Genomic DNA, 113,787 nt, shown 5'->3' on the forward strand with positions numbered 1-113,787 from the left:
CGGTGCGCGAAGCGGTCCGCACCACGTTCGACCGGGTCGACTCCGACGGCTGCATGTCCACCAATGACACCGTGCTGCTGCTGGCCTCCGGGGCGTCCGGCACCGTGCCCGACCACGCCGACTTCACCGAGGCCGTCCGCGAGGTCTGCGACGACCTCGCCCGCCAGCTGATCGGGGACGCCGAGGGCGCGTCCAAGGACATCCGGATCGAGGTCGTGCACGCGGCGAGCGAGGACGACGCGGTCGAGGTCGGCCGCTCCATCGCCCGCAACAACCTCCTCAAGTGCGCCATCCACGGCGAGGACCCCAACTGGGGCCGGGTGCTGTCCGCGATCGGCACCACCTCCGCCGCCTTCGACCCGGACCGGCTCAACGTCGCCATCAACGGGGTCTGGGTCTGCCGCGGCGGCAGCGTCGGTGACGACCGCGACCTCGTCGACATGCGGTTCCGTGAGGTACGGATCACCGCCGACCTCGACGCCGGCACCCACTCCGCCGTCATCTGGGCCAACGACCTCACCGCCGACTACGTCCACGAGAACAGCGCGTACAGCTCATGAGCACATCGACGCGCAAGCACACCGCGCTCCCCAAGGCCCGCATCCTCATCGAGGCCCTGCCCTGGCTGACCCGCCATCACGGCCGGACCGTCGTCATCAAGTTCGGCGGCAACGCCATGGTGGACGAGGAGCTGAAGGCCGCCTTCGCCCAGGACGTCGTCTTCCTCCACCACGCCGGCCTCAAGCCGGTCGTCGTGCACGGCGGCGGCCCCCAGATCAGCGCCCAGCTGGAGCGGCACGGCCTGGTCAGCGAGTTCCGGGCGGGCCTTCGGGTGACCACCGACGAGGCGATGGACGTCGTCCGGATGGTGCTCGCCGGGCAGGTCCAGCGCGAGCTGGTGGGGCTGCTCAACCAGCACGGGCCGCTCGCCGTCGGACTGACCGGCGAGGACGCCCACACGATCACCGCCGTCCGGCACCGCCCGTTCATCGACGGCGAACCGGTCGACATCGGCCGGGTCGGCGAGATCACCAGGATCGACACCGGCGCCGTCACGGCGCTGCTGGAGGACGGCCGCATCCCCGTGGTCTCCTCCATCGCCCGCGCGGAGGACGACGGCCATGTCTACAACGTCAATGCTGATACGGCGGCTGCGGCACTCGCTGCCGCGCTGGGCGCGGAGACGCTCATGGTCCTCACCGACGTCGAAGGGCTCTACGAGGACTGGCCCCACAGCGACGAGGTGATCTCCCGGCTCACCGCGCGGCAGCTGGAGAAGCTGCTGCCCGACCTCTCCAGCGGCATGGTGCCCAAGATGGAGGGGTGCCTGCACGCCGTCCGCAACGGCGTGAACACCGCCCGCGTCATCGACGGCCGGGTACCGCACTCGATCCTGCTGGAGATCTTCACCGATGACGGTGTGGGCACGATGGTCGTGCCGGACGCGCCGTCCGAATCCGAGGGGACGTCATGACCAACCAGGAGATCGCCCGGCGCTGGCAGGGCGTGATGATGGACAGCTACGGCACCCCCGAGCTCTCCCTCGTCCGCGGCGAGGGCGCGACCCTGTGGGACGCCGACGGCACCACGTACACCGACTTCGTCAGCGGTCTCGCGGTGAACGCGCTGGGCCACGGCCACCCCGCCGTGGTCGAGGCCGTCACCCGGCAGATCGCCTCCCTGGGCCATGTCTCCAACCTGTACACCGCCGAGCCGACGGTCGCCCTCGCGGAACGGCTGATCGAGCTGGCCGGACGGCCCGGCCGGGTCTTCTTCTGCAACTCCGGCGCCGAGGCCAACGAGACCGCCTTCAAGATCGGCCGGCTGACGGGCCGGCCGGGGATCGTCGCCGCGCAGGGCGGCTTCCACGGCCGCACCATGGGCGCGCTCGCCCTCACCGGCCAGCCCGCCAAGCAGACGCCGTTCCTGCCGCTGCCGGGCGAGGTCACCCATGTGCCGTACGGGGACGTCGAGGCGCTGCGGGCCGCCGTCACCACCGACACCGCCCTCGTGGTCCTGGAACCGCTCCAGGGCGAGAGCGGTGTGATCATGCCGCCCAAGGGGTATCTGCGGGCGGCCCGCGAGATCACCGAGGCGACCGGGACCCTGCTCGTCCTGGACGAGGTGCAGACCGGCATCGGGCGCACGGGCCACTGGTTCGCCGCCCAGGGCGAGGGCGTCGAGGCCGATGTCGTCACCCTGGCCAAGGGCCTCGGCGGCGGGCTGCCGCTGGGCGCGGCCATCGCCTTCGGGCCGGCGGCGGAGCTGATGCGGGCCGGTCACCACGCCTCCACCTTCGGCGGCAACCCCGTGGCCTGCGCGGCGGGACTCGCCGTCCTCGCGACCATCGAGGCCGACGGGCTGCTCGACCGGGTCAAGCGCCTGGGGGAGCGGATCCGGGACGGCGTGGAGGGCCTCGGGGACGGCGCCGGGCACCCGCTGGTCTCCCATGTCCGTGGCGCGGGCCTGATGCTGGGTATCGTGCTCAACGAGCCCGTTGCGCCGCAGGTGCGGATCGCGGCCCAGAGCGCCGGCTTCCTGGTGAACGCCCCGGCCCCCGACGTCGTACGGCTGATTCCGCCGCTGGTCGTCGGTGAGGCCGAGGTGGACGCGTTCCTCCAGGCCCTGCCCGGACTGCTCGACGCGGCCCGCCCGCGGGACAGGGATGGACATACCGGAGAATGAGACGACGATGACCGAGGCGCATGCCCCCGACGCCGCGGGCCCCGCGGTACCGCAGACCCGCATGGCCCGCCACCGCCGGATCGTGGACATCCTCAACCGCCAGCCGGTGCGCTCGCAGAGCCAGCTGGCCAAGCTCCTCGCGGACAACGGGCTGAGCGTCACCCAGGCGACGCTCTCCCGGGACCTCGACGAGCTGGGCGCGGTGAAGATCCGCAACACCAACGGTGAGCTGATCTACGCGGTCCCCAGCGAGGGCGGTTTCCGCACCCCGCAGGCGCCGCTGGGGGAGTCGGCGAAGGAGGAGCGGATGCGCCGGCTCTCCGGGGAGCTGCTGATCTCCGCGGAGGCGTCCGCCAATCTGGTGGTGCTGCGCACGCCCCCGGGCGCGGCGCAGTTCCTCGCCTCGGCCATCGACCAGGCAGAGCTGCACGACATCCTCGGCACCATCGCCGGGGACGACACCCTGCTGCTGATCAGCAGGAGCCCCACGGGCGGGCAGGCGCTGGCCGACCATCTGCTGCGGCTGGCACAGAACGACCGCTGACCCGGACACCGCCCCACAGGCACGCAAGAGAGAGGCCCCCGGCTCGACCAGAGCCGGGGGCCTCGCTCGCGTGCCGGCGGGCTTTTCAGGGCCGTACGCGCCGATCACCGGAGACTCATTGACGAAACATGCGGGCGAGTGCATACTTATTCCATCACCGCATGCATCGTAAGGAGAATCCCGTGACCGAGCGCGTCGTACTCGCCTACTCGGGCGGTCTGGACACCTCCGTCGCCATCGGCTGGATCGCCGAGGAGACGGGCGCCGAGGTCATCGCCGTCGCCGTGGACGTCGGCCAGGGCGGCGAGGACCTGGACGTGATCCGCAAGCGCGCGCTCGCCTGCGGTGCCGTCGAGGCCGAGGTGGCCGACGCGAAGGACGAGTTCGCCGACGAGTACTGCCTCCCGGCGATCAAGGCCAACGCCATGTACATGGACCGGTACCCGCTGGTCTCCGCGCTCTCCCGGCCCGCGATCGTCAAGCACCTGGTCGCCGCCGCCCAGAAGCACGGCGCCACCACGGTCGCCCACGGCTGCACCGGCAAGGGCAACGACCAGGTCCGCTTCGAGGCCGGCATCCAGGCCCTCGGCCCCGACCTCAAGTGCATCGCCCCGGTCCGTGACTACGCGATGACCCGGGACAAGGCGATCGCCTTCTGCGAGGCCAAGCAGCTCCCGATCGCCACCACCAAGAAGTCCCCGTACTCCATCGACCAGAACGTCTTCGGCCGGGCCATCGAGACCGGCTTCCTGGAGGACATCTGGAACGCGCCGATCGAGGACATCTACGAGTACACCTCCAACCCCGCCGAGCCCCGCGAGGCCGACGAGGTCGTCATCTCCTTCAAGGAGGGCGTCCCGGTCGCCATCGACGGCCGCCCGGTCACCGTCCTCCAGGCGATCCAGCAGCTCAACGAGCGCGCCGGCGCCCAGGGCATCGGCCGGATCGACATGGTCGAGGACCGTCTCGTCGGCATCAAGTCCCGTGAGGTGTACGAGGCCCCGGGCGCGATCGCGCTGATCACCGCCCACCAGGAGCTGGAGAACGTCACCGTCGAGCGCGAGCTGGCCCGCTACAAGCGGCAGGTCGAGCAGCGCTGGGGCGAGCTGGTCTACGACGGCCTGTGGTTCTCCCCGCTCAAGCGCGCCCTGGACGGCTTCATCCAGGAGGCCAACCAGCACGTCACCGGCGACATCCGGATGACCCTGCACGCCGGCCGGGCCGTGGTCACCGGGCGGAAGTCCGAGCAGTCGCTGTACGACTTCAACCTGGCGACGTACGACACCGGCGACACCTTCGACCAGTCCAAGGCGCAGGGCTTCATCGACATCTTCGCCCTCTCCGCGAAGATCGCCGCCAAGCGCGACCTGGTCTGACCCGTACCGTCGCACCTTTCCGCCGCCTCCCCGCCACCCGCCCGTGGCGGGGAGGCGGCCGCACACCCACCCTCCGAGGAGCAACAGCAGTGAGCAGCAACAACGGTGATGTCCGGCTCTGGGGCGGACGGTTCGCCGACGGTCCCGCCGAGGCGCTGGCGAAGCTCTCCGCCTCCGTGCACTTCGACTGGCGGCTCGCGCCGTACGACATCGCCGGGTCCCGCGCCCACGCCCGGGTGCTCCACCGGGCCGGACTCCTCGACGAGGACGAGCTGACGCGGATGCTGGACGGTCTGGACCGGCTGGCGGCCGATGTCGCCGACGGCTCCTTCACCGGGACCATCGCCGACGAGGACGTCCACACCGCCCTGGAGCGGGGCCTCCTGGAGCGCCTCGGCCCCGACCTCGGCGGCAAGCTGCGGGCCGGCCGCTCCCGCAACGACCAGGTGGCGACCCTCTTCCGGATGTATCTGCGCGACCACGCCCGGATCATCGGCGCGCTGCTCGCCGGGCTCCAGGACGCCCTGGTGGGCCTGGCCGAGGCCCACCCGGACGTGGCCATGCCGGGCCGTACGCACCTCCAGCACGCGCAGCCGGTGCTCTTCTCCCACCATGTCCTCGCGCATGTGCAGGCGTTCGCCCGGGACGCCGAGCGGCTGCGCCAGTGGGACACGCGCACGGCCGTGTCGCCCTACGGCTCCGGGGCGCTCGCGGGCTCCTCGCTCGGGCTCGACCCCGAGGCCGTCGCCGCCGACCTCGGCTTCGAGGGCGGTTCCGCCGCCAACTCCATCGACGGCACGGCCTCGCGGGACTTCGTGGCCGAGTTCGCCTTCATCACCGCGATGATCGGCGTCGACCTCTCCCGGCTCGCGGAGGAGGTCATCATCTGGAACACGAAGGAGTTCTCCTTCGTCACCCTGCACGACGCCTTCTCCACCGGGTCGTCGATCATGCCGCAGAAGAAGAACCCCGACATCGCGGAGCTGGCGCGCGGCAAGTCCGGGCGGCTGATCGGCAATCTGACCGGTCTCCTCGCGACCCTGAAGGCGCTGCCGCTCGCGTACAACCGCGACCTCCAGGAGGACAAGGAGCCCGTCTTCGACTCCTGCGACCAGCTGGAGGTGCTGCTGCCCGCCTTCACCGGGATGATGGCCACGCTCACCGTGCACCGGGAGCGGATGGAGGAGCTGGCCCCTGCGGGCTTCTCGCTCGCCACCGACATCGCGGAGTGGCTGGTCCGCCAGGGGGTCCCGTTCCGGGTCGCGCACGACGTGGCGGGCTCCTGCGTCAAGGAGTGCGAGCGGTCGGGCATCGAGCTGCACCAGCTCACCGACGACCAGTTCGCGGCGATCTCCGAGCATCTGACGCCCGAGGTGCGCTCGGTGCTGAGCGTGCGGGGCGCGCTGGCCTCCCGGGACGGGCGGGGCGGTACGGCTCCCTCCGCCGTGGCGGTCCAGCTCGCCGAGGTCAAGGAGGACCTGGCGCTTCAGCACGCCTGGGCGGCCGCCCGCGGCTGACCTCCGTTCCCGACACACGTGTGTGCCGTCGTCCCCCGCTGAAGCAGCGGGCGGGCGGCGGCATGCGGCGTTCTGGGCCCCCGCGCAGGGGGCCGAGATAATTAATGAGACAACAATGTCTCAAATGGTCTACCCTTGTCTCATGACCGTTGATCGTGAGCAGGTGCTGCGCGCCGCCGCAGCCCTCCTTTCCCGCAAGGCCACCGCGACCATGGGCGAGGTCGCCCAGGCCGCCGGCATCGGCCGCGCCACCCTGCACCGGCACTTCGCCGGGCGGGACGCGCTGGTGCGGGCGCTGGAGGAGCTGGGCCTGCGGGAGCTGGAGGCCGCCGTGGCGGCAGCCGGGCCCGAGGAGGGCGACCCGGTGGCGGCGCTGCGCCGGCTCGTCGCCGCGACCGCGCCCGTCGCCCCCCTGCTGACCTTCCTCATCACCGAGAACCAGCTCTTCGAGGGCGAGGAGCAGATGAACGAGGGCTGGGACCGCGTCGACGCGATCATCTGCGCCCTCTTCCGCCGGGGCCAGGAGGAGGGCGTCTTCCGGGTCGACCTCACCGCCACCTGGCTCACGGACGCGCTGTACGGACTGATCAGCGCGGGCGCCTGGGCCGTCCAGGCCGGGCGCGTCGCCACCAAGGACTACCCCTACATGATCGCCGAGCTGGTGCTCGGCGGCTGCACACGACGGAGCGTGGAAGTATGACCGGCACCGATCTCAAGGTGGCGGAGACCGTACGGGCACCCGGACGCTGGCTCGCCCTGTCCGTGCTGGTGCTGGCCGTCCTGCTGGTCGCGGTGGATGCCACCGTGCTCGCCCTGGCGACGCCGTTCGTCACCGAGGACCTGAAGCCCTCCGGCACCCAGCTGCTGTGGATCGGCGACGTCTACTCCTTCGTCATCGCCGGTCTGCTGATCTCCATGGGCAGCCTCGGCGACCGCATCGGCCGCAAGAAGCTGCTGCTGATCGGCGCCGTCGCCTTCGGCGGCGTCTCCGTGCTCAACGCCTACGCGACCAGCCCCGAGATGATGATCGTGGCGCGGGCGCTGCTCGGTGTGGCCGGAGCGACCCTGATGCCGTCCACGCTGGCCCTGATCCGCAACATCTTCCACGACCCGCGCGAGCGCAGTGTCGCCGTCGGCATCTGGGGAGCGGCGGCCTCCGCCGGCGCGGCGGTCGGCCCCGTCGTCGGCGGCGCGCTGCTCGAACACTTCTGGTGGGGCTCGGTCTTCCTGATCAACCTGCCGGTGATGGCCGTCCTGGTCGTCGTGGGCGCCAAGCTGCTCCCCGAGTCCCGCAACCCCGCACCGGGCCCGTGGGACCTCATCAGCGTCGCGCTCTCCCTCGTCGGCATGATCTCCCTGGTCTACGCGATCAAGGAGCTGGCGGTGCACGGCCCGAGCATGGGGGCCGCCGCCGCGGGTGCCCTGGGCGCCGGCGCGCTGTTCTGGTTCGTCCGCAGGCAGCTCACCCTGCCCGCGCCGCTGCTGAACGTACGGCTCTTCCAGAACCGGGGCTTCTCCGGCGCGGTGCTGGCGGATCTGCTGACCATCCTCGGCCTCTCCGGGCTGATCTTCTTCCTGTCGCAGTTCCTCCAGCTGGTCCAGGGGCGCTCGCCGCTGGAGGCCGGGCTGATCGAGCTGCCGTCCGCGATCGGCGCCGTGATCTCCGGTCTGCTCGCCGGGAACCTGGCCCGCCGGGCCTCCGTGCGCGGGACCGTCTCCACCGGTCTGGCCGCCGTCGGTCTCGCGCTGGGCTCCTGTGTGCTGCTGACCGCCCAGACGGGGCCGGTGCCGATGGGCATCGCGCTCTTCCTCGGCGGCCTGGGCGCCGGTCTCGCCTTCACGGTGACCGCCGACGTCATCCTCTCCAGCGTCCCCAAGGAGCAGGCGGGAGCGGCGTCCGCCGTCTCGGAGACCGCCTACGAGCTGGGCGCAGCCCTCGGCATCGCCCTGCTGGGCTCGGTCGTCACCGGCGTCTACCGGGGCTTCACCGTGCCCGCCGGCGTGGACGAGGGGACGGCGCAGGCCGCCCGCGAGTCGCTGGGCGGCGCGGTGGAGGCGGCGGGCACCCTCCCCGCCGACCAGGGCGCGGCCCTGCTGGCATCCGCCCGGGACGCCTTCGCCGACGGCTTCCACATCGCCGGGGCCGCCGGTTCGGTGGTGCTGCTGCTCACCGCCCTGGCCGCCTGGTTCCTGCTGAAGGGCCAGCGGCTGGAGGACGGCATCGAGCACCCCTGAGGGGCTGCTCCCCGGACAGGGCGCGGGGCCGGATCTGTCATGGATCCGGCCCCGTGTTCGTACGGTGTCGTGGGACGCGCCCGGTTGACGGGCTCTCAGGCCGCCTTGGCCTTGGTGGCGTACATGTCCACGTACTCCTGCCCGGAGAGCCGCATCACCTCGGTCATCACCGAGTCGGTCACCGCCCGCAGCACATAGCGGTCGCGGTCCATCCCCTCGTACCGGGAGAACTCCATCGGGGCGCCGAACCGCACCGTCACCCGGCCCGGCCGGGGCAGGCCCGTGCCGCCCGGCTGGAGCTTGTCGGTGCCGATCACGGCGAACGGCACCACCGGGGCGCCGGTCATCAGGGTGAGCCGGGCGATCCCGGTCCGCCCCCGGTAGAGCCGCCCGTCGGGGGATCGGGTGCCCTCCGGGTAGATGCCGAAGACCTGCCCGTCCTCCAGGATCCGCCGCCCCGTCATCAGCGCCGCCACTCCGCCGTTGGCGCCGTCGCGGTCCACCGGGATCATGCCGACGCCCGTGAAGAACCAGGCCATGACGCGCCCCTTGAGCCCCTTGCCCGTCACGTACTCGTCCTTGCCGATGAAGTACACCGGGCGGGAGCAGACCAGCGGGAGGATCATCGAATCGATGAAGGTCAGATGATTCCCGGCCAGAATGACGGGACCGGTCCCCGGGATGTTCTCCGCGCCCTCCACACGGGACCGGAACATCAGACGCAGGAACGGTCCTAGGACGGCCTTGATGAGCGACAAGCGGGACAACGGATCCTCCGTGTCGAGTGCGGACGGCTGCGGTGGGCGGCCGGCGCGGTCGCCGCGACCCTTTGTACCGGAACCCGGTTGAGGATCCGCTGAGTCCGCGCAGGTGAGGACGATACTCGTGGACCGGGCCCGGTCGCACGTCGGGTTCACACATCGGATACGCACTGTTGACCTGTGTTCGCGCCACGTTCGCCCAGGGTCTTCCCCCCGGAGACGGACGCTCCCTACCGTCGGCCTCGGCCCGACAGGTGCCACAGATCACAGGGAGGAACCGTGAAGGGACAGAGTGCGGCCGGCGGGGCCGGGCGCGGCGGGAGCGGGACCCCGGGGCGGCGGACCCTGCTCGGGGCGGCGGCGGCGGGCGCCGCGGCGCTGGGAGTGCAGGCCACGACCCCGGCGGCGGCGGCCGGCGCGCCCGCGGCCCGCCGGGGCCACGGCGGCTCCTACCGGGACCTGCCCCGGCCCACCGTGATCGCCCACCGGGGCGCCAGCGGCTACCGCCCCGAGCACACCATCGCCGCCTATCAGCTCGCCCTCGACATGGGGGCGCACGTCGTCGAACAGGATCTCGTGCCGACCCGCGACGGCCATCTCGTATGCCGTCACGAGAACGACATCACCGGCACCACCGATGTCGCCGACCGTCCCGGGTTCGCCTCCCGCAGGACGACGAAGACCGTCGACGGGGACCGGCTCACCGGCTGGTTCACCGAGGACTTCACCCTCGCCGAGCTGAAGACCCTGCGGACCCGCGAGCGGATACCGGGCGTCCGGCCGAAGAACACCCTCTACGACGGCCGCTGGACCATCCCCACCTTCGAGGAGGTGCTGCGCTGGGCCGAGCGGGAGGGCCGCCGCCGGGGCCGGCCCGTCTGGCTGCACGTGGAGACCAAGCACCCCACCTACTTCCGCGGGCTGGGGCTCGGCCTGGAGGAGCCGCTGGCGCGGCTGCTGCGCCGGTACGGGCGGGACCGGCGCGACGCGCCCGTCTTCCTCCAGTCGTTCGAGCCGGGCAGCATCCGGCGGCTGGCCGGGCTGGTCTCCCCGCCCCGGGTGGTGCTGCTCGGTGCCGCCGGGACGCGGCCCTGGGACTTCGTGGAGGCGGGGGACCCGCGGACGGTCGCCGATCTGATCCGGCCCGACGGGCTGCGGTGGATCGCCTCCTTCGCCCAGGGCATCGGGCCCACACTGGACCTGGTCATCCCCAAGGACGCGAACGGCCGGCTCGGGGAGCCCACCACCCTGGTCCGCGACGCCCACCGCAGAGGGCTGCTCGTCCACCCGTACACCCTGCGCAACGAGAACGCCTTCCTGCCCGCCGACTTCCGCCGCGACTACGGCACCGCCCCCGTCGTCGCCGCGAACGAGTACGGGGACGTCTTCGGCGCGTACCGCCGTTACTTCGCCACCGGCATCGACGGCATCTTCACCGACCACCCGGACACGGGGCTGCTCGCGGCCGCCGAGGCCACCGGCTGAGCCGGATCCGTCCCCCGGGGGAGTCCGGCTGCCCCGTCCTGACGGATGTCCGTACATCCGTCAGGACGGGTGAACTTCCCGACCCTGGCTGCGAAGTGACGGGCGAATGGCGCAATTTCCATGGTTATCGCAGGAGGGTCGGGTATCTCACAGGGAAAACCGTGACCCATCCGTTCCCGGCGCCTGTGATGTCCGCGCACAATGCTGGCGACCGAGGTTGCGGCTCCTGGGCAGGGGGAAGGGAGCGTGTGACAACCGGACCCATCAGGTGAGCGGGAGGCTTGCGCACATGGGCATGAGTGTGACCATCTCAGCGGCGACGGCGCACGACGCGGAACACATCCTCAAACTCCAGTACCTCTGCTACCAGAGCGAGGCGGAGCTGTACGGCGACTACGCGATCGAACCCCTCACCCAGTCGCTGGACGACCTGCGCGCCGAGATCGCCTCGGGACAGGCGCTGGTCGCGCGGCTCGGCGACGAGGTCGTGGCCTCCGTGCGCGGCCGGGTCGGCGAGGACGGCACCGCCCGGATCGCCAAGCTGATCGTCCACCCCCGGATGCAGCGCCACGGCCTGGGCGGCCGGCTGCTCGACGCGATCGAGGAGAGCTTCGCCGGCGAGCCCACCGCCCGCCGCTTCCAGCTCTTCACCGGCCACCGCAGCGAGGGCAACCTGCGCCTCTACCGCAGCCGCGGCTATGTACCGGTCGGCCGGGAACAGCTCGGCCCCCGGCTCACCGTCGTCACCCTGGAGAAGGAGGCGGTGACACCGGCGGCCTCGGCCTATGTCGCCAGCGCGTAGGGCCTGTCTGACGGATCAGGCTGGATCAGGGAGCGTGGTCTGGTGCCGTGCATCGCAAGGCGGAGGAGGGAGTCCCTGCGGAGCAGCGGCGACTGACGACAACGCGGCGAGGTGCGGTGCCAGGGCACGCGAGCCCAGCAAGATCCGTCAGACAGGCCCTGGCGCTCTCGCCGGTCAGATCGCCGCCGGGTGGCTGCGCGAACGGCGCAGCCACAGCATCCCCGTCACCGGCAGCACGACGGGGATGAAGAGATAGCCCATCCCGAACTCCGACCAGACCGTGGAGTCGGGGAAGGCCGCCGGGTCCGCCATCGTCCAGGTGCCGACGACGAGCACACCCGCCAGCTCGGCGGCGCAGCACACCAGACCCGCCCTGCGGGCCGTCTCCCCGCCGCGCACCAGCGTGTAGGTGATGAACGCGTACACCACGGCGGCGACGGCGGAGAGCGAGTGGGCCAGCGGCGCGCTGGAGAAGTCGGTCAGGATCGCGTACAGCGAGCGCGACACCGCGCCCACGGACATCACCGAGTACAGCCACACCAGCAGCACCCCGGGGCCGCCGACCAGCCGGGTCCGCCCAGCGGGGCCCGTGCCGTCCCGTTCGCCACCGCGCTGCCCGAGGGCGGGTCCGCTCACGGTCAGCCTCCCCAGATGTCGTAGAGCCGCACTTCGAGGACGGCGAGGACCACCGCGCCGGCCGCGACGGTCGCCGAGCCCCAGCGGCTGCGCTCCATCAGCGAGAGGACCGCGGCCGCCGGGACCGAGAGGAAGGCCCCGACCAGATAGACCACGAAGGTGGTCGCGCCCCCGTGGGCCTCGGCGCCCTGCGCCAGCCGCACGATGCCGACCACGAGCTGCGCCAGGGCCAGCACCGTCACCACGGCCATGCCGATGAAGTGCCAGTCCTTGGTGGGCTGATCGCGCCAGGCGGCGAAGCCGCACCAGGCGGCGAGGGCGAGCGCGGCCACGGAGAGGGTGACCGTCAGGGCGTCGAGCATGGCTCCGAGGGTATTACGGGCGGCCCCGCCATCCGCGCGCGGCCCCAGGGCCGGTATCCGGTGGGGTTCCCACCGCCGTCGACACGGGGGGATCGTGGCCTTGACCACATATCCGACCCCTCCGCATGTCTCCCTCTGACCGCCATCGGGGATATCCATGCAGGTCAGCGCGGTCGAAGCGGTGGTACGCCCCGCTTGTCACCCACCCCCGACTGTCCGATATCCGGACAGCTCTGATCGTGCGAAGTGCCTGTCTGCTTTACTTGCCGCCATGACCACGACGAGCAGCCGCACCCTTGCGACCGAGGCGAACCTGACGCCCGGTGCTCGTTGTATGGGTCGAATGTGCGCCTTCTGAGGGCCCCCGCCTGTGCCTCGCGCCCCGAAGTGAGACAGCGCAGCCGTCCGGTCGCCTGACCGGGATCCGAGCTGCCGCGCGCATGCGCCGACCGCCGCCGAGGAATCCCCGGCGCCCGGCCGTGCCGCGTTCTGACCACAGAAACCCGGCAGACGAACGCCCCGTGCCCGGCAAGGACGCCCCGCCGCGCACTCGACAGTGACGGACATTCCAGTGATCACCACAACGGGCCTCACCAAGGTCTACCGCTCGCGAGGACGCGAGGTCACCGCCCTGGACGGCGTCGACCTCCAGGTCGCCGAGGGCGAGGTGTTCGGCGTCATCGGACAGAGCGGCGCCGGCAAGTCCTCCCTGATCCGCTGCGTCAACCTCCTGGAGCGCCCGACCTCCGGCACCGTGACGGTCGACGGCCGGGACCTGACCGCCCTCGCCGGGCGCGGCCCCCGCGCCGGCAAGGAGCTGCGCGCGGCCCGCAGCCGGATCGGCATGGTCTTCCAGCACTTCAACCTGCTCTCCTCGCGCACCGTCCAGGACAACGTCGAACTGCCCCTGGAGATCCTGGGCCACTCCGGCGCCGACCGCGCCCGGCGGGCCCGCGAACTCCTCGACCTGGTGGGCCTCTCCGACAAGGCCAAGGCCTACCCCGGGCAGCTCTCCGGCGGCCAGAAGCAGCGCGTCGGCATCGCCCGCGCCCTGGCCGGCGAACCCAGGGTGCTCCTCTCCGACGAGGCCACCAGCGCGCTCGACCCCGAGACCACCCGCTCCATCCTCCAGCTGCTGCGCGACCTCAACCGCCGGCTGGGACTGACCGTCCTGCTCATCACGCACGAGATGGACGTCGTCAAGACGGTCTGCGACTCCGCCGCCCTGATGGAGCAGGGCCGGATCGTCGAGTCCGGCACGGTGAGCGGACTGCTCGCCACCCCCGGCTCCCGGCTCGCCGCCACGCTCTTCCCGCTCAGCGGCGACCCCTCCACCGCCGACCGCACGATCGTGGACGTCACCTTCCACGGGGACGCCGCCACCCAGCCGGTCATCTCGCAGCTCGCCCGTACCTACAACATCGACATCTCGATCCTGGGCGCCGCGATGGACACCGTCGGCGGCAAGCAGGTCGGCCGGATGCGCATCGAGCTGCCCGGCCGGTTCGAGGAGAACGTCGTCCCCATCGGCTTCCTGCGCGAGCGGGGACTCCAGGCAGAGGTGGCCGCGACCGCCGAGGAAGGTGCCAAGTGACCTGGTCCGAGATGTGGCCACTGCTGGAGCAGGCGTGTTGGGACACGCTCTACATGGTCGGCTGGTCCGCACTCATCGCCGTCGCCGCGGGGCTGCCGCTGGGCGTCCTGCTGGTCCTCACCGACCGGGGCGGACTGCTCGGCAACGCCCTCGTGAACAAGGTCCTCGGCGAGTTCGTCAACATCGCCCGGTCCATGCCGTTCATCATCCTCATGGTCGCGCTGCTGCCCCTCACCCGGGCGATCGCCGGCACCACCATCGGGGGCGAGGGCGCCATCGTGCCCCTGGCCATCGGCGCCATCCCCTTCTTCGCCCGGCTGGTCGAGACCTCCGTACGCGAAGTCGACCACGGCCTGGTCGAAGCCGTGCAGTCGATGGGCGGCAGCACCTGGACCGTCGTGCGCAAGGTGCTCGTACCGGAGTCGCTGCCCTCGCTCATCTCCGGCCTGACCACCACCGTCATCACGCTGATCGGCTACTCGGCGATGGCCGGGGCCGTCGGCGCCGGCGGCCTCGGCGACATCGCCATCCGCTACGGCTACATGCGCTTCGAGACCGAACTCATGTGGGTCACGATCGCGATCCTCGCCGTGGTGATCTCCCTGATCCAGTTCGCCGGCGACTTCGCGGCCCGGAGCCTGCACCGGCGGGCCCGGGGCGGCGGCCCCGCCCCCCGGCTGCGGCTGCTCAAGCAGAAGCCGGCCGCGGCCGCCGGGCGGGCCGGGCCCGTCGAAGCCGCCGCCGAACCCGTCAAGACGCCCTGACGCCCCGACGTCCCGGCACCCCGGCGTCCTGACACCCCGACCCCGGCTCCGCGAGGGACCCCCTCACGGAGACGAACCGGTCCCGTACGGGACCGACCAGGCCCCACCGGGCCGTACCACCCGCACCACCCGGAGAAAGGCACTTTTCGTGCGTAACACCACCAAGATCACCGCCGCTGTCCTCGCCGCCGGAGCCCTCACCCTCGGGCTCACCGGCTGCTCGTCCGACGAGAAGGACGACACCTTCACCGTCGCCGCCAGCTCCGTCCCCCACGGCCAGATCCTCGGCTTCGTCAAGGACGAGCTGGCCGCGAAGGAGGGCCTGAAGCTGGAGGTGAAGGAGTTCACGGACTACGTGACCCCCAACACCGCCACCCAGAACGGCGACGTCGACGCCAACTACTTCCAGCACAAGCCCTACCTGGACGACTTCAACAAGAAGAACAAGACGACGATCGTCCCCGTCGTCACCGTCCACCTGGAGCCGCTGGGCCTCTACTCCAAGAAGGCCGACGACCTCGCCGGGCTGAAGAACGGCGCCACCATCGCCCTCCCCAACGACACCACCAACGAGGCGCGCGCCCTCAAGCTCCTGGAGGAGAACGGGCTCATCAAGCTGAAGCCCGGCACCGGCAACGAGGCCACCCCCAAGGACATCGCCGAGAACCCGCGGAAGCTGGAGTTCAAGGAGATCGAGGCCGCCCAGACGCCGCGCGTCCTGGACGACGTCGACGCCGCCGTCATCAACGGCAACTACGCCGTCGAGGCCAAGCTGAGCCCGAAGGACGACTCCCTCGCCCTCGAATCCGCCGACAACAACCCGTACGGCAACTTCCTCGCCGTCAAGGCGGGCAACGAGAACGACGAGCAGGTCAAGAAGCTCGCCAAGCTGCTCGCCTCGCCCGAGGTGAAGAAGTACATCGAGGACACCTACGACGGTTCCGTCATCCCGGCCGTCTGAGCCCGCGCGGGCCGTCCGTACCGCACGGAAACCGGGTGACAGCGGTCACCGGGCCGGTGCCCCGCACTCCCTTCGAGGGGTGTGCGGGGCCCGCGCCTTTCCGCCCGGCGCGCAAGTGCGGGACCCTGTGGTGCAGTTCGAACGGCCCATGCTGCATGCTGGGTTTTTCGGCAGGCCCACGGTTCTACGGTTCCAGCGGACCCCTGGCTATGGAGCGGCGCATGACTACCACCTTCCCGGACGTGTCCATCAGCACGGAGCGGTTGGTGCTGCGCCCCTTCGAAGAGGCCGACATCCCCGCGTACACCGAGATGATGAACGACGAGCAGATCACCGCCTGGACCACCGGCCCCCACCCCTACACCACCGCCGACGCGGAACGCTGGGTACGCAGCCTCGCCCCCGCCGAACGCACCGGCGGCGACGGCATCGCGCTCGCCGTCACCGAATTCCTCACCCAGCGGCTCGTCGGCGCCGTCCGGCTGCACCGCACCGACTGGCGCACCCGCGCCACCGAGGCCGCGTACCTCACCGCCCCCTGGGCCCGGGGCGAGGGCTACGCCACCGAATCCCTGCTGGCCACCGCCAAATGGCTCTTCCGCGACCAGGGCTTCGAACGGCTGGAGCTGCGCACCCCCGCCGACAACACCGCCTCCCAGCAGGTCGCCCAGAAGACGGGCGCCATCAGTGAAGGCGTCCTGCGCAACGCCTGGATAGCCCGGAGCCGGACCGAGGACGGCGGCTGGACGTCCATCCGCACCGACCTGATCGTCTGGAGCCTGCTCCCCGAGGACCTGGAGGGCGGCGGGACGGGACACCTGGCGGAGTTCGGCTACGCCCCCTTCCCCGAGCACGCCTGAGCGCGCCTGAGCCCGCCGGCCGGTCCGGCACCGGCAGGGGGCGGGGCGGGGACGCCCGAAGGGGCCCGCTTTGGGTAACCTCACGGTGCCCGCTCCGGACCGCTCCATACCGTTCCGGTCCGATCCAGCCGTTACGGTCTGATCCAGCCGTTACGGTCCGGTCCAGCACTTCCGGTCCCATCCATCCCGCTCCGGTCCGGACGGCACCACCCGCGACCACGCGACCACAGCAGGGAGACACACGACCATGGCCGACCGCGTCACGGTGATCGGCTGGGACGGCTCACCCCTCACCGCCGCGGCCCGGTCCGCGCTCCGCGCCGCGACCCTGGTGGCCGGGGCGCCCCACCACCTCGCCCTGCCCGAAGTGCCCCCGCACGCCGAACGCGTCCGGCTCGGCAGCCTCGACCTCGCCGCCCGCCGGATCGCCGCCCACCGGGGCACCGCCGTGGTCCTCGCCGACGGCGACCCCGGCTTCTTCGGCGTCGTCCGCGTCCTGCGCGCGCCCGAACACGGCCTGGAGGTCGAGGTCGTCCCCGCCGTCTCCTCCGTCGCCGCCGCCTTCGCCCGCGCCGGGACACCCTGGGACGACGCCGAGATCGTCGTCGCCCACCCCCGGACCCTGCGCCGCGCCGTCAACGTCTGCCGCGCCCACCCCAAGGTCGCCGTCCTCACCTCACCGGGCGCGGGCCCCGCCGAACTCGCCCTCATGCTCGACGGTGTCCACCGCACCTTCGTCATCTGCGAGGAACTGGGCACCGCCCGCGAACAGGTCACCGTCCTCACCTCCGACAAGGCCGCCGACCACGTCTGGCGCGACCCCAACGTGGTGATCGTGATCGGCGGCGGAGGCAGCCCCGCGACCGCCGCCGGCGGGTGGATCGCCGGCCGCGACCCCGGCGGCGCGGTGGCCGGCCGGGGCTGGGCCCGGGCCGCTGCCCCGGACGAGGCCGCCGGCCGGGGACCGGCCGGCGAGGGCGACTCCGAGCAGCTGCGCGCCCTGCAACTGGCCCGGACCGGCCCCCGCGCCGGCGACCTGGTCTGGGACATCGGCTCCGGCGGCGGCGCCTTCGCCACCGACGCCGCCCGCTTCGGCGCCGCCGTCATCGCCGTCGACGCCGACCACGCGGCCTGCGTCCGCGCCGACACCGCAGCCCGCCGCGCGGGCCTTCAACTGCACGTGATCCACGGGCGGGCCCCGCAGGTACTGGAGCGACTGCCGGAACCCGACGTCGTACGGATCGGCGGCGGCGGCGCCCCCGTCGTCGCCGCCTGCGCCGACCGCAGGCCCGAACGGATCGTGGCGCACGCCTCCACCCGCGACGACGCCGAGGCGATCGGCGCCGCCCTTTCCGCGGGCGGCTACAGCGTCGAGTGCGCGCTGCTCCAGTCGGTCGCGCTCGACCCCGTGGGATGGGCGGAACGGGAGCGGTCCGTGGTCTTCCTGCTCTCCGGGACACGTCCGGATCGCGCCCCATGACCCCGCTTGTCAGTGGTGCGAGGTAGGCTGGCCGATCGTTGTACCGCACTCCGGCCCCTCGCCGCCACGGTCGCCGAAGGCCCGGGAGGACCGGAAAACCAGTGCCGAAAGGCGCCGGTTCGTGGTACTTCACAGCCGGGGGAGGCGCAACGTGGCGCAGCCCACAGCGGGCCGTGGCGGATCTTCCCGCCACGGCGGCGAACGGCCGCGAGAATGCTGGAAGTCCACGGACGGTCGTGCCGCGTGGCGTGCCCGCTCGTTCACTTCGACGGGCACCCGGTGCGCCGCGAACGGACGGCCGGGCGATGGGCGAAGGATTCACAACCGATGGGCGAGGGGTACGCATGACCGACACCGGCCAGGTCCCGGGCGAGGGACAGCCGGAGAACGCGGGCGTGGTGGAACAGCTGCCGGGTGTACCCGGCGGCAGTGCCTACACCTTCGTCGACCCCTCCGGTCAGCTCTCCGAGGAAGACGATCTGCTGCTGATGCCGAGCGCGCAGGGGGCGTGGAGCGATCCCCAGACCGTCCAGCCGCTCCAGCACGGTCCGCAGAGCGGTCAGGTGCACCTGCCGGTGGACGCGACCGGGCAGGTGCCCGTGGGCGCGCTCATCCCGGAGCAGTACACGCCTGTCCCGGCGGGCCCGCCGGTCCCCGAGCAGCAGCCCGCGCCGGTCCCGGACGAGGTGCCCGCACCCGAACTGGCCGCGCCCACCGACCTGGGCAGCCCCGAGGGCGCCGGGCCGCAGGCGGTCGCGGACGGGCAGCCGTTCGCCGACCCGGCCGCGGGCGCCCCGCAGGCCCCCGACGCCGTCGCCGCGCCGCCGGCCCCGTCCGCGACGCCGCCCGTCGGCACGCCCGCGCCGGTGCCGCCGACCGCGCGCCGCCCGCTGCACATGGGCCCGCCGCTGCCGGACTCGACCGGCGGAGTGGTGCGTTCGCTCGCCGACCGCGGCCCCGCCGGGGTGCCCCCGCACCCGCTGACCGTGCAGAACGCGCCCGTCGCGGGGCCCGAGGTGCTGCCGGGGCCCCAGCTGGGCGAGATCCCGCCGCAGCCGGGGGCGCCGTGGGGGCCGCAGGCCGCCGTGGCCGCGCCGCCCGTGTCCGTGCCCGCGCCTGCGCCCGTGCAGGTTCCGGCCCCGGTCGAGCAGCCGGTGGAGGCTGTTCCGGTCGCGGTGGCCGTCGTGGAGCCCGTCGCCGAGGAGCAGGAGCCGGTGGTCCAGGAGGCCGTGGCCGTGGCCCCGGTGGCACCGGAGCAGGCTGTGGTGGCCGAGGAGCCCGTGGCCGAGGAGCCCGCGCCCGAGCCCGTTGCCGACGAACCCGTCGCCGTACAGCCCGCGGAGGCCCCGCAGGAGACGCCCGGCCCCGAGGCCCAGCCGGTGGCCGTGGCCCCGGTGGCCGCCGAGCAGCCGGAGCCCGCGGCCGTTCCCGCCGAACTGCCGGAGGCCGTCCCGGCCGAGGTAGCCGAGATCGCGGAGATCGCCGAGGTCGCCGAGCCGGTCGAGACCGTCGCCCCGGAGCAGGTGGAGGAGCCGGCACAGGAGCAGGCGCCGGAGCCCGCCCCCGAGGCGGAGCAGCCCGTACCGGTGGAGCAGCCGGTTCCGGTTCCGGTCGAGCAGCCTGAGGCGGCCGAAGCGGTCGCCCCGGTCGTACCCGCCGCGCCTGTCGTCGCTGTCGTGCCCGAAGAGGTGCCCGAGGCCGAAGTCGTCGCCGATCCCGCCGTGATGACCGTGCCCGTCGTGGCTTCCGAGGCCGCGGTCGAGGCCGTGACGGCGCCGGAGCCGGAGCCGGAAGCGGAGCCCGGGATCATGGTGGCTCCTGCCGCCGAGGAGGCCCCCGAGGCCCCCGAGCCCGTCGCGGAGCCCGCCCCCGAATCCTCGCCCGAGCCGGAAGCGGCCCAGGAGCAGGCCCCCGAGCCCGCCCCGGAGACCACCCCCGTGCCGGAGGTCCAGGAGGTCCAGGAGGTCCAGGAGCCCCCGGAGACCCAGGAGGTCCCCGAGGCCCAGGAGCCGCAGGCCGCCCAGGAGTCCGAGCCGGAAGCCGAGCCGGCCCCCGTCCGGGGCGCCCCCGCCCCCGGCTACGACGACGCCGAGCGCGAAGCCGTGCTCCGGGTGATGCGCGAACGCCGCGACGTCCGCAACGGCTTCCGCCCCGACCCCATCCCGCACGAGGTGCTGCTGCGGGTCCTGGAAGCCGCGCACACCGCCCCGAGCGTGGGCCACTCCCAGCCCTGGGACTTCGTCGTCATCCGCTCCGCCGAGACCCGGAGCACCATGCACGAACTGGCCCAGCGCCAGCGTGACGCGTACGCGAAGACGCTCCCCAAGGGCCGGGCGAAGCAGTTCAAGGAACTGAAGATCGAGGCCATCCTCGACACGCCCGTCAACATCGTCGTCACCGCCGACCCGACCCGCGGCGGCCGCCACACCCTGGGCCGGCACACCCAGCCGCAGATGGCCCCGTACTCCTCCGCCCTCGCCGTCGAGAACCTGTGGCTCGCCGCGCGGGCCGAGGGCCTCGGCGTGGGCTGGGTCAGCTTCTTCGACGAGCGCGAGATGGTCCGCGCGCTCGGGCTGCCCGAGCACCTGGAGGTCGTCGCCTACCTCTGCGTGGGATACGTCGACGAGTTCCCCGAGGAGCCCGAGCTGATGCAGGCCGGGTGGTCCAAGCGCCGCCCGCTCTCCTGGGTCGTCCACGAGGAGACCTACGGCCGCCGCGCGCTGCCCGGCGAGGAGCCGCACGACCTGCTCCAGGAGACCGTCGCCAACATCCGCCCCCTGGACGCCAAGGCGCTCGGCGAGGCGTGGGAGCGACAGAAGCGGATGACCAAGCCGGCGGGCGCGCTCGGCGTACTGGAGATCATCTCCGCGCAGCTCAGCGGCCTGTCCCGGCTCTGCCCGCCGCCCATCCCGGAGCCCGCCGCCGTGGCGATCTTCGCCGGTGACCACGGGGTGCACGCCCAGGGCGTCACCCCCTGGCCCCAGGAGGTGACCGGCCAGATGGTCGCCAACTTCCTCGGCGGCGGCGCGGTCTGCAATGCCTTCGCCAACCAGGTCGGCGCGGAGGTCTGCATCATCGACGTCGGCGTCGCGTCCGACCTGCCCGCGACCCCTGGTCTCCTGCCGCGCAAGGTCCGGCCCGGCACCGCGGACTTCACCACGGGACCCGCGATGACCCGCGAGGAGACCCTCTCCGCGATCGAGGTCGGCATCGAGACCGCCCGCGACCTGGTGGCGGCGGGCAACCGCGCGCTGCTCACCGGCGAGATGGGCATCGCCAACACGACGGTGTCGGCCGCCCTGATCTCCGCCTTCACCGGCGCCGACCCCGGCGAGATCACCGGGCGGGGCACCGGCATCAACGACGAGACCCACGCCCGCAAGGTCGACGTCGTCCGCCGCGCCCTGGAACTCCACGCGCCGGACCCCGCCGACCCCGTCGGCGTCCTCGCCGCCGTCGGCGGTCTGGAACACGCGGCGATCGTCGGCCTGATCCTGGGCGGCGCGTCGCTGCGGACGCCGGTGATCCTCGACGGTGTCTCCGCCGGAGCGGCCGCGCTGGTCGCCCGCGCGATCGCACCCGAGGCGCTGGCGGCGTGCATCGCCGGCCACCGGAGCGCCGAGCCCGGACATGTCGCCGCGCTCAACAAGCTGGGCCTGCGACCGCTGGTCGACCTCGACCTGAGGCTCGGCGAGGGCACGGGGGCGTTGCTGGCGTTGCCGCTGGTGCAGAGTGCGGCGCGGGCGATGCATGAGGTGGCGACGTTCGACTCGGCGGGCGTCACCGAAAAGTAGACCTCTCCCCGGCCCGGGGTACGAATTCGGCCTTGCGCTGGCCGACCCGTGTCGGTACGGGTGCGTGGCGCTCGTCCGGGGCCCCGGCTGTCCGGCCCGTGTCGGTACGGGGTCCCGCACTCTTCTTTCCCCCCGCTGGGGGTTCGGTCCGGCTTCGCGTGGTCCGTGGGTGGGGGTGCAGGGTCGCCCCCGCAGGGGATCGGCGGAGGCCGACCCGCACGGGACCTGGTGAGTGGGCTCGCCGACCCCGAGGAGGTGAGCCCGGAGGCCCCGCCAACCCGCACCACTACCCGGGCCGGGTCGACCCGCACAAAATTCAGCCTCGCCGGCGTTTGAGGCGCGGGGGCCTCGGGGGCTGGCCCCCGACGACGACCCGAGCAATTCAGCCCCTGGGGGTCCCCCCGGACGAAGTCTGGGGGAGTTTGAGGACGGACCAGCACCCCCAGCCTGCGGGCCTGTGTCGGGGACCAGTCCCCGAACCCCTGCGCCTCAATCGCCGGCGAGGCTGAGTTTTGCTCGGGTGATCGTCGGCGAGGCTGGGTTTTGTTCGGGTGGTCCCGGGTGCGGGTGTGGTGCGGGTTGGCGGGGGCCTCCGGGCTCACCTCCTCGGGGTCGGCGGACCGAAGGCCCACGGTCAACGCACGCCGGACTTCCCGCCGATCCCCTGCGGGGGCGACCCTGCACCCCCCACCCACGAAGCCAGCGCAGCAGGCCGGTACCCCGAGCCGGGGGAAAAGAGGGTGCGGGCACCCGTACCGACACGGGCCAGCCACCGGAACCCCGGACGAGCGCCACGCACACGTACCGACACGGGTCGGACAGCGCGAGGCCGCGGGGGGTCGGGGCCAGGTCCGGGAAGGGGGGCGGCGCATCGTAGAGTTGGCCCGGAAGACCGTCGCCACCAGCCGCTTCGCCCCGGTGGCACCGCCCGCCCGAGGAGCACCACCGTCATGGTCGATCACCCCGCCTATCCCGTCGGACTCCGCCTCGCCGGGCGCCGTGTCGTCGTCCTCGGTGGCGGGCAGGTCGCCCAGCGCCGGCTTCCCGCGCTGATCGCGGCGGGCGCGGACATCGTGCTGGTGTCGCCGTCGGCGACCCCGTCCGTGGAGGCGATGGTCACCGCGGGCGAGATCCGCTGGGAGCGGCGCCGTTACGCGGACGGGGATTTCGAGGGTGCCTGGTACGCGCTGATCGCGACGACCGACCCGGAGGCCAACGCCCGTGCGTCGGCGGAGGCGGAGCGCCGTCGTGTCTGGTGTGTGCGTTCGGACGACGCGCACGCGGCGACCGCGTGGACTCCGGCGACGGGCCGTTCCGAGGGTGTCACGGTGGCCGTGCTGACGGCGGACCCGCAGGGCCGGGATCCGCGCCGGTCCGCCGCGCTGCGGGACGCGATCGTGGAGGGTCTGCGCGACGGTACGCTCAGCGCGCCCCAGCACCGTACGCGGGCGGCCGGTGTCGCGCTGGTCGGCGGGGGCCCGGGTGACCCGGATCTGATCACGGTCCGGGGCCGTCGGCTGCTCGCGGAGGCGGATGTCGTCATCGCGGACCGTCTCGGTCCGCGGGATCTCCTCGCGGAGCTGCCCCCGCATGTCGAGGTGATCGACGCCGCGAAGATCCCGTACGGGCGGTTCATGGCGCAGGAGGCGATCAACGCCGCGCTGATCGAGCATGCGAAGGCGGGGAAGGCGGTCGTCCGGCTCAAGGGCGGGGACCCGTTCGTCTTCGGCCGGGGCATGGAGGAGGCGGAGGCGCTCGCGGAGGCCGGTATCGCGTGCACGGTGGTGCCGGGGATCTCCAGTTCCATCAGTGTGCCGGGCGCGGTCGGCATCCCGGTCACGCACCGGGGGGTCGCGCACGAGTTCACCGTCGTCAGCGGCCATGTCGCGCCGGACGACGACCGTTCGCTCGTGGACTGGGCCGCGCTCGCCCGGCTTCGTGGCACCCTGGTGGTGCTGATGGGCGTCGACAAGATCGGTGCGATCGCGCAGACCCTGGTGGCGAACGGGCGGGAGCCGCACACGCCGGTCGCCCTGATCCAGGAGGGCACGACCGCCGCGCAGCGCCGGGTGGACGCGACGCTCGCCACGGTCGCCGGCGTGGTCGCCGCGGAGGATGTGCGTCCGCCGGCGGTCATCGTCATCGGCGAGGTCGTCGCGCTGGGCGACCGGGTCGCGCCGTCGGCCCGCCCGTCGGCGTAACCACCAGTAACACGCCTGGATCCAGGCGTTGGCACCGCACCCCGGAGAAGGCAGTATCACCCTGTGGCTGATCTCATCACCATCGAGGACCCCGACGACCCCCGGCTCCGCGACTACACCGGCCTGACCGATGTCGAGCTGCGCCGCAGACGCGAACCCGCCGAGGGGCTGTTCATCGCCGAGGGCGAGAAGGTCATCCGCCGGGCCAAGGACGCCGGGTACGAGATGCGGTCGATGCTGCTCTCCGCCAAGTGGGTCGATGTCATGCGGGACGTGATCGACGAGCTGCCGGCGCCGGTGTACGCGGTCAGCCCGGAGCTGGCGGAGCGGGTCACCGGCTATCACGTGCACCGGGGCGCGCTCGCCTCCATGCAGCGCACGGCCCTGCCGACGGCCGCCGAGCTGCTGACCACCGCCCGCCGGGTGGTGATCATGGAATCGGTGAACGATCACACCAATATCGGTGCGATCTTCCGCAGCGCCGCAGCCCTCGGCATGGACGCGGTGCTGCTCTCCCCGGACTGCGCCGATCCGCTGTACCGCCGCTCGGTGAAGGTGTCGATGGGCGCGGTGTTCTCGGTCCCGTACGCCCGGCTCGACGGCTGGCCCAAGGGGCTCGAAGCGGTACGGGAGGCGGGGTTCACGCTGCTCGCGCTGACCCCGCACGAGAAGGCGGCGGCGATCGACGAGGTCGCGCCGCACCGGATGGAGCGGGTCGCCCTGATGCTGGGCGCGGAGGGGGACGGCCTCTCCAACCAGGCGCTGATGGCGGCGGACGAATGGGTCCGCATCCCGATGGCGCACGGCGTGGACTCGCTCAATGTGGGGGCCGCCGCCGCGGTGGCCTTCTACGCGGTCACCGCGGGACGCCCCCAGACCTGACCGGGGCGGACAGAGCCTCAGAGCTTCTGCGCCGCCGCGATCCCCAGCGCGACGATCAGGGTCACCACGAAGAAGACCACGATCCGCTGGCGCAGCAGCCTCGGGTTGGCGGGCCGCCGCCCGGTCCCGTTGGTCCGTACGCCGGACGCGGGGCCGGATCGCCCGGGGGTGCGCGCGGGGTACGGGCGGGACCGCGAGCCGCTGTTCCGGCCGGACTTCGGCCGCGCGGCGGGGCGCCGTTCGGGGCCCCGGTCCAGCCGCTCCGTGCGCTCGCCCCGGTCCAGCCGCTCGGTACGGGCCGATGCCGCCGGGCGGGCGGGCCGCTCCTGGTACCGCGTGGTGGGCCGGTCGGTGTCGATCCGCTCGCGGGGCACCGGCGGCCGGGTCTCCACCAGGCCCTGCGCCTCACGGGCCGCGATCTCCTTGAGCCGCATGGAGAGCTGGAGGGTGCTGGGCCGCTCCTCGGGATCCTTCGCCAGGCACGCCCGCAGCAGCGGCGCGAGCGCGTCGGGCACCCCCTGGAGCTGCGCCTCCTCGTGCACCACCCGGTAGAGCATCACTTCCGAACCGCCGTGCCCGAACGGAGAGTCGGCGGTCGCCGCGTACGCCAGGGTCGCGCCCAGCGAGAAGACGTCCGTCGCCGGGGTGACCGCCACGCCCCGCACCTGCTCGGGGGCGAGGAAGCCGGGGGAGCCCACCGCCGTGCCCACATGGGTGAGCGTGCTCGCGCCGGTCGCCCAGGCGATGCCGAAGTCGATGATGCGGGGGCCCTTGGGGGAGAGCAGGATGTTGGACGGCTTGAGATCGCGGTGGACGACACCGGCCTCGTGCACGGCGACCAGCCCCTCCGAGAGCGCCGCGCCGATCGCGGCCACCTCGGCGGCCTGGAGCACGCCTTCCTCGGCGACCCGGTCGTGCAGGGAGGGCCCGGGGACGTACTGCGTGGCGAACCACGGGCGCTCCGCCTCCAGATCGGCGGCCACCAGCCGGGCGGTGCAGCCGCCCCGGATCCGGCGGGCGGCGGAGACCTCGCGGGCGAAGCGGGAGCGGAACTCCTGGTCCTCGGCGAGGTCGGGCCGGATCACCTTCAGCGCGACCCGCTGGCCGCGCCGGTCGGAGCCCAGATAGACGACGCCCATCCCGCCGGCGCCGAGCCGCCGGTGCAGCCGGAACGAGCCGACGACCCGCGGATCCTCGCGCCGGAGCCGCATCATCGCCATGTCCGTCCCCTACCTGGGGGTGGGGCCACCCCCCTGCCTGCGGCGGGAGATCCCCGCCCTGCCGAGTGGATGGGGGTCGGCCCCCCACCCCGTACCCGGTGGGCCGGGCAAGCCCCGCTCCGCCGGTTGATCGTCCGTTTCGCCGTGGCACAGCTTACGTACCCCTGCCCCGGCGCGCTCATAGGCCGCGCCCTCCGTGATCGATCGATTGTCCCGGGGGGACGGCGGCTCCCCAAGGAGGCTCGCAGCGGCGAGTTTTGGACATGATGGCCGACGGTTCGCGCCAACGGGCGGTGCGGCGACGGGGATTGGGCCGGTGGGGTACGAGGGGCCCGGCCCCCCGCGGGGGCGGCGGGCGGCGCCCGGACGGACGAAGTCGTGGCAAGCCGGGCAAGGCCCCGGACCGGGGTACCCCCCGCCCCCGGGGCCGGGGGAGTGAGCGAAGTCACCCGCTCCCGGGCCCCCGGAACCGGCCCGCCCCAGAGCCCAAAGACACCTGCCCCGGCCGGGCGCGGGCCACCGGCGCGCGGTCGTCGCCCCGCCCGCGGGCGATGTCAGGGAAGCCCCCCATGCCGGGGGCACCGTCTCCACCCAGGGGAGTACACCGAAGGGCGGTGGCTCATCCTCCGGGAGGCCCGCCAATCGGTACGCGGGCATGACGTCCGGCCCCTCCCGGCTGCCTAGGCTTGTTCTCAAGCGGCGGGTGAAGCACTCGTCCCCCGAGGTCAGACACCCGCCGCTGCCAACGAGAGGAGAGGAGCCATGGCGGACACGGCATCGCGGACCCTGGTCCGCACGCGTGGGCACGGCGCCTCGGCGACGCCCGGCGCCGGCCCGTCCGGCCACCGGCACCCGCTGGTGGCGACCGCCATGGTCCTCCCTCTGGCCGCCTTTCTCGTGGTCGCCTTCGGCGGCTGGGAAGCGGTGGTCACACATGCGTCGTCCGTGGGCGTGATGCTGGGGCGCTGAGCGGCGCCCCGGACCCGGAAGAGCGGTCCGGGTCGGGGACATCCGGCCAATAACCCCGTGGGGACGGGGGTGCGGCGGACGGCAGGCAATGGCCGGTCAGCTGGGGAGCTGACCGGCCATCGCGCTGTCCGCAGCCGGGACGCCGCCAGGACACGGCCCGGACACGCCCCGGATGTGCCACGGACACGGCCCAGACGGGGGCGATACCGGCCCAACCGTGCGAGCGAGAGCAATTCCGGGCCGTCCCGGAAAAGGGTTCACGCCCCGGTCCCGCCGCCGGACCGGGCGGGGGGCCACACGTAGGCTCCCCGCAGGGGATCTTTACAGCAGCGGGGGGAGACCGTGACCACAGCTGTCATCAGCGCGCTCGCCGGAGCCGCACGGGAGGCGGCACACACCGGACCGGGGGAGTGCGGGGGGTGCGGGACGGACGAGAGCGTCCTCGCGGAACGCGACGACGGGGTCGTCGTCCGCCATGGCCCTGCCGTCGCCAAGGCGCACGCGGCGGACACCGACCCCGCCGCGCACCGGGTACGGATCGCGGTCGCCGCCGACCCGCGGCTGGCCGGGATCCTGCTGGCGCCGCTGCCGCTGAGCGCCCGCGAGACCCACGGCAGACCCGTCACGGCCTGGCCGTACGGGCTGCCCGTCGACCCGCGGGACCCCGGTGCCGCTCCCTGGGAGGAGACCGCCGTCCTCCTCGCCCGGCTGCACCGGGTGGACCCGGCGGCCCTGCCCGGACCGCTGCCGCCGGCGCGCGGCCCCGCCAAGGTGGTGCGCGCCCTCGCCCGGATGCGCGCCCGGGCCGGCCGCCATCCGTACGCTGCCGTGGTCGAGGCCGCCTGCGCGCGGCTCCCGGCCTGGGCGCGCGGCGCGGCGCCCGCTCCCCGCCGCCGGCTCTGCCACGGCGATCTCCACCTGGGCCAGCTGGTGCGCCACCCCGCGCCGGGCGGCCCCTGGCTGCTGATCGACGTCGACGACCTCGGGATCGGCGACCCGACCTGGGATCTGGCCCGCCCCGCCGCCTGGTACGCGGCCGGGCTGCTGCCCCGGGAGGTGTGGCGGCGCTTCCTCGGCGCGTACACGGCCGCCCGGGGCCCCGCCGTGGACCCGGGCGAGGACCCGTGGCGGTGGCTGGACGTCCCGGCGCGCGCCCTGACCGTCCAGACCGCCGCCCTCGCCCTGGTCCGGGCCGCCGCCGAGCGGCGCGAACCCGACGAGGACGATCTCGCCGTGATCGGCGCGTGCGACCGGATCGCCTCGCTCCCGGTCCATCCGGACGGAACCGCTCCGGTATAGGGCGCCGTCCTCAGCTCTGATGATCACAGCCATGTGATCGTCGCAGCGCGATCGACCGCGAGGAGCTGAGCCACGACCATGCAGTGTCCGAAGTGCCACGCACCGATGCACACCTACAACCGCAACGGCGTCCAGATCGAGCAGTGCGGCGGCTGCCGGGGGATCTTCCTCGACTACGGCGAGCTGGAGGCGCTGACCCGGCTGGAGTCGCAGTGGACCGGGCAGGCCCCGCCGCCGCCCCCGGCGCCCGGTGGGCCGGCCTGGGGCGCTCCGCAGCCCGGTGGCGCGTACCCCCCGGGGCCCGGCTCGCACGGCCCCGCCCACGGCGGTCACGGACACGGCGGTCACCCGCAGGGCCACGGCCACCACGGCGGCCACCACCAGCGCGGATTCGGCCGGATGCTCTTCTCCTCCTGACCGCCCCCGCATACACGAAACCCCCGGCCGCAAGGGCGACCGGGGGTTTTCGGTGGTGCGCGATACTGGGATTGAACCAGTGACCTCTTCCGTGTCAGGGAAGCGCTCTCCCGCTGAGCTAATCGCGCGGGAACCATCCGGACCGAGTGGATCCAGAAGGCTTTCACCTGCGGTTACCCGCAGATGACAGGGCTTGCGTGCGCGATACTGGGATTGAACCAGTGACCTCTTCCGTGTCAGGGAAGCGCTCTCCCGCTGAGCTAATCGCGCGGGGAAACCTCTGATGAACAGCGGTTCCAGTGGACGATACTGGGATTGAACCAGTGACCTCTTCCGTGTCAGGGAAGCGCTCTCCCGCTGAGCTAATCGTCCTTGGAGGTGGAGACGGGATTTGAACCCGTGTAGACGGCTTTGCAGGCCGTTGCCTCGCCTCTCGGCCACTCCACCCGGAGCGCAGGGGCTCGGGAAGATCCCCCACATCGAGCGGACGACCAGGTTCGAACTGGCGACCTCAACCTTGGCAAGGTTGCGCTCTACCAACTGAGCTACGTCCGCGTGTCTTTTCCGTTTCGCTTCCGCGTCCCGGCTACGTGTTGAACTCTAGCGGATTCCTGAGCCAGTACAAAAACGCGTTTCCGCAGCGTGCTGACGTGTGCTCGCCCCGCGGCGCTCCGGGCGGCCCGGCGCGGCTCCCGTCCGACGGCCCATTCGCGCCGGTCATAGACTCGCAGACGTGCACGACCTCGCTCCCCTCGCCCGCTTCGGGCCCCTTGTCGCCACCGGACTCCGTGATGTCACGAGTGATCCGGAGGCCCTGGACTCCGCCGGCTTCTGGGCCGTCGCCGCCGACTTCGAGGGCGCTCTGACCTGCGCGCGCTTCGACCGCGTCCACCGGGAGGCCGTCCCGGCGGCGGTTCCCGGACAGTGGCGCGGACCCGCCAGGGACGCCTGGAACTCCTCCCTGGACCGGGCCGGCTACACCGCGGGCGTCCGCCGGATCCGCGAGCACATCGCCGCGGGCGAGGTCTACCAGGCCAATCTCTGCCGGGTGCTCTCCGCGCCGCTGCCCGACCCGGACCGGGCCGACGTGGACGCGCTGACCGCGCTGCTGGCCCGGGGCAACCCCGCCCCGTACGCGGGAACGATCCGCCTCCCCGCGCACGGGGTGGAGATCGCCACGGCCTCGCCGGAGCTGTATCTGCGCCGCACCGGGACGACCGTGGAGTCGGGGCCGATCAAGGGCACCGGCCGGACGGCGGCGGATCTGCTGGAGAAGGACCACGCCGAGAACGTGATGATCGTGGACCTGGTCCGCAACGACCTCGGCCGGGTCTGCGCCACCGGCAGCGTCACCGTCCCCGAGCTGTGCGCGGTCGAGCCCCACCCCGGACTGGTCCACCTCGTGTCCACGGTCCGCGGCGAGCTGGCCCCCGGGCAGGGCTGGAGCGCGCTGCTGGCGGCCACCTTCCCGCCCGGCTCGGTCACCGGCGCCCCGAAATCCAGCGCGCTGCGGATCATCGAAGCCCTGGAGAGGGCCCCGCGCGGCCCCTACTGCGGCGGCATCGGCTGGGTCGACGCCGACCGGGGCACCGGGGAGCTGGCCGTGGGGATACGTACCTTCTGGATCGACCGGGCCCCGGGCGCTGGCGCCCTGCTCCGCTTCGGCACCGGCGCCGGCATCACCTGGGGCTCCGACCCCGAACGCGAGTGGGCGGAGACCGAGCTGAAGGCGTCCCGACTGCTCGCGATAGCGTCGTCTCCCGAGGACGGGGAGCCCGGTGGCGGGCTCGCGCAACCGCTGAGAGGTGCGGCCGGATGAAGCTGTGGATCAACGGGGAACTCAAGGCGGCCGCCGACGCCCGGGTGTCGGCGCTCGATCACGGCCTCACCGTCGGGGACGGGGTCTTCGAGACGATGAAGACCACCGGGGGCGTGCCCTTCGCCCTCACGCTCCACCTCGAACGGCTCTCCCGCTCGGCACGGGCCCTCGGCCTGCCCGAACCGGACCACGACGAGATCCGCCGGGCCTGCGCCGCCGTCATCGGGGCCAACCCGGTGGAGCGCGGCCGGCTGCGCGTCACCTACACCGGCGGCACCGCCCCCCTCGGCTCCGAACGCGGAGCCGGCGAACCCACCCTGATGGTCGCGCTCGGACCGCTGCCCTCGCGGCCCCCGACCGCGTCCGTGATCACCGTCCCGTGGACCCGCAACGAGCGCGGCGCCCTGGCCGGGCTGAAGTCCACCTCGTACGCCGAGAACGTCATGGCGCTCTCCCGCGCGGCCGGGCAGGGAGCCGGCGAGGCCCTGTTCGCCAACACCGTCGGGCAGCTCTGCGAGGGCACCGCTTCCAATGTCTTCGTCGTCCTCGACGGCGAACTGCACACCCCGCCGGTCTCCTCCGGCTGCCTCGCGGGCATCACCCGCGCCCTGGTCGTGGAGTGGACCGGGGCCCGGGAGACGGAGCTGCCGTTCGACGTGCTGGACCGCGCCGACGAGGTCTTCCTCACCTCCAGCCTGCGGGACGTGCAGGCCGTCGACCGGATCGACGGGCGGCCGGTGGGCGGGCCCGCCGCCGGGGCCCCCGGACCGGTCACCGCCAAGGCGCTGGCCGTCTTCCTGGAGCGCGCGGCGGCGGACGCGGACCCCCGGCTGCCCTGAGCGGCCCGGATACCGGACGGGGCGTTAAATCCCGTGACGCGGGGCCCGGGGCCCGGTAGAACACCTCTGATGACCACCACCCTGCGGCCCACCGGGCCGATCCAGCGGCAGTCCGACGGCGGCCGCTCCCGCCTCTACGAGGTCTGCGACAACGGCCGGCCCGTCGGCCGGGTCACCGTCGCGGCCGTCCCCTCCGACGGCGCGCGCGTGGGCACCGTGCGCGACCTGTGGATCGACGAGCCGTCACGGCGCCGGGGCCGGGGCACCATCGCCGCCCTCGCCGCCGAGGAGGTGCTGCGCGGCTGGGACTGCGACACGGTGCAGGTCTCCGTGCCGTCCGGCGCGGACGCCGCCGCCCGGCTGGCGGCCGCGCTCGGCTACACCGGGACCGGCCGCGCCATGGCGAAGGCGCTCGACGGCCCGCCGCCCGCGCTGCCGCCGGGGACCACGCACCGGCCGATCAGCCGCGGTGAGTACACGGCCTGGGCCCAGTCCGCCACCGAGGGCTATGCCCGGGCCCTGGCCGCCCACGGCCTCCCGCTGGAACGGGCCCGCGCCAAGGCGGCCGCCGACCGGGCCGGGGTACTGCCGCAAGGACCGGACACCCCCGGCGTCCGGCTGGAGACCCTGGTCCACGACGGCGTGCCCGCCGGCTTCCTCTGGCTCGCGCCGCGCGAGGTGCGGCCCGGGGAGCGGGGGATGTGGGTGTACGACGTGATGGTCGCCGAGGAGTACCGGGGCCGGGGCCACGGCCGCGCGCTGATGCTCGTGGCCGAGCGGTGCGCGCTCGCGGCGGGGCTGCGCCTGCTCGGACTGCACGTCTTCGCGGACAACGCCCCGGCCCTCCGGCTCTACACCTCGCTCGGCTACCGGACGGTGGAGGTCCACCACGCCAAGCCGCTGCTCTGACCCCGCCGGTGCGGGTCTCAGCCCAGCAGCCGGTCCGCGATCTCCTCGATCCGGGCCCGCAGGCCCTCCTGGCTCACGCCGCCGTCCAGCCGCTCCCCGCCGATGACATAGGTGGGGGTGCCGGTGACCTTGAGCGCCTTGCCCTCGGCCTGGTCCGCGTCGACGGTGAGGGTGTGCCGCCCGTCGATCAGCGCCGTGTCGATCTCCTCGGCGTCGAGCCCCAGGTCGCGGGCGGTCTCCAGCAGCACCGGCTCGCCCCGCTCGCGCAGTTCCGCGACGCGGGCGAGCAGCGCCTCGTAGTACTCCCGGCCCCGGCCCTGGGCGTCGGCCTCCTCGGCGGCCTGGGCGCTGGCGTAGGAGTGCTTGTTCTTCTCCAGCGGGAAGTGGCGCAGCCGGATCTCCAGCCGGTCCCCGTACCGCTCGCGCAGGGCGCGCACGTCGTCGAGGGCGGTGAGGCAGTCGGGGCAGGAGAGGTCGCACCACAGGTCGAGGACGACGGGGGCGGTGGGCCGGCCGGCGGGGGAGTCGTTCATGGGACCAGTCTCCCAGGACGGGCCCCTGTCCCGGCCCGCCGGCCCTCCCGCGCCCCCGACCTGGGGAGGAGAAGGCCCCGGAGAAATCCCTGGGATCCGACGTGACCGGCCCGTGGCCGTGGCCCGCACCCCGTCCCACGGTGCAGGATGGAGGCAGGATGGAAGGGACGTACCCGTTCATGCCGTCGCCGCCGGCTGCGGCACAGGCACGGCCGGCGGGCGCCCCCGTACATGAACGCCGAAGCCAGGAGGACCCGATGATTGCCGAGACCATATGCGCCGCGGCGTCGGCGGCGGGCCTGGGCATCGCCGGGATCACGGCGTACCGCAAGCGGTTCCGTGCGGCGGCCCGGATCGCGGCGTACTCCCTCGTACCGCTCGGTCTGGTGCTGACCGGGGCGGTCCAGTGGGCCGTGGACACCGCCTTCAGCCCGACCGCCTGGATCGGTTTCGGTCTGCTGGGCGGCGCCTGGGCGCTCTTCGCGGGGGTCCGGGCCGCCGAGCGGCGCTCGGGTGTGCCCGGCCGCAAGGAGCGCAAGGCGGCCCGTGCCGCCGCCCGCCGGGAGGCCGTCGCGCCCGCCGCGTCGGCGCCGTCCCTCGGTCGCGGCGCGGCCGGCGGGGAGCGGACGCGGCCCGCGCAGCAGAGCGCGGCGCAGGGCAGGCGTCAGCCGGCCGCCCCGGGCGAGGACTTCAGCGACATCGAGGCGATCCTCAAGAAGCACGGCATCTGACGCCGCCCGCCGGGTCACCCGGGTACCGGGCGGCGGTGCGCGGGGTGCGTGGGTGACGAACTCACCGTCCCGGGACGCGTGTTGGGTGATCGCCGGGGCGTGTGCTGCGCCATCATCGGCCCGAGATGCTCGATACCTCCGGGGGCCAGGCCTCCGCACCCGCGAATGATCCGAAGAAGCCGAAGAGGGCGAAGACGCCGCAGGAGCCGCAGGGCTGTCTCTTCGCGCTCTCCCAGCCACCCCTGATGATCTTTTTGACCGTCATCGGCGTGCTGCTGCTGATGGCCGCCGTCCACGATCTCTTCCTGTTGTGACCGTTGTGACCGTTGTGAGCTTGAGGACCGGTGTTCCCTGCGGGTCCGCCCCCGGTGTCCGCCCCCGGCGGGGGCTCAGCCGGCCGCTTCGCGCCGGCGGGCGCGGTAGGCGGCGACGTGCAGCCGATTGCCGCAGGTCCGGCTGTCGCAGTAGCGGCGGGAGCGATTGCGGGACAGATCGACGAAGGCCCGCCCGCAGTCCGGCGCCTCGCACCGCCGCAGCCGTTCCTGTTCGCCCGCGACCACGATGAACGCCAGCGCCATCCCGCAGTCGGCGGCGAGGTGGTCGGCGATCGAGGCACCCGGCGCGAAGTAGTGCACGTGCCAGTCGTAGTTGTCGTGATTGGTGAGCTGCGGTGTGGTGCCCGCCGCGGCCACCAGGTCGTTCAACAGTGCGGCGGCGACCGCGCTGTCGGCCGTGGCGAAGACCTCCGCGAAACGGGCCCGTACGCCGTGTACCGCCCGCAGATCCTTTCGGCCCAGCTCACCGACATCGCTGATGTGGTGTCTGCGGACGAATTCGCGCAGCGCCGCGACATCCGCCAGCCCGTCGGCCTGATCGCTTTCCGGTGCGGTGTTCACCAGATCGATGACCGCGTCGAGCGCAATTCTGGTGTCGTGAGGGATCAGCACGATTCGCTCCCTGGCCTGCTGCGGGCCGGTGCCCGCCGAATTGCGCTGACTCTAGCGGTTCGGACGAACACGCATAGGCGCCGTCTCCGCGCGCGAATGCGCGGCCACGACGCCAGGGGGGTGCGCTCTATGCGGTTGTGTTCCCTGTGCGGTTGTCCGCGCGGCGCCGTCTCCCCGAGTAGGACGGCGCCGTGCGGCGCTGGGCCTGGCTCAGCTCTCCGCCAGGATGTGCGACAACTCCGTATCGAGGTCGAAGTGACGATGCTCGGTGCCGGGAGGGACGGCGGCGTCGGTCCGCTTCAGGAACGACTCCAGGGCCCGCGCGGGGGCTTCGAGCAGGGCCTCGCCCTCGGGGGAACTCAGCGCGATGCAGACGACGCCCTGGCCGTGGCTGCGGGACGGCCAGACGCGGACATCGCCCGTGCCGGTGGGCCGGTGCAGGCCCTCCGCGAGGAGGTCGCGGGCGAAGACCCACTCGACCGTCTCCTCGGCTCCGGTGTGGAAGGTGGCGTGCACGGCATAGGGATCGGCCGTGTCATACCGCAGGCCCGCGGGTACAGGCAGTGAGGACTCGCTCGATACAACGAGGCGCAGGTGCAGCTCGCAGCTGACCGTGGTGTTCATAAGCGCCAGGGCCTTTCGCTCAGTGTGCGCTCGGGGATTCGCACGTCGGCGAAATCGACATGCCACCTACGGTGCCGTTGTAAACCCCTCTGAGGGTTTTGGGTGCCTTTAGGTACCCCCAACGGCGGAGCCATTGTTCGTACCCTGGGACCATTCCGGTGACTCCGCTGGGTCAGGTAGATTGACGAGCATGAATACGGGGAGTAACGGCCTGGAGGTCGTGGTGGCGGACGGTGCGAAGCCGGCGCAGGACGGCCCGGCGGCCCCGGCCGAGAGCGGGCAGCCGGCCGAGAGGCCGCTCGGGTCCCGCGCGCCGGAGTTCATCAAGAAGCGCAGAACCCTGCACGTGAGCTGGCAGGTCGGCGTCTTCGTGGCAGGTCTGGCGGTGGTGTCCGCCGGAGTCGCGATGCTGGTGCTGCCCGGACCGGGCTGGGTGGTGATCTTCGCCGGCATGGCGATCTGGGCCACCGAGTTCGTCTGGGCGCAGTTGGTGCTGCGCTGGACCAAGCGCAAGGTCAGCGAGGCCGCCCAGCGCGCCCTCGACCCCCGCGTACGGCGGCGGAACATCATCCTCACCACGGTCGGCTGTGTGATCTGCGCGGTCCTGGCCGGGCTCTACCTCTGGAAGTTCGGCATCACCCTGCCGTGGAAGATCGAATCCTGACCTCCGCATGGTCCCAGGCACCCGCTGACATGCGGTAATGTTTGCGGTGCGCCCGGGCGATTAGCTCAGCGGGAGAGCGCTTCGTTCACACCGAAGAGGTCACTGGTTCGATCCCAGTATCGCCCACCGATACGAGGGTGGAACGGTTCACACAACCGTTCCACCCTCGTTCTTTTTGCCGTTCCGGCCCGCCTTTCGACGGCGCGTGTTTGATTCTGTGCGAATCCCGCGGCGGCCTCGGCCATACGCCGGACGGCCCGGCCCCCACCCGTACGGGCGAGGACCGGGCCGTCCGGGCGGGGGAGCCGCTCAGCGCATCCGGCCCAGCGCCCCGCGCAGCCGGCGGGCCTCCCGCAGCCGCTGCTCGTAGGTGGCCCCGACGGCCAGCAGCAGCAGACCGGCCAGCGCGGGCGCCAGCCAGCGCGGGAGCGCGTCCACGGCCTGCACCACGTACGGCGCCAGCTCGTTCCCGGCGACCAGCGCCAGCACCGCCCCGCCGAGCACCAGCGGCGCCTGGAGCCGCCGCCGCGCGCCGACGAGCGTGACGGCCAGGGCCGCGAGCCCCAGCAGCAGCGGACGCGTCCACCCGCCGTCACCGGGGAGCGCCGCCAGACCCGGCACCAGACCCAGGCCGAGCCCCGGCCCGTACGCCCGCCAGGACGACGTCCCCGGCACCCGCCGCCGCCACACCAGACCGACCACGAGCGCGGGGACGGCCGCCGGCAGGGCGTACGCCTCCGGAACGGTCACCTCCCACGCCGCCAGCCGCACCCAGGTCGCGAGCAGGAACAGCGCCCCCGCCACCGGGGCGGCGATCCGGCGCCGCTCGGGCCGCAGCGCGGTGCCCGCCGCGATCACGCCCCCGAGGGCGCACACCAGGGCGAACGTCGGCGGGTGGGCCAGCGCGGCCTGCGCGGCGACGAGCCCCGCAACGGCCCCGGACACCTCCAGCGGCACCGACACCGGGTGATCGCCCAGCCGGCCGGCGACCAGGGCCACCAGCACGGGCACCACGAGGACCAGCGGACCCGCCCGGTGCGCCTCCCAGCCCGCCGCCGGGCCGACGGCGAGCAGCAGCGCGGTACCGGAGGCGACCGCCCCGCAGACCACCGCCGAACGGACCGCGCCGCCGACCCGGGAGGCCACCGCCCCGGCGAGCAGCGCCGCGACGAGGACACCGAGCACGGTGAAGGTCGCGGGCCGGGTCGCGAGCGCCAGCAGGGCCGTGCTCGCGCCGCCGCCGAGAGCGCACCCGACGGCGACGCCACCGGCGGCCGTGGCGGTGCCCGCCGGCCACGCGGGCCGCACGGCGACGGCCAGGGCGGCGAGGGTCACGAGCACCTGGACGGCGAGGGTCGCCACGAACCCGGCCCCGACGGCGGCGGGCACCAGGAACAGCGCCCCCCACCCCAGGACCCCGGCCCCGACGAGCCCGGCCCCGCTCCGGCCCCGGTCGTCCGGCGCACCGGGCGAGGTCTTCCCGGTCTGCTCCGGCCCGGCGGGCGTGTGGGTGCCCGTACCGCCGGGTACGGGGCTTTCCGGCCCTGCGGGCCTGAGGGTGCTTGTGCCGCCGGGGGTTGCCTCTTCGGCGTGGACGTCCCCGGTGTCCCGGACCCCGCCGGTCGGGGCGGCGTGGTCCCGGCCCTGGTGCGGCCGTCCGGTGGGGGCAGTGGCGCTCTCGCCGGAGCCCATGGGCGTCCGCCTGGTCCGGGTGGTCCGCGTGGGCGCTGGATCGCTGCCTCCAGCCGTCGCGGAAGGACGGCGTGCGTCGGCCGCCCCTGTGGCGCTCGCCGGCGCCGTGGCCCGAGTCGTGCCGACCGGTCCGTGGTGGGGCGTGCCGGGCACCGGGTCCTCCGCGCCATGGCCAGGGGGCGTGCCGGTGCTCCGGTCGCCTGGTACGGGGCCTTCCGGCCCGGCCGGGGTCTCCCCGGTCCGCGCGGCCACGGTGTTCCGGCGCTCAACGGTCGGGGCGGTCGCGTTCCCGGTCGCCGGAGGCGTGTGTTCCGCGGCGAGGCCCGACGTGGCGAGGCCCGACGTACCGGGCGCGGGTCGCTCCGGGGCGGTTCCGGGGTACTGCCGCAGGCCGGCGGCCGGCGCGAGTTTCGTCCACGGCCCGGAACCCACGCCTTCGGCGGCGGGGGAGCCGAACCGGGCCGTCGTCCGCGCCCACGCGCGCCGGACGTCCCGGGAGAGCGCGGGCCGGAGCGTCGTCAGGACCAGGGTCAGGGCCGCCAGCAGGAGGATCGCCGTCGCCGCCGCCGGGGGTGCGCCCGGCACGTCGGAGCCCAGGACCGTTCGCGCGTCCGGGCCGGGGCCGGTCCACGGCTGCGAGGTCCGCAGCGGCCCGGTGAGGGCGAGGAGCAGCGGCGGCAGCGCCGACAGCAGGGCCGCCAGATGCGTCCCGGCCGCCGCCAGGGCGAGCCCCGCCCGCAGCGGCCGGGCCAGTCGCTCCCGTACCCCGGGAAGGGCCACCGCAGCCAGCAGGACCGTCGCCACCAGCGGATATCCCGGTACCGCCCAGCCGTCCGGCAGCGCTGTGCGGACCGCCGAGCCCGCGCCGGTCACCAGGGCCAGGCCCGCGATGACCGCGAGGGCGAGGCCCGCCCGGTCCGTGCCCCGGGCCGCCGCCAGGGCGACGACGGCCGCGGCCGCCAGCAGGGCCGCCGGCCCCAGCGCCCCGGCCGGGGCGGTGGCCGCCAGCGCGTCGAGGCCGCCGAGCAGCAGCACGCCGCCGCCCGTCACCGCCGCGCCCGCCGCCGCCACCGCGCGGACCGTCCGGCGGCCCGCCCGTGCCGCCAGCCCGGCGGACCCCGCCGCCGTCAGCAGCAGCGCCCAGTCCAGCGCGCGGCCGGGACCGGCGTACAGCGCCCAGGCGGGCAGCGGGAACTGCGCCATGGCGACAGCGGCGGGCAGCGGCACCCGCAGCCGGGGCACCGCCCTCCCGTACGCCGCCCACAGCGCCGTCAGCACCGTGGCCGCCCCCGCCGCGCAGGCGAGCCCGTCCAGGTCCGTCAGCGCCACCAGGTACAGCGCGTACGCGTCCAGCACCGTCAGCGCCAGCCCCAGCGCCGCCACCGACTCCGCCGTGGAGCGCAGGCCCCGGCGCAGCAGGAACGGCGGCGCCCCCAGCGCGGCCGCGGTCACGCCCGCCAGCACGGCGGAGCGCCCGCCGATGCCGAGCTGCCCCCAGCCGACCAGGGTGAACGCGATCGCCGCCACCGCGAGCAGCACCCCGCCCAGGGTCAGCAGCGTGTTCTGCGTCCGCGCGGTGGAGGTCTCGGCGGACGTCCCGGCGGCCGCTCCGGTGGAGTCGGCCCTGCTCCGGGCCGGCGCGGTCGCCGGCGGGTGGAGCGCCGCGAGCAGCCGGGACCGGTGGGCGAGCAGCCGCTGCCGGTGCGCGTCCAGGTGGGTCAGTTCCCGGTCGACGCGCGCCAGTTCCTCGGCGAGCGCCCCCGGGGTGGTGCCATTCTTCATGGCCGCAGTGTGTCCCGGACCACATCCGGGGACATCCGTACGGGTACTCACCCGGTGGGTGAGTAGGGCGGGCGGGCCCGTCGTTCCGCGTCGGTGGGCAGGTGGCGGGCGCACGGCGGGCAGACTGCGGCCCATGGACCGCGACCACTACCGCTTCCACAGCGTCTGGGAGCTGCCCGCCGACCCCGCCGCCGTCTTCGCGGTGCTGGAGCGGGCCGCCGACTACCCCCGCTGGTGGCCCCAGGTCCGGGCGGTGCGTCCGCTCGCCGGGGACGCCGCCGCCGCGCGGATCCGTTCCGTCCTCCCGTACGAGATCCGCGTCACCGCCCGCGCCCGGCGGCGGGACCCGGCCGCCGGGGTCCTGGAGCTGGGCATGACGGGCGACTTGGCGGGCTGGGCCCGCTGGACGGTCCTGGCCCACGGGGCGGGCACCCGGGTCCTCTTCGACCAGGAGGTGGAGGTGCGCAGGCCGCTGCTGCGGCGGCTCGCCCCGCTGTGCCGCCCGGCGCTGCGGGCCAATCACGCGCTGATGATGCGGGCCGGCCGCCGGGGGCTCACGGAGCTGCTGCGGTCCGGCTGATGTGCCTCCCGCGCCGCCGCGCGCGGGTGATTTGAAGGCGGCCCGCCCGGACCTGTATGGTTCAGTGCGTTCCCGGGCGATTAGCTCAGCGGGAGAGCGCTTCGTTCACACCGAAGAGGTCACTGGTTCGATCCCAGTATCGCCCACAGGCTGAAGGCCGGTCCGTCGTCGACGGACCGGCCTTTCGCGTACCCGGCGGGGCCGTTCACGCGGCGGCGGGCAGCGCGGGCAGCAGCGGCCAGGCCGGGTCCACCGTCTGGGTCGTGCCCGCGCGCGCGAACCACGCCTGGAGCCCGCGCGTCTGGGACGCGTGCCACTCCGCCTGGAGCGTGTGCAGCTCCACCGGGGTCAGCCGCTCCATCCGGGCGGCGAACCGCCGGGCCACCGCCCGGGTCACCTCCAGCGCGGCCAGGGCGTCCGCCGCCGGGTCGTGCGCCCCGTCGAGCACCACCTCGTACTGGGAGCACAGGTCGCGGAGTTTGCGGCGGCCCTTGCGGTAGCGGTCCAGGTGCTTGTCGAGGACCCGGGGGTCGAGCACGGTCAGCGGCACATGCTCCAGATAGCGGGCGAGCGGGGTGGCCCGGTGGCGGCGCAGCTCGCGGTCGAGGACCGTCAGATCGAACGGCGCGTTCATCACCACCAGGGGGCGGCCCGCCGCGCACTGGACGGCGAGCGCCTTGCCCACCTCGTCCATCACGGGCGCGGGCCAGCGGCCGTTGCGCTGGAGATGGTCGTCGGTGAGGCCATGGACGTCGGTCGCCTCGCCGGGCACCGGGATCCCCGGATTCACCAGCCAGCGGGTGATCCGCGGCCGCCCGCCCGCCGACTCCTGGACCACGATCGCGGCCGACACGATGCGGTCCTGCTCCACATCGACCCCGGTCGTCTCCGTGTCGAACGCGGCCAGCGGGCCGTCGAACCAGAGCGTCATCCCCGAATCTCCCCGAACTCCCCGTGCTCCCCGGCGTCCCCGGCCTGCGTCGAACTCGTCGCGCCGGCCCGGCAGATGGCGGCGTCGCGCTGTCGAGTCCGTGATACCCCTGAGGTTTGCGCCGTACGCGGCCGGACCGCAACCCGCCCGGGGGACACGGACGCTGATGCTCCGCCGCGTACGGGCCCGGCGGCCCCCGCCGGCCGCCGGTGCCCGCCGTCGCGCGACCGGGCCGCCCTCCCGCGCCGGATCCGCCCCCGCCCCCGGATCCCCCAGGTCGGCACCGAGTGTGACGACACAGGTGCGCGGAGCCACGGCGGCGCGGGCCGGCGGGCGGCCGGTCCACGCCCGCCCGGGTAACCGTTTCGCGGCCGGGGCCCCGCTCTCGGTACGATTCAGACGCGCGGCAACCCGCCGTGGCGCCCCCCATCAGTCAGGAGAGACCGGTGTCAGACGTCCGTGTGATCATCCAACGCGATTCCGAGCGGGAAGAGCGCGTGGTGACCACGGGCACGACGGCCGCGGACCTCTTCACCGGTGAGCGCTCCGTCATCGCCGCCCGGGTGGCCGGCGAGCTGAAGGACCTCACCTACGAGGTGCGCGACGGCGAGCAGGTCGAGCCGGTCGAGATCTCCTCCCCGGACGGCCTCGACATCCTGCGCCACTCCACCGCGCACGTCATGGCCCAGGCCGTGCAGGAGCTGTTCCCGGACGCCAAGCTGGGCATCGGCCCGCCGGTCAAGGACGGCTTCTACTACGACTTCGACGTGGAGAAGCCCTTCACGCCCGAGGATCTCAAGGCCGTCGAGAAGAAGATGCAGGAGATCCAGAAGCGCGGCCAGCGCTTCGCCCGCCGGGTCGTCGGCGACGACGAGGCCCGCGCGGAGCTGGCGGACGAGCCGTACAAGCTGGAGCTGATCGGCCTCAAGGGCTCCGCCTCCAGCGACGACGGCTCCGACGTCGAGGTCGGCGCCGGCGAGCTGACCATCTACGACAACCTGGACGCCAAGACCGGCGAGCTGTGCTGGAAGGACCTCTGCCGGGGTCCGCACCTGCCCTCCACCCGGAACATCCCCGCGTTCAAGCTGATGCGCAACGCCGCCGCGTACTGGCGCGGCAGCGAGAAGAACCCGATGCTCCAGCGGATCTACGGCACGGCCTGGCCGACCAAGGACGAGCTGAAGCAGTACCTCGACTTCCTCGCCGAGGCCGAGAAGCGCGACCACCGCCGGCTCGGCTCCGAGCTGGACCTCTTCTCCATCCCGGACGAGATCGGCTCCGGCCTCGCCGTCTTCCACCCGCGCGGCGGCATCATCCGCCGGGTGATGGAGGACTACTCGCGCAAGCGGCACGAGGAGGAGGGCTACGAGTTCGTCTACACCCCGCACGCCACCAAGGGCGCCCTCTTCGAGAAGAGCGGCCACCTGGACTGGTACGCGGAGGGCATGTACCCCCCCATGCAGCTCGACGGTGGTACGGACTACTACCTCAAGCCCATGAACTGCCCCATGCACAACCTGATCTTCGACGCCCGGGGCCGCTCCTACCGTGAGCTGCCGCTGCGGCTGTTCGAGTTCGGTACGGTCTACCGGCACGAGAAGTCGGGCGTGGTGCACGGCCTGACCCGGGCCCGGGGCTTCACCCAGGACGACGCGCACATCTACTGCACCCGCGAGCAGATGGCCGAGGAGCTGGACCGCACCCTCACCTTCGTCCTCAATCTGCTGCGGGACTACGGTCTGACCGACTTCTACCTGGAGCTGTCCACCAAGGACCCGGAGAAGTACGTCGGCTCGGACGAGACCTGGGAGGAGGCCACCGAGGTGCTGCGCCAGGTGGCCGAGAAGCAGGGGCTGCCGCTGACCCCCGACCCGGGCGGCGCCGCCTTCTACGGGCCGAAGATCTCGGTGCAGGCGCGCGACGCCATCGGCCGTACCTGGCAGATGTCGACCGTCCAGCTCGACTTCAACCTGCCGGAGCGCTTCAACCTGGAGTACACCGCCCCGGACGGCTCCCGGCAGCGGCCGGTCATGATCCACCGGGCGCTCTTCGGGTCGATCGAGCGGTTCTTCGCCGTGCTCCTGGAGCACTACGCGGGCGCCATGCCGCCGTGGCTGGCCCCGGTGCAGGCGGTCGGCATCCCGATCGGCGACGCCCACGTCGACTATCTCCAGGACTTCGCCGCCGACGCGCGGAAGAAGGGCCTGCGCATCGAGGTGGACGCCTCCTCCGACCGGATGCAGAAGAAGATCCGCAACCACCAGAAGCTGAAGGTCCCCTTCATGATCATCGTCGGTGACGAGGACATGAACGCCGGGACGGTCTCCTTCCGCTACCGCGACGGGTCGCAGGAGAACGGGATCCCGCGCGAGCAGGCCCTGGCCAAGCTGGAGCAGGTCGTCGCGGACCGCGTCCAGGTCTGAGGCCGCGTCCCGGTCCGAGATCGCGGCCGGATCCGATCGAGCACTACCGAGGCCGGGCCCCCGGGGGATTCCCCGGGGGCCCGCCCCTGTCCTCGTCCAGCGTGAAGGTCTGGATCAGCCACGACGAGAACGAGCCGGTCACCGCCCCCAGCAGGGCCAGCCCGCCGGCCATCATGCCCACCGCGACCGTCCGGCCGAGACCGGTCACCGGGGTGACATCCCCGTAACCGACCGTCGTCAGCGTCGAACAGGCCCACCAGACCGCGTCACCGAAGGTCCGGACCGTCGTCCCCGGCGCCCCCCGCTCCGCCGAGTAGACCGCGAGCGCGCCCGCGAAGCCCAGGAGCACCGCCGAGAGCCCCGCGTACGCGATCACCCGTGCGTAGAGCGTCAGCCGCGGCCGGACGTGCCGGTGCTGCGCGGTCTCGTAGAGCTGGACGATCCGCAGCGGCCGCAGCAGCGGCAGCACCACCACCAGCGCGTCCAGCGGATGCCTGCGCACGAAGTGCGCGTGCCGGCCGGTGAGCCGCCAGCGCACCAGGTAGTCCACCACGAACAGCGCCCACGTCCCGTAGGTCACCGCCCGCAGCAGCGCCTCCCACCCCGGGCCGATCCCCTCGGCGAGCACCTGGACCGCGTAGCAGCCGAGGAACAGCACGGAGGCGGCGAACAGCGGCACCTCCGTGCGCTGCCGCCAGCGCCACAGCCGGTTCTCATCGTCCATCCGCCCAGCATCGCGGGGCGGCGGCCCGGCCCGCCCCCGGCGACACGTTCCGTATGGGGGACGCCATATGCTGCACACCATGACGAGTGAGCCGGAGCAGCAGTTCGGAGTGGGGACGCCCGACGCGTTCCAGCGCCTGTGGACGCCCCACCGGATGGCCTACATCCAGGGGGAGAACAAGCCGAGCGGGCCCGAGGCCGGCGACGGCTGCCCCTTCTGCGCCATCCCCGCCAAATCCGACGAGGACGGCCTGGTGATCGCGCGCGGCTCGTCCGTGTACGCGGTGCTCAACCTCTACCCGTACAACGGGGGACACCTGATGGTCGTCCCATTCCGGCACGTCGCCGACTACACCGAACTGGACGAGGACGAGACCGCCGAGCTGGCCGTCTTCACCAAGCGGGCGATGACGGCGCTGCGGGCGGCCTCCGGGGCGCACGGGTTCAACATCGGGATGAACCAGGGCATGGCGGCGGGCGCCGGGATCGCCGCCCATCTGCACCAGCACATCGTGCCGCGCTGGGGCGGGGACACCAACTTCATGCCGGTCGTCGGCCACACCAAGGTTCTGCCCCAGCTCCTGGCCGACACCCGGACGATGCTCGCCGCGTCCTGGCCCCTTTCCTGAAATCACGCGTCGTAGAGGTCCGCTTTCTTGGGGGCCGCGTCCTGGATGCCGCCGCCGACGGCCAGGGAGCGGCCCGCGAAGCGGTCGGTGTCCACGCCGTTCTCCTCCAGGACCTTCAGTGCCGCCGCGTGCGCCGCCCGCAGGACCGGGGTGGCGGCCCGCAGTGCGTCGTCCGCCATGAACCGGTGCCGCCAGGGCTTCTCCGCCCAGGCGTGCCGCAGCCCGAACGGCTCCGGCAGCGCCAGCTTGCCGCCCAGGAACTCCAGCAGCGGCGGATACCAGGTCAGCGGTGCGCGGACCATCAGCCGCACGACCTCCTTGGTGTCCACCAGCGGCAGGGTGCGGGTCCTGGTCTCCCAGAACCGGACGGCCTTGTTCACGGTGACGGTCTTCGGTGACGACTTCGTCGTGAACAGCCCGTGCACCGGCCCCAGCGCGTGCCCGGTGACCTCCACCCGCAGGGTCTCGTGGAGCACCGTCACGGTGATCATCATGGTGATCACCAACTGGCCGTCCCAGAGGGTGAACTGGACGCCGAGATAGTGCCGGTTGCCGCTGCCGAACTGCTGGTGGTTGCAGATGCGCTGTATTTCGTGGCCCTTGATCTGGTAGGAGTCCACGTCCTGGCCCTCCGGCCGGGAGACCGAGCCCGCGCCCTCGGAGACCGGGCAGACGATCCAGTGCTTCACCGACGGGGTGGGGAAGCCGCCCGAGTTCAGCGGGCCGCGCTCCAGCAGCTTCAGCCGGTCGTGGATCGCCCTTATGACGTCCCAGCTGCGGAACTGGTTGATCTCCTTGCCGGCTTCCCGGGGCACCAGCTCCTCGGCCAGCTGCCAGCTGCCCCAGCGGGTCCCCATGCCCAGTATCCCCTTGGGGCCCGCGTAGAAGGCGGAGTTGGCGTGCTGCTCGGCGGTGAGCTTCTGGAGGCTCTGGCGGAGCTGTTCGCGGGACTTGTCGCCCGGGTTGCCCGGCACCGCGTCGGGGATCTTCGCCCCGATGCCGCTGCCGCCGGCCAGGTCGTCCCAGCGCGACCGCAGGTCCTTCGCGGTGGCCTCGCAGATCCGCTGGGCCAGCAGCCAGCCCACCACCGGCGCGACGATCGCGCCCCGGATGTAGAACGCCCAGAAGCCGGTGAACGGCAGCCGCAGCATCAGCAGCAGCGCGAAGCCGCCGATGGCGAGGAGCAGGATCGTGCCGAGGAGCCCGGCGTGCTTGTTCTGCGCGCCGGCCAGGGTGCGGCGCAGCTGGAAGACCGCCATCCAGGCCAGCAGTCCGGGCAGGAAGAGCAGCCCGCACACGACCATGATGAACGTGAGTTTGGTGTCGCGTTCCTTGCGGATGTGGACGGCCGCCAGGCAGTGTTCGACCACTGTCTGGGGCTCCATGCCGAACGACTGGATCAGCGCGTTGCGCGCGCCGCCGAGCATCCGTGTCTTGACGGCGTTGGAGAACGCCTCACCGAGGTTCGGTTCGAACAGGGAGAGTTTTCCTGGCTTCACCTCGGACTTGTGCCACTCGTTGTTGGCCTTGAGGATCTCCTCGACCGGGCTGTCGCGGTACGCCGCGGAGGACAACGCGTGCGTCGCCGCGGTCTGTCCGGCCGATCCCATGAGCGGAACCTGTGCTCCGGGACTGAAATCGAAACCGTCGCTCGTCACTTGCCGCCCCCATCGCCGCTTCGCCTCCGCTGTGCGGCCTTGTTCCCGACTGGCGTGCCCGGCACACCTGTTGAGCTGGGCACCTCAGCGTATCCGGGGTGTGTCGTCCGCGTCACCGCCTTGGCGGTCCCGGCGGAATCGCCACGGGTCGCACGGGCGCCGCCCCCGGAGCGCGGGACGGCGCCCGCCGGGGTGGCGCCCTTCGCGGCGGCATCCGCCGGGCGTGCCCCGGTGCTGATCAGACCGGGCCACGGGGCCGTCCCGGCGCGGGGAGCACGCGGGGAGCGCGGCGGGTGCCCGGCGGGCCCCGGGTTCCTCAGGCCGCGCCTTCCTCGCGTACTTTCTCGGCCACGTGCGCCGGCATCGGCTCATGGCGGGCGTAGGCCCGGCCGAACCGGCCCGCGCCGTGGGAGAGGGAACGCAGGTCGATCGCGTACCGGCTGATCTCGATCTCGGGCACCTCGGCCCGGACCACGGTCCGGCCGCCGGGGGCCTGTTCGGTGCCGGTGACCCGGCCGCGCCGCCCGGACAGATCGCTCATCACCGGCCCGACGTAGTCGTCCGGGACCATCACCTCCACCTCGGCCACCGGCTCCAGCAGATGGATCGCGGCGTCGGCGGCGGCCTCCCGCAGCGCCAGCGCGCCCGCCGTCTGGAAGGCGGCGTCGGAGGAGTCCACCGAGTGGGCCTTGCCGTCGAGGAGGGTGACCCGTACGTCCACCAGCGGATACCCGGCGGCGACCCCGCGGGCCGCCTGCGCCCGTACGCCCTTCTCCACCGAGGGGATGAACTGGCGCGGCACCGCGCCGCCCACCACCTTGTCCACGAACTCGACACCGGAGCCGGCGGGCAGCGGCTCCACCTCGATCTCGCAGATAGCGAACTGGCCGTGGCCGCCGGACTGCTTCACATGCCGGCCGCGCCCGGCGGCCCGCCCGCCGAACGTCTCCCGCAGCGACACCCGGTAGGGGACCTGGTCGACCTGGACGCCGTACCGGCCGCGCAGCCGCTCCAGGGCGACATCGGCGTGCGCCTCGCCCAGGCACCAGAGCACCACCTGATGGGTGGCCTGGTTCTGTTCCAGGCGCATGGTGGGGTCCTCGGCGACGAGCCGGGCCAGCCCCTGGGAGAGCCGGTCCTCGTCCGCCTTGCTGTGCGCCCGGATCGCCAGCGGCAGCAGCGGGTCGGGCATGGTCCAGGGCTCCATCAGCAGCGGGTCGTCCTTGGCCGAGAGCGTGTCCCCGGTCTCGGCCCGGGAGAGCTTGGCCACGCAGGCGAGATCCCCGGCGATGGCCCGGTTCAGCGGCCGCTGGTGCTTGCCGAAGGGGACGGAGAGCGCGCCCACCCGCTCGTCCACGTCGTGGTCCTCGTGCCCCCGGTCGGCCAGCCCGTGCCCGGAGACATGGATGGTCTCGTCGGGGCGCAGGGTGCCGGAGAAGACCCGTACCAGCGAGATCCTGCCCACATAGGGGTCGGACGCGGTCTTGACCACCTCGGCGACGAGGGGTCCTTCGGGGTCGCAGACCACCCGGGGGCGGGCGGCGCCGGCGGGGGTGGTGACCTCGGGGCACTCGCGCTCGGGCGGGGTGGGGAAGCCGCCGGTGATCAGCTCCAGCAGCTCCACCGTGCCCAGGCCCTGCTTCGCCCCCGGCGGCGCGGGCGCGGCGGCGAGCACGGGGTGGAAGGTGCCCCGCGCGACCGCCTTCTCCAGATCCTCGACGAGGAGCCCGGTGTCGATCTCGTCACCGGCGAGATAGCGGTCCATCAGGGTCTCGTCCTCGCTCTCGGCGATGATCCCCTCGATCAGCCGGTTGCGGGCGCCGTCGATCAGCTGTGCCTGGGCGGCGTCGGGACCGGTCTCCTTGCGCTCGCCGGAGGAGTAGTCGAAGACCTTCCGGGACAGCAGCCCGGCGAGGCCGGTGACCGGGGCGTGGCCGTCGGCGCCTGGGGTGCCGTACTGCGGCAGGTAGAGCGGGAGCACGGCGTCCGGGTCGTCCCCGCCGAAGATCTCCGCGCAGAGCGCCGTCAGCTCGTCGAAACCGGTCCGCGCGGTCTCCAGATGGGTGACGACGATCGCGCGCGGCATGCCCACGGCCGCGCACTCCTCCCACACCGCGCGGGTCGCGGACGCGACGGCGGACGCCTCCTGCGCGGCCGAGACGACGAAGAGGGCCGCGTCCGCCGCGCGCAGACCGGCCCTCAGCTCCCCGACGAAGTCCGCGTAGCCGGGGGTGTCCAGCAGATTGATCTTGTAGCCGTCCCATTCGACGGGGACGAGGGAGAGCTGTACGGAGCGCTGCTGCCGGTGCTCGATGTCGTCGTGGTCGGAGACGGTCGAGCCGTCCTCGACCCGGCCGGCCCGGTTCACCGCGCCCGCCGCCAGCGCCAGCGCCTCCGTCAGCGTCGTCTTTCCGGCACCGCTGTGGCCGACCAGCACCACATTCCGCAGGGATGAGGGCCGGTCGGCCGCTGTAGCCCTGCCGGCGGCCCCGGGGTGGATGTTCGCCTTCTCGCCCATGGATTCAATGCCTCCCGATCGATCCGGTCTCCGCGTCGGCGGCGGGGCGCCGATACGGACGGTGAGGAGATGTGGGCCGCGGGAACGGGGGAGGCCCGGACGGGGCACGGGGGCGTCCGGGGCGAGCCCCGCCGCCACCGAGGGCGTCCGGGGGCGGCTCCGACGCGCCGCCCGCATCCGTGTTGTCCGTGTGAGCCGTTGTCCGAGTGAGCAGTGGTTGCCGTGTGTGCCGTGTGAGCTGTGGTTGCCGTGCCGGCCGTGGTGGCCGTGCGTGCCGTGCGTGCCGTGCCGGCGCCGGGGCCGGCGGGACCGGCCCCCGGTCGTCCTTCGAGCTTTCCACTCCCGCAACACCCCGTCCATACGTCGGACACCACCCGGGGTGCCGACGCGCCGGTACGGGGGTGCCGTGGCCGGTCCGCGCCGCCGGTCCGGCCGCGTGATCACCCGTTCCGCCCCCTTCCCCGCCGTACCGGAAGAGGCTCTTCCGCAGGGCTCCGGGCAGTCCGGAGCGCGCTTCCGGAGCGCCGTGCCACCGGGTCCCGGCGGTGCCGGGCGCCGGTCCTGGCTACGATGGGCCAGCCGGGCGTCCGATGGGCCACCCGGCCCACGCGGCGAATCCGCAGCCCGCTGCGGAGTGCCGGTGGACCGTTCGTGGACCGCCCGTCGACCGATTTCAGACCATCCGAAGAACCGAGAAGTACCCGAAGAACCCCGGGAAGGCCATGCTGAACAAGTACGCGCGTGCATTCTTCACGCGTGTCCTCACCCCGTTCGCCGCATTTCTGCTCCGCCGTGGAGTGAGCCCCGACGCGGTCACCCTCATCGGCACGGCCGGAGTGATGGCGGGTGCGCTGGTCTTCTTCCCCCGGGGAGAGTTCTTCTGGGGCACCATCGTCATCACCCTGTTCGTCTTCTCCGACCTGATCGACGGCAACATGGCCCGCCAGGCGGGCCTGTCCAGCCGCTGGGGGGCGTTCCTCGACTCCACCCTCGACCGGGTCGCCGACAGCGCGATCTTCGGCGGATTCGCGCTCTGGTACGCGGGCCAGGGCGACAACAACGTCCTGTGCGCGGTGTCGATCTTCTGCCTGGCGAGCGGCCAGGTGGTCTCGTACACCAAGGCCCGCGGCGAGTCGATCGGACTGCCGGTCGCCGTCAACGGGCTGGTCGAGCGGGCCGAGCGGCTGGTGATCTCGCTGGTCGCCGCCGGTCTGGCCGGACTGGCCACCTTCGGCGTCCCGGGCGTCGAGGTGCTGCTGCCGATCGCCCTGTGGGTGGTCGCCGTGGGCAGCGCCGTGACCCTGGGCCAGCGGGTCGTGACCGTACGCCGGGAATCCGCGGAGGCCGACGCCGCCGCGGCGGAGGGCCCCCAGAGCGGCGCCGGGGCGAAGTGATGCGCGACCGCCTGACCGACGGCCTGTACGGACTGGGCTGGAGCGCGGTCAGGAAGCTGCCGGAGCCGGTGGTCTCCCGGCTGGGGCGCACCATCGCCGACACCGCGTGGAAGCGGCGCGGCCCGGCGGTCCTGCGGCTGGAGGCCAATCTCGCCCGGGTGGTGCCCGACGCGGACCCCGGCCGTCTCGCCGCCCTCTCCCGGGCCGGGATGCGCTCCTACATGCGGTACTGGATGGAATCCTTCCGGCTGCCGGTGTGGAGCGCGGAGCGGATACGGGACAACGTCGTCATCGAGGACTCCCACCATCTGACCGACGGCCTCGCCTCCGGCCGGGGCGTGGTCCTGGCCCTGCCGCACCTGGCCAACTGGGACCTCGCCGGCGCCTGGGTCACCCGGACCCTGGACACGCCCTTCACCACCGTCGCCGAACGGCTGCGGCCCGAGTCGCTGTACGACCGGTTCGTGGCCTACCGGGAGAGCCTGGGCATGGAGGTGCTGCCGCACTCCGGCGGCGCGGCCTTCGGCGCGCTCGCCCGGCGGCTGCGCGCCGGCGGCCTGGTCGCCCTGGTCGCCGACCGCGACCTGTCGGCGAGCGGCGTCGAGGTGTCCTTCTTCGGCGAGCGCGCCCGGATGCCCGCCGGGCCCGCGCTGCTCGCCCAGCAGACGGGGGCGCTGCTGCTGCCCGTCACCCTCTGGTACGAGGGGGAGCCGAAGATGCGCGGGCGGGTGCACCCGCCGGTGGCCGTGCCCGAGGGCGGCACGCGGGCCGAGCGGACCGCGGTGATGACCCAGGCCCTGGCCGACGTCTACGCGTCGGGCGTCGCCGCCCACCCGGAGGACTGGCACATGTTGCAACGGCTGTGGCTCGCGGATCTGGACCCCCGCAAGGACGACGGGGCCGGCCGGTCCGCCCCGCGCGCCGGGGAGGTCCGCTCATGAGGATCGGCATCGTCTGCCCGTACTCCTGGGACGTGCCCGGCGGGGTCCAGTTCCACATCAGGGACCTCGCCGACCACCTCATCCGGCTCGGCCACGAGGTCTCCGTCCTCGCCCCCGCCGACGACGACACCCCGCTGCCGCCGTTCGTGGTCTCCGCCGGACGGGCCGTCCCCGTGCCTTACAACGGCTCCGTCGCCCGGCTGAACTTCGGCTTCCTCTCCGCCGCCCGGGTCCGCCGCTGGCTGCACGAGGGCACCTTCGACGTCATCCACATCCACGAGCCCACCTCGCCCTCGCTGGGGCTGCTCAGCTGCTGGGCGGCGCAGGGCCCGATCGTGGCCACCTTCCACACCTCCAACCCGCGCTCCCGCGCCATGATCGCCGCGTATCCGATCCTCCAGCCCGCGCTGGAGAAGATCAGCGCCCGGATCGCGGTCAGCGAGTACGCCCGGCGCACCCTGGTCGAGCACCTGGGCGGCGACGCGGTCGTCATCCCCAACGGCGTCGACGTCGACTTCTTCGCCCGCGCCGAACCCAGGAGCGCGTGGCAGGGCGGCACGATCGGCTTCATCGGACGGATCGACGAGCCCCGCAAGGGGCTGCCGGTGCTGATGAAGGCCCTGCCCGCGATCCTCGCCGCCCGGCCGGACACCCGGCTGCTGGTGGCCGGGCGCGGCGACGAGGAGGAGGCGGTCGCCGCACTGCCCGCGGAACTCCGGCGGAACGTCGAATTCCTGGGCATGGTCAGCGACGAGGACAAGGCGCGGCTGCTGCGCAGCGTCGACGTCTACGTGGCACCCAACACCGGCGGGGAGAGCTTCGGGATCATCCTGGTCGAGGCGATGTCCGCGGGGGCGCCCGTCCTCGCCAGCGACCTCGACGCGTTCGCCCAGGTCCTGGACCGGGGCGCCGCCGGTGAACTCTTCGCCAACGAGGACGCCGACGCGCTCGCGACGGCGGCGCTCGCCCTCCTGGGCGACCCCGGCCGCCGGGCGGAACTGAGCCGCCGGGGCAGCGCCCATGTGCGCCGCTTCGACTGGTCCACCGTGGGGGCGGACATCCTGGCCGTGTACGAGACGGTCACCGACGGTGCCTCGTCCGTGGCCACCGACGACCGGCCCACTTTGCGCACCCGGCTCGGCCTCGCCCGCCACTGAACCGCGCCCGGCCGTACGGGGGAGGGGCGGCCCGCGTACGTGACCGTACGGGGGAGGGGCGCCCCCTGCCGCCGGCGGACCGCGCCGGACCGGGCCGCCCCCGGCGGTAGCCTTACGGACCGTGACCGCAACGCTCATCTGGATCCTCCTGGCCCTCGTCGCCATCGGCATGTACCTCAGCTGGACCGCCGGTCGTCTCGACCGGCTGCACGCCCGCATCGACGCCGCCCGCGCCGCGCTCGACGCCCAGCTGCTGCGCCGGACGTCGGTCACCCAGGAACTCGCCACCTCCGGGGTGCTCGACCCGGCCGCCTCGATCGTGCTGTACGAGGCGGCGCACGCCGCCCGCCAGGCGGAGGAGGAGCACCGGGAGGTCGCCGAGAGCGAGCTGAGCGCCGCCCTGCGCGCGGTCTTCGCCGAGCCCGCCCAGGTCGAGGCGGTCCGCGAGGTGCCCGGCGGCGAGGAGGCCACCGCCGAACTGGCGCAGGCGGTCCGCCGGGTGCCCATGGCCCGGCGCTTCCACAACGACGCCGTACGGGCCGCGCGGGCGCTGCGCCGCCACCGCACGGTCCGCTGGTTCCGGCTGGCCGGTCACGCTCCGTTCCCCCTCGCCTTCGAAATGGACGACGAGCCCCCGCGGGCCCTCGCCGACCGCCCCGGCAGCTGAGCCCCCGAGGGGAGAGCCCTGGGTGGCCCCGCGCTGAAACGATCCACCGCCTGTCTATTGGCCCTTGCAGTGGACTGGTCGGCGGAGGTTCCATCGGTGACGCACCGCACCGCGACCCATCGCGCCGGACGCTTCCCATCCGCCGTCACCCCGTGAGGTTCACCGTGTCCAGCACGCTCCCCACCGCCCCGCACTCCGCCGACGCCCCGGCCACCGGCACCGCCCGCGTCAAGCGCGGCATGGCCGAACAGCTCAAGGGCGGCGTCATCATGGACGTGGTCGACGCCGAGCAGGCGAAGATCGCCGAGGACGCCGGCGCGGTCGCCGTCATGGCCCTGGAGCGGGTCCCCGCCGACATCCGCAAGGACGGCGGCGTGGCCCGGATGTCCGACCCCAACATGATCGAGGAGATCATCGAGGCGGTCTCCATCCCCGTCATGGCCAAGTCCCGCATCGGCCACTTCGTCGAGGCCCAGGTGCTCCAGTCCCTCGGCGTCGACTACATCGACGAGTCCGAGGTGCTGACCCCCGCCGACGAGGTCAACCACTCCGACAAGTGGACCTTCACCACCCCCTTCGTCTGCGGCGCCACCAACCTGGGCGAGGCCCTGCGCCGGATCGCCGAGGGCGCGGCCATGATCCGCTCCAAGGGCGAGGCCGGCACCGGCAACGTCGTCGAGGCCGTCCGCCACCTGCGCCAGATCAAGAACGAGATCGCCCGGCTGCGCGGCTACGACAGCCATGAGCTGTACGCCGCGGCCAAGGAGCTGCGCGCCCCCTACGAGCTGGTCAGGGAGGTCGCCGAGCTGGGCAAGCTGCCGGTGGTCCTCTTCTCGGCCGGCGGCGTCGCCACCCCCGCGGACGCCGCGCTGATGCGCCAGCTCGGCGCCGAGGGCGTCTTCGTCGGCTCCGGGATCTTCAAGTCCGGCGACCCGGCCAAGCGCGCCGCCGCCATCGTCAAGGCCACCACCTTCTACGACGACCCGAAGATCATCGCGGATGCCTCCCGCAACCTCGGCGAGGCCATGGTCGGCATCAACTGCGACACCCTCCCCGAGGCCGAGCGCTACGCCAACCGGGGCTGGTAGTGACCCGCGAACCGGTGATCGGCGTCCTGGCGCTCCAGGGCGACGTACGGGAGCACCTGACGGCCCTGGCCGCGGCGGGCGCCGCGGCCGGGCCGGTCCGCCGCCCCGCCGAGCTGGCGGAGGTGGACGGCCTGGTCATCCCCGGCGGCGAGTCCACCACCATGTCCAAACTGGCCCATCTCTTCGGGATGATGGAGCCGCTGCGGGAGCGGGTGGCCGCCGGGATGCCCGTCTACGGCAGCTGCGCCGGCCTGATCATGCTCGCCGACAAGATCCTCGACCCGCGTTCGGGACAGGAGACCGTCGGCGGCATCGACATGATCGTCCGGCGGAACGCCTTCGGCCGGCAGAACGAGTCCTTCGAGGCCGCCGTCGAGGTGACGGGCGTCGAAGGGGGACCCGTCGAGGGCGTCTTCATCCGCGCCCCCTGGGTCGAGTCCACCGGCGCCGGGGTGGAGATCCTCGCCGAGCACGGCGGCCATGTGGTCGCCGTACGGCAGCGGAACGCGCTCGCCACCTCCTTCCACCCGGAGCTGACCGGCGATCACCGCGTCCACCGGCTCTTCACCGACATGGTGCGCGACGCGCGGTGACCGGACCCCGGTAGGATCGCTGCCGAACGCAGTGCAGTGCAGCAATGGGTAACGCGAAGGAGACGCGCAGATGTCCGGCCACTCTAAATGGGCTACGACGAAGCACAAGAAGGCCGTGATCGATGCCAAGCGCGGCAAGCTCTTCGCGAAGCTGATCAAGAACATCGAGGTCGCGGCCCGGATGGGCGGGGCGGACATCGACGGCAACCCCACGCTCTTCGACGCCATCCAGAAGGCGAAGAAGCAGTCGGTCCCGAACAAGAACATCGATTCCGCGCTCAAGCGCGGCGCGGGTCTTGAGGCCGGCGGCGCTGACTACGAGACGATCATGTACGAGGGCTACGGCCCCAACGGGGTCGCGGTGCTCATCGAGTGCCTGACCGACAACCGCAACCGCGCCGCCTCCGACGTCCGGGTCGCCATGACCCGCAACGGCGGATCGATGGCCGACCCGGGCTCGGTCTCGTACCTCTTCCACCGCAAGGGCGTCGTCATCGTCCCCAAGGGCGAGCTGACCGAGGACGACGTCCTGGGCGCGGTCCTGGACGCGGGTGCCGAGGAGGTCAACGACCTCGGTGAGTCCTTCGAGGTGCTGAGCGAGGCCACCGACCTGGTCGCGGTCCGCACCGCGCTCCAGAACGAGGGCATCGACTACGACTCCGCCGAGGCCAACTTCGTCCCGACCATGCAGGTCGAGCTGGACGAGGAGGGCGCGCGCAAGATCTTCAAGCTGATCGACGCCCTGGAGGACAGCGACGACGTCCAGAACGTCTTCGCGAACTTCGACATCTCCGACGAGATCATGGAGAAGGTCGACGCCTGATCCGCACCGGCCGGGCGCGTACGGAGACGATCCGGACGCGTCCGCTCGGGGCAGCTCGTACGACACGGGCCGACGGGACGCGTCCCGTCGGCCCGCCGTCGTTCGCACCCGCTGTCAGTGCCGGGCGATAGCCTGCACAAACAGGTGAGCGAAGGAGGGGCCGGCATGCGTGTGCTCGGGGTGGACCCGGGGCTGACCCGGTGCGGTGTCGGCGTGGTCGACGGGGTGGCGGGCCGCCCCCTCACCATGATCGGCGTCGGGGTCGTGCGCACCCCCGCGGACGCCGACCTCGGCAGCCGGCTGGTCGCCGTCGAAGCGGGCCTGGAGCGCTGGCTGGACGAGTACCGGCCGGAGCGCGTCGCCGTCGAGCGGGTCTTCAGCCAGCACAATGTGAGCACGGTCATGGGCACCGCCCAGGCCAGCGCCGTCGCCATCCTGTGCGCGTCCCGCCGGGGGATCCCCGTCGTCCTGCATACGCCCAGCGAGGTCAAGGCCGCCGTCACCGGCACGGGCCGCGCGGACAAGGCGCAGGTCGGCGCGATGGTCACCCGGCTGCTGCGGCTCGACGCCCCGCCGAAGCCCGCCGACGCGGCCGACGCCCTCGCCCTCGCCATCTGCCATATCTGGCGTGCCCCCGCGCAGAACCGGCTCCAGCGCGCCGTGGCCGAGCACGCCGCCGCCCGGCGCTCGTCATCGAAAGGCCGTACCGCATGATCGCCTTTGTCAGCGGCGAGGTCGCCGCCCTCGGCCCCAGCACCGCCGTGGTCGCGGTCGGCGGGGTCGGGATGGCCCTCCACTGCACCCCGGGCACCCTCGCCGGGCTCCGGCTCGGGGCGGAGGCCAGGCTCGCCACCTCCCTCGTCGTCCGCGAGGACTCCCTCACCCTCTACGGCTTCGCCGACGACGACGAGCGCCAGGTCTTTGAACTGCTCCAGACCGCGAGCGGGGTGGGACCCCGGCTGGCGCAGGCGATGCTCGCCGTGCACAGCCCCGACGCGCTGCGGGCCGCCGTCGCCGGCGGCGACGAGAAGGCGCTGATGGCCGTCCCCGGCATCGGCAAGAAGGGCGCGCAGAAGCTGCTGCTGGAGCTGAGGGACCGGCTCGGCGAGCCCACCGGGGTGCTGCCCGGCGCCCGGTCCGGCGGCTCGGCCCTCCCGCCCGCCTCCTGGCGCGACCAGCTCCACGCGGCGCTCGTCGGTCTCGGCTACGCGGCCCGCGAGGCCGAGGAGGCCGTCTCGGCGGTCGCCCCCCAGGCCGCGGCCGCCGGGGACTCCCCGCAGGTGGGCCAGTTGCTGAAGGCGGCCCTCCAGAGCCTGAACCGCGCGCGATGACCCCCCTCCGCCGGGAGGCGGCCCCCTCGGCCCGGCCCCCGGCGCAGCGAGGCACCGCCCCGGGCCCCCGCCCGGACCGGGAGCCTCCGGTGCCGGGACGCCCGGCCCCCAGCCCGCGCAGCGGCCCCGCCGCCCGACCCCATGAGGCACAGACGCAGTGAACCGGGACGACATCACCACCGGCCCCGCAGGCGACCCCGCCGCCGACGGGCGGCTCGTCGGCTCCTTCGCCGACGGTGAGGACCAGGCCGTCGAGGCGGCGCTGCGGCCGAAGTCGCTGGACGAGTTCGTCGGCCAGGAGCGCGTACGGGAACAGCTCGACCTCGTGCTGACGGCGGCCCGCGCCCGGGGCGCCACCGCCGATCACGTCCTGCTCTCCGGCGCCCCCGGCCTGGGCAAGACCACCCTGTCGATGATCATCGCGACGGAGATGCAGGCCCCGATCCGGATCACCTCGGGCCCCGCCATCCAGCACGCGGGCGATCTCGCCGCCATCCTCTCCTCGCTCCAGGAGGGCGAGGTGCTCTTCCTCGACGAGATCCACCGGATGTCCCGCCCGGCCGAGGAAATGCTCTACATGGCCATGGAGGACTTCCGGGTCGACGTGATCGTCGGCAAGGGCCCGGGCGCCACCGCCATCCCGCTCGACCTGCCGCCGTTCACCCTGGTCGGGGCCACGACCAGGGCCGGGCTGCTGCCCCCGCCGCTGCGCGACCGCTTCGGCTTCACCGCCCATATGGAGTTCTACGCCCCGGCCGAGCTGGAGCGGGTCGTCCACCGCTCCGCCCAGCTGCTCGACGTGGAGATCGACACGGAGGGCGCCGCGGAGATCGCGGGCCGCTCCCGGGGCACCCCCCGCATCGCCAACCGGCTGCTGCGCCGGGTGCGTGACTACGCCCAGGTCAAGGCCGACGGCCGGATCACCCGTGCGGTGGCTTCCGCCGCCCTTCGGGTGTACGAGGTGGACACGCGCGGACTCGACCGGCTGGACCGGGCCGTCCTGCACGCCCTGCTGAAGCTGTTCGGCGGCGGGCCCGTCGGGCTCTCCACCCTCGCGGTCGCCGTCGGGGAGGAGCGGGAGACCGTCGAGGAGGTCGCGGAACCCTTCCTCGTACGGGAAGGCCTGCTGGCCAGGACCCCGCGCGGGCGGATCGCGACCCCGGCGGCCTGGGCCCACCTCGGACTCGTGCCGCCGCAGCAGGCGCCACCGGGCGCCGGGGGCGGCGGACAGAGGGGCTTGTTCGGTCCGTGACGGCGCGGAGACTCCCGCGATGGGAACCGGGGTGGGATGCTGGGCGTTGTTCCATTGATGCGGACTCGCTTAGACTCCGCCGATGCCGACCCTTCGGGTCGGCGTACCCACCCCCGTAGATAGGCCGCCCACCGACGCGGTCGTGTGAAGGAAGTCTCCTCCCGTGAGTCTCGCAGCCCTCCTCCCCTTCATTGTGCTCATCGGGGCCATGTTCCTGATGACCCGGTCCGCCAAGAAGAAGCAGCAGCAGGCCGCGGATATGCGCAACTCGACGCAGCCCGGCTCCGGAGTCCGCACCATCGGGGGGATGTACGCGACCGTCAAGGAGGTGCACGAGGACACCGTGCTCCTGGAGGTCGCCCCCGGTGTCCACGCCGTGTACGCGAAGAACGCCATCGGCGCCGTCCTCGACGACGAGGAGTACAACCGCATCGTCCACGGCGACGAGGCCGAGGCCGAGGCCGGGTCCGAGGCCGCCGAGGAGACCCCGGTCGTGCCGGACGACGTCTCCTCGCTGACCGGGGCCGAGGACGGCACCAAGGACGCGACCACGTCCGACGATGCCGGTTCCGGCGCCGCGTCCACGATCGATCTGGGCAAGAAGTCCGAGGGGAACGACAGCGGGACCAAGGACGCCACGGGCGAGACGCCCAAGGACGACCGGACCGACGGCGGGAAGTAGCCGGGTTCCCGGGACCGCGTGGCACCACCGGTGCCACGCGGTCCCCTGGTCGTGTTGACTTCTGCGGGGGCAGGTCCCCACAACACTTCGTGGCCGCTCCGGAGCACACCCGGCGCGGAGCGGTTGGACAGGGAGAAACGAGAAGGTGGCAGCACCGAACAGGGGCCGAAGGCCCGCGGGGGGACAGGGGAAGCCGGGGCGCACCCTGGTTCTGATCCTGATCGCCCTGGTCGCGCTGACCGGTGGAATGTTCGCGACCGGCGACACCACGCCGCGTCTGGGCATCGACCTCGCGGGCGGTACGACGATCACGCTCAAGGCCAAGGCCGAGCCCGGGAAGGAGGACGCGGTCAACGAGACCAACATGAAGACGGCGGTCGGGATCCTCGAACGCCGCGTCAACGGTCTCGGCGTCTCCGAGGCCGAGGTCCAGACCCAGGGCCGCGAGCACATCATCGTCAACATCCCCAAGGGGACCGACTCGGAACAGGCCCGTAGGCAGGTCGGCACCACCGCCCAGCTCTACTTCCGCCCTGTGCTCCAGGTCGCCGCCGGTGCCCCGGTGCCGCAGCAGCCCGCCCCGGGGGCCTCCGAGTCCGGCAAGCCCAAGGACCCCAAGGCGTCCGGCGAGGCCAAGGACGACAAGGCGTCCCCGGCCGCGAGCACCGGCACCACCGCCCAGCCGAACGGCACCGCGGCCCCGCAGGGCCGCGCCGTCACCGACGCGCTGAAGGACCCCTCGCCCGGTGCCTCCGGCGCCGCGGAGGGCGAGAAGGACGCCAAGGCCGACCCCCAGGCCTCCGGCTCCCCGGCGGCCAAGGACCCCGCGACCCCGGCGGGCGACGACATGGCCGCCCTCCAGGCCGCCTTCGCCACGCTGAACTGCGAGAAGAAGGAAGAGCGCGGCAAGGTCGCCGACAACGCCCGGCCCGAGAAGCCCATGGTCGCCTGTGGCAAGAACAGCGCCGACCAGTGGGAGAAGTACATCCTCGGCCCGGCCGAGGTCGAGGGCAAGGACGTCGACGAGGCCAAGGGCCAGTTCGACCAGCAGCGCGGTATCTGGCTCGTCACCATGGACTTCACCAAGGACGGGTCGAAGAAGTTCCAGAAGATCACCGGCAAGCTCTCGCAGCAGCCGTCGCCGCAGAACCAGTTCGCGATCGTGCTCGACGGCGAGGTCATGTCGGCCCCGCAGGTCAACCAGACCCTGAGCGCCAACGCCGAGATCTCCGGCAGCTTCAACCAGAAGTCCGCCCAGGAGCTGGGCAACATGCTCTCCTACGGCGCCCTGCCGCTCACCTTCCAGGAGGAGAGCGTCACCACCGTCAGCGCCGCGCTCGGCGGTGAGCAGCTGCGCGCCGGTCTGATCGCCGGTGCCATCGGTCTCGCGCTGGTCATCATCTACCTGGTGGTCTACTACCGCGGCCTCGCGGCCATCGCCATCCTGAGCCTGCTGATGTCGGCGGCCCTCACCTATGTCCTGATGTCGCTGCTCGGCCCCGGTATCGGCTTCGCGCTGAACCTGCCCGCCGTCTGTGGCGCGATCGTCGCCATCGGTATCACGGCGGACTCGTTCATCGTCTACTTCGAACGGGTCCGGGACGAGATCCGCGAGGGCCGCACCCTGCGGCCGGCCGTCGAGCGCGCCTGGCCCCGGGCCCGGCGCACCATCCTGGTCTCCGACTTCGTGTCGTTCCTCGCCGCCGCGGTCCTCTTCATCGTCACCGTCGGCAAGGTCCAGGGCTTCGCGTTCACCCTCGGTCTGACCACGCTGCTCGACGTCGTCGTGGTGTTCTTCTTCACCAAGCCGCTGATGACGCTGATGGCCCGGACGAAGTTCTTCGGCGGCGGCCACCCGTGGTCCGGACTGGACCCGACGCGTCTGGGGGTCCAGCCCCCGCTGCGCCGCGCGCGTCGCACCCCCGTCGTCACCACCGACCCGAAGGAGGCGTGAGATGTCGCGTCTCGGCACCATTGGCGCCCGGCTCTACAAGGGCGAGATCGGCTATGACTTCGTCGCCAAGCGCAAGTTCTGGTACGGCGTCTCCATACTGATCACCATCGCCGCCATCGTCGGCCTGGCGGTGCGCGGTCTGAACATGGGCATCGAGTTCAAGGGCGGCGCGGTCTTCACCACGCCCAAGACCTCCGTCTCCGTCTCCCAGGTCCAGGAGACCGCCACGGAGACCTCCGGTCACCACGCCATCGTCCAGAAGCTGGGCAACGGCACCCTGCGGGTCCAGGTCAGCGAGCTGGACACACAGCAGGCCAACACGGTCCAGAGCGCGCTGGCCAAGGACCTCGGCATCGAGGCCAACAAGATCAACGCGGAGCTGGTCGGCCCCAGCTGGGGTGAGGAGATCGCCAACAAGGCCTGGACCGGCCTCGGCATCTTCATGATCCTGGTGGTGATCTATCTCGCGATCGCCTTCGAGTGGCGCATGGCGCTCGCGGCCCTGATCGCGTTGATACACGACCTCACGATCACCGTCGGTGTGTACGCCATCGTCGGCTTCGAGGTCACGCCGGGCACGGTGATCGGTCTGCTCACCATCCTCGGCTACTCCCTCTATGACACCGTCGTCGTCTTCGACGGTCTCAAGGAGGGCGCCGTGGGCATCACCAAGCAGACCCGCTTCACCTACAGCGAGCTGGCCAACCGCAGCCTCAACGGCACCCTGGTCCGCTCCATCAACACCACCGTCGTGGCGCTGCTGCCGGTCGCCGGCCTGCTCTTCATCGGCGGCGGTGTCCTCGGCGCGGGCATGCTGAACGACATCTCCCTGTCGCTCTTCGTGGGTCTCGCGGCCGGTGCCTACTCCTCGATCTTCATCGCCACTCCGCTGGTCGCCGACCTGAAGGAGCGCGACCCGCAGATGAAGGCCCTGCGCAAGCGGGTGCTCGCCAAGCGGGCGGCGGCCGCCGCCCGGGGCGAGTCCCCCGACCAGGACGAGGAGCGGGGCGACCACGGTAGCGACGGCCCGGACGGTGCCGACGGTGATCTCGACGGCGACGCCGCCCCCGCCGGGGCCGGCGGTGTGGTCGCGCCGCGCGGCGGCCGGGGCCGGGGCCGTTCGACGGGCCGGCGCCGGTGACCACGGGACCGCAGCAGCTGCTGCTCAGCAGGATCCGGGACGTTCCGGACTATCCGCAGCCGGGCGTGGTGTTCAAGGACATCACCCCGCTGCTCGCGGACCCGGAGGCGTTCTCGGTGCTGACCGAGGCCCTGGCCGAGTTCTGCGTCCGGCACGGCGCCACCAAGGTCGTCGGCCTGGAGGCCCGGGGCTTCATCCTGGGCGCCCCGGTCGCCGTCCGCGCTGGCCTGGGCTTCATCCCCGTACGCAAGGCGGGCAAGCTCCCCGGGGCGACGCTCTCCCAGGCGTACGAGCTGGAGTACGGCACCGCCGAGATCGAGGTGCACGCCGAGGACCTGGCCCGGGGCGACCGGGTCATGGTCATCGACGACGTCCTCGCCACCGGGGGCACCGCCGCCGCCGCGATGGAGCTGATCCGCCGGGGCGGGGCCGAGGTCGCGGGCCTGGCCGTCCTGATGGAGCTGGGGTTCCTCGGCGGCCGCGCCCGGCTGGAGCCCGCCCTCGCGGGAGCCCCGCTGGAGGCCCTGCTCGCGCTCTGAACCACCCCGGTCCACGGACCGTACGGTGTCCGACCCCTGGGGTCCCGGGAATGCCGGGACCCCAGGGGTCTGTTTTCCCCTCTGGGGCAGCAGGACAGCGAGGTCGATACGATGGCCTTCCGGACCTGCCCGGGGGAGCCGGAACCGCACGAGGAGCGCTCTTGCCAGACGAGGCCCGACCCGCCACCGCCGCGCAGCCCGACCGGAAGGCCGACCCGGCCGCGCCGGCCCCGGCCGCGCCCGCGCCGACCCCGGGCGAGAAGCCCCTGGCCGCCCGGGGGCACACCGTCTCCGGAGCGACCCCGGTATCGGCCCTGAAGCCCGGCGGCGGACCGCCCGTCCCCGCCCGGCCCGCGTCCAAGCCCGCCGCCCGGCCCTCGGGCGGCACCCCCCGCGCCACCGCGTCCTCCAACCGCGTCCGCGCCCGCCTCGCCCGCCTCGGCGTGCAGCGCTCGTCCCCGTACAACCCGGTCCTCGAACCACTGCTGCGGATCGTCCGGGGCAACGACCCCAAGATCGAGACATCGACGCTGCGGCAGATCGAGCGCGCCTACCAGGTCGCCGAGCGCTGGCACCGGGGCCAGAAGCGCAAGAGCGGCGACCCGTACATCACCCACCCGCTCGCCGTCACCACGATCCTGGCGGAGCTGGGCATGGACCCGGCGACGCTGATGGCCGGGCTGCTGCACGACACCGTCGAGGACACCGAGTACGGCCTGGACACGCTCCGCCGGGACTTCGGCGACCAGGTCGCGCTGCTGGTGGACGGCGTCACCAAGCTGGACAAGGTCAAGTTCGGCGAGGCCGCTCAGGCCGAGACCGTGCGCAAGATGGTCGTCGCCATGGCCAAGGACCCCCGGGTCCTGGTGATCAAGCTGGCCGACCGGCTCCACAACATGCGCACCATGCGCTACCTCAAGCGGGAGAAGCAGGAGAAGAAGGCCCGCGAGACCCTGGAGATCTACGCCCCGCTGGCCCACCGGCTGGGCATGAACACCATCAAGTGGGAGCTGGAGGACCTCGCCTTCGCGATCCTCTACCCCAAGATGTACGACGAGATCGTCCGGCTGGTCGCCGAGCGCGCCCCCAAGCGGGACGAGTACCTGGCGATAGTGACCGACGAGGTCCAGGCCGATCTGCGGGCCGCCCGGATCAAGGCGACCGTCACCGGGCGCCCCAAGCACTACTACAGCGTCTACCAGAAGATGATCGTCCGCGGCCGTGACTTCGCGGAGATCTACGACCTGGTGGGGATCCGTGTCCTGGTCGACACGGTCCGTGACTGCTATGCGGCGCTCGGCACCGTCCACGCGCGATGGAATCCGGTCCCCGGCCGGTTCAAGGACTACATCGCCATGCCGAAGTTCAACATGTACCAGTCGCTGCACACGACGGTCATCGGACCCAACGGCAAGCCGGTCGAACTCCAGATCCGCACCTTCGACATGCACCGGCGGGCCGAGTACGGCATCGCGGCCCACTGGAAGTACAAGCAGGAGGCCGTCGCCGGCGCCTCCAAGGTCCGTACCGACGTGCCGAAGAAGTCCGGCAAGGACGACCACGTCAACGACATGGCGTGGCTGCGTCAGCTGCTCGACTGGCAGAAGGAGACCGAGGACCCCTCGGAGTTCCTGGAGTCGCTGCGCTTTGACCTCTCCCGCAACGAGGTCTTCGTCTTCACGCCCAAGGGCGATGTCATAGCGCTGCCGGCCGGGGCGACCCCGGTCGACTTCGCCTACGCCGTCCACACCGAGGTCGGCCACCGCACCATAGGGGCCCGGGTCAACGGGCGGCTGGTGCCGCTGGAGTCGACCCTCGACAACGGCGACCTGGTGGAGGTCTTCACCTCGAAGGCCGAGGGCGCGGGCCCGTCCCGCGACTGGCTCGGCTTCGTGAAGTCGCCGCGCGCCCGCAACAAGATCCGTGCCTGGTTCTCCAAGGAGCGCCGCGACGAGGCCATCGAGCAGGGCAAGGACGCCATCGTGCGGGCCATGCGCAAGCAGAACCTGCCGATCCAGCGGATCCTGACCGGGGACTCCCTGGTCACCCTCGCCCACGAGATGCGCTACCCCGACATCTCGTCGCTGTACGCGGCGATCGGCGAGGGGCATGTCGCGGCCCAGGGCGTGGTGCAGAAGCTGGTGCAGGCCCTCGGCGGCGAGGAGGCCGCCAACGAGGACATCGCCGAGTCCGCGCCGCCGTCCCGGGGCCGGAACAAGCGGCGTGCCAACGCCGACCCGGGTGTGGTGGTCAAGGGCGTCGAGGACGTCTGGGTGAAGCTGGCCCGCTGCTGCACCCCGGTGCCCGGCGATCCGATCATCGGCTTCGTCACCCGGGGCAGCGGGGTCTCCGTGCACCGCGCGGACTGCGTCAACGTCGACTCCCTGTCGCAGCAGCCCGAGCGGATCCTGGAGGTCGAGTGGGCGCCCACCCAGTCCTCCGTCTTCCTGGTCGCCATCCAGGTCGAGGCGCTGGACCGGTCCCGGCTGCTGTCGGACGTCACCCGGGTCCTGTCCGACCAGCATGTGAACATCCTGTCGGCGGCGGTGCAGACCTCCCGGGACCGGGTGGCCACCTCCCGCTTCACCTTCGAGATGGGCGACCCCAAGCACCTCGGCCATGTGCTGAAGGCGGTCCGGGGCGTGGAGGGCGTCTACGACGTCTACCGCGTGACCTCGGCCCGCCGCCCCTGAGGCCGCTGGAACGGAGGGTGCCGCCACCGTGGGACGGTGGCGGCACCCTCTCGTCCGTGGTGGCGCCGCTACGAGGCGGCCGGGCCGGGACCCGGGGGCGCCGGGAGGGGCCCGTCCCCCAGCGGGTTGATCCGCTCCAGGTCGCCGTCGAACGCGAACAGCAGCAGATCGGCCATGGTGAAGGTGGACCTGCGGTGCGCGGGCAGGGTGGGGCGCCAGCCCGGTTGCTTGACGATGGAGCTGCGGCTCCCCTCCATCGAACGGTGGAACACCTCGGCCACCAGCCGGCCGCCGACCCCCGTCAGCAGGCCCGGGTGGCGGCGGTTCACCTCCGCCTCCCGCAGGACGTAGAACCAGAGCGGGGTGTGCGCGACCAGCTCCTCGCGCTCGGCCGGGGTCAGCCCCGTCAGCCGGGCGCCGCCCGCGCCGTCGACGATCTCCGTCGCGGTCAGCGGCCGGATGCCCATCTGGGCGGCGAGCTGGGGACCGGTGGCGAGTTCCACCATGGCCGCCCGGGTCAGATTGCGGAAGGCCAGATTGCGATGGATCACCGGCGGCGCGGGGCGGCCCCGGCCGTCGAAGGTCCCCGTGGGGAGCGCGGTCAGCGGGTCGACCAGGAGCGTGTCGATCCGCTTGGCCGTGTTGAACTCGGCCGCCGGGACGACGAGATCGGGCCGGCCCACCGTGCCGAAGTCGAACAACCGGCGGAAATCGGCGATCCAGTTGCTGGGCAGCCGGATGAGTTCGCCCGCATTCGGGTCGTCCAGGTCGCTGAGGTCGGCCGGCCCGGGGTTGAGATTGCCGGCCGTGCCGCTGAAGCGGAAGAGCGCCCCGAGGCCCGCCGGGCCGCCGGGCCCACCCGCCCTGAAGACCCGGTTCCACTGGTAGCTGTCCCGGATCATGCTGTGCCCGAAGCGGTACGCGGCCACCGAGAACTCGATCGGCATCGTCGGATGGTCACCGGGCCGGCCCCGGCCCGGCACCTCGAAGTGCCGGCGGCCGCGGGTGAAGACGTCGTCCACGATCCGCGGATCCACGATCCGGGGCAGGAAGTCGGTGCGCAGCACCCACTGGTAGTGCTTGACGACGAGGTCACGGGCGGCGTCGAAGACGGCGGGCAGGGGCCGGCCGGCCGCCACCAGCCGCTCGTGCACCCGGTTGTGGAAGTGGATGAAGGCCAGATGGAGCTGGCCGACGATCAGGTTCTCGTCGTTGCGGGCGTCCGGGATGAGCGGGGCACGCCGGTCGGCCTGCGTCCCCGGGGCCGTCGCTCCCGCGCGCGGCAGGTCGAAGCCCTTCTGGTCGGTGTTGGCGGGCGGGAAGGCGGGCGGGAAGGACACCCCCACCGTGTCGCCCGTCCGCAGCCGCCCGTCGGCCTCGTAGAACCGGCCGCTCGTCGGATGGCCGGGCCCCAGCCCGTACAGGCAGTCCAGGTCGAGCGCGGGGGAGCGGCCCTGGAGCAGATCCTCCACGGGGACCGGCTCGCCCAGTCCGACCCGGGTCGCGTCGAGCGTCAGATCGTGGTCGACGAACTGTCCGAGATAGGTGAAGCCCGCCGGGACGCCCGGCGTGGAATCGGGGTCGGGGGCAGGGCCCGATCCCGTGGTCATGGCCTCGGCGATCCTGATCCGGAGACCCTCGCCGATCTGGACGCCTTTCTCCCTGCTCAGCCGGGAGAAACGGAATGCGAGCTGGGATTCCGCGGCGGTGGGAATGCGGGTCTGGGCCCCGCCTCTCCCGTCGGATTCCAGGACCCGTCCGTCGTTGATGATGAAATAGCTTTCGCGGTGATGGCGGTGCACATCTTCCCCGTTCTGTCCCCCGTAACCGCTCGGGCACTTGGCCCGGCGGCGGTCATTCCCACTGTCACCGAGGGAGACCGGGATGTGCAAGAAAGGGTTGCATAGAAATCCGGGAATCGCGTGATAGGGGATCGATTCCCTTTTTCTCAGGAATTCCTCACAGAGCCCGACGGGTGATTCCGGATCGCGATGTCCTCGCATGCTTTGGCGTATGGCAGGGTATTCCGGATGATGCCGGGGCGGTGCCGGGAAGGGGCTCGGTGATTTCACCGGCGGCTTTTCGGAGTGACCGGCGGCACAGTACCGGCGGCACAGTACGGGCGGCCCGCGGGGACCCGGGACCCCGAGGGGCACGGCACCGCCCCGGGCCCGGACGGCACGGCAGCGGGGCCCGTACCCCCGATGAGGTACGGGCCCCGCTGTCGTGCGTCAGTGCCGCCGGCCGGTCAGCCGCCGAACTCCTCCAGGCCCTTCAGCGCCTGGTCCAGCAGGGCCTGACGGCCCTCCAGCTCCTTCGACAGCTTGTCCGCCCGGGAGTTGTTGCCCGCGGCCCGCGCCGCGTCGATCTGACCCCGCAGCTTGTCCACGGCCGCCTGGAGCTGCCCCGTCAGCCCCGCCGCGCGCGCCCGCGCCTCGGGGTTGGTCCGGCGCCACTCGGCCTCCTCGGACTCCTGCATGGCCCGCTCCACGGCGTGCATCCGGCCCTCGACCCGGGCCCTGGCGTCCCGGGGCACATGCCCCACGGCCTCCCAGCGCTCGTTGAGGGAGCGGAAGGCGGCGCGCGCGGCCTTCAGATCCGTCACCGGCACCAGCTTCTCGGCCTCGGCCGCCAGCTCCTCCTTGAGCTTCAGGTTCTCCGTCTGCTCGGCGTCCCGCTCGGCGAAGACCCCGCTGCGCGCGGCGAAGAAGACGTCCTGCGCCCCGCGGAAACGGTTCCACAGGTCGTCCTCGGCCTCGCGCTGCGCGCGGCCCGCCGCCTTCCACTGGGTCATCAGCTCGCGGTAGCGGGCGGCCGTCGGCCCCCAGTCCGTGGACCCGGAGAGCGACTCGGCCTCGGCGACCAGCTGCTCCTTCGCCTTGCGGGCCTCCTCGCGCTGGGCGTCCAGCGAGGCGAAGTGGGCCTTGCGCCGCTTGGAGAAGGCGGAGCGGGCGTGGGAGAAGCGGTGCCACAGCTCGTCGTCGGACTTGCGGTCCAGCCGGGGCAGCCCCTTCCAGGTGTCCACCAGCGCGCGCAGCCGCTCGCCCGCCGACCGCCACTGCTCGCTGGCGGCCAGCTCCTCGGCCTCCGCGACCAGCTCCTCCTTGGCCCGGCGGGCCTCGTCGTGCTGCTTGGCCCGCTCGACCTTGCGCTCCTCGCGGCGCTTGTCGACCACCTCGACCAGCGCGTCGAGCCGCTTGGCCAGCGCCTCCAGGTCGCCCACCGCGTGGTGCTCGACGATCTGCTCCCGCAGATGGCCGATGGCGGCCTGGGCGTCCTTGGCCGACAGGTCGGTGGTCTTCACCCGCCGTTCGAGGAGGTCGATCTCGACCACCAGGCCCTGGTACTTGCGCTCGAAATAGGCCAGGGCCTCCTCAGGGGTCCCGGCCTGCCACGATCCGACGATCTTCTCGCCGTCGGCGGTACGCACGTACACGGTGCCCGTCTCATCGACACGGCCCCACGGGTCGCTGCTCACAGCGCCTCCTCCACCTGATACCCGCACAGGCTCCCGCCCGGGGCATCGTCCACAGTTTCCTGGGGCGGGCCGCGCCCGCCCTGCACAACGCCAATCTAGGCGACCGGTCGGTCGCCTGTCCGCACCTCAGCGGCCCGAATTCCCCGGCTCCGCCGGCCGCGGGTCACCCCTTGGCGACCGTCGCCTTCTTTACCGTGACCTCGGTCTTCGGCGGTCCGTCGGCGCCTCCGCCGGCCACCCCCGCCTCGGCGATCCTCTGCACGGTCTTCAGGCCGGCGGCGTCCATCTTTCCGAACGGGGTGTACTTCGGCGGCAGTTTGGTGTCCTTGTAGACCAGGAAGAACTGGCTGCCGCCCGAGTTCGGCTGGCTGGTGTTGGCCATGGCCACCGTGCCGGCCGGGAAGGTCACCGTGCTGTCCGCGGCCGGCTTGCCGAGCGCGTCCAGGTTCTCGTCGGGGATGTTGTAACCGGGGCCGCCGGTGCCGTCGCCCTTCGGGTCGCCGCACTGGAGCACGAAGATCCCGTCCGTGGTCAGCCGGTGACACTTCGTGTTGTCGAAGTAGCCCTTGTCCGCCAGGGCCTGGAACGAGTTCACCGTACGGGGCGTCTTGGCCGCGTCCATGGCGATCGCGATCCGCCCCGGACCGGTGTCCAGCGTCATCGAGTACTTCGCCGATTTGTCGATCTTCATGGCGGGCTCGGGACTCTTCTTCTCCTCCGGCGGAGTCGGCGCGGCGGACTCGCTCGCGGCCGCCGGGTCCTTGGCCTTCGTCTTCTTGTCGTCGTCGCCGGAGAACGCCCCGGTCGCGAAGGCGGTGGCACCCGCGGCCACCACCACGGCGAGGGCCGCGGCGATCACCGTGGTGTGCTGCTTCCTCTTCCGGGCCTGGGCCCGGCGCTTCTGCTGGCGCTCGAACTTCTCTCGGGCAAGCTGCCGCCGCCGCTGCTCGCTGCTGACCACCGGGTCGTCTCCCTCAGTTCCTCATGTGCCGTGCGTGGCGTGTGCCCGTACCGTATACGGGTTGGCTGTGGAGCGAGCAGCGCCGGTAGGCTCTGATCTGCTGGATTTCCAGCCAGCCAGCTCCACATTCCGACACTCTCCGTCATCACCTGCGAGGACGAACGTGCTGATTGCCGGGTTCCCCGCCGGGGCCTGGGGGACCAACTGCTACCTGGTCGCCCCCGCCGCCGGCGAGGAGTGCGTGATCATCGACCCGGGCCACCAGGCCACCGAGGGCGTCGCCGAGGCGATCCGTAAGCACCGGCTCAAGCCCGTCGCCGTCGTGCTCACCCACGGTCATATCGATCACGTCGCGTCCGTGGTGCCCGTCTGCGGCTCCCACGACGTGCCCGCGTGGATCCACCCGGACGACCGCTACATGATGAGCGACCCCGAGAAGGCGCTCGGGCGTTCGCTGGGCGCCCAGCTGATGGGCGAGCTGACCGTCGGCGAACCGTCCGATCTGCGGGAGCTGACCGACGGCGCCCGCCTCGACCTGGCCGGTCTGGAGCTGACCGTGGCGCACGCGCCCGGCCATACCAAGGGGTCGGTGACCTTCCGGCTGCCCGAGACCACCGAGATCCCCTCGGTCTTCTTCTCGGGCGACCTGCTGTTCGCCGGCTCCGTCGGACGCACCGACCTGCCCGGTGGTGACCACGACGAGATGCTGCGGTCCCTGGCACGGGTGTGCCTGCCGCTGGACGACTCGACCGTGGTGCTCTCCGGGCACGGTCCCCAGACCACCATCGGCCGTGAGCGCGCCGGCAACCCGTATCTGCGGGGCCTGGCCGACGGCCTCGGGAGCATGGACGCTCCCCGACGAGGAATGTGACGAGAGAAACCCCTGTGACCACCTTTCAGGCCCCCCGGGGCACCTACGACCTGCTGCCGCCCGACTCCGCCACCTTCCTGGCGGTCCGGGAGGCGATCGCGGCCCCGCTGCGGAACTCCGGCTACGGCTACATCGAGACCCCCGGATTCGAGAGCGTCGAACTCTTCGCCCGCGGTGTCGGCGAGTCCACCGACATCGTGAGCAAGGAGATGTACGCCTTCGAGACGAAGGGCGGCACCAGGCTGGCCCTGCGCCCCGAGGGCACCGCGTCCGTGCTGCGCGCCGCCCTGGAGGCCAACCTGCACAAGCAGGGCGTACTGCCGGTCAAGCTCTGGTACTCCGGCTCGTACTACCGCTACGAGAAGCCGCAGAAGGGCCGCTACCGGCACTTCTCCCAGGTCGGCGCCGAGGCGATCGGCGCGGAGGACCCCGCGCTCGACGCCGAGCTGATCATCCTGGCCGACCAGGCGTACCGCGCGCTGGGACTGCGCCACTTCCGCATCCTGCTGAACTCCCTCGGGGACCAGGAGTGCCGCCCCGTCTACCGCGAGGCCCTCCAGGAGTTCCTGCGCGGCCTCGACCTGGACGAGGAGACCCGCCGCCGGGTGGAGATCAACCCGCTGCGCGTCCTCGACGACAAGCGCCCCGAGGTGCGCAAGCAGCTGGTGGACGCGCCCTCCCTGCGCGACCACCTCTGCGACGCCTGCCGGGCCTACCACCAGGAGGTGCGCGAGCTGCTCACCGAGGAGGGCGTCGCCTTCGAGGACGACGAGCGGCTGGTGCGCGGCCTCGACTACTACACCCGTACGACCTTCGAGTTCGTCCACGACGGCCTGGGCTCGCAGTCCGCGGTGGGCGGCGGCGGCCGCTACGACGGGCTCTCCGAGATGCTGGGCGGCCCCGCGCTACCCTCCGTCGGCTGGGCGCTCGGCGTCGACCGCACGGTCCTCGCGCTCCAGGCCGAGGGCGTCGCCCTGGAGCTGCCCGCGAGCACCAGCGTCTTCGCCGTCCCGCTGGGCGAGCCGGCCCGCCGCGCGCTCTTCGGCGTCGTCACCCGGCTGCGCCGGGCCGGCGTCGCGGCGGACTTCGCCTACGGCGGCCGCGGCCTCAAGGGCGCCATGAAGCTCGCCCACCGCAGCGGCGCCCGCTACACGATCGTCGCCGGTGAGCGCGACCTCGCCGAGGGCGTCGTCCAGCTGAAGAACATGGAGTCGGGGGAGCAGCGCCCGGTGCCGCTCGACACCGTGGTGACCGAGCTGGGCACGCTGCTGGCCTGACGCCCGTACGCGGCGACAGCACGGCAAGCGCGTCGAAAGGGGCCCCGGGGGAAGCACTCCCGGGGCCCCTCCGGCCGTTCCGGGGCCCGCCGGGTCAACGGACCGACCCGCCGTCACCCGCCCCCGCCGCGCCGGACGGCGTCCCACCCGGCGGCCGAACGGCCCTGTTCGCGGGCGTGCCCCGGGGGCATGCTGGAGATCCGCGGGGCCGCGCGCGGCCGGAGCGGGCGGCCGGGGGTGCGGCACAATGGCCGGGTCCGAGCGGCTGAGCGGGCCACGACGGAAACGGCGAGGGGACGACAGGGCGACATGACGACAGTGGCGGTGGACGACGTGACCTCCGACGGACGGGCGGACAAGGCGGACGGACGGCGCACGATCGGCGGCAGCCGCGCGTTCGCCTGGCTGCTGGTGATCACGGGCGGGGCCGGCCTGCTGGCCGCCTGGGTCATCACCCTCGACAAGTTCAAGCTGCTGGAGGACCCCTCCTTCACCCCCGGTTGCAGCCTCAACCCGGTGGTCTCCTGCGGCAACATCATGAAGAGCGACCAGGCGTCGGTCTTCGGCTTCCCCAACCCCATGCTCGGCCTGGTCACCTACGGCATGGTGATCGCCATCGGCGCGGCCCTGCTGGCGGGCGCCCGCTTCCGCCCCTGGTACTGGCTCGGCCTGAACGCGGGCACCGCCTTCGGCGCCGGGTTCTGCATGTGGCTGATGTACCAGTCGCTGTACGAGATCGGCTCGCTGTGCCTGTGGTGCTCTCTGGCCTGGGCCGCCACCATCGTGATGTTCTGCTACGTCACCGTCCACAACGTCCGGCACCGGATCCTCAAGGTCCCCGAGGGCGTGCGGTCCGGGCTGCTGGAGTTCCACTGGATGCCGCCCGTGCTCTGGATCGGCGTCATCGGGATGCTGGTGCTGACCCGCTGGTGGGACTTCTGGACCAGCTGAGCCCCGGGGCCCTGCCTCCGGTGCGCGGGCGGCGCTGTCACCGCCGTCAGCATTGTCAGTACTGTCAGCATTGTCAGTGGGCTGGCTTAGGCTTTCCCGTGTGGAGCCCGACCTGTTCACCGCCGCCGCCGAAGCCCGCCAGGAGAAGGACCCGTCCAGCAGCCCGCTGGCGGTCCGGATGCGCCCGCGCACCCTGGACGAGGTCGTCGGCCAGCGCCATCTGCTGCGCCCGGGCTCCCCGCTGCGACGGCTCGTCGGCGAAGGGGCCGGCGGCCCCGCCGGAGCCTCGTCGGTGATCCTCTGGGGTCCCCCCGGCATCGGCAAGACGACCCTCGCGTACGTGGTCTCCAAGGCCACCGACAAGCGGTTCGTGGAGCTGTCCGCGATCACCGCCGGGGTCAAGGAGGTCCGCGCGGTCATCGACGGCGCCCGCCGCGCGTCCGGCGGCTTCGGCAAGGAGACCGTCCTCTTCCTGGACGAGATCCACCGCTTCTCCAAGGCCCAGCAGGACTCGCTGCTCCCCGCCGTGGAGAACCGCTGGATCACCCTGATCGCCGCCACCACGGAGAACCCCTACTTCTCGGTGATCTCCCCGCTGCTCTCCCGGTCCCTGCTGCTCACCCTGGAGTCGCTGACCGACGACGATCTGCGGCATCTGCTGCGGCGGGCCCTCACCGAGGAGCGGGGGCTCGGCGGCTCCCTCGCGCTGCCCGCCGACGCGGAGGCGCATCTGCTGCGGATCGCCGGCGGCGACGCCCGGCGGGCGCTGACCGCGCTGGAGGCCGCGGCGGGCTCCGCCCTCGACAAGGGCGAGCCGGAGATCACCCTGGAGACGGTCGAGGAGACCGTCGACCGCGCCGCCGTCGCCTACGACCGGGACGGCGACCAGCACTACGACGTGGCGAGCGCGCTGATCAAGTCCATCCGGGGCTCCGACGTGGACGCGGCGCTGCACTATCTGGCCCGCATGATCGAGGCCGGGGAGGACCCCCGCTTCATCGCCCGGCGGCTGATGATCTCGGCGAGCGAGGACATCGGGCTCGCGGATCCCACGGCGCTGCCCATCGCGGTCGCCGCCGCCCAGGCCGTCGCCATGATCGGCTTCCCGGAAGCGGCGCTGACCCTCAGCCACGCCACGATCGCGCTGGCGCTCGCGCCCAAGTCCAACACGGCGACCACGGCGATCGGCGCCGCGCTGGCCGATGTCCGCGCGGGGCTCGCGGGCCCGGTCCCGGCGCATCTGCGGGACGGCCACTACAAGGGCGCGGCCAAGCTGGGGCACGCCCAGGGCTATGTCTATCCGCACGATGTGCCCGGAGGCATCGCGGCCCAGCAGTACGCTCCGGACGCCGTCCACGGCAAGCGGTACTACGAGCCGACCCGGTACGGCGCGGAGGCGCGGTACGCGGACGTGGTGGAGCGGGTGCGCGAGCGGCTCGGCGGGCCGGGCCCCGCGGCCGGCTGACCCTCCCCGCCCGCGGGTTCGCGCGGGGCACCGCCGGGTTCAGTGCGAGGCGGCGGTGAAGAGGGTGTGCATCGCGCGGCGCAGCCCGGTGATGTCGGTGACCGGTTCGGGGAAGTCGAAGCGCGCGTCGAAGCAGCGCGTCCCGGTGAAGCGCACCCGCAGCCCGAAGCGGTCCAGGGCCAGCGGGACGGCGCGGGCCGGGGTGCCGTCCGCCTCCGCGATGGCCGCCGAGCGCTCCCCGAGCAGCGCGCACAGCTCCTGCACCTGCTCGCTGTGGGCGGAGTGCAGATGCTGGAGCAGTTCGGTCTCGTGCGCGACCAGCGGATCGGCGTCCGCGTGGGCGAAGGCGTCGGCGTCGACGGGGGAGGCGCCCCACAGGTCGTCCACGTACAGCTCGCCCGGCTCCAGCCGGACCATCATGGAGCCGGGGCCGGCGAGCCCGGGGGCGCGGGTCAGCCAGCCGGAGACCCAGGCGCGGCCGCGGATGCGGTGGGGTACGGAGACGGGCGCCACGTCCGTGATCTCCAGCACGGCCGGCAGCTCGTCGGCCTGGGCGTGGGTGGCGGCCCGGACGACGGGGGAGTCGGCGGGGAAGAGCAGCAGGATCTCGCCGTCCGGCCCCACCGAGCGGGACCGCGGGGAGAGCTGTTCCGGACGGGCCGCGTCCATGCCCGGGACGAGCAGTACGGCCGAGCATGTACTCTGTACGAGAGTTCGTGTGCGATCGGCTGCTGACGGCATCCGTTCGATTTCAAGTCCGCTGGGACGCGGCTGACCATGAGCTGATCGGACCTCCGTCACCTCGACGCCCCGCTGAGCGGCGTCGGTGTTCTCTGTGCTGTCCGTGATGCGTGTGGTGTTCCCCGGGCGTGACATGCGATCTCCTTGAGTAAGGTGAGCCTAACCTAACCTACAACGGAGGTCTGGAGAACGTGCCTAACCAGTCGCGTCCCAAGGTCAAGAAGTCCCGTGCGCTCGGTATCGCGCTGACGCCGAAGGCTGTCAAGTACTTCGAGGCCCGCCCCTACCCGCCGGGCGAGCACGGCCGTGGCCGCAAGCAGAACTCGGACTACAAGGTCCGTCTGCTGGAGAAGCAGCGGCTGCGTGCGCAGTACGACATCAGCGAGCGCCAGATGGTCCGCGCCTACGACCGCGCCCGCAAGGCCGAGGGCAAGACCGGCGAGGCCCTGGTCATCGAGCTGGAGCGTCGTCTGGACGCCCTGGTGCTGCGTTCGGGCATCGCCCGCACCATCTACCAGGCCCGTCAGATGGTCGTCCACGGCCACATCGAGGTCAACGGCGGCAAGGTCGACAAGCCGTCGTTCCGCGTCCGTCCCGACGACGTCGTGATGGTCCGCGAGCGCTCGCGCGCCAAGAGCCTGTTCCAGGTCGCCCGCGAGGGTGGCTTCGCCGCCGACGGCGAGACCCCCCGCTACCTCCAGGTGAACCTGAAGGCCCTGGCCTTCCGCCTGGACCGCGACCCGCAGCGCAAGGAAGTCCCGGTCATCTGCGACGAGCAGCTGGTCGTCGAGTACTACGCCCGCTGATCCACCGCGCCCGCTGATCCGGGCGCGGCACGACCGCGCGCATCGGCCCGCCGCTCCCCGGGGAGCGGCGGGCTTTCGCGTTCCCGCGCCCGTCCGCGGATCCGTCCCGGGGATCCCCTCTTTTTCCGTTTCGGGACGCCGTCACCGGCGCGATAGGCTCGGTGGACGCGCTGCCCGGACCACGGGAGCCTCCGGCCGGCCACGCCCCGGGCCCGGCGGGTCCTCGCAGTTCACAGTTCTTGACATTCCGAAGTTCCGAGATATCCAGCGACGACGCAGAGAGCGGTGCGGTGTGACCGGTGGAGAGGTTGCCGGAATCCTGGTGGCCGTCTTCTGGGCGATCTTGGTGTCCTTCCTGGCCGTGGTGCTGGTGAGGCTGGCCCAGACGCTCAGGGCGACCACCCGGCTCATGGCGGAGGTGACCGAGCGGGCGGTGCCGCTGCTCGCGGACGCGCAGCTCACGGTCCGCTCCGCGCAGACCCAGCTGGACCGGGTCGACGCCATCGCCACCGACGTCCAGGAGGTCACGGCCAACGCCTCCGCGCTCTCCTCCACCGTCGCCTCCACCTTCGGCGGGCCGCTCGTCAAGGTCGCCGCCTTCGGCTACGGCGTGCGCCGGGCCATGGGCCGCGCGGACGGCGACACCCCGAAGGAACGCTCCCGCACCGTGGTCACGGGCCGAACGGTGCCCCGCGCGCGCGGCCGCTGGGGCAGGAAGGGCTGACACCTATGTTCCGCCGTACCTTCTGGTTCACCGCGGGAGCGGCCGCCGGGGTCTGGGCCACCAACAAGGTCCACCGCAAGTTCCAGCAGCTCACCCCCGAGAGCCTCGCCGCCCAGGCCGCCAACAAGGCGATCGACGCGGGCCACCGGATCAAGGACTTCGCCCTGGATGTCCAGGCGGGCATGCGGCAGCGCGAGGCGGAGCTGGGTGAGGCACTCGGCACCGCATCCCCTTCCGGACCCCCCGGACCTTCCGGACTTCCCGGACCGGCCGACCCGCACGGGAGCGCCCTGCCCCCGCAGCGCGGCCGCGCCGCCCTCGGGTCCACCCCGGGCCCCCGGGCCCGCCAGGGACACAGCACGCACATCCACCCCCACTCGTACAACCGGAATGAGGACCACTGATGGAGTCGGCTGAGATCCGCCGCCGCTGGCTGAGCTTCTTCGAGGAGCGCGGACACACCGTCGTCCCGTCGGCGTCGCTGATCGCGGACGACCCGACGCTGCTGCTGATCAACGCGGGCATGGTGCCGTTCAAGCCGTACTTCCTCGGTGAGACCAAGCCGCCGTTCGCGCGCGCCACCAGCGTGCAGAAGTGCGTCCGCACCCCGGACATCGAAGAGGTCGGCAAGACCACCCGCCACGGCACCTTCTTCCAGATGTGCGGCAACTTCTCCTTCGGCGACTACTTCAAGGAAGGGGCCATCAAGCTCTCCTGGGAGCTGCTGACCTCCTCCGTCGAGGACGGCGGCTACGGCCTCGACCCCGAGCGCCTGTGGATCACCGTCTACCAGGACGACGACGAGGCCGAGCAGATCTGGCGCGATGTCGTCGGTGTCCCCGCCGAGCGCATCCAGCGCCTCGGCAAGAAGGACAACTTCTGGTCGATGGGCGTCCCCGGCCCCTGCGGACCCTGCTCCGAGATCAACTACGACCGCGGCCCGGAGTTCGGCGTCGAGGGCGGCCCCGCCGTCAACGACGAGCGGTACGTGGAGATCTGGAACCTGGTCTTCATGCAGTACGAGCGCGGGGCCGGCGAGGGCAAGGAGGACTTCCCGATCCTCGGCGACCTGCCCTCCAAGAACATCGACACCGGTCTCGGCCTGGAACGTCTCGCGATGATCCTCCAGGGCGTGCGGAACATGTACGAGACCGACACCCTCCGGGTCGTCATGGAGAAGGCCACCGAGCTGACCGGCGTGCGCTACGGCGCCGACCACGGCTCCGACGTCTCCCTGCGCGTGGTCGCCGACCACATCCGCACCTCCGTGATGCTCATCGGCGACGGCGTCACCCCCGGCAACGAGGGCCGCGGCTATGTGCTGCGCCGCATCATGCGCCGCGCCATCCGCAACATGCGCCTCATGGGCGCCACCGGCCCGGTCGTCGCCGCCCTGGTCGACGTGGTCGTGCGGACCATGGGCGAGCAGTACCCGGAGCTGGTCACCGACCGCACCCGGATCGAGGCCGTGGCCCTCGCCGAGGAGGCCCGTTTCCTCAAGACCCTCAACGCCGGCACCAATGTGCTGGACGGCGCCATCACCGAGGCCAAGTCCGCCGGCACCGCCGTCCTCGCCGGCGACAAGGCGTTCCTGCTCCACGACACCTGGGGCTTCCCGATCGACCTCACCCTGGAGATCGCCGCCGAGCAGGGGCTGAGCGTCGACGAGGACGGCTTCCGCCGCCTCATGAAGGAGCAGCGCGCCAAGGCCAAGGCCGACGCCAAGGCCAAGAAGACCGGCCACGCCGACCTCTCCGCCTACCGTGAGGTCGCCGACTCGGCCGGCGCCACCGAGTTCACCGGCTACCACGCCCTGGAGGGCGAGTCCACGATCGTCGGCCTGCTGGTCGACGGCGTCCCCTCGCCCGCCGCCTCCGAGGGCGACGAGATCGAGGTCGTCCTCGACCGCACCCCGTTCTACGCCGAGGGCGGCGGCCAGCTCGCCGACCAGGGCCGGATCCGGCTGGACTCCGGCGCGGTGATCGAGGTCCGCGATGTGCAGCAGCCCGTCCCCGGCGTCTCCGTCCACAAGGGATCGGTGCAGGTCGGCGAGGTGACCGTGGGCGCCAGCGCCTACGCCGCCATCGATGTGCGCCGCCGCCGGGCCATCGCCCGCGCCCACAGCGCCACCCACCTCACCCACCAGGCGCTGCGCGACGCCCTGGGTCCGACGGCCGCCCAGGCCGGTTCGGAGAACTCCCCGGGCCGCTTCCGCTTCGACTTCGGTGCCCCCTCCGCCGTACCCGGCACGGTCCTCACCGACGTCGAGCAGCGGATCAACGAGGTCCTCTCCCGGGAGCTGGACGTCCAGGCCGAGGTCATGAGCCTGGACGAGGCCAAGAAGCAGGGCGCCATCGCCGAGTTCGGCGAGAAGTACGGCGAGCGGGTCCGCGTCGTCACCATCGGTGACTTCTCCAAGGAGCTGTGCGGCGGCACCCATGTGGGCAACACCGCCCAGCTCGGCCTGGTCAAGCTGCTCGGCGAGTCCTCCATCGGCTCCGGTGTGCGCCGGATCGAGGCCCTGGTCGGCGTCGACGCGTACAACTTCCTCGCCAAGGAGCACACGGTCGTCGCCCAGCTCCAGGAGCTGGTCAAGGGCCGTCCCGAGGAGCTGCCCGAGAAGATCTCCGGCATGCTGGCGAAGCTGAAGGACGCCGAGAAGGAGATCGAGAAGTTCCGCGCCGAGAAGGTGCTCCAGGCCGCCGCCGGGCTCGCCCAGGGCGCCCAGGACATCCGGGGCACCGCCCTCGTCACCGGCCGGGTCCAGGACGGCACCGGCGCCGACGACCTGCGCAAGCTGGTGCTGGACGTCCGGGGCCGCATCCCCGGCGACCGGCCCGCCGTCGTCGCCCTCTTCACCGTGGCGAACGGGCGTCCGCTCACCGTCATCGCCACCAACGAGGCCGCGCGCGAGCGCGGGCTCAAGGCCGGTGACCTGGTGCGCACCGCCGCCAAGACCCTCGGTGGCGGAGGCGGCGGCAAGCCGGACGTCGCCCAGGGCGGCGGCCAGGACCCGGACGCCGTCGACGACGCCGTCGCCGCTGTCGAGCGTCTGGTGGCCGAGGTCTCATGAGGCGCGGACGCCGACTCGCCCTCGATGTGGGGGACGCCCGGATCGGGGTCGCGTCCTGCGACCCCGACGGGCTCCTCGCGACGCCGGTGGAGACCGTGCCGGGACGCGATGTCCCGGCCGCCCACCGGCGGGTGCGCCAGCTGGTCGAGGAGTACGAGCCCATCGAGGTCGTCGTCGGCCTGCCCCGCTCGCTCAGCGGCAAGGAGGGGCCGGCCGCGACAAAGGTCCGGGCCTTCGCCGGGGAGCTGGCGAAGGGCATCCGGCCGGTGCCGGTGCGGTTGATGGACGAGAGGATGACCACAGTAACGGCGACCCAGGGCCTGCGGGCCTCGGGTGTGAAGTCCAAAAAGGGCCGCTCTGTCATCGACCAGGCTGCCGCTGTGGTGATCCTTCAGAACGCTCTGGAGTCCGAACGGGCGGCAGGCTCACCCCCCGGCGAGTCCGTCGAAGTGGTTGTCTGATCGCGATACGGTAACGTTCCGCGCGATGCGGCGCTTTTCGAGCAGCCGCTGCTCAACGTAGAGGCGGGCCGGTCCGGACCCTCTCGTGGCTGTTTGGGGAACCATGACTGAATATGGACGGGGTCCGGACTCGGGGCCGTGGCCTCCGGAGGATCCGCTGTTCGGGAATCCGGACTGGGCGGCGGCCCAGGGCCCCGAAGGTCAGGCCCACCAGGGTCAGCACGGCCACCCCGGGCAGCACGGCCAGCACGGTCACCCCGAGCAGCACGGCCACCAGGGTCAGCACGGCCACCCCGGGCAGCAGCCCTACGCCCAGCAGCCGTACGCGGGCGCGCCGGACGCGTACCAGCAGCAGTACGCGCAGGCACAGCAGCAGTACCCGGCGGACGCGCAGCAGTACGCCCCGCAGCAGGGGCAGCCGTACCCGGTGGATCCCCAGCACGTCCAGCACCAGCAGCCCGCCCCGCCGTACGAAGGGCAGGGCGGGCAGCCGGGGCAGGACCCCCACCACCAGGGCGTCGCGGGGTACGCGGAGCAGCAGGCGTACCCCGCCCCCCAGCAGCAGCCGTACGGCGAGCAGCAGTACATCGGGGGCTGGGACGCCGGGCAGCAGACGGCCCTCTCCTACGACCCGGCCCAGGCCGCGGCCGCGCCGGGCGACCCGTACGGCGGGCAGGCGCCCGACCCGTACACGACGCCGGACGCCTATCCGCCGCCGGAGCCCCCGGGCCGCCGCACCGGGCGCGGAGCCGACGGCGGTGACGGCACGGACACCACCGGCACGGCCGCGGAGGCGGTGCCGGACGAGCCGCCCACCGGCGGCGGCGGTGACGACGGACCGGACGAGGAGCCGCGGACCGCCGGCTCCCGGCGGGACGGGCGCGGCGGCGGCCGTTCCCGCAAGCCCCCCGCCAAGCAGAAGCAGAAGAAGAGCCGCAACGGAGTGGCCTGCCTGGTCGTCGCCGTGGTGCTGGCCGGCGGCGTCGGCGGCGTGGGCTACTTCGGCTACCAGTTCTGGCAGGGCCGCTTCGGCCCCGCGCCCGACTACAGCGGCGCGGGCACCGGCACCATCCAGGTCGAGGTCCCCCAGGGCGCCGTCGGCAGCGAGATCGGCCGGATCCTCAAGAAGGCCGGTGTGGTCAAGAGCGTCGACGCCTTCGTCTCCGCCCAGAGCAACAACCCCGACGGGCAGGTCCAGGCCGGGGTCTACACCCTCAAGAAGCAGATGTCCGGGGTCGCGGCCCTCACGGCCATGCTCGACCCGAAGAGCCGCAACGCCCTGATCATCCCCGAGGGCAGGCGCAACGCCTGGGTCTACGAGCAGATCGACAAGCGGCTCGAACTGGACGCCGGTACCACCAGGAAGGTCGCCAAGGAGAAGGTGAACACGCTCGGGCTGCCCGCCTGGGCCAAGGGCCGCCCGAACCTCATCGACCCGCTGGAGGGCTTCCTCTTCCCCGCCAGCTACCCCGTCGCCAAGGGCACCGCACCGGAGAAGGTGCTCAAGTCCATGGTGACCCGGGCCGTGACCGAGTACGAGCGGGTCGACCTGGCCGCCGAGGCCCGCAGGCTGAAGCTGGACGGGCCCTGGCAGCTCATCACCGTCGCCAGCATGGTGCAGGCCGAGGGTAAGACCGAGGACGACTTCCGCAAGATGTCCGAGGTCGTCTACAACCGCCTCAAGCCCGACAACGTCGAGTCCTACGGGCGGATCGAATTCGACTCGGCCTACAACTACCTCAAGGGCAAGAGCGAGATCAGGATCAGCCTGGAGAAGATCCGCAACGATCCCCATGTGTACAACACGTACTACCACAAGGGCCTGCCCCCGGGGCCGATCGGCAACCCCGGCATGGAGGCGCTGGAAGCCGCGATCAAACCGACGAACGACGGCTGGATCTACTTCGTGGCCACGGACGGCATGAACAAGACCGAGTTCGCCAGGGACCTCGACTCGTTCAACAGACTGGTGGAGAAGTTCAATGAGTCGGGTGTCGAATGAGCCCGGGACCCCGGAGGCCGGACCCCATATGCGCGAGGTGTCCGCGATGAGCGTCCCCGCGCCCGCCGTGGCGGCGTGCCGCGCCGCCGTGCTCGGCTCGCCCATCGCGCACTCGCTCTCCCCGGTGCTGCACCGCGCCGCCTACGCGGCACTCGGCCTCGACGACTGGTCGTACGGCCGGCACGAGATCACCGAGGAGACCCTGCCCGCGTTCCTGGCCGGGCTCGGCCCCGCCTGGGCCGGGCTGTCGCTGACCATGCCGCTCAAGCGGGCGATCATCCCCCTGCTGGACACGATCAGTGACACGGCGGCCTCCGTCGAGGCCGTCAACACCGTCGTCATCGCCCCCGACGGGCGCAGGTTCGGCGACAACACCGACATCCCGGGCATGATCGCGGCCCTCGCCGAGCGGGGGGTCGACAAGGTCTCCTCCGCCGCCGTGCTGGGGGCCGGAGCCACCGCGTCCTCCGCGCTCGCCGCCCTCTCCCGGATCTGCTCGGGCCCCGTCACCGCCTATGTCCGCAGCGACGCCCGCGCGGCCGAGATGCGCGAGTGGGGCGCCCGCCTCGGTGTCGACGTGCACACCGCCGACTGGGCGGACGCCGCCCGGGGGCTGAGCGCGCCGCTGGTGATCGCCACCACCCCCGCCGGTGCCACCGACGCGCTCGCGGCCGCCGTGCCCGAGCGCCCCGGGACCCTCTTCGACGTCCTCTACGACCCCTGGCCCACCCCGCTGGCTGCGGCCTGGTCCGGAGGCGGCGGCGCCGTCGTCGGCGGGCTCGACCTCCTCGTCCACCAGGCGGTGCTCCAGGTCGAGCTGATGACGGGCCGGGCGCCGGGCCCGCTCGACGCGATGCGCCGGGCGGGCGAGCGGGCGATCACCGCGCGATAGCCCCCTGCGACGTACCCGGAAGATCCCCGCGACGGACCCGGGAGATCCCGGCGAAGGACTCGTGCGGGGGCGGATCCGGCCCGCGCGCGGCGTCCGTCTGCTGGACCTGGCCCCGGGGCACACCGCCGGACGTGGGAGGATCGAGGGAAGGCGGGCCCCAGCCACGCACCCGGGCCCCGCCACCGCAGGTCCAGGAGCGAGCAGAGGAGCACCGTTGAGCAGGTTGCGTTGGCTGACGGCGGGGGAGTCCCACGGCCCCGCACTCGTGGCCACACTGGAGGGGCTGCCCGCCGGTGTACCCGTCACCACCGAGCTGGTGGCGGACCACCTGGCCCGGCGCCGGCTCGGCTACGGACGCGGTGCCCGGATGAAGTTCGAACGCGACGAGGTCACCTTCCTCGGCGGCGTGCGCCACGGCCTGACCATGGGCTCCCCGGTGGCCGTGATGATCGGCAACACCGAGTGGCCCAAGTGGGAGCAGGTCATGGCGGCCGACCCCGTCGACGCCGACGAGCTGGCCGCGCTCGCCCGTAACGCGCCGCTGACCCGGCCCCGGCCCGGCCACGCCGACCTCGCCGGCATGCAGAAGTACTCCCTCGACGAGGCCCGCCCGATCCTGGAGCGCGCCTCCGCCCGGGAGACCGCGGCCCGGGTCGCCCTCGGCGCGATCGCCCGCTCCTACCTCAAGGAGACCGCCGGGATCGAGATCGTCTCCCACGTGGTCGAGCTGGCCGCCGCGAAGGCCCCGTACGGGAAGCTGCCCACCCCCGGCGACGTCGCCCGGCTGGACGAGGACCCGGTGCGCTGCCTCGACGCCGACGCGTCGAAGGCGATGGTCGCGGAGATCGACCAGGCCCACAAGGACGGCGACACCCTCGGCGGCGTGGTCGAGGTGCTCGCGTACGGCGTCCCCGTCGGCCTCGGCTCGCACGTCCACTGGGACCGGCGGCTCGACGCCCGGCTCGCCGCCGCCCTGATGGGCATCCAGGCGATCAAGGGCGTCGAGGTCGGCGACGGCTTCGACCTGGCCCGGGTCCCCGGCTCGCAGGCCCACGACGAGATCGTGCCCACCCCCGAGGGCATCCGCCGCAGCACCGGCCGGTCCGGCGGCACCGAGGGCGGCATGTCCACCGGTGAACTGCTGCGCGTCCGCGCCGCGATGAAGCCGATCGCGACCGTGCCCCGGGCGCTGGCCACCGTCGACATCACCACCGGCGAGCCCGCCGCCGCCCACCACCAGCGCTCCGATGTCTGCGCCGTCCCCGCGGCCGGCATCGTGGCCGAGGCGATGGTCGCGCTGGTGCTCGCGGACGCGGTGGCCGAGAAGTTCGGCGGCGACAACGTGACGGAGACCCGTCGCAATGTCACGTCGTACCTCGACCACCTCCAGATCCGGTGAGCGGTCCACTGACCGGCCCGCCGGCCTGCCCCCTGGTCGTCCTGGTCGGGCCCATGGGCTCCGGCAAGTCGACCGTCGGCGAACTCCTCGCGGGGCGCCTCGGCGTGCCCTACCGGGACACCGACGCCGACATCGTCGCCGCCGAGGGCCGCGAGATCTCGGAGATCTTCGTCAGCGACGGCGAGGACCGCTTCCGCGAGCTGGAGCGCGCCGCTGTCCGGGCGGCCGTCACCGGCCACGGCGGGGTCCTCTCCCTCGGCGGCGGCGCGATCCTGGACGAGTCCACGCGCGCCCTGCTGAGCGGGCTGCCCGTCGTCTACCTCTCCCTGGAGGTGGACGAGGCCGTCCGGCGCACCGGGCTCAACCAGGCCCGGCCGCTGCTCGCGGTCAACCCGCGCCGCCAGTGGCGCGAGCTGATGGACGCCCGCCGGCATCTCTACACCGAGGTGGCCCGCGCCGTCGTGGCCACCGACGAACGCACCCCCGACGAGGTCGCCGACGCGATCCTCGACGCTTTGGAACTGAGGGACGAATGACGGAGCAGTCAGTGACCCGTATCCAGGTCGCGGGCTCGGAAGGCACCGCGCCGTACGAGGTGCTGGTCGGCCGGCAGCTCCTCGGCGAGCTGCGCGGGCTGATCGGCGACACCGCGCAGAGGGTGGCCGTGATCCACCCCGAGGCGCTGGCCGGCACCGGCGAGGCGATCCGCGAGGACCTGGCGGGCCAGGGCTACGAGGCCATCGCCGTCCAGGTGCCCAACGCGGAGGAGGCCAAGACCGCCGAGGTCGCCGCCTACTGTTGGAAGGCGCTCGGACAGACCGGCTTCACCCGCACGGACGTCATCGTCGGCGTCGGCGGCGGGGCCACCACCGACCTCGCGGGCTTCGTCGCGGCCACCTGGCTGCGCGGCGTCCGCTGGATCGCGGTCCCCACCACCGTCCTCGGCATGGTCGACGCGGCCGTCGGCGGCAAGACCGGGATCAACACCGCCGAGGGCAAGAACCTCGTCGGAGCCTTCCACCCGCCCGCCGGGGTCCTGGCCGACCTGGCCGCCCTGGACTCCCTGCCGGTCCACGACTACGTGTCCGGCCTGGCCGAGGTGATCAAGGCCGGTTTCATCGCCGACCCCGTCATCCTCGACCTGGTGGAGGCCGACCCCGCGGCCGCCCGCACCCCCACCGGCAAGCACACCGCCGAACTGATCGAGCGCTCCATCCGGGTCAAGGCCGACGTCGTCTCCGGCGACCTCAAGGAGTCCGGCCGCCGCGAGATCCTCAACTACGGCCACACCCTCGCGCACGCCATCGAGAAGAACGAGCGCTACAAGTGGCGGCACGGGGCGGCGGTCTCCGTCGGCATGGTCTTCGCCGCCGAACTGGGCCGGCTCGCCGGCCGCCTGGACGACGCCACCGCCGACCGGCACAGCGCCGTCCTGGCCTCGGTCGGACTGCCGCTGACCTACCGGGGCGACCAGTGGCCCCGCCTCCTGGAGACCATGAGGGTCGACAAGAAGTCGCGGGGGAACCTGCTGCGCTTCATCGTCCTCGACGGCCTGGCCCGGCCCGTCGTCCTGGAGGGCCCCGACCCGGCGGTGCTGCTCGCCGCGTACGGGGAGGTCTCGGCATGACCCGGCGCGTCCTGGTGCTGAACGGCCCCAACCTGGGCCGGCTCGGCTCCCGGGAGCCCGACGTCTACGGCGCCACCTCCTACGCCGGCCTGGTGGAGACCTGCCAGGCGCTCGGCCGGGAGCTGGGCTTCGAGGTCGAGGTCCGGGAGACCAACGACGAGGGCGAGCTGATCCGCTGGCTGCACGAGGCCGCGGACGGCTCGATCCCGGTGGTGCTCAACCCTGGGGCGTTCACCCACTACTCGTACGGGATGCGCGACGCGGCCGCCCAGCGCACCGCGCCGCTGATCGAGGTGCACATCTCCAACCCGTACGCCCGGGAGACCTTCCGGCACACCTCCGTGGTGGCCGCCGTCGCCAGCGCCACCATCGCGGGCTTCGGCGTCGGCTCCTACCGTCTGGCGCTGCGGGCGCTCGCCGAGGAACTGTCCGCGTAACGCCTGGCGTGCGTACGTCGGCACGCTCCTCCGGGCCCTGCGGCCCGGGGGAGTACCCCCAGCGCAGGGACTCGCCCCCCGGGGCGGGTGGACCGGGCGGTGAAGCGCCACCCTCCTGGCCGGCGATCGGCCCGCTCGGCCTGGGGGCCTGGGGGGGACCTCACCCCCTGTCCGCCGGGTCCTGGGAGGACTCCACCTCTGGGTATCCGGCGGGCTTGGGGCGGCCCCGGCCTTCGTCCGCCGGGGGCCTGGGGAGACCTCACCTCTCGGCCACCGGCAGGCCTGGGAGACCCATCCCTGGGCCACCGGCAGGCTTGGGGGATTCCACCTCCTCGGCCGCCGGGGGTCTGGGGAGACCTCACCCTTGGGCAACCAGTGGGCTTGGGGCGGCCCCGGCCCTCGTCCGCCGGGGTGCCGGGAGGCCCGCCTCTCGGCCACCGGCAGGCTCAGGGGGATTCCGCCCCCTGGTCCACCGGCGGGCCTGGGGGGACTCCACCCCCTTCCTCCGCCGGGGCCTCGCGGAGACCTCACCCCTGGGCCACCGGCGGGCTTGGGGAGGTCCCGCCCCTCGGCCGCCGGGGCGTCGGGGGCACGCCTCTGGCCACCGGTGGGCCCAGGCCCGGGGCGCCCCCCGGCACCAGACCTGCTCCCCGATCCGGACCGATCCGCCGGACAGGCCCCTGACCCGGGTGCCGCCCGCCGGGGAACCGCCCGCCCGGCGCGGGCACCCGGGGCCGTGCCCGCCCGTTCCCCTGGGGAGGGCGGGATACGCGCCCCGGGCCCGCGGGGTAGCGTTCGCCCGGGGCGGGGCCGGAGCGCCGCCCGCACAGCCGGAGTCGTACGAGACGAAAGTGGCACGGGATGCAGCACTCCGTGGGGGCCCAGCCGCCACCGCCCCAGGGGCCGGGAGCGAGCTGGACGGACTGGTCGTCGGTGCCGCCGCCGCACATGCCGCCGCCCGGACCGTGTGCCGAGTCCGCAGGACCGCACTCCGGGGCGCCGGGGGGAGCACCACCGCACATGGCGCCGCCCGGGGCCACCGGCGCCGTGCCGCTGCCGCCGGGCGGGCCCGTACCCGCGCCGGGGCCGCATCCGCCCGGCACCGGGACCGTCCCGCTCGCGGTGCTGCTCATCGGCCCGGCGGGGGCCGGCAAGACCACCGCCGCCCGCCACTGGGCCGCCCGCCGCGCCGCCCCCACCGCGCACATCAGCCTGGACGACGTCCGCGAATGGGTCCGCTCCGGCTTCGCCGACCCGCAGACCGGGTGGAACGAGCACTCCGAGACCCAGTACCGCCTCGCCCGCCGCACCTGCGGCTTCGCCGCGCGCAACTTCCTCGCCAACGGGATCTCCTGCATCATCGACGACGCCGTCTTCCCGGACTGGCCCGTCGTCGGCCTCGGCGGCTGGAAGCGCCATGTCGGCCCCGGGCTGCTCCCCGTGGTGCTCCTGCCCGGCCTGGAGGCCGTCCTGGAGCGCAACGCCCGGCGCGGCGGCAACCGCCGTCTCTCCGACGAGGAGGTCGCGTCCATCCACGGCCGGATGGCGGGCTGGTACGGCTCCGGCCTGCCGATCATCGACAACTCCCGGCACGACGTGGAGACCACCGCGCGCGCCCTGGACGAGGCACTGGCCCGCTCGCTCGCCGGCCCGCCGCACGGAGCCCCGGGCCGCTGACGCCCGCCGCCGGCGCCCGGCCGCTCACCCGATCGGCCCCCCGGCGCCGGGCGCGTCCCACCGGCGCCGGCCGCCCGTACCGCCGGGCGGCCGCTCACCGGCCCGGCCCGATCCACCGGACGGGCCCCGACCCCGGTCGGACGCTCCGGCGGGCCGTACCGGGGCGTCGCTCGTACGCTCGGGGCATGTCTGAGGTGTATGGGGTCCGCCGCGATCGCCTGCGTGAGCGGTGCGCGGCCGCCGGCACCGCCGGAGCCCTCGTCTCCCGGCCCGCCAATGTGCGCTACCTCGCCGGCGGCGCACCCCCCGGAGCGGTGCTCCTGCTCGGCCCCGGCGGGGACGTGCTGCTCTGCCCCCGGGAGCCCACCGGCGACAGCCGCGAGGGCCGCCCCGACGAACGGCTGCGGCTGACCGTGCTGCCCTCGGCCGCCGGTGACCCCGCCGTCGCCGCCGCCGATCTCGCGGGGGCCGCCGGGGGCCCCGCGCTCGCCGTCGAGGAGCACCATCTGACCGTCGCCCGGCACCGCGCGATCGGCTCCGTCGCGCCCCGGCTGCGCCTCGCGGACCTCGGGCTCGCGGTCGAGCAGCTGCGCGTGGTCAAGGACGAGGAGGAGATCGCCTGTCTGCGGATCGCCGCCGAGATCACCGACCAGGCCCTCGGCGAGCTGCTGGAGTCGATCCTCGTCGGCAGGACCGAGCGGCATCTCGCCCTGGAGCTGGAACGACGGCTCATCGACCACGGCGCGGACGGCCCCGCCTTCCCGACCTCGGTGGCCACCGGACCGAACTCCGGCCGCCGGGGGCACCACCCCACCGACCGCCGGGTCGAGGAAGGCGACTTTCTCTCGGTCTGCGTCGGCGCCGACTACCGGGGCTACCGGTGCGAGATCGGCCGCACCTTCGTCATCGGCACCTCCCCGGCCCCGTGGCAGATCGAGCTGTACGATCTGGTCTTCGCAGCCCAGAGGGCTGCCCGGGAGGCTCTGGTACCGGGTGCCGCGTGCCGGGACGTGGACCGTGCGGCACGCCAGATCCTGGACGCGGCGGGCCATGGAGAGGGCCTCGCGCCCCTCACCGGACACGGTGTCGGTCTGGAAATCGGCGAGGACCCGCAGTTGGCTCCGGCCGCCATGGGTAAACTGGACGCTTGCGTGCCGGTCACCGTCGAACCGGGAGTACACCTCCCGGGCCGGGGCGGCGTCCGGATCGATGACACGCTCGTCGTACGCCAGGAGGCGGACGGCGGCCCCGAGCTACTCACCATCACGACCAAGGAACTGCTCGCGCTCTAGGGCGCGGGCGCCGCGTCCCGGGTCGTCCACCAGCGTCAGTCCAGGAGATTCCGCAACCGTGGCTTCCACGAACGACCTCAAGAACGGCATGGTGCTCAAGCTCGACAACGACCAGCTGTGGTCCGTCGTCGAGTTCCAGCACGTCAAGCCCGGCAAGGGCCCGGCCTTCGTGCGCACCAAGCTGAAGAACGTGCTGTCCGGCAAGACCGTCGACAAGACGTTCAACGCCGGCGTGAAGGTCGAGACGGCCACCGTCGACCGCCGCGACATGCAGTTCTCGTACATGGACGGCGACTACTTCGTCTTCATGGACATGCAGACCTACGACCAGCTGCACGTCGCCCGTGCCGCCGTCGGCGACGCCGCGAACTTCCTGATCGAGGGCTTCACCGCCACCGTGGCGACCCACGAGGGCGAGGTGCTCTACGTGGAGCTGCCGGCCGCCGTCGAGCTGGTCATCGCGGAGACCGAGCCGGGCGTCCAGGGCGACCGCTCCACCGGCGGCACCAAGCCCGCCAAGCTGGAGACCGGCTACACCGTGCAGGTCCCGCTCTTCATCACCACCGGTGAGAAGATCAAGGTCGACACCCGCTCCGGCGACTACCTCAGCCGGGTGAACAGCTAACCGTGGCCGCCCGTAACAAGGCCCGTAAGCGTGCCTTCCAGATCCTCTTCGAGGCCGATCAGCGCGGGGTCTCCGTGCAGACCGTCCTCGCCGACTGGATCCGCCACTCACGGACCGACACCCGCCAGCCTCCCGTCACCGAGTTCACGATGGAGCTGGTCGAGGGATACGCGCAGTACGCGAACCGCATCGACGAGCTGATCGCCACCTACGCGGAGGGCTGGGAGCTGGACCGGATGCCGGTCGTCGACCGGAACATCCTGCGTCTTGGCACCTATGAGCTGGTGTGGGTGGACGGGACGCCGGACGCGGTGGCCATCGACGAGGCCGTGCAGCTCGCCAAGGAGTTCTCCACCGACGACTCGCCGTCGTTCGTGAACGGCCTGCTCGGCCGCTTCAAGGAGCTGAAGCCGGGGCTGCGCCGCGAGTAGCGTGCCGCGTCCCCGCGCCCGACCGGGCCCGGAACCCCGACCGCATCGGTCGACGGCTCCGGGCCCGGTCCTTTTCCGTCCGGCGCACTCCGTCCGGCGCGACGGATCCTTTCCGTCCGGCGCATTCCGTCCGGCGGAACGCATCCGCCCCCGCGCGCCCGCAGACCGCCCGGAGGGGGCCCGGCCGCCGGGCCCGGGTCTCCCGGGTCCCGAACGCACGCCCGGGCCGTCAGAGGGCCGCGGAACGCCCCGCACCCGGCGCTCCCGCCCCGCGCGTCGCGTCCGTCGTGCCCCGCCCCGCCCGTACGGCGCCGGGCGGGCGCCGGACGGACGGGGAACGCCGAAAGGGCGGGCCCGGTGCGGGGCCCGCCCTTTCGGCGTGACGTTTCTCCTCGGACCTTCCCTCAGGACAGCGCGGTCCGTCGGGTCGGGGCGGGAGCGACGCGTGGGTGGTGCGCTCAGCTCTCCTCGTGGCTGACCGCGCGGCGCGCGTCCGCGTCGAGCACACCCCAGCTGATCAGCTGCTCGGTCAGCACCGAAGGCGACTGGTCGTAGATGACGGCCAGCGTGCGCAGATCGTCCTGGCGGATCGAGAGCACCTTGCCGTTGTAGTCACCGCGCTGCGACTGGATCGTGGCGGCGTACCGCTGGAGCGGGCCCGCCTTCTCGGCCGGCACATGGGCCAGCCGCTCCAGGTCGAGGACGAGCTTCGGCGGCGGCTCGGCGGCCCCGCCCGGAGTGGTGCCCGGCAGCAGCTCCTGCACCGGAACCCCGTAGAAATCGGCCAGCTCGGCCAGGCGCTGCACGGTCACCGCGCGGTCACCGCGCTCGTACGACCCGACCACCACGGCCTTCCAGCGGCCCTGGGACTTCTCTTCCACGCCGTGGAGGGAGAGCCCCTGCTGGGTGCGGATGGCGCGGAGCTTGGCCCCGAGCTGTTTTGCGTATTCGCTGGACATATGGCTCCCCGGACGCTGTGAGACGTGCGGTACCAGCCGCGCGGCTGGTAACTCACTGTGAGGTTACGCAGAGTTACTTGGATGCGTCAAGCCGGGTGGTCCGGACCGGTAACTTGTCATGATCAAAGCCAGGGCGGAGCCCCCGGACGGCCGCCCCGGGCGGCGCCGCCCTCTCGCCCCTGGTACGGTGATGACGCAATTCAGACGTCCTTTAAGGTCCGTCCCGTGAGGCGGAGAAGGGGGTCCTTTTCGTATGGACACGCACAGCACGCACACCACGCACAGCTCCGATGTGGCCCGCCCCGTTCTGGAGGGTCCCGACATCGCCCGGGTGCTGACCCGGATCGCCCACGAGATCGTCGAGCGCGCCAAGGGCGCCGACGACGTGGTGCTCCTCGGCATCCCGACCCGCGGGGTCTTCCTCGCCCGCCGGCTCGCCGCGAAGCTGGAGGAGATCACCGGCAGGGCCATGCCGGTCGGCTCGCTCGACATCACCATGTACCGCGACGACCTGCGACTGCGGCCCGCCCGCGCGCTGGCCCGCACCGAGATCCCCGGCGAGGGGATCGACGGCAGGCTGGTCGTCCTCGTCGACGACGTCCTCTTCTCCGGCCGCACCATCCGCGCCGCCCTCGACGCCCTCGGTGACATCGGCCGCCCCCGCGCGGTCCAGCTCGCCGTCCTGGTCGACCGGGGCCACCGCGAGCTGCCCATCCGCGCCGACTACGTGGGCAAGAACCTGCCCACCTCGCTGCGCGAGACCGTCCGGGTCCAGCTCTCCGAGGAGGACGGCCGCGACACCGTGCTGCTCGGGGTGCGCGAGAGCGCCCCGGCCGCCGGGCAGTAGCCCCCGACCCCTCCGCGAGCGCGCGCCGCCCACCGGCGGGCCGAACGCACCCGTGTGCCTCCCGGCCGTACTGGTCCGGAATATCCGCATACGCCCCACGAGCCTCCCCCGAACCCATCGGAGCCCTGCGATGATGCGCCACCTCATCTCGGCCGGCGACCTGACCCGCGACGACGCCGTCCTCATCCTCGACACCGCCGAGGAGATGGCCCGCGTCGCGGACCGGCCGATCAAGAAGCTGCCCACCCTGCGCGGCCGGACCGTCGTCAACCTCTTCTTCGAGGACTCGACCCGGACCCGGATCTCCTTCGAGGCCGCCGCCAAGCGGCTCTCCGCCGACGTCATCAACTTCTCCGCCAAGGGGTCGTCGGTCTCCAAGGGCGAGTCCCTGAAGGACACCGCCCTCACCCTGGAGGCGATGGGCGCGGACGCCGTCGTCATCCGCCACCACGCCTCCGGCGCCCCCTACCGGCTGGCCAACTCCGGCTGGATCGACGGCGCCGTGGTCAACGCCGGCGACGGCACCCACGAGCACCCCACGCAGGCCCTCCTGGACGCCTTCACCCTGCGCCGCCGGCTCGTCGGGCGGGACAGCGGCATCGGGCGCGACCTGGCCGGCCGCCGGGTCACGATCGTCGGCGACATCCTGCACAGCCGGGTCGCCCGCTCCAACGTGCTGCTGCTGCACACCCTCGGCGCCGAGGTCACCCTCGTGGCCCCGCCGACCCTGCTCCCCATCGGCGTCGACCACTGGCCCTGCCAGGTCTCCTACGACCTGGACGCGGTCCTGCCCAAGTCCGACGCCGTGATGATGCTCCGCGTCCAGCGGGAGCGGATGAACGCCGCCTTCTTCCCCACCGAGCGCGAGTACTCCCGCCGCTACGGACTCGACGGCGACCGCATGGCCAAGATGCCCGAGACCTCCGTCGTGATGCACCCCGGGCCGATGAACCGGGGCATGGAGATCACCGCAGAGGTCGCCGACTCCGACCGCTGCACGGCCGTGGAGCAGGTCGCCAACGGCGTCTCCACCCGCATGGCCGTCCTCTATCTGCTGCTCGGCGGCTACGAGCCCGCCAACCCCACCCCCGCGCGTACCCAGGAGAGCCAGTAACCATGAGCAAGATCCTTATCCGTGGCGCGCAGGTGCTCGGCGGAGCCGTCCAGGACGTCCTGATCGACGGCGGGAAGGTCGCGGAGGTGGGCACCGGCCTTGCCGCCGACGGCGCGCAGATCGTGGAGGCCGCCGGCCAGGTCCTGCTGCCCGGCCTGGTCGACCTCCACACCCATCTGCGCGAGCCCGGCCGCGAGGACTCCGAGACCGTCCTCACCGGCACCCGCGCCGCCGCCACCGGCGGCTTCACCGCCGTCCACGCCATGGCCAACACCTTCCCCGTCGCCGACACCGCCGGCGTGGTCGAGCAGGTCTACCGCCTCGGCAAGGAGTCCGGCTACTGCGACGTCCAGCCGGTCGGCGCCGTCACCGTGGGCCTGGAGGGCAAGAACCTCGCCGAGCTGGGCGCCATGCACGACTCCGCCGCCGGGGTGATGGTCTTCTCCGACGACGGCAAGTGCGTGGATGACGCCGTGATCATGCGCCGCGCCCTGGAGTACGTGAAGGCGTTCGACGGCGTGATCGCCCAGCACGCGCAGGAGCCCCGGCTCACCGAGGGCGCCCAGATGAACGAGGGCATCGTCTCCGCCGAACTGGGCCTGGGCGGCTGGCCCGCCGTCGCCGAGGAGTCGATCATCGCCCGCGATGTGCTCCTCGCCGCGCACGTCGGCTCCCGGGTGCACATCTGCCACCTCTCCACGGCCGGCTCCGTCGAGATCGTCCGCTGGGCCAAGTCCAAGGGCTGGGACGTCACCGCCGAGGTCACCCCGCACCACCTCCTCCTCACCGACGAGCTGGTCCGCAGCTACAACCCCGTCTACAAGGTGAACCCGCCGCTGCGCACCGAGGCCGACGTCATGGCCCTGCGCGAGGCCCTCGCCGACGGCACCATCGACTGCGTGGCCACCGACCACGCCCCCCACCCCCACGAGGACAAGGACTGCGAGTGGGGCGCGGCGGCCATGGGCATGGTCGGCCTGGAGACCGCGCTCTCCGTGGTCCAGGAGACGATGGTCGAGACGGGTCTGCTGGACTGGGCCGGCGTCGCCGACCGGATGTCCTTCCGCCCCGCGCGCATCGGCCGCCTGGCCGGCCACGGCCGCCCGATCGCCGTGGGCGAGCCCGCCAACCTGGTCCTGGTCGATCCGGCATACCGTGGGACCGTGGACCCCGCCCGTTTCGCCTCCCGCAGCCGCAACACCCCCTACGAGGGCCGTGAGCTGCCGGGCCGCGTCACCCACACCTTCCTGCGGGGCCGCGCCACGGTACTCGACGGGAAACTCGCGTGACATCACTCACCCACATCACCGCCGCAGCCGTCCTCGCCGAGAAGAAGTCGGCCGAGGTCACGGACTGGGGGGCCCGCATCGGCTGGGTCGTCGGCCTGCTGATCCTCATCGCCCTCGTCTGGTGGCTGATGCGCCAGGGCTGGAAGTGGCGCGGCGCCCTCCAGTCCGGGCTGCCCGAGCCGGCCGCCCTGCCGGCCGACCCCGGCACCCCCCTGCTGAGCCTGACCGGCCGCTACCACGGCTCGACCACGGCCGGGCAGTGGCTCGACCGGATCGTCGCCCACGGCCTCGGGGTCCGCAGCCGGGTCGAGCTGACCCTCACCGGCGCGGGGGTCTCGGTCGCCCGGCCCGGCGCCCGCGACTTCCTCATCCCCCGCTCCGCCCTGCGCGAGGCCCGCCTCGACAAGGGCATCGCCGGCAAGGTCCTCGCCGAGGGCGGCCTCCTGGTCCTGACCTGGGAGCACGGCGACACCCTGATCGACTCCGGTTTCCGCGCCGACGCCGCGGCCGGGCACGCCGAGTGGGTCACCACCCTGAACGCACTGATCGACACGACGGAAGGCGCACGATGACGACCTCCACCCGGGGAGCCGAACGGGTTCCCGCCGTACTCGTCCTGGAGGACGGCCGCACCTTCCGCGGCCGTGCCTACGGGGCCGTGGGGGAGACCTTCGGCGAAGCGGTGTTCAACACCGGTATGACCGGCTACCAGGAGACCCTCACCGACCCCTCCTACCACCGCCAGGTCGTGGTGATGACCGCCCCCCACATCGGCAACACGGGCGTCAACCACGAGGACGACGAGTCCCAGCGGATCTGGGTCGCCGGCTATGTCGTCCGCGACCCCTCCCGGATCCGCTCCAACTGGCGCTCGAAGCACACCCTCGACGAGGAGCTGGCCACCCAGGGCGTCGTCGGCATCAGCGGCATCGACACCCGCGCCCTCACCCGCCATCTGCGCGAGCGCGGCGCCATGCGCGTGGGCATCTTCTCCGGTGCCGCCGTCGCCGACGACAACGCCCTGCTGGAGCGGGTCCGCCGGGCCCCCGAGATGACCGGCGCGGACCTCTCCGCCGAGGTCGCCACCGCCGAGACGTACGTCGTCCCGGCGATCGGGACCAAGCGCTTCACCGTCGCCGCCCTCGACCTCGGCATCAAGGGCATGACCCCGCACCGGATGGCCGAGCGCGGCATCGAGGTGCACGTCCTGCCCGCGACCGCCACCGTGGACGACGTGTACGCGATCCAGCCGGACGGCGTCTTCCTCTCCAACGGCCCCGGCGACCCCGCCACCGCCGACCTCACCGTGGTCCGCGCCGTCCTGGAGCGCAGGACCCCGCTCTTCGGCATCTGCTTCGGCAACCAGCTCCTCGGCCGCGCCCTCGGCTTCGGCACCTACAAGCTGAAGTACGGCCACCGCGGCATCAACCAGCCGGTGCAGGACCGTTCCACCGGCAAGGTCGAGATCACGGCCCACAACCACGGGTTCGCCGTCGACGCGCCCCTCGACAAGATCTCCGACACCCCCTTCGGGCGGGCCGAGGTCTCCCACGTCTGCCTCAACGACGACGTGGTCGAGGGCCTGCGCCTGCTCGACCAGCCCGCCTTCAGCGTCCAGTACCACCCCGAAGCGGCCGCCGGCCCGCACGACGCCGCGTACCTGTTCGACCGCTTCGTCTCCCTGATGGAGGGCCAGCGTGCCTAAGCGCTCCGATATCCAGTCCGTCCTGGTCATCGGCTCCGGGCCGATCGTCATCGGCCAGGCCGCCGAGTTCGACTACTCCGGCACCCAGGCCTGCCGGGTCCTCAAGGCCGAGGGCCTGCGGGTCATCCTGGTCAACTCCAACCCGGCCACGATCATGACCGACCCGGAGATCGCCGACGCCACCTACGTCGAGCCGATCACCCCGGAGTTCGTCGAGAAGATCATCGCCAAGGAGCGCCCCGACGCGCTGCTGCCCACCCTCGGCGGCCAGACCGCCCTGAACACCGCCATCTCCCTGCACGAGGGCGGCGTTCTGGAGAGCTACGGCGTCGAGCTGATCGGCGCCAACGTCACCGCCATCCACAAGGGCGAGGACCGCGACCTCTTCAAGGGAGTCGTCGAGGAGGTCCGCCGCAAGACCGGCCACGGCGAGTCCGCCCGCTCGGTCATCTGCCACACCATGGACGAGATCCTCGCCGGCGTCGACACCCTCGGCGGCTACCCCGTCGTCGTCCGCCCCTCCTTCACCATGGGCGGCGCCGGCTCCGGCTTCGCCCACGACGAGGAGGAGCTGCGCCGCATCGCCGGCCAGGGCCTCACGCTCTCCCCGACCACCGAGGTCCTCCTGGAGGAGTCCATCCTCGGCTGGAAGGAGTACGAGCTGGAGCTGATGCGCGACCGCAACGACAACGTCGTGGTCGTCTGCTCCATCGAGAACTTCGACCCCATGGGCGTCCACACCGGCGACTCCATCACCGTCGCCCCCTCGATGACCCTCACCGACCGCGAGTACCAGCGGCTGCGTGACATCGGCATCGCCATCATCCGCGAGGTCGGCGTCGACACCGGCGGCTGCAACATCCAGTTCGCGGTCAACCCGGTCGACGGCCGGATCATCGTCATCGAGATGAACCCCCGGGTCTCCCGCTCCTCCGCGCTCGCCTCCAAGGCCACCGGCTTCCCCATCGCCAAGATCGCCGCGAAGCTCGCCGTCGGCTACACCCTGGACGAGATCCCCAACGACATCACCGAGCAGACCCCGGCCTCCTTCGAGCCGACCCTCGACTACGTCGTCGTCAAGGCCCCCCGCTTCGCCTTCGAGAAGTTCCCCTCCGCCGACTCCACCCTCACCACCACCATGAAGTCGGTCGGCGAGGCCATGGCCATCGGCCGCAACTTCACCGAGGCGCTCCAGAAGGCCCTGCGCTCCCTGGAGAAGAAGGGCAGCCAGTTCGACTTCACCGGCGACCCGGCCGCCCTCGGCGACAAGCACGACCTGCTGCGCGAGGCCGTCCGCCCCACCGACGGCCGGATCAACACCGTCATGGCCGCCATCCGCGCCGGGGCCACCCCCGACGAGGTCTTCGAGGCCACCCGGATCGACCCCTGGTTCGTCGACCAGCTCTTCCTGATCAAGGAGTACGCGGACGAGCTGGCCGCCGCCGACAAGCTCACCCCCGAACTGCTCGCCGACGCCAAGCGGCACGGCTTCTCCGACGCCCAGATCGCGGGCATCCGCGGGCTGCGCGAGGACGTCGTCCGCGAGGTCCGGCACGCGCTCGGCGTACGGCCCGTCTACAAGACCGTCGACACCTGCGCCGCCGAGTTCGCCGCCCGCACCCCGTACTTCTACTCCTCCTACGACGAGGAGACCGAGGTCGCGCCGCGCGAGAAGCCCGCCGTGATCATCCTCGGCTCCGGCCCCAACCGCATCGGCCAGGGCATCGAGTTCGACTACTCCTGCGTCCACGCCTCCTTCGCGCTCAGCGACGCCGGGTACGAGACCGTCATGGTCAACTGCAACCCGGAGACCGTCTCCACCGACTACGACACCTCCGACCGGCTCTACTTCGAGCCGCTCACCCTGGAGGACGTCCTGGAGATCGTCCACGCGGAGGCCCAGGCCGGACCCATCGCGGGCGTCGTCGTCCAGCTCGGCGGCCAGACCCCGCTGGGCCTCGCCCAGGCCCTCAAGGACAACGGCGTCCCCGTCGTCGGCACCCCCCCGGAGGCCATCCACGCCGCCGAGGACCGGGGCGCCTTCGGCCGGGTCCTCGCCGAGGCCGGCCTGCCCGCCCCCCAGCACGGCACCGCCACCACCTTCGCCGAGGCCAAGGCCATCGCCGACAAGATCGGCTACCCGGTCCTCGTCCGCCCCTCCTACGTCCTGGGCGGACGCGGCATGGAGATCGTGTACGAGGAGTCCAGGCTCCAGTCGTACATCGCCGAGTCCACCGAGATCGGCCCCGACCGGCCGGTCCTGGTCGACCGCTTCCTGGACGACGCCATCGAGATCGACGTCGACGCCCTCTACGACGGCGACGAGCTGTACCTCGGCGGCGTCATGGAACACATCGAGGAAGCCGGCATCCACTCCGGCGACTCGGCGTGCGCCCTGCCCCCCATCACCCTGGGCGGCTTCGACATCAAGCGGCTGCGCGCCTCCACCGAGGCCATCGCCCGCGGCGTCGGCGTCCGCGGCCTGATCAACATCCAGTTCGCGATGGCCGGGGACATCCTCTACGTCCTGGAGGCCAACCCGCGCGCCTCCCGCACGGTCCCCTTCACCTCCAAGGCCACGGCCGTCCCGCTGGCGAAGGCCGCCGCCCGGATCTCGCTCGGCGCCACCATCGCCGAACTGCGCGCCGAGGGCCTGCTGCCCAAGGAGGGCGACGGCGGCACCCTGCCCATGGACGCCCCCATCTCCGTCAAGGAGGCCGTCATGCCGTGGTCGCGCTTCCGCGACATCCACGGCCGCGGCGTCGACACCGTCCTCGGCCCGGAGATGCGCTCCACCGGCGAGGTCATGGGCATCGACACCGTCTTCGGCACCGCCTACGCCAAGTCGCAGGCCGGAGCCTACGGCCCGCTGCCCACCAAGGGCCGCGCCTTCATCTCCGTCGCCAACCGGGACAAGCGCTCCATGATCTTCCCGGCGCGCGAGCTGGTCGCCCACGGCTTCGAACTGCTCGCCACCTCCGGCACCGCCGAAGTGCTCAAGCGCAACGGGATCAACGCCACCGTCGTGCGCAAGCACAGCGAGGGCGAGGGCCCGAACGGTGAGCGGACCGTCGTCCAGCTGATCCACGACGGCGAGGTCGACCTCATCGTCAACACCCCGTACGGCACCGGCGGCCGCCTCGACGGCTACGACATCCGCACCGCCGCCGTCGCCCGGTCCGTCCCCTGCCTCACCACGGTCCAGGCCCTCGCCGCCGCCGTCCAGGGCATCGACGCACTCGGCCGCGGCGACGTCGGCGTCCGCTCCCTCCAGGAACACGCCCAGCGCCTCACCGCCGCACGCGACTAGGAAGACGACCCCAGGGGGACACCGGAAACGGTGTCCCCCTCCTGCTGAGGACCCCACCATGTACAAGCTCTTCTTCACCCTCGTCTTCCGCTGGATGGACCCCGAGAAGGCCCACCACCTCGCCTTCCGCTGGATCCGGCTGGTCGCCGGCGTCCCCGTGCTGCGGACCTACGCCGCCGCCGTCCTCGCCCCCCGCCACCGGGAGCTGCGCACCGAGGCCCTCGGGCTGCGGATGCACGGCCCCTTCGGGCTCGCCGCCGGCTTCGACAAGAACGCCGTCGCCATCGACGGCCTGACGATGCTCGGCTTCGACCACGTCGAGATCGGCACCGTCACCGCGCTGGCCCAGTCCGGCAACCCGAAAAAGCGCCTCTTCCGGCTGATCCCCGACCGGGCCCTGATCAACCGCATGGGCTTCAACAACGAGGGCTCCGCCGCCGTCGCCCAGCGCCTCGCCGAACGCCGCCCCGTCTTCAAGGGCGTCGTCGGCGTCAACATCGGCAAGACCAAGGTCGTCCCCGAGGGCGAGGCGGTCGCCGACTACGTCACCTCCACCGAGCGGCTCGCCGCCCACGCGGACTACCTCGTGGTCAACGTCTCCTCGCCGAACACGCCCGGCCTGCGCAACCTCCAGGCCACCGAGTCGCTGCGGCCCCTGCTGAGCGCCGTGCGCGAGGCCGCCGACCGCACCGTCACCACCCGGCGCGTCCCGCTGCTCGTCAAGATCGCCCCCGATCTCGCCGACGAGGACATCGACGCCGTCGCCGACCTCGCCGTCGAACTCGGCCTGGACGGCATCATCGCCACCAACACCACCATCGCGCGGGAAGGCCTTGCCTCCCCGGCCGCGCTGAGCGCCGAGACCGGCGGACTCTCCGGGGCACCCCTCAAGGACCGCTCCCTGGCCGTGCTGCGCCGCCTGTACGCCCGGGTGGGCGACCGGATCACCCTCGTGGGCGTCGGCGGCGTCGAGAGCGCCGAGGACGCCTGGCAGCGGATCCTCGCCGGGGCCACCCTGGTCCAGGGCTACAGCGCCTTCATCTACGAGGGCCCCTTCTGGTGCCGGGCCATCCACAAGGGCCTGGCCGCGCGCCTGGCCGCCAGCCCCTACGCCACCCTCGCCGAGGCCGTCGGCGCCGGGGTGCGCGAGGCCGCCGCCCGTACCGGGAAGCCCGCCGCGTCCGACCCGTCCACCGCGTCCGAGGAGAGTGCCGCGTGACCACCCCCTTCGGCGCCCGGCTGCGCGCCGCCATGGACACCCGCGGACCGCTCTGCGTCGGCATCGACCCGCACCCCTCGCTGCTCACCGACTGGGGTCTGGACGACACCGTCGCCGGTCTGGAGCGCTTCACCCGCACGACGGTGGAGGCGCTGGCCGACCGGGTCGCCGTCCTCAAGCCGCAGTCGGCGTTCTTCGAGCGCTTCGGCTCCCGGGGCGTCGCGGTCCTGGAGCAGGCCGTCGCCGAGGCCCGCGCGGCCGGCGCGCTGGTGCTCATGGACGCCAAGCGCGGCGACATCGGCTCCACGATGGCCGCCTACGCCGCCACCTATCTGGACCCCGCGTCCCCGCTCTTCTCGGACGCCGTCACCGTCTCGCCGTACCTCGGCTTCGGCTCCCTGCGGCCCGCGCTCGACCTGGCCGCCGCGTCCGGCTCCGGTGTCTTCGTCCTCGCCCTGACCTCCAACCCGGAGGGCGCCGAGGTGCAGCGCGCCACCGCCGCCGACGGCCGCCCGCTGGCGCAGCTCATGCTGGACCACATGGCCGCCGAGAACGCGGACGCCCATCCGCTGGGCTCGGTGGGCGCGGTCGTGGGCGCCACCCTGGGGGACGCCGGTGTCGATCTCGCGATCAACGGTCCGCTGCTCGCCCCCGGCATCGGGGCGCAGGGCGCGACCCCGGCCGATCTGCCGGGTGTCTTCGGCGCGGCCGTGGGCAACGTGGTGCCCAGCGTGAGCCGTGGCGTGCTGCGGCACGGTCCCGACCCGGCGGCCCTGCGGGCATCGGCGGCGCGGTTCGCCGAGGAGATCGCGACCGCCGTACGGGGTGCCTCCGGGGCCTGAGCGCGGCCGCGCCGCGCGGGGCCTTCGACAACCGGCCGGACGGGCACACCGCCGTTCGTGGGAGCGCGAAAGAGTGAAAGAGTGGCTCGTGGAGGCGTGAGGGGAGCGTTCCACCGGCCCTGAGCGGCACAAGCGCCCCGGATACGGCCCGATAAATCCTTGGCGAAACCATGCAAGGACCGCTGGTGAAACACATGTACCCGCCCTCTTGACAGAAACTTGGCCGAAATCTCGGCCGATATGTCGTAAAAGTCCTGGTCGGCCGATGCTGACCAGGACTTTTCGCTTGTTCTCGCTGACTGAAGCGGTGTGGGCCGCTAGTCTCCGTCGAAGAGCGAACACGCACCGCGTGATTCGCTGCTTCCCAGGTGTGGGGCCATGTGGTTCCGCACCGCTCCTCATCCGACAAGTTCGACATCCGAGGTGACGTAGGCGTGGCTCTTCCGCCCCTTACCCCTGAACAGCGCGCAGCCGCGCTCGAAAAGGCCGCCGCGGCTCGCCGGGAGCGGGCCGAGGTCAAGAATCGACTCAAGCACTCCGGCGCCTCGCTCCACGAGGTCATCAAGCAGGGCCAGGAGAACGACGTCATCGGCAAGATGAAGGTCTCCGCCCTTCTGGAGTCCCTGCCTGGCGTGGGCAAGGTCCGCGCCAAGCAGATCATGGAGCGGCTCGGGATCTCCGAGAGCCGCCGGGTGCGAGGTCTCGGCTCGAACCAGATCGCTTCCCTGGAACGCGAGTTCGGCGGCGGTCCCGCCTGACGTTCCCGGGCACTCCCGGGAACCTGGATAATTGCTGCATGGCAGTAGAGGTACGTCCGCGGCTGACCGTGCTCTCCGGCCCCTCCGGGGTCGGCAAGAGCACGGTCGTCGCGCATATGCGCACGGTCCACCCCGAGGTCTGGCTCTCGGTGTCGGCCACGACCAGAAAGCCGCGCCCCGGCGAGCGCCACGGCGTGCAGTATTTCTTCGTCAGCGATGACGAATTCGACAAGCTGGTCGCCAATGGCGAGCTGCTGGAGTGGGCGGAGTTCGCGGGCAACCGCTACGGCACCCCCCGCCGGGCGGTGCTGGAGCGGCTGGAGGCCGGCGAGCCGGTCCTGCTGGAGATCGATCTTCAGGGGGCCCGGCAGGTCAAGGAGTCCATGCCCGAATCCCGGCTGGTCTTCCTGGCCCCGCCGAGCTGGGACGAGCTGGTGCGCCGGCTCACCGGCCGGGGCACCGAGTCGGCCGAGGTGATCGAGCGCCGGCTCGCCGCCGCGAAGGTGGAGCTGGCCGCCGAGTCCGAGTTCGACACCACCCTGGTCAACACCTCCGTCGAGGGCGTCGCACGTGAGCTGCTAGCCTTGATGGCAGTGTCTTCGGGGAAGTGATCCATTTCGAGTGAACCTCCCGGGCACTCCGGGAGAAGCGTCTCCGAGAATCACAACGGAAGGTAGAGCGTGTCCTCTTCCATCACCGCGCCCGAGGGCATCATCAACCCGCCGATCGACGAGCTGCTTGAGGCCACGGACTCCAAGTACAGCCTCGTGATCTACGCGGCCAAGCGCGCCCGTCAGATCAACGCGTACTACTCCCAGCTCGGCGAGGGCCTGCTGGAGTACGTCGGTCCGCTGGTTGACACCCACGTCCACGAGAAGCCGCTGTCGATCGCGCTGCGCGAGATCAACGCCGGTCTGCTCACCTCCGAGGCCATCGAGGGCCCGGCGCAGTAACGAGCGTGCAGTAACAAACGCGCAGTCGTGCAATGACGAACGCGCGGTAATGAACGGCCGCGGCGCGACCCGTACGGGGGAGGACCCCCCGCCCGGGGCGACCGTGACAGCACAGGCCCGGCGGCACACCCGCCGGGCCTGTGGTGTGTGATGGAGCCGGAAGGCCGGCAGCCGGTGCCGGGAGACCGAGTGCGGGGAGACACAGTGGAGAAGCCGAGGGTGGTCCTGGGCGTCAGCGGGGGCATCGCCGCCTACAAGGCGTGCGAGCTGCTGCGGCGGCTCACCGAGTCGGGGCACGACGTCCGCGTGGTGCCGACCGCGTCCGCGCTGCACTTCGTCGGCGCCGCCACCTGGTCCGCCCTCTCCGGCCACCCCGTCTCCACCGAGGTCTGGTCAGATGTGCACGAGGTGCCGCATGTGCGGATCGGGCAGGGCGCCGACCTGGTCGTCGTCGCCCCCGCCACCGCCGACCTGCTGGCGAAGGCCGCCCACGGCCTCGCTGACGACCTCCTCACCAACACCCTGCTGACCGCCCGCTGCCCCGTGCTCTTCGCCCCGGCGATGCACACGGAGATGTGGGAGCACCCCGCCACCCGGGAGAACGTCGCCACCCTGCGCCGCCGGGGCGCGATCGTCCTCGAACCCGCCGTGGGGCGGCTCACCGGCGTCGACACCGGCAAGGGCCGGCTGCCCGACCCGGAGCAGATCTTCGAGGTCTGCCGCCGGCTCCTGGCGCGCGGGGAGGCCTTCGCGGATCTGGCCGGATTGCATGTGGTCGTCAGCGCGGGCGGCACCCGGGAGCCGCTGGACCCGGTCCGCTTCCTCGGCAACCGCTCCTCGGGCCGCCAGGGGTACGCCCTGGCCCGTACCGCCGCCGCCCGGGGGGCCAGGGTCACCCTGGTGGAGGCCAACACCCAGCTGCCCGACCCGGCGGGCGTCGATGTCGTCCACGTCGGCACGGCGGTCGAGCTGCGCACGGCCGTCATCGCGGCGGCCCGGGACGCGGACGCGGTGGTGATGGCCGCCGCCGTGGCCGATTTCCGGCCGTCCGAGTACGCCACCGGCAAGATCAAGAAGAAGGACGGCCGGGAGCCCGCCCCCATCGCCCTGGTCCGCAACCCCGACATCCTCGCCGAGATCTCCGCCGATCGGCCCCGCGCCGATCAGGTGATCGTCGGCTTCGCCGCCGAGACCGACGACGTGCTCGCCAACGGCCGGGACAAGCTCCGCCGCAAGGGCTGCGACCTCCTCGTCGTGAACGAGGTGGGGGAGCGCCGGACCTTCGGCTCCGACGACAACGAGGCCGTGATCCTCGCCACCGACGGCACCGAGACCCCCGTACCGCACGGCCCCAAGGAAGTACTTTCTGACACAGTCTGGGATTTGGTCCTGCCTCTTCTGCGGTGACCCGACGGACACGGCCGGACACGCAACGGCACCTTCGGAAGCCTTCCGGGGCCCGGGATTCCGGGGTCGTCGCAGGTCGGAACGGCACCCTCCGTTCCGGTCGGCGCGGCCCCGGCGACGGGACCGGCGCTCCCACGGATCGAGACGGGGTGGTTCGGATCCGGGGGGCGATGGATAAACTGGCTCCTGGAACGTCGCGGGGCGCAGCCCCCTGCCGGTCCGCCAATGATCAGCCAGCAGCCGCTGCAACCCCAGGGAGCGATGTGTCCCGCCGTCTCTTCACCTCGGAGTCCGTGACCGAAGGTCACCCCGACAAGATCGCCGACCAGATCAGCGACACCATTCTCGACGCACTGCTCCGGGAGGACCCGACCTCCCGTGTCGCCGTGGAGACCCTGATCACCACCGGCCTGGTCCACGTGGCCGGCGAGGTGACCACCAAGGCCTACGCCGACATTCCCACGCTGGTGCGGAACAAGATCCTGGAGATCGGCTACGACTCGTCGAAGAAGGGCTTCGACGGCGCCTCCTGCGGTGTCTCGGTCTCGATCGGCGCGCAGTCGCCCGACATCGCGCAGGGTGTGGACACGGCGTACGAATCCCGGGTCGAGGGCGGTGCGGACGGCGGCGAGGGCGACGAGCTGGACCGGCAGGGCGCCGGCGACCAGGGCCTGATGTTCGGCTACGCCTGCGACGAGACGCCCGAGCTGATGCCGCTGCCGATCCACCTCGCCCACCGGCTCTCCCGCCGGCTCACCGAGGTCCGCAAGAACGGCACCATCCCCTACCTGCGCCCCGACGGCAAGACCCAGGTCACCATCGAGTACGACGGCGACAAGGCCGTCCGTCTCGACACCGTCGTCGTCTCCTCGCAGCACGCGTCGGACATCGACCTGGACTCGCTGCTCGCGCCCGACATCCGCGAGTTCGTCGTCGAGCACGTCCTGGGCGAGCTTGTCGAGGACGGCATCAAGCTGGACACCGAGGGCTACCGGCTGCTGGTGAACCCGACCGGCCGCTTCGAGATCGGCGGCCCGATGGGCGACGCCGGCCTCACCGGCCGCAAGATCATCATCGACACCTACGGCGGCATGGCCCGCCACGGCGGCGGCGCCTTCTCCGGCAAGGACCCGTCCAAGGTCGACCGCTCGGCCGCCTACGCCATGCGCTGGGTCGCCAAGAACGTCGTCGCCGCCGGGCTCGCCGCCCGCTGCGAGGTCCAGGTCGCGTACGCCATCGGCAAGGCCGAGCCGGTCGGTCTCTTCGTGGAGACCTTCGGCACCGCCACCGTCGAGACCGAGCGGATCGAGCAGGCCATCGCCGAGGTCTTCGACCTCCGCCCCGCCGCGATCATCCGCGACCTCGACCTGCTGCGCCCGGTCTACGCCCAGACCGCCGCGTACGGTCACTTCGGACGTGAGCTGCCCGACTTCACCTGGGAGCGCACGGACCGCGTGGACGCCCTGAAGGCGGCCGCGGGCCTCTGAGACACCCCGCTTCGACGGCGGCGGCCCCGGCACCCCTCCTCGGGGTGTCCGGGGCCGTCGCCGTCCGCGGGCACTGTCGGTGCCCTCTGGTACGAATGGGGCTGTGAGCAGCGACGACCAGCAGCGCGAGCAGCCCCCGGGCGGGAGGTCCCGGGCCGGGAGGCCCCCGGGCCCGGCACCCGCCGGAGCCGGGCCTTCCGGAGCGGGGTCCCGGGGCGGGGAGCCCGCGCCCGGCGGGCCCTCGCGTGACACGGCTCCGTCGCACGGACCCGCGTCCGGCGCGGCTCCGTCGCATGGGCCCGCGTCCGGCGCGGCCCCGGGTGGGCAGCCCCCGGGCGAGGTGCATGCGGGCGAGGGGCCTTCGGGTGCCGGGCTGTCGGGCGAGGGGCCCGAGCAGCTGGCGCTGATCCGCGAGACCGTGCGCAAGGCGAAGACCCCCCGGGCCAAGCCGCGCACCTGGCGGGGCGCCGCGCTCGCCCCCGAGCTGCCCGTCGCCCGGGTGGTGGTCAACAAGGGCGTGCTCCACCTCGACCAGTACTTCGACTACGCCGTCCCCGCCGAGCTGGACGCCGACGCGCGGCCCGGGGTCCGGGTCCGGGTCCGCTTCGGCGCCGGGCGCCACCGCGTCCGCGACGGCCGGCGCGAGGGCGGCGGCCTCGTCGACGGCTTCCTCGTGGAGCGCCGCGCCACCTCCGACTACAGCGGCGCGCTGGCCGCCCTCGCCTACGTGGTCTCGCCCGAGCCGGTCCTCGGCCCCGGCACACTGGCGCTCGCCCGCGCCGTCGCCGACCGCTACGCCGGCTCGCTCGCCGACGTGCTCCAGCTCGCCGTGCCCCCGCGCAACGGCCGCGCCGAGTCCCGGCCCTCGCCCGAGCCGCTGCCGCCGCCCCCCGCCCCCGGGCCCGCGACCTGGACCCGGTACGGCAGGGGCCCCGCCTTCCTGACGGCCCTCGCCGACGGCGGCACACCCCGGGCGGTGTGGACCGCGCTGCCGGGCCCGCACTGGCCCGACGAGCTGGCCCGCGCCGTCGCCGCCACCCTCGCCTCGGGGCGCGGCGCCCTCGTCGTCGTCCCGGACGGCAAGCGGGCCACCCGGGTGGACGCCGCCCTCACCGCCCTCCTCGGCCCGGGCCGGCACGCCCTCCTGACCGCCGAGTCGGGCCCCGAGGAGCGCTACCGGCAGTGGCTCGCGGTGCGCCGGGGCTCGGTGCGGGCCGCCGTCGGCACCCGGTCCGCGATGTTCGCCCCCGTCCAGGACCTCGGACTGGTCGCGGTCTGGGACGACGGCGACGCCAGCCACAGCGACGAGAACGCGCCCTTCCCCCATGTCCGCGAAGTCCTGGAGCTGCGGGCCACCCACGAGCGCTGCGGCTTCCTCCTCGGCTCCCTCGGCTGCACGGTGGAGGCCGCCCAGCTGGTCGAGAGCGGCTGGGCGCTGCCGCTGACCGCCGACCGCGCCCAGGTCCGCGCCGTCGCGCCCCTGGTCCGTACCGTCGGCGACGAACAGCTCGCCCGGGACGAGGCCGCCCGCGCGGCCCGGCTGCCCAGCCTGGCCTGGCAGGCCGTACGGGACGGACTGCGCACGGGCCCCGTCCTGGTGCAGGTGCCCCGGCGGGGCTACGCGCCCCGGCTCAGCTGCGAGCGCTGCCGGGCCCCCGCCCGCTGCCGCCACTGCGCGGGGCCGCTCGCGGCCGCCGGGGCACGGGAACTGGTCTGCGGCTGGTGCGGCCGCGACCCGGGCGGCTGGCACTGCCCCGAGTGCGGCGGCGTCAAGCTGCGGGCCACGGTCGTGGGCGCCCAGCGCACCGCCGAGGAACTGGGCCGGGCCTTCCCGGCCGTCCCCGTGCGCACCTCGGGACGCGACCATGTGCTGGACGCGGTCCCCGGACGGCCCGCGCTGGTCGTGAGCACCCCGGGCGCCGAGCCCGTCGCCGAAGGACCCGGCTACGCGGCGGCCCTGCTCCTCGACGGGTGGGCCCTGCTGAACCGGCCCGACCTGCGGGCCGGGGAGGAGGCACTGCGGCGCTGGATGGACGCGGCGGCGCTGGTACGGCCGCAGAGCGAGGGCGGCACGGTGGTGGTGGTCGCCGAGCCGACGCTGCGGCCGGTCCAGGCCCTGGTCCGCTGGGACCCGGCGGGGCACGCGCGGCGCGAGCTGGCGGACCGCGCGGAGCTGCGGTTCCCGCCGGTGTCCCGGATGGCGTCGGTGACGGGGCCCGCCGAGGCGGTGTCCGCGTTCGTCGCGGCGGTGGCGCTGCCGTCGGACGCGGAGATCCTGGGCCCGGTACGGCTCCCCACGCCCCCGCCGGGCCGCCCGCGCCGCCCCGGCGAGCCGCCCGTCGGCGAGATCTGGGACCGGGTCCTGCTCCGCGTCCCCCCGGGCAGCGGCGCGGCCCTGGCGACGGCCCTCAAATCGGCCCAGGCATCCCGCACGGCCCGCAGTGGCACCCCCCAGGTCCGCGTGCGCGTCGACCCGCTGGACATCGGCTGACGGGAGGGGGCCGTCGATCCTGGGGGTCCGGCTGGTGCTCCCGAGCCGGGGCGGTTGATCCCGGTCCACCGGTCTGTCGTGGTCCTGGCGATGGCTCTCGTGTCGGCCCGGGTGTCCCGCACGGCCCGTGGCGGAACTGCTCCCGGGTCCCCGGGTCCGCGAGCGGGTCGACCTGCTCGGTATCGGCTGACCGGAGGGGGCCGCCGGCCCTGGGGATCCGGCTGGTGCTCCCGCGCCACGGCGGTGCCCGGAGGCCGGGGGTCTCCCGGGTCGGTTGGTCCCGGTCGACCGGTTCGCCGGTCTGTCGTGGTCCTGGCGATGGCCCTCGCGTCGGCCCGGGTGTCCCGCACGGCCCGTAGCGGAACTCCTCCCGGGTCCCCGGGTCCGCGTGCGCGTCGACCTGCTCGGTATCGGCTGACCGGAGGGGGCCGTCGGCCCTGCGTATCCGGCCGGTGCTCCCGCGCCACGGCACCGGTCCAGCGGTCCGCCGGTCTGTCGCGGCACGGGCGTTCCGGGGCCGGGAGAGCTTCGACGCCGCCCTGACCCGGTGGCCGGGCCATCGCCCGCACGGTCGCCGCGGTCCTTCGGTCCGGTGTCCCTCGCGGGAGGGGGGATTCCTCGGGCCGGGAGGGCGTCGCTGGTGCCCCGTGCCGGTGCTGGGCCGGTACCCGAGGGGATCACGAGCGGCCAGTGGCTCCACGTGACGCGGGAGCCGCACGCGCCCCCCGCAGTGCTCCGGGGCGCTCCGGGCGGTGGACGACTCGCGGGCATCCACCGCCCCCGGCCAAGGGCCCGTACCGGCGCGCTCGCGGACCGAAGGCACCCGTCACCGGCCGTGCGGGCCGGGACGCGGACAGGGCCGTGGGCCCCGGGGGAGAGCGAGTCCGGGGCCCACGGGGCGGAGGCGGCCGACCAGCGGCGCGGGTGGTGGCCGGAGCGGTCAGCCGTTGCGGGGGCCGGGGAAGGCACCGGGGCGCGGCTCGTCGCGCAGGGGCTGGCCGGCGATCAGGTGCTGGGGCGGCATGGTCCGCGCGGCCGGGACCGACGCGGGCAGCACGGGGCCCGGCAGGGCGCGGGAGGCCGCGGGCTCCGGGGCCCGCTCGTCGCCCGTCACCGACTGGGGCGTCGCCCTGCGGGCCCCGTACCGCCGGTGCACGGCCTGTTTGGTCACCCCGAGCGCCGAGCCCACCGCGTCCCAGGAGAAGCCCAGCGAGCGGTCGAAGTCGACCGCCGCCGTCACCAGCGTCTCCACACTGTCCCGCAGCTCCTGGGCGAGACGGACCGTCGGGGCGGGAGCCCTGCCGTAGACGACGAAGCCCGTGGAGGGCCCGGAGCGGCGCGGGCGGTAGACATTGCCCAGCTGGGCGGTGAGCGTGCGCAGTGCGTCCACCTGCCGGCGGACCCGCTCGATGTCCCGCACCAACAAGTGCAGACTTGCTCGGGCTTGGGCGTCGTGGGTTGCGTGGTCGGCCATTGGGAAGCCTCTCGAACCGGCGTTGAAAGGGGTCGGGTCGCTTGGCGTCCGGCATCCTCGCCGGGCGGCCCGCTTGCGGGTCAATCTCTCTTGACCAACGCGCCACCCGCCGATCTGGTCACGCTGCGGGGGCGTAAGCGCGAACACGCAGGGCGCGCGGGCTCCCGTACGCCCCCCATCGGGACCCCCGCCGACCCGTACGCCCCCTTCACGGCGGCGGGCGGCACGGGCCCGGCGGACCGGGAGGGGACACCCCAGGGCCTCTCGTTTGGATCTTGCTGGGGCTCGCGTGCCCTGGCACCGCACTCCCCCTGGGCCTTGCGGCCCGGGAGGTACCCCCACGCCGCGTTGTCGTCAATCACCAATGGCCCCCTGGGCCTGGCGGCCCGGGAGGTACCCCCACCGCAGTGGCTCAATCCTCCGCCTTGCGATGCGTCCCCACGGCCCTGGCGGGCCTGGGGAGACCCCATGCACCAGACCCCGCTCCCTCACCCAGCCTGATCCAAACGAAAGACCCTAGACTGGTGGGCCGATGATCGTCGCCATTCCCGCCGGCCACGCCGCGCCCCGCGGCCCGAGAGGCAGTCAGCACCGATGAAGCTCGTCTTCGCAGGCACCCCCGAGGTAGCCGTACCCGCCCTGGACGCCCTGATCGCCTCCGGCCGGCACGAGGTGGCCGCCGTCGTCACCCGGCCGGACGCGCCCGCCGGGCGGGGCCGGCGGCTGGTCGCCAGCCCCGTCGCGCAGCGTGCCGAGGAGGCCGGTATCGAGGTGCTGAAGCCCGCCCGGCCGCGCGATGAGGACTTCCTCGCCCGGCTGCGCGAGATCGCCCCCGACTGCTGCCCGGTCGTCGCCTACGGCGCCCTGCTGCCGCAGGTCGCCCTCGACGTGCCCGCCCGGGGCTGGGTGAACCTCCACTTCTCGCTGCTGCCCGCCTGGCGCGGCGCCGCGCCCGTGCAGCACGCCGTGCTCGCCGGTGACGAGATGACCGGCGCGTCCACCTTCCTCATCGAGAAGGGGCTCGACTCGGGCCCGGTCTACGGGGTGCTCACCGAGCGGGTCCGCCCCACCGACACCAGCGGCGACCTGCTGACCCGGCTCGCGTTCGCGGGCGCCGGGCTGCTCGCGGCCACCATGGACGGCATCGAGGACGGCACCCTGACCGCCGTGGAGCAGCCCGCCGACGGCGTCTCGCTCGCCCCCAAGCTCACCGTCGAGGACGCCCGGGTCGACTGGAGCGCCCCCGCGCTCCGGGTCGACCGGGTGGTACGCGGCTGCACCCCGGCGCCCGGCGCCTGGACCGAGTTCCGGGGCGAGCGGCTGAAGCTGGTCTCCGTCCGCCCGGTCCCCGAGCGCGCCGACCTCGCGCCCGGCGCGCTCGCCGCGGGCAAGAACGACGTCCACGCGGGCACCGGTTCGCACGCCGTCGAGCTGCTGTGGGTCCAGCCGCAGGGCAAGAAGCCGATGAAGGCCGCCGACTGGGCGCGCGGGGTGCGGATCGCCCCCGGGGAGCGCCTGGGCGACCCGGACGGCTCCCGGACCGCCTGACCCGGACCGCCTGACCCGGGCCGCCTGCCCCGTACCGCTGACGCCGGTCCCGTCCCCGTCCGGGGCGGGCCCGGCCCCGGGCGCCCGCCCCGCGCGCAGGGACTACCCTTGCAGGGTTCGGACCCTTTTGACACGCGGAGCACCTTTGAACGACCAGGCACGCGGCGGCCCGCCGCGCCGCGCCCCCAAGCCCCACCGCCGCCCGAAGAAGGACCCCGTGCGGATCCTCGCCTTCGAGGCGCTGCGGGCCGTCGACGAGCGGGACGCGTACGCGAATCTCGTCCTCCCCCCGCTGCTGCGGAAGGCCCGCGAGGCCGGTGACTTCGACACCCGGGACGCCGCCCTCGCCACCGAGCTGGTCTACGGCACCCTGCGCCGCCAGGGCACGTACGACGCGATCATCGCCGCCTGCGTCGACCGCCCGCTGCGCGAGGTCGACCCGCCCGTCCTCGATGTGCTCGCGCTCGGCGCCCACCAGCTGCTCGGCACCCGCATCCCCAGCCACGCCGCGGTCTCCGCGACCGTGGAGCTGGCCCGGGTGGTCCTCGGCGACGGCCGGGCCAAGTTCGTCAACGCGGTGCTCCGCCGGATCGCCCGGGACGACTTCGACACCTGGGTCGCGCGGGTCGCCCCGCCGTACGAGAAGGACGCCGAGGACCATCTCGCGATCGTCCACTCCCACCCCCGGTGGATCGTCTCCGCGCTCTGGGACGCCCTCGGCGGCGGCCGGGCCGGGATCGAGGACCTGCTGGAGGCGGACAACGAGCGTCCCGAGGTGACGCTCGTGGCCCGCCCCGGCCGCTCCACCCCGGACGAGCTGCTGGCGGCGGTCGGCGAGGACTCGGCGCTGCCGGGCCGCTGGTCCCCGTACGCCGTCCGGCTCGCCGAGGGCGGTGAGCCGGGTGCCCTGGACGCGGTGCGCGAGGGCCGGGCCGGGGTCCAGGACGAGGGCAGCCAGCTGGTCGCGCTCGCGCTGGCGAACGCCCCGCTGGACGGCTCCGACGCCCGCTGGCTCGACGGCTGCGCCGGCCCCGGCGGCAAGGCGGCCCTGCTGGCCGCGCTGGCCGCCGGCCGCGGTGCCGCCCTGCTGGCGGCCGAGAAGCAGCCGCACCGGGCCGGCCTGGTGGCGCGGGCGCTCGCGGGCAACCCGGGCCCGTACCAGGTCGTCACCGCCGACGGCACCCGCCCGCCGTGGCGGCCCGGCAGCTTCGACCGGGTCCTGATGGACGTGCCCTGCACCGGTCTCGGCGCGCTCCGCCGCCGCCCGGAGGCCCGCTGGCGCCGCCGCCCGGCGGACCTGGACAACTTCGCCCCGCTCCAGCGTTCGCTGCTGCGCGAGGCCCTGAAGGCCGTCCGGGTCGGGGGAGTGGTGGGGTACGCGACCTGCTCGCCCCACCCCGCCGAGACCCGGGCCGTCGTGGACGACGTGCTGCGCGGCCGGGGCGGCGAGAAGGCCGAGGCCGAGTGGGTGGACGCCCGGCCGCTGCTGCCCGGCGTCCCGGCCCTGGGCGAGGGGCCCGACATCCAGCTCTGGCCCCATCTCCACGGCACGGACGCCATGTATCTGGCGCTGCTGCGCCGGACCGCCTGACGCCGGGGAGCCGACGGCGGGGGAAATCTACGGTTATGTCCGTGATGTAACCCCCGTCGTCGTCCCCGGCCCGGAACCGATGGCCGTCCGGGGGAGGGAACCGCCCCGGAGCATGGCAGGCTTGGGGCCATGGCCGTACAGATCAATCCGAGCATCCTCTCCGCCGACTTCGCCCGTCTGGCGGACGAGGCCAAGGCCGTCGAAGGCGCGGACTGGCTCCACGTCGACGTCATGGACAACCACTTCGTGCCCAATCTGACCCTCGGTGTGCCGGTGGTGGAGTCCCTGAGCCGGGCGACGGACACCCCGCTGGACTGCCATCTGATGATCGCCGACCCCGACCGCTGGGCCCCCCGGTTCGTCGAGGCGGGCGCCGGTTCCGTGACCTTCCACGTGGAGGCGGCGGCGGCCCCGGTGCGGCTGGCCCGGGAGATCCGCGCCCAGGGGGCCCGTGCCTCCATGGCGCTCAAGCCCGCCACGCCGATCGAGCCGTACGAGGATC

At 73.0% G+C, this 113,787-nt stretch carries 99 protein-coding genes and 7 tRNA genes (2 of these 106 only partly in view); 83 read left to right on the forward strand and 23 right to left on the reverse strand.

Annotated elements, in window-relative coordinates; genetic code table 11:
* The 8 genes from argJ to SYYSPA8_RS18685 all read left to right on the forward strand — a co-directional run.
* Window positions 1-560, forward strand: partial view of a bifunctional glutamate N-acetyltransferase/amino-acid acetyltransferase ArgJ gene (gene argJ, locus SYYSPA8_RS18650; RefSeq protein ID WP_323448344.1) — the 3' end only. It extends 592 nt beyond the left edge of the window; the window shows 560 of its 1,152 coding nt (coding positions 593-1,152); its start codon lies off the left edge, out of view; it ends in the stop codon at window positions 558-560.
* Window positions 557-1,474: an acetylglutamate kinase gene (gene argB, locus SYYSPA8_RS18655; protein ID WP_323448345.1), complete on the forward strand. Its 918-nt coding sequence runs from the start codon at window positions 557-559 to the stop codon at window positions 1,472-1,474. Before argJ ends, argB begins: the two co-directional genes overlap by 4 nt.
* The gene (locus SYYSPA8_RS18660; RefSeq protein WP_323448346.1) at window positions 1,471-2,685 is read left to right on the forward strand and encodes an acetylornithine transaminase; all 1,215 of its coding nucleotides are present in this window, start codon (window positions 1,471-1,473) and stop codon (window positions 2,683-2,685) included. The genes argB and SYYSPA8_RS18660 overlap by 4 nt, the downstream gene beginning before the upstream one ends.
* Before the next feature lie 7 nt (window positions 2,686-2,692).
* Window positions 2,693-3,229 (forward strand): arginine repressor, encoded by a 537-nt coding sequence (locus SYYSPA8_RS18665; protein ID WP_323448347.1) that lies wholly within the window; start codon window positions 2,693-2,695, stop codon window positions 3,227-3,229.
* Between the two features lie 182 nt (window positions 3,230-3,411).
* Window positions 3,412-4,605 (forward strand): argininosuccinate synthase, encoded by a 1,194-nt coding sequence (locus SYYSPA8_RS18670; protein ID WP_323448348.1) that lies wholly within the window; start codon window positions 3,412-3,414, stop codon window positions 4,603-4,605.
* 89 nt (window positions 4,606-4,694) lie between these two features.
* Window positions 4,695-6,122, forward strand: coding sequence for an argininosuccinate lyase (argH, locus tag SYYSPA8_RS18675; RefSeq protein ID WP_323448349.1), 1,428 nt, complete (start codon window positions 4,695-4,697; stop codon window positions 6,120-6,122).
* A 142-nt stretch (window positions 6,123-6,264) separates the two neighbouring features.
* The gene (locus SYYSPA8_RS18680; RefSeq protein WP_323448350.1) at window positions 6,265-6,822 is read left to right on the forward strand and encodes a TetR/AcrR family transcriptional regulator; all 558 of its coding nucleotides are present in this window, start codon (window positions 6,265-6,267) and stop codon (window positions 6,820-6,822) included.
* On the forward strand, window positions 6,819-8,357 hold the full coding sequence (locus tag SYYSPA8_RS18685) for an MFS transporter (RefSeq protein ID WP_323448351.1): 1,539 nt from the start codon (window positions 6,819-6,821) through the stop codon (window positions 8,355-8,357). The genes SYYSPA8_RS18680 and SYYSPA8_RS18685 overlap by 4 nt, the downstream gene beginning before the upstream one ends.
* Before the next feature lie 95 nt (window positions 8,358-8,452).
* Here the strand turns inward: SYYSPA8_RS18685 and SYYSPA8_RS18690 are convergent, their stop codons facing one another.
* On the reverse strand, window positions 8,453-9,124 hold the full coding sequence (locus SYYSPA8_RS18690) for a lysophospholipid acyltransferase family protein (protein WP_407706028.1): 672 nt from the start codon (window positions 9,122-9,124) through the stop codon (window positions 8,453-8,455).
* Window positions 9,125-9,397: 273 nt separating this feature from the next.
* On the opposite strand from SYYSPA8_RS18690, the gene SYYSPA8_RS18695 reads away from it, so the two are divergent.
* Together SYYSPA8_RS18695 and SYYSPA8_RS18700 are read left to right on the forward strand one after the other, a co-directional pair.
* Window positions 9,398-10,603 carry a glycerophosphodiester phosphodiesterase gene (locus SYYSPA8_RS18695; RefSeq protein ID WP_323448352.1) on the forward strand — a complete coding sequence of 402 codons (1,206 nt, stop codon included), beginning with the start codon at window positions 9,398-9,400 and terminating at the stop codon, window positions 10,601-10,603.
* Between the two features lie 289 nt (window positions 10,604-10,892).
* Window positions 10,893-11,405 carry a GNAT family N-acetyltransferase gene (locus tag SYYSPA8_RS18700; RefSeq protein ID WP_323448353.1) on the forward strand — a complete coding sequence of 171 codons (513 nt, stop codon included), beginning with the start codon at window positions 10,893-10,895 and terminating at the stop codon, window positions 11,403-11,405.
* 174 nt (window positions 11,406-11,579) lie between these two features.
* On the opposite strand, the gene SYYSPA8_RS18705 is transcribed toward SYYSPA8_RS18700, so the two are convergent.
* Both SYYSPA8_RS18705 and SYYSPA8_RS18710 read right to left on the reverse strand, forming a co-directional pair.
* The gene (locus tag SYYSPA8_RS18705; protein WP_323448354.1) at window positions 11,580-12,041 is read right to left on the reverse strand and encodes a hypothetical protein; all 462 of its coding nucleotides are present in this window, start codon (window positions 12,039-12,041) and stop codon (window positions 11,580-11,582) included.
* Window positions 12,042-12,043: 2 nt separating this feature from the next.
* Entirely contained in the window at window positions 12,044-12,403 is a 360-nt protein-coding gene (locus SYYSPA8_RS18710) for a hypothetical protein (RefSeq protein ID WP_323448355.1), read from the reverse strand.
* A gap of 571 nt (window positions 12,404-12,974) precedes the next feature.
* Here SYYSPA8_RS18710 and SYYSPA8_RS18715 point away from each other — a divergent pair.
* The 8 genes from SYYSPA8_RS18715 (at window position 12,975) to SYYSPA8_RS18750 (ending at window position 24,939) form a co-directional block, all read left to right on the forward strand.
* Window positions 12,975-13,997, forward strand: coding sequence for a methionine ABC transporter ATP-binding protein (locus tag SYYSPA8_RS18715; RefSeq protein WP_323448356.1), 1,023 nt, complete (start codon window positions 12,975-12,977; stop codon window positions 13,995-13,997).
* The gene (locus SYYSPA8_RS18720) at window positions 13,994-14,761 is read left to right on the forward strand and encodes a methionine ABC transporter permease (RefSeq protein WP_323448357.1); all 768 of its coding nucleotides are present in this window, start codon (window positions 13,994-13,996) and stop codon (window positions 14,759-14,761) included. Before SYYSPA8_RS18715 ends, SYYSPA8_RS18720 begins: the two co-directional genes overlap by 4 nt.
* 148 nt (window positions 14,762-14,909) lie before the next feature.
* On the forward strand, window positions 14,910-15,722 hold the full coding sequence (locus tag SYYSPA8_RS18725; protein ID WP_323448358.1) for a MetQ/NlpA family ABC transporter substrate-binding protein: 813 nt from the start codon (window positions 14,910-14,912) through the stop codon (window positions 15,720-15,722).
* A 221-nt stretch (window positions 15,723-15,943) separates the two neighbouring features.
* The gene (locus SYYSPA8_RS18730; RefSeq protein WP_323448359.1) at window positions 15,944-16,582 is read left to right on the forward strand and encodes a GNAT family N-acetyltransferase; all 639 of its coding nucleotides are present in this window, start codon (window positions 15,944-15,946) and stop codon (window positions 16,580-16,582) included.
* 247 nt (window positions 16,583-16,829) lie between these two features.
* On the forward strand, window positions 16,830-18,062 hold the full coding sequence (gene cbiE / locus SYYSPA8_RS18735; protein WP_323448360.1) for a precorrin-6y C5,15-methyltransferase (decarboxylating) subunit CbiE: 1,233 nt from the start codon (window positions 16,830-16,832) through the stop codon (window positions 18,060-18,062).
* Window positions 18,063-18,406: 344 nt separating this feature from the next.
* A complete protein-coding gene (gene cobT, locus SYYSPA8_RS18740; protein WP_323448361.1) occupies window positions 18,407-21,856 on the forward strand; it encodes a nicotinate-nucleotide--dimethylbenzimidazole phosphoribosyltransferase in 3,450 nt (1,149 codons plus the stop codon).
* Between the two features lie 950 nt (window positions 21,857-22,806).
* Window positions 22,807-24,057, forward strand: a complete 1,251-nt coding sequence (cobA, locus tag SYYSPA8_RS18745) for a uroporphyrinogen-III C-methyltransferase (protein WP_323448362.1) — start codon at window positions 22,807-22,809, stop codon at window positions 24,055-24,057.
* 63 nt (window positions 24,058-24,120) lie between these two features.
* Window positions 24,121-24,939 carry a TrmH family RNA methyltransferase gene (locus SYYSPA8_RS18750; RefSeq protein ID WP_323448363.1) on the forward strand — a complete coding sequence of 273 codons (819 nt, stop codon included), beginning with the start codon at window positions 24,121-24,123 and terminating at the stop codon, window positions 24,937-24,939.
* Window positions 24,940-24,956: 17 nt separating this feature from the next.
* Here the strand turns inward: SYYSPA8_RS18750 and SYYSPA8_RS18755 are convergent, their stop codons facing one another.
* The gene (locus SYYSPA8_RS18755) at window positions 24,957-26,159 is read right to left on the reverse strand and encodes a serine/threonine-protein kinase (RefSeq protein WP_323448364.1); all 1,203 of its coding nucleotides are present in this window, start codon (window positions 26,157-26,159) and stop codon (window positions 24,957-24,959) included.
* Between the two features lie 762 nt (window positions 26,160-26,921).
* Here SYYSPA8_RS18755 and SYYSPA8_RS18760 point away from each other — a divergent pair.
* From SYYSPA8_RS18760 to SYYSPA8_RS18770, 3 genes are all read left to right on the forward strand, one after another.
* Window positions 26,922-27,128: a hypothetical protein gene (locus tag SYYSPA8_RS18760; RefSeq protein WP_323448365.1), complete on the forward strand. Its 207-nt coding sequence runs from the start codon at window positions 26,922-26,924 to the stop codon at window positions 27,126-27,128.
* Window positions 27,129-27,470: 342 nt separating this feature from the next.
* Window positions 27,471-28,427, forward strand: coding sequence for a phosphotransferase family protein (locus SYYSPA8_RS18765; protein ID WP_323448366.1), 957 nt, complete (start codon window positions 27,471-27,473; stop codon window positions 28,425-28,427).
* Window positions 28,428-28,505: 78 nt separating this feature from the next.
* Complete coding sequence (locus SYYSPA8_RS18770) at window positions 28,506-28,844, forward strand: TFIIB-type zinc ribbon-containing protein (protein WP_323448367.1); 339 nt, start codon at window positions 28,506-28,508, stop codon at window positions 28,842-28,844.
* A gap of 53 nt (window positions 28,845-28,897) precedes the next feature.
* Here the strand turns inward: SYYSPA8_RS18770 and SYYSPA8_RS18775 are convergent.
* From SYYSPA8_RS18775 to SYYSPA8_RS18795, 5 genes are all read right to left on the reverse strand, one after another.
* Window positions 28,898-28,972 (reverse strand) — tRNA-Val (locus SYYSPA8_RS18775).
* Between the two features lie 70 nt (window positions 28,973-29,042).
* Window positions 29,043-29,114, reverse strand: a tRNA-Val gene (locus SYYSPA8_RS18780).
* A gap of 30 nt (window positions 29,115-29,144) precedes the next feature.
* Window positions 29,145-29,216: transfer RNA gene (locus tag SYYSPA8_RS18785), tRNA-Val, on the reverse strand.
* Window position 29,217: 1 nt separating this feature from the next.
* Window positions 29,218-29,291, reverse strand: a tRNA-Cys gene (locus SYYSPA8_RS18790).
* Window positions 29,292-29,326: 35 nt separating this feature from the next.
* A tRNA-Gly gene (locus SYYSPA8_RS18795) sits at window positions 29,327-29,399 on the reverse strand.
* 178 nt (window positions 29,400-29,577) lie between these two features.
* Between SYYSPA8_RS18795 and SYYSPA8_RS18800 the strand changes: the two genes are divergently transcribed.
* From SYYSPA8_RS18800 to SYYSPA8_RS18810, 3 genes are all read left to right on the forward strand, one after another.
* Window positions 29,578-30,663 carry a chorismate-binding protein gene (locus SYYSPA8_RS18800; protein ID WP_323448368.1) on the forward strand — a complete coding sequence of 362 codons (1,086 nt, stop codon included), beginning with the start codon at window positions 29,578-29,580 and terminating at the stop codon, window positions 30,661-30,663.
* The gene (locus SYYSPA8_RS18805) at window positions 30,660-31,502 is read left to right on the forward strand and encodes an aminotransferase class IV (RefSeq protein WP_323448369.1); all 843 of its coding nucleotides are present in this window, start codon (window positions 30,660-30,662) and stop codon (window positions 31,500-31,502) included. The genes SYYSPA8_RS18800 and SYYSPA8_RS18805 overlap by 4 nt, the downstream gene beginning before the upstream one ends.
* A 69-nt stretch (window positions 31,503-31,571) precedes the next feature.
* A complete protein-coding gene (locus tag SYYSPA8_RS18810; protein WP_323448370.1) occupies window positions 31,572-32,411 on the forward strand; it encodes a GNAT family N-acetyltransferase in 840 nt (279 codons plus the stop codon).
* 17 nt (window positions 32,412-32,428) lie between these two features.
* On the opposite strand, the gene SYYSPA8_RS18815 is transcribed toward SYYSPA8_RS18810, so the two are convergent.
* Complete coding sequence (locus tag SYYSPA8_RS18815; RefSeq protein WP_323448371.1) at window positions 32,429-32,944, reverse strand: DsbA family protein; 516 nt, start codon at window positions 32,942-32,944, stop codon at window positions 32,429-32,431.
* A 257-nt stretch (window positions 32,945-33,201) separates the two neighbouring features.
* Here SYYSPA8_RS18815 and SYYSPA8_RS18820 point away from each other — a divergent pair, with 257 nt between their 5' ends.
* Both SYYSPA8_RS18820 and SYYSPA8_RS18825 read left to right on the forward strand, forming a co-directional pair.
* Window positions 33,202-33,675 carry a hypothetical protein gene (locus SYYSPA8_RS18820; RefSeq protein WP_323448372.1) on the forward strand — a complete coding sequence of 158 codons (474 nt, stop codon included), beginning with the start codon at window positions 33,202-33,204 and terminating at the stop codon, window positions 33,673-33,675.
* A gap of 125 nt (window positions 33,676-33,800) precedes the next feature.
* Window positions 33,801-33,989, forward strand: a complete 189-nt coding sequence (locus tag SYYSPA8_RS18825) for a hypothetical protein (protein WP_323448373.1) — start codon at window positions 33,801-33,803, stop codon at window positions 33,987-33,989.
* 75 nt (window positions 33,990-34,064) lie between these two features.
* On the opposite strand, the gene SYYSPA8_RS18830 is transcribed toward SYYSPA8_RS18825, so the two are convergent.
* Both SYYSPA8_RS18830 and SYYSPA8_RS18835 read right to left on the reverse strand, forming a co-directional pair.
* Entirely contained in the window at window positions 34,065-34,622 is a 558-nt protein-coding gene (locus SYYSPA8_RS18830) for a CGNR zinc finger domain-containing protein (RefSeq protein WP_323448374.1), read from the reverse strand.
* A 210-nt stretch (window positions 34,623-34,832) separates the two neighbouring features.
* Window positions 34,833-35,246 (reverse strand): SsgA family sporulation/cell division regulator, encoded by a 414-nt coding sequence (locus SYYSPA8_RS18835; RefSeq protein ID WP_003959770.1) that lies wholly within the window; start codon window positions 35,244-35,246, stop codon window positions 34,833-34,835.
* Window positions 35,247-35,436: 190 nt separating this feature from the next.
* Between SYYSPA8_RS18835 and SYYSPA8_RS18840 the strand changes: the two genes are divergently transcribed.
* Window positions 35,437-35,910: a TIGR02611 family protein gene (locus tag SYYSPA8_RS18840; RefSeq protein ID WP_323448375.1), complete on the forward strand. Its 474-nt coding sequence runs from the start codon at window positions 35,437-35,439 to the stop codon at window positions 35,908-35,910.
* A 54-nt stretch (window positions 35,911-35,964) separates the two neighbouring features.
* Window positions 35,965-36,036: transfer RNA gene (locus SYYSPA8_RS18845), tRNA-Val, on the forward strand.
* Between the two features lie 183 nt (window positions 36,037-36,219).
* Here the strand turns inward: SYYSPA8_RS18845 and SYYSPA8_RS18850 are convergent.
* Entirely contained in the window at window positions 36,220-39,384 is a 3,165-nt protein-coding gene (locus tag SYYSPA8_RS18850; RefSeq protein WP_323448376.1) for an SCO7613 C-terminal domain-containing membrane protein, read from the reverse strand.
* A 133-nt stretch (window positions 39,385-39,517) separates the two neighbouring features.
* Here SYYSPA8_RS18850 and SYYSPA8_RS18855 point away from each other — a divergent pair, with 133 nt between their 5' ends.
* Window positions 39,518-39,964, forward strand: a complete 447-nt coding sequence (locus SYYSPA8_RS18855) for an SRPBCC family protein (protein WP_323448377.1) — start codon at window positions 39,518-39,520, stop codon at window positions 39,962-39,964.
* 74 nt (window positions 39,965-40,038) lie between these two features.
* Window positions 40,039-40,110 (forward strand) — tRNA-Val (locus tag SYYSPA8_RS18860).
* Between the two features lie 59 nt (window positions 40,111-40,169).
* Here SYYSPA8_RS18860 and SYYSPA8_RS18865 read toward each other — a convergent pair.
* Entirely contained in the window at window positions 40,170-40,895 is a 726-nt protein-coding gene (locus tag SYYSPA8_RS18865; RefSeq protein WP_323448378.1) for an exonuclease domain-containing protein, read from the reverse strand.
* Between the two features lie 446 nt (window positions 40,896-41,341).
* Here SYYSPA8_RS18865 and thrS point away from each other — a divergent pair, with 446 nt between their 5' ends.
* Window positions 41,342-43,318, forward strand: a complete 1,977-nt coding sequence (gene thrS, locus SYYSPA8_RS18870; RefSeq protein ID WP_323448379.1) for a threonine--tRNA ligase — start codon at window positions 41,342-41,344, stop codon at window positions 43,316-43,318.
* A 43-nt stretch (window positions 43,319-43,361) separates the two neighbouring features.
* Here thrS and SYYSPA8_RS18875 read toward each other — a convergent pair whose 3' ends face one another.
* Window positions 43,362-44,042 (reverse strand): potassium channel family protein, encoded by a 681-nt coding sequence (locus SYYSPA8_RS18875; RefSeq protein WP_323448380.1) that lies wholly within the window; start codon window positions 44,040-44,042, stop codon window positions 43,362-43,364.
* Window positions 44,043-44,109: 67 nt separating this feature from the next.
* Here SYYSPA8_RS18875 and SYYSPA8_RS18880 point away from each other — a divergent pair, with 67 nt between their 5' ends.
* Entirely contained in the window at window positions 44,110-44,670 is a 561-nt protein-coding gene (locus SYYSPA8_RS18880) for an HIT family protein (protein ID WP_323448381.1), read from the forward strand.
* Window positions 44,671-44,672: 2 nt separating this feature from the next.
* Here SYYSPA8_RS18880 and SYYSPA8_RS18885 read toward each other — a convergent pair whose 3' ends face one another.
* Complete coding sequence (locus SYYSPA8_RS18885) at window positions 44,673-46,280, reverse strand: hypothetical protein (protein ID WP_323448382.1); 1,608 nt, start codon at window positions 46,278-46,280, stop codon at window positions 44,673-44,675.
* A 364-nt stretch (window positions 46,281-46,644) separates the two neighbouring features.
* Window positions 46,645-48,846 carry an elongation factor G-like protein EF-G2 gene (locus tag SYYSPA8_RS18890; RefSeq protein ID WP_323448383.1) on the reverse strand — a complete coding sequence of 734 codons (2,202 nt, stop codon included), beginning with the start codon at window positions 48,844-48,846 and terminating at the stop codon, window positions 46,645-46,647.
* Window positions 48,847-49,568: 722 nt separating this feature from the next.
* Here SYYSPA8_RS18890 and pgsA point away from each other — a divergent pair.
* From pgsA to SYYSPA8_RS18965, 15 genes are all read left to right on the forward strand, one after another.
* Window positions 49,569-50,240 (forward strand): phosphatidylinositol phosphate synthase, encoded by a 672-nt coding sequence (gene pgsA, locus SYYSPA8_RS18895; RefSeq protein ID WP_323448384.1) that lies wholly within the window; start codon window positions 49,569-49,571, stop codon window positions 50,238-50,240.
* Window positions 50,240-51,181: a phosphatidylinositol mannoside acyltransferase gene (locus SYYSPA8_RS18900; protein WP_323448385.1), complete on the forward strand. Its 942-nt coding sequence runs from the start codon at window positions 50,240-50,242 to the stop codon at window positions 51,179-51,181. The genes pgsA and SYYSPA8_RS18900 overlap by 1 nt, the downstream gene beginning before the upstream one ends.
* Entirely contained in the window at window positions 51,178-52,338 is a 1,161-nt protein-coding gene (locus SYYSPA8_RS18905) for a glycosyltransferase family 4 protein (RefSeq protein WP_323448386.1), read from the forward strand. Before SYYSPA8_RS18900 ends, SYYSPA8_RS18905 begins: the two co-directional genes overlap by 4 nt.
* 121 nt (window positions 52,339-52,459) lie before the next feature.
* A complete protein-coding gene (locus SYYSPA8_RS18910; RefSeq protein ID WP_323448387.1) occupies window positions 52,460-53,005 on the forward strand; it encodes a LemA family protein in 546 nt (181 codons plus the stop codon).
* A gap of 164 nt (window positions 53,006-53,169) precedes the next feature.
* Entirely contained in the window at window positions 53,170-54,093 is a 924-nt protein-coding gene (gene pdxS / locus SYYSPA8_RS18915) for a pyridoxal 5'-phosphate synthase lyase subunit PdxS (protein WP_323448388.1), read from the forward strand.
* Window positions 54,093-54,686 carry a pyridoxal 5'-phosphate synthase glutaminase subunit PdxT gene (gene pdxT, locus SYYSPA8_RS18920; RefSeq protein WP_323448389.1) on the forward strand — a complete coding sequence of 198 codons (594 nt, stop codon included), beginning with the start codon at window positions 54,093-54,095 and terminating at the stop codon, window positions 54,684-54,686. The genes pdxS and pdxT overlap by 1 nt, the downstream gene beginning before the upstream one ends.
* A 70-nt stretch (window positions 54,687-54,756) precedes the next feature.
* A complete protein-coding gene (locus SYYSPA8_RS18925) occupies window positions 54,757-55,509 on the forward strand; it encodes a YebC/PmpR family DNA-binding transcriptional regulator (protein ID WP_323448390.1) in 753 nt (250 codons plus the stop codon).
* A 165-nt stretch (window positions 55,510-55,674) separates the two neighbouring features.
* On the forward strand, window positions 55,675-56,223 hold the full coding sequence (gene ruvC, locus SYYSPA8_RS18930) for a crossover junction endodeoxyribonuclease RuvC (RefSeq protein ID WP_323448391.1): 549 nt from the start codon (window positions 55,675-55,677) through the stop codon (window positions 56,221-56,223).
* The gene (gene ruvA / locus SYYSPA8_RS18935; RefSeq protein WP_323448392.1) at window positions 56,220-56,840 is read left to right on the forward strand and encodes a Holliday junction branch migration protein RuvA; all 621 of its coding nucleotides are present in this window, start codon (window positions 56,220-56,222) and stop codon (window positions 56,838-56,840) included. Before ruvC ends, ruvA begins: the two co-directional genes overlap by 4 nt.
* Window positions 56,841-56,997: 157 nt before the next feature.
* Window positions 56,998-58,092: a Holliday junction branch migration DNA helicase RuvB gene (ruvB, locus tag SYYSPA8_RS18940; protein WP_323448393.1), complete on the forward strand. Its 1,095-nt coding sequence runs from the start codon at window positions 56,998-57,000 to the stop codon at window positions 58,090-58,092.
* Between the two features lie 163 nt (window positions 58,093-58,255).
* Window positions 58,256-58,774, forward strand: coding sequence for a preprotein translocase subunit YajC (yajC, locus tag SYYSPA8_RS18945; RefSeq protein WP_323448394.1), 519 nt, complete (start codon window positions 58,256-58,258; stop codon window positions 58,772-58,774).
* A gap of 145 nt (window positions 58,775-58,919) precedes the next feature.
* Window positions 58,920-60,728, forward strand: coding sequence for a protein translocase subunit SecD (gene secD / locus SYYSPA8_RS18950; protein ID WP_323448395.1), 1,809 nt, complete (start codon window positions 58,920-58,922; stop codon window positions 60,726-60,728).
* 1 nt (window position 60,729) lies between these two features.
* On the forward strand, window positions 60,730-61,869 hold the full coding sequence (secF, locus tag SYYSPA8_RS18955) for a protein translocase subunit SecF (RefSeq protein WP_323448396.1): 1,140 nt from the start codon (window positions 60,730-60,732) through the stop codon (window positions 61,867-61,869).
* Complete coding sequence (locus tag SYYSPA8_RS18960) at window positions 61,866-62,408, forward strand: adenine phosphoribosyltransferase (protein WP_323448397.1); 543 nt, start codon at window positions 61,866-61,868, stop codon at window positions 62,406-62,408. The genes secF and SYYSPA8_RS18960 overlap by 4 nt, the downstream gene beginning before the upstream one ends.
* Before the next feature lie 161 nt (window positions 62,409-62,569).
* On the forward strand, window positions 62,570-65,101 hold the full coding sequence (locus SYYSPA8_RS18965; RefSeq protein WP_323448398.1) for a RelA/SpoT family protein: 2,532 nt from the start codon (window positions 62,570-62,572) through the stop codon (window positions 65,099-65,101).
* 68 nt (window positions 65,102-65,169) lie between these two features.
* Here the strand turns inward: SYYSPA8_RS18965 and SYYSPA8_RS18970 are convergent, their stop codons facing one another.
* The 3 genes from SYYSPA8_RS18970 to SYYSPA8_RS18980 all read right to left on the reverse strand — a co-directional run bounded on the left by SYYSPA8_RS18970 (window position 65,170) and on the right by SYYSPA8_RS18980 (window position 69,540).
* A complete protein-coding gene (locus tag SYYSPA8_RS18970) occupies window positions 65,170-66,903 on the reverse strand; it encodes a peroxidase family protein (protein ID WP_323448399.1) in 1,734 nt (577 codons plus the stop codon).
* Between the two features lie 446 nt (window positions 66,904-67,349).
* Window positions 67,350-68,579: a DUF349 domain-containing protein gene (locus SYYSPA8_RS18975; RefSeq protein WP_323448400.1), complete on the reverse strand. Its 1,230-nt coding sequence runs from the start codon at window positions 68,577-68,579 to the stop codon at window positions 67,350-67,352.
* 163 nt (window positions 68,580-68,742) lie between these two features.
* A complete protein-coding gene (locus SYYSPA8_RS18980; protein ID WP_323448401.1) occupies window positions 68,743-69,540 on the reverse strand; it encodes a peptidylprolyl isomerase in 798 nt (265 codons plus the stop codon).
* Between the two features lie 163 nt (window positions 69,541-69,703).
* Here SYYSPA8_RS18980 and SYYSPA8_RS18985 point away from each other — a divergent pair, with 163 nt between their 5' ends.
* The 4 genes from SYYSPA8_RS18985 to SYYSPA8_RS19000 all read left to right on the forward strand — a co-directional run bounded on the left by SYYSPA8_RS18985 (window position 69,704) and on the right by SYYSPA8_RS19000 (window position 74,104).
* Window positions 69,704-70,411 (forward strand): MBL fold metallo-hydrolase, encoded by a 708-nt coding sequence (locus tag SYYSPA8_RS18985; RefSeq protein ID WP_323448402.1) that lies wholly within the window; start codon window positions 69,704-69,706, stop codon window positions 70,409-70,411.
* A 14-nt stretch (window positions 70,412-70,425) separates the two neighbouring features.
* Entirely contained in the window at window positions 70,426-71,688 is a 1,263-nt protein-coding gene (gene hisS / locus SYYSPA8_RS18990; protein WP_323448403.1) for a histidine--tRNA ligase, read from the forward strand.
* Window positions 71,689-71,997: 309 nt separating this feature from the next.
* Complete coding sequence (locus tag SYYSPA8_RS18995; protein WP_323448404.1) at window positions 71,998-72,639, forward strand: vitamin K epoxide reductase family protein; 642 nt, start codon at window positions 71,998-72,000, stop codon at window positions 72,637-72,639.
* 100 nt (window positions 72,640-72,739) lie between these two features.
* Entirely contained in the window at window positions 72,740-74,104 is a 1,365-nt protein-coding gene (locus SYYSPA8_RS19000) for a replication-associated recombination protein A (RefSeq protein WP_323448405.1), read from the forward strand.
* Between the two features lie 39 nt (window positions 74,105-74,143).
* On the opposite strand, the gene SYYSPA8_RS19005 is transcribed toward SYYSPA8_RS19000, so the two are convergent.
* The gene (locus tag SYYSPA8_RS19005; protein ID WP_323448406.1) at window positions 74,144-74,845 is read right to left on the reverse strand and encodes a DUF2470 domain-containing protein; all 702 of its coding nucleotides are present in this window, start codon (window positions 74,843-74,845) and stop codon (window positions 74,144-74,146) included.
* A 191-nt stretch (window positions 74,846-75,036) separates the two neighbouring features.
* Between SYYSPA8_RS19005 and rpsD the strand changes: the two genes are divergently transcribed.
* From rpsD to nusB, 15 genes are all read left to right on the forward strand, one after another.
* Window positions 75,037-75,651 carry a 30S ribosomal protein S4 gene (gene rpsD, locus SYYSPA8_RS19010; protein WP_323448407.1) on the forward strand — a complete coding sequence of 205 codons (615 nt, stop codon included), beginning with the start codon at window positions 75,037-75,039 and terminating at the stop codon, window positions 75,649-75,651.
* A gap of 292 nt (window positions 75,652-75,943) precedes the next feature.
* Window positions 75,944-76,375, forward strand: a complete 432-nt coding sequence (locus tag SYYSPA8_RS19015; protein ID WP_323448408.1) for a DUF948 domain-containing protein — start codon at window positions 75,944-75,946, stop codon at window positions 76,373-76,375.
* A 5-nt stretch (window positions 76,376-76,380) separates the two neighbouring features.
* Window positions 76,381-76,779 carry a hypothetical protein gene (locus SYYSPA8_RS19020; protein ID WP_323448409.1) on the forward strand — a complete coding sequence of 133 codons (399 nt, stop codon included), beginning with the start codon at window positions 76,381-76,383 and terminating at the stop codon, window positions 76,777-76,779.
* A complete protein-coding gene (gene alaS, locus SYYSPA8_RS19025; protein ID WP_323448410.1) occupies window positions 76,779-79,448 on the forward strand; it encodes an alanine--tRNA ligase in 2,670 nt (889 codons plus the stop codon). Before SYYSPA8_RS19020 ends, alaS begins: the two co-directional genes overlap by 1 nt.
* Window positions 79,445-79,909: a Holliday junction resolvase RuvX gene (gene ruvX, locus SYYSPA8_RS19030; RefSeq protein ID WP_323448411.1), complete on the forward strand. Its 465-nt coding sequence runs from the start codon at window positions 79,445-79,447 to the stop codon at window positions 79,907-79,909. The genes alaS and ruvX overlap by 4 nt, the downstream gene beginning before the upstream one ends.
* Window positions 79,910-80,012: 103 nt before the next feature.
* A complete protein-coding gene (gene mltG, locus SYYSPA8_RS19035) occupies window positions 80,013-81,911 on the forward strand; it encodes an endolytic transglycosylase MltG (RefSeq protein ID WP_323448412.1) in 1,899 nt (632 codons plus the stop codon).
* A gap of 46 nt (window positions 81,912-81,957) precedes the next feature.
* Window positions 81,958-82,803: a shikimate dehydrogenase gene (locus SYYSPA8_RS19040; RefSeq protein ID WP_323448516.1), complete on the forward strand. Its 846-nt coding sequence runs from the start codon at window positions 81,958-81,960 to the stop codon at window positions 82,801-82,803.
* 214 nt (window positions 82,804-83,017) lie between these two features.
* Window positions 83,018-84,202 (forward strand): chorismate synthase, encoded by a 1,185-nt coding sequence (gene aroC / locus SYYSPA8_RS19045; RefSeq protein ID WP_323448413.1) that lies wholly within the window; start codon window positions 83,018-83,020, stop codon window positions 84,200-84,202.
* 53 nt (window positions 84,203-84,255) lie between these two features.
* Window positions 84,256-84,738, forward strand: coding sequence for a shikimate kinase (locus SYYSPA8_RS19050; RefSeq protein WP_323448517.1), 483 nt, complete (start codon window positions 84,256-84,258; stop codon window positions 84,736-84,738).
* Window positions 84,735-85,829 (forward strand): 3-dehydroquinate synthase, encoded by a 1,095-nt coding sequence (aroB, locus tag SYYSPA8_RS19055; protein ID WP_323448414.1) that lies wholly within the window; start codon window positions 84,735-84,737, stop codon window positions 85,827-85,829. The genes SYYSPA8_RS19050 and aroB overlap by 4 nt, the downstream gene beginning before the upstream one ends.
* Complete coding sequence (aroQ, locus tag SYYSPA8_RS19060; protein ID WP_323448415.1) at window positions 85,826-86,266, forward strand: type II 3-dehydroquinate dehydratase; 441 nt, start codon at window positions 85,826-85,828, stop codon at window positions 86,264-86,266. Before aroB ends, aroQ begins: the two co-directional genes overlap by 4 nt.
* Window positions 86,267-87,127: 861 nt before the next feature.
* Window positions 87,128-87,943, forward strand: a complete 816-nt coding sequence (locus SYYSPA8_RS19065; protein WP_323448416.1) for an AAA family ATPase — start codon at window positions 87,128-87,130, stop codon at window positions 87,941-87,943.
* Between the two features lie 185 nt (window positions 87,944-88,128).
* The gene (locus SYYSPA8_RS19070) at window positions 88,129-89,235 is read left to right on the forward strand and encodes an aminopeptidase P family protein (RefSeq protein WP_323448417.1); all 1,107 of its coding nucleotides are present in this window, start codon (window positions 88,129-88,131) and stop codon (window positions 89,233-89,235) included.
* A 58-nt stretch (window positions 89,236-89,293) separates the two neighbouring features.
* Window positions 89,294-89,860: an elongation factor P gene (efp, locus tag SYYSPA8_RS19075; protein WP_323448418.1), complete on the forward strand. Its 567-nt coding sequence runs from the start codon at window positions 89,294-89,296 to the stop codon at window positions 89,858-89,860.
* Window positions 89,861-89,862: 2 nt separating this feature from the next.
* On the forward strand, window positions 89,863-90,291 hold the full coding sequence (gene nusB / locus SYYSPA8_RS19080) for a transcription antitermination factor NusB (RefSeq protein WP_323448419.1): 429 nt from the start codon (window positions 89,863-89,865) through the stop codon (window positions 90,289-90,291).
* Window positions 90,292-90,749: 458 nt separating this feature from the next.
* On the opposite strand, the gene bldD is transcribed toward nusB, so the two are convergent.
* Window positions 90,750-91,250, reverse strand: coding sequence for a transcriptional regulator BldD (bldD, locus tag SYYSPA8_RS19085; protein ID WP_003956405.1), 501 nt, complete (start codon window positions 91,248-91,250; stop codon window positions 90,750-90,752).
* Between the two features lie 253 nt (window positions 91,251-91,503).
* Between bldD and pyrR the strand changes: the two genes are divergently transcribed.
* The 14 genes from pyrR (at window position 91,504) to SYYSPA8_RS19155 (ending at window position 108,672) form a co-directional block, all read left to right on the forward strand.
* The gene (pyrR, locus tag SYYSPA8_RS19090; protein WP_323448420.1) at window positions 91,504-92,097 is read left to right on the forward strand and encodes a bifunctional pyr operon transcriptional regulator/uracil phosphoribosyltransferase PyrR; all 594 of its coding nucleotides are present in this window, start codon (window positions 91,504-91,506) and stop codon (window positions 92,095-92,097) included.
* A gap of 130 nt (window positions 92,098-92,227) precedes the next feature.
* Window positions 92,228-93,211, forward strand: a complete 984-nt coding sequence (locus SYYSPA8_RS19095) for an aspartate carbamoyltransferase catalytic subunit (protein ID WP_323448421.1) — start codon at window positions 92,228-92,230, stop codon at window positions 93,209-93,211.
* 2 nt (window positions 93,212-93,213) lie between these two features.
* A complete protein-coding gene (locus SYYSPA8_RS19100; RefSeq protein ID WP_323448422.1) occupies window positions 93,214-94,500 on the forward strand; it encodes a dihydroorotase in 1,287 nt (428 codons plus the stop codon).
* Complete coding sequence (locus SYYSPA8_RS19105) at window positions 94,497-95,072, forward strand: PH-like domain-containing protein (RefSeq protein WP_323448423.1); 576 nt, start codon at window positions 94,497-94,499, stop codon at window positions 95,070-95,072. The genes SYYSPA8_RS19100 and SYYSPA8_RS19105 overlap by 4 nt, the downstream gene beginning before the upstream one ends.
* Window positions 95,069-96,205 (forward strand): glutamine-hydrolyzing carbamoyl-phosphate synthase small subunit, encoded by a 1,137-nt coding sequence (gene carA, locus SYYSPA8_RS19110; RefSeq protein WP_323448424.1) that lies wholly within the window; start codon window positions 95,069-95,071, stop codon window positions 96,203-96,205. The genes SYYSPA8_RS19105 and carA overlap by 4 nt, the downstream gene beginning before the upstream one ends.
* Window positions 96,198-99,515, forward strand: coding sequence for a carbamoyl-phosphate synthase large subunit (carB, locus tag SYYSPA8_RS19115; RefSeq protein WP_323448425.1), 3,318 nt, complete (start codon window positions 96,198-96,200; stop codon window positions 99,513-99,515). Before carA ends, carB begins: the two co-directional genes overlap by 8 nt.
* A gap of 58 nt (window positions 99,516-99,573) precedes the next feature.
* The gene (locus tag SYYSPA8_RS19120) at window positions 99,574-100,734 is read left to right on the forward strand and encodes a quinone-dependent dihydroorotate dehydrogenase (RefSeq protein WP_323448426.1); all 1,161 of its coding nucleotides are present in this window, start codon (window positions 99,574-99,576) and stop codon (window positions 100,732-100,734) included.
* Window positions 100,731-101,576, forward strand: coding sequence for an orotidine-5'-phosphate decarboxylase (gene pyrF / locus SYYSPA8_RS19125; RefSeq protein ID WP_323448427.1), 846 nt, complete (start codon window positions 100,731-100,733; stop codon window positions 101,574-101,576). Before SYYSPA8_RS19120 ends, pyrF begins: the two co-directional genes overlap by 4 nt.
* 434 nt (window positions 101,577-102,010) lie before the next feature.
* On the forward strand, window positions 102,011-102,334 hold the full coding sequence (locus SYYSPA8_RS19130; protein ID WP_003956414.1) for an integration host factor: 324 nt from the start codon (window positions 102,011-102,013) through the stop codon (window positions 102,332-102,334).
* Between the two features lie 38 nt (window positions 102,335-102,372).
* Window positions 102,373-102,945 (forward strand): guanylate kinase, encoded by a 573-nt coding sequence (gene gmk / locus SYYSPA8_RS19135; protein WP_323448428.1) that lies wholly within the window; start codon window positions 102,373-102,375, stop codon window positions 102,943-102,945.
* 69 nt (window positions 102,946-103,014) lie between these two features.
* Window positions 103,015-103,287 (forward strand): DNA-directed RNA polymerase subunit omega, encoded by a 273-nt coding sequence (rpoZ, locus tag SYYSPA8_RS19140; protein ID WP_005319902.1) that lies wholly within the window; start codon window positions 103,015-103,017, stop codon window positions 103,285-103,287.
* Between the two features lie 150 nt (window positions 103,288-103,437).
* Window positions 103,438-104,694 carry a bifunctional phosphopantothenoylcysteine decarboxylase/phosphopantothenate--cysteine ligase CoaBC gene (coaBC, locus tag SYYSPA8_RS19145; protein ID WP_323448429.1) on the forward strand — a complete coding sequence of 419 codons (1,257 nt, stop codon included), beginning with the start codon at window positions 103,438-103,440 and terminating at the stop codon, window positions 104,692-104,694.
* Window positions 104,695-104,957: 263 nt separating this feature from the next.
* Window positions 104,958-106,181, forward strand: coding sequence for a methionine adenosyltransferase (gene metK, locus SYYSPA8_RS19150; RefSeq protein ID WP_323448430.1), 1,224 nt, complete (start codon window positions 104,958-104,960; stop codon window positions 106,179-106,181).
* A 340-nt stretch (window positions 106,182-106,521) separates the two neighbouring features.
* Window positions 106,522-108,672 carry a primosomal protein N' gene (locus tag SYYSPA8_RS19155; RefSeq protein WP_323448431.1) on the forward strand — a complete coding sequence of 717 codons (2,151 nt, stop codon included), beginning with the start codon at window positions 106,522-106,524 and terminating at the stop codon, window positions 108,670-108,672.
* A 940-nt stretch (window positions 108,673-109,612) separates the two neighbouring features.
* On the opposite strand, the gene SYYSPA8_RS19160 is transcribed toward SYYSPA8_RS19155, so the two are convergent.
* Window positions 109,613-110,146, reverse strand: coding sequence for a hypothetical protein (locus SYYSPA8_RS19160; RefSeq protein WP_323448432.1), 534 nt, complete (start codon window positions 110,144-110,146; stop codon window positions 109,613-109,615).
* A 594-nt stretch (window positions 110,147-110,740) separates the two neighbouring features.
* Between SYYSPA8_RS19160 and fmt the strand changes: the two genes are divergently transcribed.
* From fmt to rpe, 3 genes are all read left to right on the forward strand, one after another.
* Window positions 110,741-111,694 carry a methionyl-tRNA formyltransferase gene (gene fmt / locus SYYSPA8_RS19165; protein ID WP_323448433.1) on the forward strand — a complete coding sequence of 318 codons (954 nt, stop codon included), beginning with the start codon at window positions 110,741-110,743 and terminating at the stop codon, window positions 111,692-111,694.
* 145 nt (window positions 111,695-111,839) lie between these two features.
* Window positions 111,840-113,285: an RsmB/NOP family class I SAM-dependent RNA methyltransferase gene (locus SYYSPA8_RS19170; RefSeq protein ID WP_323448434.1), complete on the forward strand. Its 1,446-nt coding sequence runs from the start codon at window positions 111,840-111,842 to the stop codon at window positions 113,283-113,285.
* 129 nt (window positions 113,286-113,414) lie between these two features.
* On the forward strand, window positions 113,415-113,787 hold the 5' portion of the coding sequence (gene rpe, locus SYYSPA8_RS19175; protein WP_323448435.1) for a ribulose-phosphate 3-epimerase. It continues 302 nt past the right edge of the window; the window shows 373 of its 675 coding nt (coding positions 1-373); the start codon lies at window positions 113,415-113,417; its stop codon lies off the right edge, out of view.

The organism is Streptomyces yaizuensis, assembly GCF_034961445.1.
GTDB classification, from domain to species: domain Bacteria; phylum Actinomycetota; class Actinomycetes; order Streptomycetales; family Streptomycetaceae; genus Streptomyces; species Streptomyces yaizuensis.

What these genes read in the sequence shown, in the direction of transcription:
- argB (WP_323448345.1), top strand. Translation starts at nt 557, where the DNA reads ATGAGCACATCGACGCGCAAGCACACCGCGCTCCCCAAGGCCCGCATC.
- SYYSPA8_RS18660 (WP_323448346.1), top strand. Translation starts at nt 1,471, where the DNA reads ATGACCAACCAGGAGATCGCCCGGCGCTGGCAGGGCGTGATGATGGAC.
- SYYSPA8_RS18665 (WP_323448347.1), top strand. Translation starts at nt 2,693, where the DNA reads ATGACCGAGGCGCATGCCCCCGACGCCGCGGGCCCCGCGGTACCGCAG.
- SYYSPA8_RS18680 (WP_323448350.1), top strand. Translation starts at nt 6,265, where the DNA reads ATGACCGTTGATCGTGAGCAGGTGCTGCGCGCCGCCGCAGCCCTCCTT.
- SYYSPA8_RS18685 (WP_323448351.1), top strand. Translation starts at nt 6,819, where the DNA reads ATGACCGGCACCGATCTCAAGGTGGCGGAGACCGTACGGGCACCCGGA.
- SYYSPA8_RS18700 (WP_323448353.1), top strand. Translation starts at nt 10,893, where the DNA reads ATGGGCATGAGTGTGACCATCTCAGCGGCGACGGCGCACGACGCGGAA.
- SYYSPA8_RS18710 (WP_323448355.1), bottom strand. Translation starts at nt 12,403, where the DNA reads ATGCTCGACGCCCTGACGGTCACCCTCTCCGTGGCCGCGCTCGCCCTC.
- SYYSPA8_RS18730 (WP_323448359.1), top strand. Translation starts at nt 15,944, where the DNA reads ATGACTACCACCTTCCCGGACGTGTCCATCAGCACGGAGCGGTTGGTG.
- cbiE (WP_323448360.1), top strand. Translation starts at nt 16,830, where the DNA reads ATGGCCGACCGCGTCACGGTGATCGGCTGGGACGGCTCACCCCTCACC.
- cobT (WP_323448361.1), top strand. Translation starts at nt 18,407, where the DNA reads ATGACCGACACCGGCCAGGTCCCGGGCGAGGGACAGCCGGAGAACGCG.
- cobA (WP_323448362.1), top strand. Translation starts at nt 22,807, where the DNA reads ATGGTCGATCACCCCGCCTATCCCGTCGGACTCCGCCTCGCCGGGCGC.
- SYYSPA8_RS18755 (WP_323448364.1), bottom strand. Translation starts at nt 26,159, where the DNA reads ATGGCGATGATGCGGCTCCGGCGCGAGGATCCGCGGGTCGTCGGCTCG.
- SYYSPA8_RS18760 (WP_323448365.1), top strand. Translation starts at nt 26,922, where the DNA reads ATGGCGGACACGGCATCGCGGACCCTGGTCCGCACGCGTGGGCACGGC.
- SYYSPA8_RS18770 (WP_323448367.1), top strand. Translation starts at nt 28,506, where the DNA reads ATGCAGTGTCCGAAGTGCCACGCACCGATGCACACCTACAACCGCAAC.
- SYYSPA8_RS18805 (WP_323448369.1), top strand. Translation starts at nt 30,660, where the DNA reads ATGAAGCTGTGGATCAACGGGGAACTCAAGGCGGCCGCCGACGCCCGG.
- SYYSPA8_RS18810 (WP_323448370.1), top strand. Translation starts at nt 31,572, where the DNA reads ATGACCACCACCCTGCGGCCCACCGGGCCGATCCAGCGGCAGTCCGAC.
- SYYSPA8_RS18815 (WP_323448371.1), bottom strand. Translation starts at nt 32,944, where the DNA reads ATGAACGACTCCCCCGCCGGCCGGCCCACCGCCCCCGTCGTCCTCGAC.
- SYYSPA8_RS18820 (WP_323448372.1), top strand. Translation starts at nt 33,202, where the DNA reads ATGATTGCCGAGACCATATGCGCCGCGGCGTCGGCGGCGGGCCTGGGC.
- SYYSPA8_RS18825 (WP_323448373.1), top strand. Translation starts at nt 33,801, where the DNA reads ATGCTCGATACCTCCGGGGGCCAGGCCTCCGCACCCGCGAATGATCCG.
- SYYSPA8_RS18835 (WP_003959770.1), bottom strand. Translation starts at nt 35,246, where the DNA reads ATGAACACCACGGTCAGCTGCGAGCTGCACCTGCGCCTCGTTGTATCG.
- SYYSPA8_RS18840 (WP_323448375.1), top strand. Translation starts at nt 35,437, where the DNA reads ATGAATACGGGGAGTAACGGCCTGGAGGTCGTGGTGGCGGACGGTGCG.
- SYYSPA8_RS18850 (WP_323448376.1), bottom strand. Translation starts at nt 39,384, where the DNA reads ATGAAGAATGGCACCACCCCGGGGGCGCTCGCCGAGGAACTGGCGCGC.
- SYYSPA8_RS18855 (WP_323448377.1), top strand. Translation starts at nt 39,518, where the DNA reads ATGGACCGCGACCACTACCGCTTCCACAGCGTCTGGGAGCTGCCCGCC.
- SYYSPA8_RS18865 (WP_323448378.1), bottom strand. Translation starts at nt 40,895, where the DNA reads ATGACGCTCTGGTTCGACGGCCCGCTGGCCGCGTTCGACACGGAGACG.
- SYYSPA8_RS18875 (WP_323448380.1), bottom strand. Translation starts at nt 44,042, where the DNA reads ATGGACGATGAGAACCGGCTGTGGCGCTGGCGGCAGCGCACGGAGGTG.
- SYYSPA8_RS18880 (WP_323448381.1), top strand. Translation starts at nt 44,110, where the DNA reads ATGCTGCACACCATGACGAGTGAGCCGGAGCAGCAGTTCGGAGTGGGG.
- SYYSPA8_RS18885 (WP_323448382.1), bottom strand. Translation starts at nt 46,280, where the DNA reads ATGGGATCGGCCGGACAGACCGCGGCGACGCACGCGTTGTCCTCCGCG.
- SYYSPA8_RS18890 (WP_323448383.1), bottom strand. Translation starts at nt 48,846, where the DNA reads ATGGGCGAGAAGGCGAACATCCACCCCGGGGCCGCCGGCAGGGCTACA.
- pgsA (WP_323448384.1), top strand. Translation starts at nt 49,569, where the DNA reads ATGCTGAACAAGTACGCGCGTGCATTCTTCACGCGTGTCCTCACCCCG.
- SYYSPA8_RS18900 (WP_323448385.1), top strand. Translation starts at nt 50,240, where the DNA reads ATGCGCGACCGCCTGACCGACGGCCTGTACGGACTGGGCTGGAGCGCG.
- SYYSPA8_RS18905 (WP_323448386.1), top strand. Translation starts at nt 51,178, where the DNA reads ATGAGGATCGGCATCGTCTGCCCGTACTCCTGGGACGTGCCCGGCGGG.
- SYYSPA8_RS18925 (WP_323448390.1), top strand. Translation starts at nt 54,757, where the DNA reads ATGTCCGGCCACTCTAAATGGGCTACGACGAAGCACAAGAAGGCCGTG.
- ruvC (WP_323448391.1), top strand. Translation starts at nt 55,675, where the DNA reads ATGCGTGTGCTCGGGGTGGACCCGGGGCTGACCCGGTGCGGTGTCGGC.
- ruvA (WP_323448392.1), top strand. Translation starts at nt 56,220, where the DNA reads ATGATCGCCTTTGTCAGCGGCGAGGTCGCCGCCCTCGGCCCCAGCACC.
- secF (WP_323448396.1), top strand. Translation starts at nt 60,730, where the DNA reads ATGTCGCGTCTCGGCACCATTGGCGCCCGGCTCTACAAGGGCGAGATC.
- SYYSPA8_RS18995 (WP_323448404.1), top strand. Translation starts at nt 71,998, where the DNA reads ATGACGACAGTGGCGGTGGACGACGTGACCTCCGACGGACGGGCGGAC.
- SYYSPA8_RS19005 (WP_323448406.1), bottom strand. Translation starts at nt 74,845, where the DNA reads ATGCCGTCAGCAGCCGATCGCACACGAACTCTCGTACAGAGTACATGC.
- SYYSPA8_RS19020 (WP_323448409.1), top strand. Translation starts at nt 76,381, where the DNA reads ATGTTCCGCCGTACCTTCTGGTTCACCGCGGGAGCGGCCGCCGGGGTC.
- alaS (WP_323448410.1), top strand. Translation starts at nt 76,779, where the DNA reads ATGGAGTCGGCTGAGATCCGCCGCCGCTGGCTGAGCTTCTTCGAGGAG.
- ruvX (WP_323448411.1), top strand. Translation starts at nt 79,445, where the DNA reads ATGAGGCGCGGACGCCGACTCGCCCTCGATGTGGGGGACGCCCGGATC.
- mltG (WP_323448412.1), top strand. Translation starts at nt 80,013, where the DNA reads ATGACTGAATATGGACGGGGTCCGGACTCGGGGCCGTGGCCTCCGGAG.
- SYYSPA8_RS19040 (WP_323448516.1), top strand. Translation starts at nt 81,958, where the DNA reads ATGAGCGTCCCCGCGCCCGCCGTGGCGGCGTGCCGCGCCGCCGTGCTC.
- SYYSPA8_RS19050 (WP_323448517.1), top strand. Translation starts at nt 84,256, where the DNA reads ATGGGCTCCGGCAAGTCGACCGTCGGCGAACTCCTCGCGGGGCGCCTC.
- aroB (WP_323448414.1), top strand. Translation starts at nt 84,735, where the DNA reads ATGACGGAGCAGTCAGTGACCCGTATCCAGGTCGCGGGCTCGGAAGGC.
- aroQ (WP_323448415.1), top strand. Translation starts at nt 85,826, where the DNA reads ATGACCCGGCGCGTCCTGGTGCTGAACGGCCCCAACCTGGGCCGGCTC.
- SYYSPA8_RS19065 (WP_323448416.1), top strand. Translation starts at nt 87,128, where the DNA reads ATGCAGCACTCCGTGGGGGCCCAGCCGCCACCGCCCCAGGGGCCGGGA.
- SYYSPA8_RS19070 (WP_323448417.1), top strand. Translation starts at nt 88,129, where the DNA reads ATGTCTGAGGTGTATGGGGTCCGCCGCGATCGCCTGCGTGAGCGGTGC.
- bldD (WP_003956405.1), bottom strand. Translation starts at nt 91,250, where the DNA reads ATGTCCAGCGAATACGCAAAACAGCTCGGGGCCAAGCTCCGCGCCATC.
- pyrR (WP_323448420.1), top strand. Translation starts at nt 91,504, where the DNA reads ATGGACACGCACAGCACGCACACCACGCACAGCTCCGATGTGGCCCGC.
- SYYSPA8_RS19095 (WP_323448421.1), top strand. Translation starts at nt 92,228, where the DNA reads ATGATGCGCCACCTCATCTCGGCCGGCGACCTGACCCGCGACGACGCC.
- SYYSPA8_RS19100 (WP_323448422.1), top strand. Translation starts at nt 93,214, where the DNA reads ATGAGCAAGATCCTTATCCGTGGCGCGCAGGTGCTCGGCGGAGCCGTC.
- carA (WP_323448424.1), top strand. Translation starts at nt 95,069, where the DNA reads ATGACGACCTCCACCCGGGGAGCCGAACGGGTTCCCGCCGTACTCGTC.
- SYYSPA8_RS19120 (WP_323448426.1), top strand. Translation starts at nt 99,574, where the DNA reads ATGTACAAGCTCTTCTTCACCCTCGTCTTCCGCTGGATGGACCCCGAG.
- gmk (WP_323448428.1), top strand. Translation starts at nt 102,373, where the DNA reads ATGGCAGTAGAGGTACGTCCGCGGCTGACCGTGCTCTCCGGCCCCTCC.
- coaBC (WP_323448429.1), top strand. Translation starts at nt 103,438, where the DNA reads ATGGAGCCGGAAGGCCGGCAGCCGGTGCCGGGAGACCGAGTGCGGGGA.
- SYYSPA8_RS19160 (WP_323448432.1), bottom strand. Translation starts at nt 110,146, where the DNA reads ATGGCCGACCACGCAACCCACGACGCCCAAGCCCGAGCAAGTCTGCAC.
- fmt (WP_323448433.1), top strand. Translation starts at nt 110,741, where the DNA reads ATGAAGCTCGTCTTCGCAGGCACCCCCGAGGTAGCCGTACCCGCCCTG.